This window comes from Streptomyces sp. NPDC058195 (assembly GCF_042883525.1).
GTDB lineage: Bacteria > Actinomycetota > Actinomycetes > Streptomycetales > Streptomycetaceae > Streptomyces.
The window spans coordinates 1-115,343 of record NZ_JBHVVM010000028.1 but is presented as its reverse complement, the minus strand read 5'-3'; the positions used below and the strand labels follow the sequence as shown (position 1 = coordinate 115,343).

The 115,343-nt window shown below is 70.3% G+C and carries 89 protein-coding genes and 9 pseudogenes (1 of these 98 running past the window's edge); 55 read left to right on the top strand and 43 right to left on the bottom strand.

Going from position 1 to position 115,343, the window contains the following annotated elements:
• Positions 1–167, top strand: the end of a protein-coding gene (locus tag ACFVWY_RS28555; protein ID WP_389877470.1) for an LGFP repeat-containing protein. Its footprint begins 1,177 nt before the window's first position; the window shows 167 of its 1,344 coding nt (coding positions 1,178–1,344); its start codon lies off the left edge, out of view; the stop codon is at positions 165–167.
• A 345-nt stretch (positions 168–512) separates the two neighbouring features.
• Here the strand turns inward: ACFVWY_RS28555 and ACFVWY_RS28550 are convergent, their stop codons facing one another.
• Positions 513–1,508, bottom strand: coding sequence for a helix-turn-helix transcriptional regulator (locus ACFVWY_RS28550; protein WP_389877469.1), 996 nt, complete (start codon positions 1,506–1,508; stop codon positions 513–515).
• Between the two features lie 136 nt (positions 1,509–1,644).
• Between ACFVWY_RS28550 and ACFVWY_RS28545 the strand changes: the two genes are divergently transcribed.
• From ACFVWY_RS28545 to ACFVWY_RS28535, 3 genes are all read left to right on the top strand, one after another.
• A complete protein-coding gene (locus tag ACFVWY_RS28545; protein ID WP_389877467.1) occupies positions 1,645–2,067 on the top strand; it encodes a VOC family protein in 423 nt (140 codons plus the stop codon).
• A gap of 98 nt (positions 2,068–2,165) precedes the next feature.
• On the top strand, positions 2,166–3,197 hold the full coding sequence (locus ACFVWY_RS28540) for an aldo/keto reductase (protein ID WP_389877466.1): 1,032 nt from the start codon (positions 2,166–2,168) through the stop codon (positions 3,195–3,197).
• A gap of 5 nt (positions 3,198–3,202) precedes the next feature.
• Positions 3,203–4,297, top strand: a complete 1,095-nt coding sequence (locus ACFVWY_RS28535) for a winged helix DNA-binding domain-containing protein (RefSeq protein ID WP_389877464.1) — start codon at positions 3,203–3,205, stop codon at positions 4,295–4,297.
• An 839-nt stretch (positions 4,298–5,136) separates the two neighbouring features.
• On the opposite strand, the gene ACFVWY_RS28530 is transcribed toward ACFVWY_RS28535, so the two are convergent.
• Positions 5,137–5,574, bottom strand: a complete 438-nt coding sequence (locus ACFVWY_RS28530) for a hypothetical protein (RefSeq protein WP_389877462.1) — start codon at positions 5,572–5,574, stop codon at positions 5,137–5,139.
• Positions 5,575–6,187: 613 nt separating this feature from the next.
• Between ACFVWY_RS28530 and ACFVWY_RS28525 the strand changes: the two are divergent.
• Positions 6,188–6,466 (top strand): annotated as a pseudogene (locus ACFVWY_RS28525) (Scr1 family TA system antitoxin-like transcriptional regulator); the annotation flags it as partial.
• Positions 6,467–7,075: 609 nt separating this feature from the next.
• Here ACFVWY_RS28525 and ACFVWY_RS28520 read toward each other — a convergent pair.
• From ACFVWY_RS28520 to ACFVWY_RS28500, 5 genes and pseudogenes are all read right to left on the bottom strand, one after another.
• Positions 7,076–7,285, bottom strand: coding sequence for a DUF6207 family protein (locus ACFVWY_RS28520; RefSeq protein WP_389877460.1), 210 nt, complete (start codon positions 7,283–7,285; stop codon positions 7,076–7,078).
• 377 nt (positions 7,286–7,662) lie between these two features.
• A pseudogene (locus ACFVWY_RS28515) lies at positions 7,663–8,105 on the bottom strand (transposase); the annotation flags it as partial.
• 40 nt (positions 8,106–8,145) lie between these two features.
• On the bottom strand, positions 8,146–8,532 hold the full coding sequence (locus ACFVWY_RS28510) for a hypothetical protein (RefSeq protein ID WP_389877459.1): 387 nt from the start codon (positions 8,530–8,532) through the stop codon (positions 8,146–8,148).
• 186 nt (positions 8,533–8,718) lie between these two features.
• Positions 8,719–8,991 carry a hypothetical protein gene (locus tag ACFVWY_RS28505; protein ID WP_389877458.1) on the bottom strand — a complete coding sequence of 91 codons (273 nt, stop codon included), beginning with the start codon at positions 8,989–8,991 and terminating at the stop codon, positions 8,719–8,721.
• A gap of 460 nt (positions 8,992–9,451) precedes the next feature.
• Positions 9,452–9,801 (bottom strand): annotated as a pseudogene (locus ACFVWY_RS28500) (transposase); the annotation flags it as partial.
• A 138-nt stretch (positions 9,802–9,939) separates the two neighbouring features.
• Here ACFVWY_RS28500 and ACFVWY_RS28495 point away from each other — a divergent pair.
• Together ACFVWY_RS28495 and ACFVWY_RS28490 are read left to right on the top strand one after the other, a co-directional pair.
• Positions 9,940–10,374, top strand: coding sequence for an ATP-binding protein (locus ACFVWY_RS28495; RefSeq protein ID WP_389877456.1), 435 nt, complete (start codon positions 9,940–9,942; stop codon positions 10,372–10,374).
• A 323-nt stretch (positions 10,375–10,697) separates the two neighbouring features.
• The gene (locus ACFVWY_RS28490; protein ID WP_389877473.1) at positions 10,698–11,558 is read left to right on the top strand and encodes a phosphotransferase; all 861 of its coding nucleotides are present in this window, start codon (positions 10,698–10,700) and stop codon (positions 11,556–11,558) included.
• A gap of 444 nt (positions 11,559–12,002) precedes the next feature.
• Here ACFVWY_RS28490 and ACFVWY_RS28485 read toward each other — a convergent pair.
• Positions 12,003–12,268, bottom strand: a pseudogene (locus ACFVWY_RS28485) (Tn3 family transposase).
• Positions 12,269–12,506: 238 nt separating this feature from the next.
• On the opposite strand from ACFVWY_RS28485, the gene ACFVWY_RS28480 reads away from it, so the two are divergent.
• Positions 12,507–13,076 (top strand): TIGR03086 family metal-binding protein, encoded by a 570-nt coding sequence (locus ACFVWY_RS28480; protein ID WP_389877455.1) that lies wholly within the window; start codon positions 12,507–12,509, stop codon positions 13,074–13,076.
• Positions 13,077–14,351: 1,275 nt separating this feature from the next.
• Here the strand turns inward: ACFVWY_RS28480 and ACFVWY_RS28475 are convergent.
• The 5 genes and pseudogenes from ACFVWY_RS28475 to ACFVWY_RS28455 form a co-directional block, all read right to left on the bottom strand.
• Positions 14,352–15,089 (bottom strand): DUF1963 domain-containing protein, encoded by a 738-nt coding sequence (locus tag ACFVWY_RS28475; protein ID WP_389877454.1) that lies wholly within the window; start codon positions 15,087–15,089, stop codon positions 14,352–14,354.
• 332 nt (positions 15,090–15,421) lie between these two features.
• The gene (locus tag ACFVWY_RS28470; protein WP_389877452.1) at positions 15,422–15,580 is read right to left on the bottom strand and encodes a hypothetical protein; all 159 of its coding nucleotides are present in this window, start codon (positions 15,578–15,580) and stop codon (positions 15,422–15,424) included.
• 484 nt (positions 15,581–16,064) lie between these two features.
• A pseudogene (locus ACFVWY_RS28465) lies at positions 16,065–17,993 on the bottom strand (HAD-IC family P-type ATPase); the annotation flags it as partial.
• Between the two features lie 36 nt (positions 17,994–18,029).
• Positions 18,030–18,278: a hypothetical protein gene (locus tag ACFVWY_RS28460; RefSeq protein ID WP_389877450.1), complete on the bottom strand. Its 249-nt coding sequence runs from the start codon at positions 18,276–18,278 to the stop codon at positions 18,030–18,032.
• Positions 18,271–18,636: an ArsR/SmtB family transcription factor gene (locus ACFVWY_RS28455; RefSeq protein ID WP_389877448.1), complete on the bottom strand. Its 366-nt coding sequence runs from the start codon at positions 18,634–18,636 to the stop codon at positions 18,271–18,273. Before ACFVWY_RS28455 ends, ACFVWY_RS28460 begins: the two co-directional genes overlap by 8 nt.
• 180 nt (positions 18,637–18,816) lie before the next feature.
• Between ACFVWY_RS28455 and ACFVWY_RS28450 the strand changes: the two genes are divergently transcribed.
• From ACFVWY_RS28450 to ACFVWY_RS28440, 3 genes are all read left to right on the top strand, one after another.
• A complete protein-coding gene (locus ACFVWY_RS28450) occupies positions 18,817–19,230 on the top strand; it encodes a roadblock/LC7 domain-containing protein (protein ID WP_389877446.1) in 414 nt (137 codons plus the stop codon).
• A 171-nt stretch (positions 19,231–19,401) separates the two neighbouring features.
• Entirely contained in the window at positions 19,402–20,490 is a 1,089-nt protein-coding gene (locus tag ACFVWY_RS28445; protein WP_389877445.1) for a DUF6397 family protein, read from the top strand.
• Between the two features lie 80 nt (positions 20,491–20,570).
• Entirely contained in the window at positions 20,571–21,059 is a 489-nt protein-coding gene (locus ACFVWY_RS28440) for a GNAT family N-acetyltransferase (protein WP_389877443.1), read from the top strand.
• Positions 21,060–21,106: 47 nt separating this feature from the next.
• Here ACFVWY_RS28440 and ACFVWY_RS28435 read toward each other — a convergent pair whose 3' ends face one another.
• Positions 21,107–23,248 carry a SpoIIE family protein phosphatase gene (locus tag ACFVWY_RS28435; protein ID WP_389877441.1) on the bottom strand — a complete coding sequence of 714 codons (2,142 nt, stop codon included), beginning with the start codon at positions 23,246–23,248 and terminating at the stop codon, positions 21,107–21,109.
• Positions 23,249–23,505: 257 nt separating this feature from the next.
• On the opposite strand from ACFVWY_RS28435, the gene ACFVWY_RS28430 reads away from it, so the two are divergent.
• Positions 23,506–24,576 (top strand): enoyl-CoA hydratase/isomerase family protein, encoded by a 1,071-nt coding sequence (locus ACFVWY_RS28430; protein ID WP_389877440.1) that lies wholly within the window; start codon positions 23,506–23,508, stop codon positions 24,574–24,576.
• 32 nt (positions 24,577–24,608) lie between these two features.
• On the opposite strand, the gene ACFVWY_RS28425 is transcribed toward ACFVWY_RS28430, so the two are convergent.
• From ACFVWY_RS28425 to ACFVWY_RS28395, 7 genes are all read right to left on the bottom strand, one after another.
• On the bottom strand, positions 24,609–26,072 hold the full coding sequence (locus ACFVWY_RS28425) for an arabinose isomerase (protein ID WP_389877439.1): 1,464 nt from the start codon (positions 26,070–26,072) through the stop codon (positions 24,609–24,611).
• Between the two features lie 79 nt (positions 26,073–26,151).
• Entirely contained in the window at positions 26,152–27,630 is a 1,479-nt protein-coding gene (locus ACFVWY_RS28420; RefSeq protein ID WP_389877437.1) for a rhamnulokinase family protein, read from the bottom strand.
• 15 nt (positions 27,631–27,645) lie between these two features.
• A complete protein-coding gene (locus tag ACFVWY_RS28415) occupies positions 27,646–29,691 on the bottom strand; it encodes a bifunctional aldolase/short-chain dehydrogenase (protein WP_389877435.1) in 2,046 nt (681 codons plus the stop codon).
• A gap of 103 nt (positions 29,692–29,794) precedes the next feature.
• A complete protein-coding gene (rhaI, locus tag ACFVWY_RS28410) occupies positions 29,795–30,961 on the bottom strand; it encodes an L-rhamnose isomerase (RefSeq protein ID WP_389877433.1) in 1,167 nt (388 codons plus the stop codon).
• A gap of 253 nt (positions 30,962–31,214) precedes the next feature.
• Positions 31,215–31,442, bottom strand: coding sequence for a hypothetical protein (locus tag ACFVWY_RS28405; RefSeq protein ID WP_389877431.1), 228 nt, complete (start codon positions 31,440–31,442; stop codon positions 31,215–31,217).
• An 85-nt stretch (positions 31,443–31,527) separates the two neighbouring features.
• Entirely contained in the window at positions 31,528–32,016 is a 489-nt protein-coding gene (locus ACFVWY_RS28400) for a hypothetical protein (RefSeq protein WP_389877430.1), read from the bottom strand.
• A 74-nt stretch (positions 32,017–32,090) separates the two neighbouring features.
• Complete coding sequence (locus tag ACFVWY_RS28395; protein WP_389877428.1) at positions 32,091–33,515, bottom strand: FAD-binding oxidoreductase; 1,425 nt, start codon at positions 33,513–33,515, stop codon at positions 32,091–32,093.
• Positions 33,516–33,682: 167 nt separating this feature from the next.
• Here ACFVWY_RS28395 and ACFVWY_RS28390 point away from each other — a divergent pair, with 167 nt between their 5' ends.
• The 5 genes from ACFVWY_RS28390 (at position 33,683) to ACFVWY_RS28370 (ending at position 37,696) form a co-directional block, all read left to right on the top strand.
• Positions 33,683–34,528, top strand: a complete 846-nt coding sequence (locus tag ACFVWY_RS28390; RefSeq protein WP_389877426.1) for a pentapeptide repeat-containing protein — start codon at positions 33,683–33,685, stop codon at positions 34,526–34,528.
• Between the two features lie 151 nt (positions 34,529–34,679).
• Positions 34,680–36,050, top strand: a complete 1,371-nt coding sequence (locus ACFVWY_RS28385) for a radical SAM protein (protein ID WP_389877424.1) — start codon at positions 34,680–34,682, stop codon at positions 36,048–36,050.
• A 203-nt stretch (positions 36,051–36,253) separates the two neighbouring features.
• Positions 36,254–36,805 (top strand): glycoside hydrolase family 25 protein, encoded by a 552-nt coding sequence (locus tag ACFVWY_RS28380; protein ID WP_389877422.1) that lies wholly within the window; start codon positions 36,254–36,256, stop codon positions 36,803–36,805.
• A gap of 112 nt (positions 36,806–36,917) precedes the next feature.
• Positions 36,918–37,364 carry a MarR family winged helix-turn-helix transcriptional regulator gene (locus ACFVWY_RS28375; protein ID WP_389877420.1) on the top strand — a complete coding sequence of 149 codons (447 nt, stop codon included), beginning with the start codon at positions 36,918–36,920 and terminating at the stop codon, positions 37,362–37,364.
• Positions 37,365–37,417: 53 nt separating this feature from the next.
• A complete protein-coding gene (locus ACFVWY_RS28370; protein ID WP_389877419.1) occupies positions 37,418–37,696 on the top strand; it encodes a hypothetical protein in 279 nt (92 codons plus the stop codon).
• Positions 37,697–37,727: 31 nt separating this feature from the next.
• On the opposite strand, the gene ACFVWY_RS28365 is transcribed toward ACFVWY_RS28370, so the two are convergent.
• Positions 37,728–39,032, bottom strand: coding sequence for a nucleotidyl transferase AbiEii/AbiGii toxin family protein (locus ACFVWY_RS28365; protein WP_389877417.1), 1,305 nt, complete (start codon positions 39,030–39,032; stop codon positions 37,728–37,730).
• 272 nt (positions 39,033–39,304) lie between these two features.
• Between ACFVWY_RS28365 and ACFVWY_RS28360 the strand changes: the two genes are divergently transcribed.
• The 3 genes from ACFVWY_RS28360 to ACFVWY_RS28350 all read left to right on the top strand — a co-directional run bounded on the left by ACFVWY_RS28360 (position 39,305) and on the right by ACFVWY_RS28350 (position 43,120).
• Positions 39,305–40,492: a S1 family peptidase gene (locus ACFVWY_RS28360; RefSeq protein WP_389877416.1), complete on the top strand. Its 1,188-nt coding sequence runs from the start codon at positions 39,305–39,307 to the stop codon at positions 40,490–40,492.
• Positions 40,493–40,763: 271 nt separating this feature from the next.
• On the top strand, positions 40,764–41,759 hold the full coding sequence (locus tag ACFVWY_RS28355) for a threonine/serine dehydratase (protein ID WP_389877415.1): 996 nt from the start codon (positions 40,764–40,766) through the stop codon (positions 41,757–41,759).
• A gap of 902 nt (positions 41,760–42,661) precedes the next feature.
• Entirely contained in the window at positions 42,662–43,120 is a 459-nt protein-coding gene (locus tag ACFVWY_RS28350) for a hypothetical protein (protein ID WP_389877414.1), read from the top strand.
• A gap of 88 nt (positions 43,121–43,208) precedes the next feature.
• Here ACFVWY_RS28350 and ACFVWY_RS28345 read toward each other — a convergent pair whose 3' ends face one another.
• A complete protein-coding gene (locus ACFVWY_RS28345; protein ID WP_389877413.1) occupies positions 43,209–44,441 on the bottom strand; it encodes an MFS transporter in 1,233 nt (410 codons plus the stop codon).
• A 125-nt stretch (positions 44,442–44,566) separates the two neighbouring features.
• Here ACFVWY_RS28345 and ACFVWY_RS28340 point away from each other — a divergent pair, with 125 nt between their 5' ends.
• A complete protein-coding gene (locus ACFVWY_RS28340) occupies positions 44,567–45,496 on the top strand; it encodes a LysR family transcriptional regulator (protein WP_389877411.1) in 930 nt (309 codons plus the stop codon).
• A 4-nt stretch (positions 45,497–45,500) separates the two neighbouring features.
• Here the strand turns inward: ACFVWY_RS28340 and ACFVWY_RS28335 are convergent, their stop codons facing one another.
• Genes ACFVWY_RS28335 through ACFVWY_RS28320 form a run of 4 tightly spaced genes read right to left on the bottom strand, consistent with a single transcriptional unit; the run spans position 45,501 to position 50,377 of the window.
• Entirely contained in the window at positions 45,501–46,676 is a 1,176-nt protein-coding gene (locus tag ACFVWY_RS28335; protein WP_389877409.1) for an XdhC family protein, read from the bottom strand.
• Positions 46,669–48,834: a xanthine dehydrogenase family protein molybdopterin-binding subunit gene (locus ACFVWY_RS28330; RefSeq protein ID WP_389877408.1), complete on the bottom strand. Its 2,166-nt coding sequence runs from the start codon at positions 48,832–48,834 to the stop codon at positions 46,669–46,671. The genes ACFVWY_RS28335 and ACFVWY_RS28330 overlap by 8 nt, the downstream gene beginning before the upstream one ends.
• On the bottom strand, positions 48,831–49,823 hold the full coding sequence (locus ACFVWY_RS28325; protein WP_389877406.1) for an FAD binding domain-containing protein: 993 nt from the start codon (positions 49,821–49,823) through the stop codon (positions 48,831–48,833). The genes ACFVWY_RS28330 and ACFVWY_RS28325 overlap by 4 nt, the downstream gene beginning before the upstream one ends.
• Positions 49,820–50,377, bottom strand: coding sequence for a (2Fe-2S)-binding protein (locus tag ACFVWY_RS28320; protein ID WP_389877404.1), 558 nt, complete (start codon positions 50,375–50,377; stop codon positions 49,820–49,822). Before ACFVWY_RS28320 ends, ACFVWY_RS28325 begins: the two co-directional genes overlap by 4 nt.
• A gap of 265 nt (positions 50,378–50,642) precedes the next feature.
• Here ACFVWY_RS28320 and ACFVWY_RS28315 point away from each other — a divergent pair, with 265 nt between their 5' ends.
• Positions 50,643–51,233: a TetR/AcrR family transcriptional regulator gene (locus ACFVWY_RS28315; RefSeq protein ID WP_389877403.1), complete on the top strand. Its 591-nt coding sequence runs from the start codon at positions 50,643–50,645 to the stop codon at positions 51,231–51,233.
• Here ACFVWY_RS28315 and ACFVWY_RS28310 read toward each other — a convergent pair.
• Positions 51,230–51,676: an SUKH-4 family immunity protein gene (locus ACFVWY_RS28310; RefSeq protein ID WP_389877401.1), complete on the bottom strand. Its 447-nt coding sequence runs from the start codon at positions 51,674–51,676 to the stop codon at positions 51,230–51,232. The genes ACFVWY_RS28315 and ACFVWY_RS28310 overlap by 4 nt on opposite strands.
• An 83-nt stretch (positions 51,677–51,759) precedes the next feature.
• On the opposite strand from ACFVWY_RS28310, the gene ACFVWY_RS28305 reads away from it, so the two are divergent.
• From ACFVWY_RS28305 to ACFVWY_RS28295, 3 genes are all read left to right on the top strand, one after another.
• Positions 51,760–52,665 carry an aminoglycoside phosphotransferase family protein gene (locus ACFVWY_RS28305; protein ID WP_389877399.1) on the top strand — a complete coding sequence of 302 codons (906 nt, stop codon included), beginning with the start codon at positions 51,760–51,762 and terminating at the stop codon, positions 52,663–52,665.
• Between the two features lie 64 nt (positions 52,666–52,729).
• A complete protein-coding gene (locus tag ACFVWY_RS28300; RefSeq protein ID WP_389877398.1) occupies positions 52,730–53,263 on the top strand; it encodes a hypothetical protein in 534 nt (177 codons plus the stop codon).
• 90 nt (positions 53,264–53,353) lie between these two features.
• Positions 53,354–53,695, top strand: coding sequence for a DUF5713 family protein (locus ACFVWY_RS28295; RefSeq protein ID WP_389877396.1), 342 nt, complete (start codon positions 53,354–53,356; stop codon positions 53,693–53,695).
• A 58-nt stretch (positions 53,696–53,753) separates the two neighbouring features.
• Here ACFVWY_RS28295 and ACFVWY_RS28290 read toward each other — a convergent pair whose 3' ends face one another.
• Positions 53,754–54,572 carry an alpha/beta fold hydrolase gene (locus ACFVWY_RS28290; protein WP_389877395.1) on the bottom strand — a complete coding sequence of 273 codons (819 nt, stop codon included), beginning with the start codon at positions 54,570–54,572 and terminating at the stop codon, positions 53,754–53,756.
• Between the two features lie 55 nt (positions 54,573–54,627).
• Positions 54,628–55,248, bottom strand: a complete 621-nt coding sequence (locus ACFVWY_RS28285) for a TetR/AcrR family transcriptional regulator (RefSeq protein ID WP_389877394.1) — start codon at positions 55,246–55,248, stop codon at positions 54,628–54,630.
• Positions 55,249–55,370: 122 nt separating this feature from the next.
• On the opposite strand from ACFVWY_RS28285, the gene ACFVWY_RS28280 reads away from it, so the two are divergent.
• The 3 genes from ACFVWY_RS28280 to ACFVWY_RS28270 all read left to right on the top strand — a co-directional run bounded on the left by ACFVWY_RS28280 (position 55,371) and on the right by ACFVWY_RS28270 (position 56,969).
• Complete coding sequence (locus ACFVWY_RS28280; RefSeq protein WP_389877393.1) at positions 55,371–56,051, top strand: DUF998 domain-containing protein; 681 nt, start codon at positions 55,371–55,373, stop codon at positions 56,049–56,051.
• A 93-nt stretch (positions 56,052–56,144) separates the two neighbouring features.
• Positions 56,145–56,357 (top strand): DUF4287 domain-containing protein, encoded by a 213-nt coding sequence (locus ACFVWY_RS28275; RefSeq protein ID WP_389877391.1) that lies wholly within the window; start codon positions 56,145–56,147, stop codon positions 56,355–56,357.
• Between the two features lie 210 nt (positions 56,358–56,567).
• Entirely contained in the window at positions 56,568–56,969 is a 402-nt protein-coding gene (locus tag ACFVWY_RS28270; protein WP_389877390.1) for a hypothetical protein, read from the top strand.
• A 70-nt stretch (positions 56,970–57,039) separates the two neighbouring features.
• Here the strand turns inward: ACFVWY_RS28270 and ACFVWY_RS28265 are convergent, their stop codons facing one another.
• Positions 57,040–57,297 carry a hypothetical protein gene (locus ACFVWY_RS28265; RefSeq protein WP_389877388.1) on the bottom strand — a complete coding sequence of 86 codons (258 nt, stop codon included), beginning with the start codon at positions 57,295–57,297 and terminating at the stop codon, positions 57,040–57,042.
• Positions 57,298–57,848: 551 nt separating this feature from the next.
• Here ACFVWY_RS28265 and ACFVWY_RS28260 point away from each other — a divergent pair.
• Positions 57,849–58,778 carry an ADP-ribosylglycohydrolase family protein gene (locus tag ACFVWY_RS28260; protein ID WP_389877386.1) on the top strand — a complete coding sequence of 310 codons (930 nt, stop codon included), beginning with the start codon at positions 57,849–57,851 and terminating at the stop codon, positions 58,776–58,778.
• Between the two features lie 683 nt (positions 58,779–59,461).
• Here the strand turns inward: ACFVWY_RS28260 and ACFVWY_RS28255 are convergent.
• Positions 59,462–60,097 carry a DUF6461 domain-containing protein gene (locus tag ACFVWY_RS28255; protein WP_389877385.1) on the bottom strand — a complete coding sequence of 212 codons (636 nt, stop codon included), beginning with the start codon at positions 60,095–60,097 and terminating at the stop codon, positions 59,462–59,464.
• 378 nt (positions 60,098–60,475) lie between these two features.
• Between ACFVWY_RS28255 and ACFVWY_RS28250 the strand changes: the two genes are divergently transcribed.
• Together ACFVWY_RS28250 and ACFVWY_RS28245 are read left to right on the top strand one after the other, a co-directional pair.
• Complete coding sequence (locus ACFVWY_RS28250) at positions 60,476–60,997, top strand: NUDIX hydrolase (RefSeq protein ID WP_389877383.1); 522 nt, start codon at positions 60,476–60,478, stop codon at positions 60,995–60,997.
• A 49-nt stretch (positions 60,998–61,046) separates the two neighbouring features.
• Positions 61,047–61,217 (top strand): annotated as a pseudogene (locus ACFVWY_RS28245) (IS630 family transposase); the annotation flags it as partial.
• 45 nt (positions 61,218–61,262) lie between these two features.
• On the opposite strand, the gene ACFVWY_RS28240 reads toward ACFVWY_RS28245, so the two are convergent.
• The gene (locus tag ACFVWY_RS28240; RefSeq protein ID WP_389877381.1) at positions 61,263–61,652 is read right to left on the bottom strand and encodes a hypothetical protein; all 390 of its coding nucleotides are present in this window, start codon (positions 61,650–61,652) and stop codon (positions 61,263–61,265) included.
• A 329-nt stretch (positions 61,653–61,981) separates the two neighbouring features.
• Positions 61,982–62,539, bottom strand: coding sequence for a CGNR zinc finger domain-containing protein (locus ACFVWY_RS28235; protein ID WP_389877380.1), 558 nt, complete (start codon positions 62,537–62,539; stop codon positions 61,982–61,984).
• A gap of 169 nt (positions 62,540–62,708) precedes the next feature.
• Between ACFVWY_RS28235 and ACFVWY_RS28230 the strand changes: the two genes are divergently transcribed.
• From ACFVWY_RS28230 to ACFVWY_RS28190, 9 genes and pseudogenes are all read left to right on the top strand, one after another.
• Positions 62,709–63,554: a DMT family transporter gene (locus tag ACFVWY_RS28230; protein WP_389877378.1), complete on the top strand. Its 846-nt coding sequence runs from the start codon at positions 62,709–62,711 to the stop codon at positions 63,552–63,554.
• A 57-nt stretch (positions 63,555–63,611) separates the two neighbouring features.
• Entirely contained in the window at positions 63,612–63,824 is a 213-nt protein-coding gene (locus ACFVWY_RS28225) for a hypothetical protein (RefSeq protein ID WP_389877474.1), read from the top strand.
• Positions 63,754–64,113, top strand: a pseudogene (locus ACFVWY_RS28220) (winged helix-turn-helix transcriptional regulator); the annotation flags it as partial. The gene ACFVWY_RS28225 and the pseudogene ACFVWY_RS28220, both read left to right, overlap by 71 nt.
• Before the next feature lie 320 nt (positions 64,114–64,433).
• Positions 64,434–65,215: pseudogene (locus ACFVWY_RS28215) on the top strand (helix-turn-helix domain-containing protein).
• Between the two features lie 43 nt (positions 65,216–65,258).
• Positions 65,259–66,041 carry a class I SAM-dependent methyltransferase gene (locus ACFVWY_RS28210; RefSeq protein ID WP_389877376.1) on the top strand — a complete coding sequence of 261 codons (783 nt, stop codon included), beginning with the start codon at positions 65,259–65,261 and terminating at the stop codon, positions 66,039–66,041.
• Positions 66,042–66,163: 122 nt separating this feature from the next.
• The gene (locus ACFVWY_RS28205; RefSeq protein WP_389877375.1) at positions 66,164–66,706 is read left to right on the top strand and encodes a hypothetical protein; all 543 of its coding nucleotides are present in this window, start codon (positions 66,164–66,166) and stop codon (positions 66,704–66,706) included.
• A gap of 547 nt (positions 66,707–67,253) precedes the next feature.
• Positions 67,254–67,661, top strand: coding sequence for a zinc ribbon domain-containing protein (locus ACFVWY_RS28200; RefSeq protein WP_389877472.1), 408 nt, complete (start codon positions 67,254–67,256; stop codon positions 67,659–67,661).
• Positions 67,662–67,874: 213 nt separating this feature from the next.
• Positions 67,875–69,155, top strand: a complete 1,281-nt coding sequence (locus ACFVWY_RS28195) for an MFS transporter (protein WP_389877373.1) — start codon at positions 67,875–67,877, stop codon at positions 69,153–69,155.
• A 249-nt stretch (positions 69,156–69,404) separates the two neighbouring features.
• Entirely contained in the window at positions 69,405–70,124 is a 720-nt protein-coding gene (locus ACFVWY_RS28190) for an SMI1/KNR4 family protein (RefSeq protein WP_389877372.1), read from the top strand.
• Here ACFVWY_RS28190 and ACFVWY_RS28185 read toward each other — a convergent pair.
• Positions 70,106–71,251, bottom strand: coding sequence for a hypothetical protein (locus ACFVWY_RS28185; RefSeq protein WP_389877370.1), 1,146 nt, complete (start codon positions 71,249–71,251; stop codon positions 70,106–70,108). The genes ACFVWY_RS28190 and ACFVWY_RS28185 overlap by 19 nt on opposite strands.
• A gap of 164 nt (positions 71,252–71,415) precedes the next feature.
• Here ACFVWY_RS28185 and ACFVWY_RS28180 point away from each other — a divergent pair, with 164 nt between their 5' ends.
• On the top strand, positions 71,416–71,988 hold the full coding sequence (locus tag ACFVWY_RS28180; protein WP_389877471.1) for an O-methyltransferase: 573 nt from the start codon (positions 71,416–71,418) through the stop codon (positions 71,986–71,988).
• Positions 71,989–72,001: 13 nt separating this feature from the next.
• On the opposite strand, the gene ACFVWY_RS28175 is transcribed toward ACFVWY_RS28180, so the two are convergent.
• Positions 72,002–72,577: a CGNR zinc finger domain-containing protein gene (locus ACFVWY_RS28175; protein ID WP_389877368.1), complete on the bottom strand. Its 576-nt coding sequence runs from the start codon at positions 72,575–72,577 to the stop codon at positions 72,002–72,004.
• A gap of 56 nt (positions 72,578–72,633) precedes the next feature.
• On the opposite strand from ACFVWY_RS28175, the gene ACFVWY_RS28170 reads away from it, so the two are divergent.
• Positions 72,634–73,872, top strand: a complete 1,239-nt coding sequence (locus ACFVWY_RS28170; RefSeq protein ID WP_389877367.1) for an MFS transporter — start codon at positions 72,634–72,636, stop codon at positions 73,870–73,872.
• On the opposite strand, the gene ACFVWY_RS28165 is transcribed toward ACFVWY_RS28170, so the two are convergent.
• Complete coding sequence (locus ACFVWY_RS28165; protein ID WP_389877366.1) at positions 73,841–75,100, bottom strand: erythromycin esterase family protein; 1,260 nt, start codon at positions 75,098–75,100, stop codon at positions 73,841–73,843. The genes ACFVWY_RS28170 and ACFVWY_RS28165 overlap by 32 nt on opposite strands.
• Before the next feature lie 58 nt (positions 75,101–75,158).
• On the opposite strand from ACFVWY_RS28165, the pseudogene ACFVWY_RS28160 reads away from it, so the two are divergent.
• A pseudogene (locus ACFVWY_RS28160) lies at positions 75,159–75,902 on the top strand (TioE family transcriptional regulator); the annotation flags it as partial.
• Positions 75,903–75,914: 12 nt separating this feature from the next.
• Here ACFVWY_RS28160 and ACFVWY_RS28155 read toward each other — a convergent pair.
• From ACFVWY_RS28155 to eccCa, 4 genes are all read right to left on the bottom strand, one after another.
• Positions 75,915–76,751 (bottom strand): class I SAM-dependent methyltransferase, encoded by an 837-nt coding sequence (locus ACFVWY_RS28155; protein ID WP_389877365.1) that lies wholly within the window; start codon positions 76,749–76,751, stop codon positions 75,915–75,917.
• 49 nt (positions 76,752–76,800) lie between these two features.
• The gene (locus ACFVWY_RS28150; protein WP_389877363.1) at positions 76,801–78,021 is read right to left on the bottom strand and encodes a S8 family serine peptidase; all 1,221 of its coding nucleotides are present in this window, start codon (positions 78,019–78,021) and stop codon (positions 76,801–76,803) included.
• Positions 78,022–78,595: 574 nt separating this feature from the next.
• Positions 78,596–81,886, bottom strand: a complete 3,291-nt coding sequence (locus ACFVWY_RS28145) for an AAA family ATPase (protein WP_389877361.1) — start codon at positions 81,884–81,886, stop codon at positions 78,596–78,598.
• Between the two features lie 163 nt (positions 81,887–82,049).
• Positions 82,050–85,997, bottom strand: a complete 3,948-nt coding sequence (eccCa, locus tag ACFVWY_RS28140; protein ID WP_389877360.1) for a type VII secretion protein EccCa — start codon at positions 85,995–85,997, stop codon at positions 82,050–82,052.
• A gap of 164 nt (positions 85,998–86,161) precedes the next feature.
• Between eccCa and eccD the strand changes: the two genes are divergently transcribed.
• The 10 genes from eccD (at position 86,162) to ACFVWY_RS28090 (ending at position 109,369) form a co-directional block, all read left to right on the top strand.
• A complete protein-coding gene (gene eccD, locus ACFVWY_RS28135; protein WP_389877358.1) occupies positions 86,162–87,544 on the top strand; it encodes a type VII secretion integral membrane protein EccD in 1,383 nt (460 codons plus the stop codon).
• A 7-nt stretch (positions 87,545–87,551) separates the two neighbouring features.
• Positions 87,552–89,045, top strand: coding sequence for a type VII secretion protein EccB (eccB, locus tag ACFVWY_RS28130; protein WP_389877356.1), 1,494 nt, complete (start codon positions 87,552–87,554; stop codon positions 89,043–89,045).
• A 170-nt stretch (positions 89,046–89,215) separates the two neighbouring features.
• Positions 89,216–89,566, top strand: coding sequence for a hypothetical protein (locus tag ACFVWY_RS28125; RefSeq protein WP_389877355.1), 351 nt, complete (start codon positions 89,216–89,218; stop codon positions 89,564–89,566).
• Positions 89,567–89,616: 50 nt separating this feature from the next.
• Positions 89,617–89,910 (top strand): hypothetical protein, encoded by a 294-nt coding sequence (locus ACFVWY_RS28120; RefSeq protein WP_389877353.1) that lies wholly within the window; start codon positions 89,617–89,619, stop codon positions 89,908–89,910.
• A gap of 13 nt (positions 89,911–89,923) precedes the next feature.
• Positions 89,924–90,385 (top strand): hypothetical protein, encoded by a 462-nt coding sequence (locus tag ACFVWY_RS28115; protein WP_389877351.1) that lies wholly within the window; start codon positions 89,924–89,926, stop codon positions 90,383–90,385.
• A 44-nt stretch (positions 90,386–90,429) separates the two neighbouring features.
• Positions 90,430–92,391, top strand: a complete 1,962-nt coding sequence (locus ACFVWY_RS28110; protein WP_389877349.1) for a hypothetical protein — start codon at positions 90,430–90,432, stop codon at positions 92,389–92,391.
• Entirely contained in the window at positions 92,391–92,921 is a 531-nt protein-coding gene (locus tag ACFVWY_RS28105) for a YbaB/EbfC family nucleoid-associated protein (RefSeq protein ID WP_389877347.1), read from the top strand. Before ACFVWY_RS28110 ends, ACFVWY_RS28105 begins: the two co-directional genes overlap by 1 nt.
• Positions 92,914–93,255 carry a hypothetical protein gene (locus tag ACFVWY_RS28100; protein WP_389877345.1) on the top strand — a complete coding sequence of 114 codons (342 nt, stop codon included), beginning with the start codon at positions 92,914–92,916 and terminating at the stop codon, positions 93,253–93,255. The genes ACFVWY_RS28105 and ACFVWY_RS28100 overlap by 8 nt, the downstream gene beginning before the upstream one ends.
• Before the next feature lie 25 nt (positions 93,256–93,280).
• Positions 93,281–107,674 carry a hypothetical protein gene (locus ACFVWY_RS28095; protein ID WP_389877344.1) on the top strand — a complete coding sequence of 4,798 codons (14,394 nt, stop codon included), beginning with the start codon at positions 93,281–93,283 and terminating at the stop codon, positions 107,672–107,674.
• Positions 107,675–107,728: 54 nt separating this feature from the next.
• The gene (locus ACFVWY_RS28090; RefSeq protein ID WP_389877342.1) at positions 107,729–109,369 is read left to right on the top strand and encodes a hypothetical protein; all 1,641 of its coding nucleotides are present in this window, start codon (positions 107,729–107,731) and stop codon (positions 109,367–109,369) included.
• Positions 109,370–109,668: 299 nt separating this feature from the next.
• Here ACFVWY_RS28090 and ACFVWY_RS28085 read toward each other — a convergent pair whose 3' ends face one another.
• Both ACFVWY_RS28085 and ACFVWY_RS28080 read right to left on the bottom strand, forming a co-directional pair.
• Positions 109,669–110,055: a DUF4440 domain-containing protein gene (locus ACFVWY_RS28085; RefSeq protein WP_389877340.1), complete on the bottom strand. Its 387-nt coding sequence runs from the start codon at positions 110,053–110,055 to the stop codon at positions 109,669–109,671.
• 561 nt (positions 110,056–110,616) lie between these two features.
• Positions 110,617–110,928 carry a hypothetical protein gene (locus tag ACFVWY_RS28080; RefSeq protein WP_389877338.1) on the bottom strand — a complete coding sequence of 104 codons (312 nt, stop codon included), beginning with the start codon at positions 110,926–110,928 and terminating at the stop codon, positions 110,617–110,619.
• A gap of 938 nt (positions 110,929–111,866) precedes the next feature.
• Between ACFVWY_RS28080 and ACFVWY_RS28075 the strand changes: the two genes are divergently transcribed.
• A complete protein-coding gene (locus ACFVWY_RS28075; RefSeq protein WP_389877336.1) occupies positions 111,867–112,652 on the top strand; it encodes an ABC transporter ATP-binding protein in 786 nt (261 codons plus the stop codon).
• Complete coding sequence (locus tag ACFVWY_RS28070) at positions 112,652–115,219, top strand: ABC transporter permease (protein WP_389877335.1); 2,568 nt, start codon at positions 112,652–112,654, stop codon at positions 115,217–115,219. Before ACFVWY_RS28075 ends, ACFVWY_RS28070 begins: the two co-directional genes overlap by 1 nt.
• The last annotated feature ends 124 nt before the right edge of the window (positions 115,220–115,343 follow it).

Genomic DNA, 115,343 nt, shown 5'->3' with positions numbered 1-115,343 from the left:
GGGAAATCCTGCGCTACACCCGTCTCCTCGACAGCGCCAGCGCCCCGCAGGCCAAATGGCAGGGCTCCGTCTGGCAGACCCGCGTCAGCGACCTGTCAGCCCCCCAGCACACCTGTACCCGGAACGACCCGGATTCCCAGAACGCCACCATGGCGTGCACCGGCTGAGCCTGTAGCGGCACCACGAAGCCCCTCGTCAGCCTCCGGGCCGGCGAGGGGTTTTCGTCATCAAGATTCACCCCCGAGCAAGGGGCGTCTTCGTATTTCACCGCGCGTGTGGTCGCCGGGCGCGTATCGGCTCCAGGTGCCGCTGGCTTCGGTGACCGGGCAGGTGGTGGCCTTGTCGTGGTGGCTGCCGAAGCAGCTCCGTTCGCACGAGGACGTCCTCACGCAACGGCTCCGCTGGCGTCGAAGGGCCAACCCTTCGGAGACGAGCACCTCGACGCGCGTGCTGAGGCCGGAAGGCGCCACGGGACGCATTGACGCATTCGGAACCTGAGATGGTCCGTCCCGTCACCCGTTGGGTGCGTCCAGCCAGCCAGGCTCGGTGGTCGTGGCGGCGCCGTAGCGGCGGGCCAGTGCGGCGCAGGCTTCGTGGAGGGCTGGCGGGCCGATGACGTGCAGGTCCGCGTCGAATCGGCCAAGGCTGGCAGCAAGGGCGGTCCAGGACCAGGATCCTGTGATGACGCGGCATCGTGTGGGCCCGAGCGGTTCCACGACGCCGTCGGCGGTGTGGGGTACGACTTCCGAGGCGGGGAGATCCAGGATGGCCTCGCCTTGGCAGGGCCAAGCAGCTCCGGTCTTGCCGGAGCCCCGGAACCGGCTGGTGACGAACGCGGAGACGTCCCCGCCGGGCAGCTGACGTACGGTGAAGCGCGGACCGGTCGGCGTGCGTGGGGTCATGCGGTCGGTGCGGAAGGCACGCCAGTCATCGCGGTCGAGGTCCCAGGCCAGCAGGTACCAGTGGGTGCGCCACGCCACGAGGTGGTGGGGCTCCACACAGCGTCGCTGTGGTGCGGCCTCCTGGTGTGGGGCGTAGTCCAGGTGCAGCACTTCGCGGCGCTGGATCGCGGTGCTCACGGTGGTGAGCAGATCCAGGTCCTGGGCCGGTGGGGTGCCGGGATCAGGCGGGCGCACGGTGGTGACGTGGAGCGCGTCTATGCGCTGCCGCAGGCGCGGAGGGAGGACGTTCCGGATCGTCGCGAGCGCCCGGTCGGCGTCCTCCGCGATCGCGGGGTGGGCGGTGCTCTGCAGCGCGACGGCCAAAGCGATGACCTGAGCGTCATCGAAGAGCAGCGGTGGCATCTGCGATCCGGGACGCAGACGGTATCCGCCGCCCGGGCCCTTGTCCGTGGCGACCGGGTAGCCCAGCGCGCGAAGGCGGTCGATGTCACGGCGCACGGTGCGCACGGTGACCCGCAGTCGCTCGGCCAGGTCGCCTCCGCTCCACTCCGGTCGTGCCTGGAGCAAGGAGAGCAGGGCCAGGAGCCGCGAGGACGTTTTCTGCATGCCTCCATCATGCGGCAAGTACAGGACACAACCTGTCCTGTACAGGTGCCATGCTCCCTCACGGATTCCAGAGAAGGGCATGCCGCCCGTCAATCGCATGTGCCTCATCCGGCGCATTTCAAGGTAGGAGCAGACCATGTCCGTCACCACCACCACGCATGTGAACTTCCGCGGCTCGGCCCGTGAGGCGCTGGACTTCTACCAATCCGTCTTCGGCGGGCACACCGTCGCGGTGACCTACAAGGACGCCGGCAACGTTCAGAACGAGAAAGAGGCGGACTGGGTGATGTGGGGCCAGGTCATCGCCGACAACGGCTTCCACGTCATGGCCTACGACGTGCCCTCGACGATGCCGTACGAGCAGGGCGCCAACCCGTTCTTCGTGTCCGTGCGCAGCGAGGACACCGACGAGATCAGCACCCTGTGGCGGCGACTGGCCGACGGCTCGAACGTGCTGCGCCCACTGGAGCCCGCGGCATGGGCCCCGCTGTACGGGATGCTGACCGACCGCTTCGGCGTGACCTGGGTCCTGGACGTCACCGCCCCCTACAACGGCTGACCCACCCCGGGGCGGGCACCCCGCAGCGGTTGCCCGCCCCGCTCATCTCGCCATCAGCACGCCGACGGCAGTCGGCCCACATGGAAACAGACCTTGTCATGCGCATGCGTCAGCTCGGCCGGACCGGCATCGAAGTCAGCACCTACTGCCTGGGCACCATGATGTTCGGCCCGAACGGCAACCCGGAACACGACGCATGCACACGCATCGTGCACCGGGCCCTGGACGGAGGCACCAACGTCATTGACACGGCCGATGTCTACGGACACAGCGAGACCGAGCACATCCTCGGCCGCGACCTCAAGGGCCGCCGCGAGGACGTGGTTCTGGCGACCAAGTTCAACGGCCCCATGGGCGAGGGCCCCCTTCGCGGCGGCAGCTCACGCCGCTGGGTCATGAAAGCGGCCGAGGGCTCACTACGCCGCCTGAACACCGACTACATCGACCTCTGCCAGATCCACCACCCCGACCCTCACACCGACATCGAAGAGAAGCTGTCCGCCCTCACCGATCTGGTCCGATCCGGCAAGGTACGCGCAATCGGCTCCACCAACCTCCCCGCGAGCGACATCGTGCAGGCTCACCGGGTCAGTGAACGCCGGGGCCTGCACCGGCTGCGCACCGAGCAGCCCGCCTACTCCATCCTCAACCGGGCGATCGAGCGCGAGATCCTCCCCGTCGCCCAGCGCTTCGGCATGGGCGTGCTCGTGTGGAGCCTGCTGGCCATGGGCTTCCTCACCGGCCGCTACGGCGCGAACGACGCCCCGAGCAGCGATCCCCGCATGCACTGGGCCCCCGGGCACATGACCGACCCCCACAAGCTCGACGCCGTCGAGCAGCTGATCCCGCTCGCCGAACAGGCCGGACTGCCACTCACTCACCTGGCCATGGCCTTCGCCACTGCCCACCCAGACGTCACCTCGGCCGTCATCGGCCCCCGCACCCTCGACCAGCTCGATGACCTGCTGGCAGGCGCCGCAACCGTGCTCGACGACGCCGTCCCGGACCGGATCGACGACATCGTTCCGCCGGGCACCGGCATCGGCCCGCTCGACGTGGCCTACCAGCACCCCTCCCTTACCTGCATCGGCCAGCGGCGTCGCCTCAGCTCCGAGCGTGCGGCAGCCTGAGACCCATGAGTGTCCTGACCCAGCGCCACCTCAACCGGGCCACCCTCGCCCGCCAGTACCTCCTTGAGCGCGAGGAATGCACCGCCCTCAATGCCGTGTCCCACCTGGCCGGACTGCAGGCCCAAGCCCCGCAGGAACCGTTCACCGGCCTGTGGTCGCGCGTCAGGGCGTTCACCCCAGCCGACCTCGACAACCTGGTCATAGGCCGCCAGGTTGTGCGCACCCACCTCATGCGCCGCACCGTCCACCTCGTCACCGCCACCGACGCGCTCGCCTGGCGCGCCCGCCACGACGCCATGCTGCGGCAACGCGTCCTGTCCACCTACCGCAGCGAACTCAACGGCATCGACCTGGACGAACTGAGCACAGCGGGCCGGGCCGTGATGGCCGACCACCAGCCACGCGCCATGGGCGAACTCGTCGGCGCACTCCGCGACCGCTGGCCCACGCCGCCCAGCCGGGTGCTGGGCGAACTTCTCGTCGCCGCGCTCATCCCCATGGTCCAACTGCCCCCCAGAGGACTGTGGAAGAGGACCTCAGGCGTCCATAACCTCCCCCTGTCGACCTGGCTGCACCAGCCCATCCCCCAGCTGCCCGCGGACCCGGACGATCCGATCGGACAGCGACTCGTCCGGCGCTACCTCGCCGCCTACGGCCCCGCCACCACCGCGGACATCCGCGCCTGGAGCGGCCTGGCCGGACTGCCTGCCGCGGTCAAAGCCCTTCGCGGCGACCTCATCACCTACCGCGACGAACGCGGCCGTCTGCTCCTCGACCTGCCCGACGCGCCCCGCCCACACCCCGACACCCCCGCGCCCGTCCGCTTCCTGCCCGCCTTCGACAACGCGATCCTCGGCTACCAGGATCGCAGCCGCATCATCGACGACCCGCACCTCGGCCTCTCCGTCGCCGGACAACGCGCCGTCCTCATCGACGGCCGCGTTGCCGCCACCTGGACCACCGGCGAACGCCGCCTCACGATCAGCCCCCTGCGCAGCCTCACCCGGACCGAAGTACGAGAACTGGAGGCGGAGGGCCAGAACCTGGCCACCTTCATGGACCAGGGCATCGGCACGGTCCATATCGCCGAATCCACCTGAACAGGAGCTCGGTTCTGCGATGCCTCGTGGCCGGGAGGGAGGCAGGGTGGCCAGCTGTTCTGCAGTCCTGTTTCCGTTCTGCAGTCCTGTTTCCGGGCGGCATGTCTCGCACGGCTCGATGTCCGGCTCGGCGAGCGCGATGAGTGCCTTCTCCCGCCCGAGGAACCCGACCCCGCTTTTGAACAGCGTGCCCCCCGCGGTGCGGCATCGCGGGCTGACCCGCCCGCTGAGGCTGCAGCATCCACGACATCTCAGCCCGCGCCCGCTCCCGTCGCCCTTCCTGCTCCTCCGCCTGTTCGAGCTCGCGCATCCGGGTCCGGACCTGCCCCAGCTGGTATGCCAGCCATTCCTCCAGCACTCGGTTCTTGTCCAGAGCGGACACGCTCTCCGGCCCGAACACGGCTATGCCTCGCCGTCGCCGGTTTCATGGACGTGCATGAACTGCACGCGAGCCTCCACTACGCCCCCGTTGAGCGAGGCCCAGTACGGGTGGGTAATGATCTCGGTGCTCAGCCGGAGCAGGCCCTTCTGGAAAGCCGCGACCTTGGCCTTCTGCTCATCGGCGTACCCAGGGCTGTCGGCCTTCCCGGACCGGTATCCGGAGTGCAGCAGCTACGTAATGTGTCGGAGCGCACTATCTGGCACCTGATCACGACGCCTGTCACCGGTGATGACGGTGTCGCCGTTCGGGAGCTGGGCAGTGAGTTGGAACCAGTGCGGTCGGCGCCGACGAGGCTCACTTCCATGTCTGAGCCAGCCCCTGACTCTCGCACGTAGTCACCACATCAGAGGGGCATTCGGCGCCAGCGCATCCCAGGGGCACGGGGACTCCGCCGCCGTCAGGACGCGGCCGCGCGCGCCGCCTCCAGCTCGGCGACCAGCCGCACGACCCGTCTGTTCCGGGACCGGCCGAAGCTGTGACCCGACACCATGTGCAGCTGGTCCGTCCCGCCGGAGGCCAGCACCAGCTCCGGGACGTCGGACGAGTAGACCGTGCTCGGCAGGACGGCTACCCGAACCTCCCGGATGTCCGACCATGCGTAGGAGCGCGCGTTGAGCAGCCCGGAGTACCGCAGCCCGTCCGGCCCGTACCGGACGCCGAACACCGGGGCGCGGAACGTCAGCACCACACCCGGAAGGCCCAGGACGACGGCCGGGAGCAGGCCGACCACATTCCTCGCGCCCATCGCGCCCATCGCGATTACGACGGCGAGCGGAAGGCATACGCAGCCCGTCAGGAAATAACTGAGCGACCAGAGGCTTCGCCTCTTCCGCATGCCCACCCCTCCCGGTTCCGTGCCCCGCGGCGGTGTCGGCGGCCCGGTGCCACGTCATCGCCCGCGGACGAGCTTACGAGCGGGGGGACACGCCGCCAGGCGCAGGGGCCGACGAGGTTTGCCGCGCCCGGCCTCGCCGCCGGTCGAGGAGTGGGACCGGCCGGAGCGTCCCGGCCGTGGCCGGGCGGCGGGTCCGGTAGCCGGAGCCGGATCTGCTGGACGGTGGTGAGCCAGCGCGTCCACGGGATGGCGTAGGTGGGCCCGCGGAGCGTCTCCTCGGTCCCGTCGGCGAGGCCGCCCCGGCCGTTGTAGCCCTGGCCGTCGTGGTCCAGGCCGTCGTCGTCGCCGGGATCGAGCGAGGCCATTGCGGTCTCGACGGCGTCGGCGAGCGGGCCGGTGGTCCAGGAGCCGCTCCCGCGCCCGCTCTGGTGTGGGACGAGCGCCACGGGTGCCGCGCTGCCCCCTCCCGCCGCCACCCCTCGCCCGGGGCGCGGGCCTCCCGTCCGAGGGCGACGGTGTTCGCTACCTCACCACCGACACCACACCTCCGCCCGAAAACCTGATTACCACCCTCACGAACCCCGGTGAATGAATCAGGAGGCACGATATGCATGCTTCCCCCGACCCGATGCGCGGGCAGCTCCGCCGCCTCCTGGCCGTGATGTCGCTCGCCTGCGTCTCCTTCGGGGTCATTCCGTTCACCGAGCAGCGCACCGTCTGGCCGCTGGAGGCGTTCTACGTCCACGACGACACCAAGGCCGTCGTGGAGACGCTGACGGCGGAGATCAAGGTGACACAGCCACGCGAAGTCGCCGACTACGCCCAGGCGTTCGTCGGCCTCGCGGACATGGCCGTGTACGGTGACGCGGCCAGCGCCCTCATCCTGGCCGCGTCACCGCCCTGGAGTGAACCTCCCGCCATGACCCGCAGTCTCATTCAGGTCGGAGCAGGAGCCTCCGTAGCGTCGAACGACACCGGCATACCCAGTACGCGGAGGCGGTGCCCACGAGCGCACCCACATCCACCGGTCCCAACCGGACGGCTCCGTCCCCCAGCCGCCCGCCTGCCACACCGTGCTCCACGACCCCACGACCCCACGACCCCACGGCCTCATCGAGGCCCACCGCCCCCTTGACCGCGCCCCGAATGAGGCACTCGTCGCCGCTGTCCTCGCCTGGACCAACCCGTCCCTCGAACCCCGCGACTACGCCCAGATCGCCCTCCAGCCCACCGGCCACGCCCGCGCCGTAGCCGCCGGCATCCGCCACACCACCGCCACCCTCCCCACGGGCGACGCCCGTGGCGCCCTCGCCGACGTCCTCCACGAAGCCGAAAACCGCCTGGACGCGCCGATCAAGGGAACCGCCCGCCGCGCTCAGGACCGTGCCCGCCTCGTCCAGGCGCTCTACACGCGCCTGGACCGGCTGGAGGCCGCCGCCCGTCCCGGAGAAGGTCGCACCGAGCGGCGGCTGAGCCTGCGGCCGGGCTTCCCGGGCCGCGGCTACTGCCGTCCCGGGTGCAGGATGTCGGCGTACACCCGGGCCCGGACCCCTGGCGCACCAGGCGCCCGGTGCGCCAAGCTGATGCCCGAGGTCGCCCACCGTTCCTCCAGCGCGGCCATGACCGCACGGACGGTTTCCTCGTCCCCGCCGGTGATGTCCAGCACCACCAGGACGGTTTCCGCGATGTGCTGCTCGTCGATCGGCTTCATGACCACCGAGACGGCGATGGGTTCGGGAGCGGGTCGCCGACGGGTCCGGTTCCACTCGCACGAGTGGAACCGGACCTGACTGCAGGCGTCGTCTGGCTGGACGTTCTCGTACTGCCAGAAACAGGACGCGTGCAGGGCGGGGTAGCACCCGGGAGGTGCCCCGGGGACGGTTAGCAGGCAGGGGCGCGGTGAGCGAGCGTCCGCCCGCTCACCGCCCACGCCGCTCACCTTGGCGATCGCATTGAAGGCCTGCCGACGCGTACCCGGAGGTGGTCGAGACGGCGCATGCGGACTTCGCTGCCCTCCAGCAGCGCGACCACAGCCCCATGTAGTTACTCGGCGCTACACACCACCTGGCGGTAGCCATACGAGAACAGGGCCATCACGGCGGTGAACCGGGTGCAGTCGTTGATATTGCCGTCTGTGACGACGAAGGCCAGCGGACGGCCCCGTCCATCGCAGGCCAGGCGAATCTTGCTGGTCAGACCACCTTTGGACCGGACCAGGGCCGGGTCGCGGAGCCCCCTTTTCCGGGCCCCGGCCGCATGCTGGTGAGCCCAGACGGCCGTGGAGTCCGGTCGAACGTTCCGTCCGCCGCCCACCTACGAAAACGCGTATGCAACGTGGCTCATGGGCCATACCGTCCGGGTACATCCCGCCAGGCCGTCACTGTCTGGAGCCTCCACACGATCCCGTTCAGGACCCTGCGATCGTCCAGCCGCTTCCGCCCCCGCAACGACACAGGCAGCAACGGCCGGACAAACTCCCACTCGACGTCGGACAGTTCATGGCGACGTATTACGACACCATGATCCACCAGCCGTGATTAGTTGAAGAAGCCGCCTGGTGCGTAGGCAGCATCACTCCGGGCAGAGGGTCTTGCGAAGCGCGGCATTCAGCGCCTTGCCCTGCGCGTCCGTCAACGGGCGGGTGTCGTTCCCGAACCGCTGCGCCGCCAGCCAATCGATCTTGTCGTTCGGCTTCGCGAGGCTGCTGCACTGGTTGCGTCCGGCGTCGATGGCCTTCTCTTCATCGGCGATGATCTGCGGGTCGACGGCGGCAATCGCGTCCAGGTACGCATCGCGGGCGTTTCCGGTCGGAGCGGGCGGGATACCCGCGGCCTTCTCGGCGGCGGCGTGACCGGCGGTCTTCGCTTCTGGCGCGGGCTTTGTGACGTCCTCCTCCGCCGAGCAGGCAGTCAGGGCGAGCAGCGCGGCAGCGGCGAGCAGGATGCGGGTGGGTCTCACGGTGGCACTCTCCGTACGTAGGTCTCTGCTCTGTGGGACGGGCGAGGTGCCAGGAGGGTTGTGGCAGTCTCCCGCGCGTGGCACGGGGTTTGTGGGAAATGCGAAGACCCGCCAAAAAGGTGGGACGGGCCCAGGTCTGTTCTGGTATGCCGGCCATGGGGTCGGTATGCGGCATGCCTCGTGGGTTCAGTCCTGCTGCTCCAACTTGTCCGCGAAGGCCCGGAGAGCATCGGCCAGCTCCTTCTTGGTAGGCAGCTCATCCATCTTCTTCTCCAGGCCGTCGATGCGTTCCGCCAGGTCGTCCAGGTTCGCCGGATCCGTGGGGTGAGATGTAGGCCCGACCGTAGGAGAGGGAGACTCGGTACCGCCCGAGCCTCCCGCATCCGCGCCACTAGAGCTGCTGCCGTCGGTGCCGCCTGAACCACTGGCGGAGCCACTGTCTCCGCCGCCGCTGTCCACGCCGCCTACGGCACTACTGCTTCCCGTATCGGAGGTCTCTACGGACACCGGAGTCGGGCCGGACGAGCCACTGTCCTGGTCGACTGCTGCAATCGCTCCACCCACGCCAAGTACCACCGCGGCAGCCGCAGCGGCCAGCGTCACTACCATTCGTCGCGTCCGGATCTTCCCTATGTGTGTCATATGGCGGACACTAACCGCTGATCACGGCGGAGGGTTTCCTTCCGCTGACTCGGTGCCACACGGGCTCCTCGTCCAGGGTGGGCTCCTGTGTCGCCCGTGCTGTGACTGCCCGGACTGCAGAGATTTGTCGTCGTGTCCGAGGCGCTCGGCGTACTCGTCGGCCTGGTAACCGAGCCGGAGCTGAGCGGAATCGACCTCGCACGCCAGGCCCTGATCGCGGCCCGGGAAGCAGCGAAGAAGAACAGCGCCACCAGCACACGCGAGTCGACTCGTACGTGCCCCGGTCGACAGGATTCGGACCTGTCAGATCCCTCTTTTCAGGGCCCGCACGTTCACCGAGTCGATCGCGTACCTCGACCAGTCCAGCCTGCCGCGGGATCTGGGCTCGTCGAGGACCAGACGGTGCAGCCTGGCCCGGACCCGCGCCTTCGTCCACTCAGTGAATCTGCGGTGGGCTGTCGCACCTGACGGACCGAACGCCGCCGTGGGCAACTGCTGCCACGTGCAGCCCGACGTCGCCACGAACACGATCGCCGCCAGGACCTCCCGATCACCGTGACGACGCCGACCACCACCCTGCGGCCGCGACGGCGCCTCAGGCACCAGCCGCTCAGCAACCCCCACCATGACCAGCAGCCTCCCCAGCCAATTGAGATGACTCTACGTCCGGGCCCACGAACAAGGCGCAGGAGCACGATTGCCCGCGCGGCGCACGCTGTACCTGATTCCGCGGGGGCTACGGACCGAGGGGTGGTGAGGGTCGGCATGGCCGTAGTGCAGCCCAGCCACACAGGACACCCCGGCTGCAACGTCGTCCTGCCCCGCGACCTGAGGACAGCAGCCGAAGCCCGGTTCATGGCAGGCGCGGCCCTGTCCGCCTGGGGACTCGAAGCAGAGTCGGGCCGGGCCCGGGCCGTCGTCTCCAAGCTCGTCACCAACGCCGTCAAGCACGCATACGGCCCGATGGTGCGCGTCATCGTCGAACGCCCCGCGTATGACCGGGTATATCTCAGCGTCGCCGACCGCGCCCCGAACGACCTTCCCCGGCGACAGGAGCCAGCCGCCAGAGCCTTGGAGGGCTGGGGGCTTGTGGTGGCGGACGCGCTCGCAGACCGGGTGGGGGTGCGACCGGCTCGGACCCGCGGCACATCGTCGGAGCGAATCCATGTGGGCGGAACTGATGCGAAGCCGGAGGAATGAGCAGACGGCGACCAGACAGCGGCGAAGCGGCTGCCGGTACCAGCCCGCGGCAGGAGCCGCTGGGCTCGCGCGACCAGGAATCCGGCGGAAGGGGCCCAGCCCAGCCGACGGCCAGGTCAGCCGGGAAGCGGGCGTGGCGTTCGCCCGCCCGGCCGGCGCCGCGGGTGCTGGGATGGGACGGGTGTGCCGGAGCGCGATAGATGTCATCTGAGCGTGACGCCTACAAGTCCAGCGCTGCAGGTGTGCCGAACCACGATAGTTGGCACCTGGCCACATTGGTTGGTATCACCCTTGCTCATCCATGCCAAGATTCGAGGGTGGATATGACCGACGTCACGCGTGCGATCGCGGCTGCGACTTCGGTCGCCGCATCGCTCGACTTGCCAGCCAACGATGCAACCGTTCTCCACAACTCGAACAAGCTGGCACTGCGGCTGACGCCATGCGACGTCTTTGCACGGGTCGCCCCTGTCGGACAAGAGGTTGCACAGTTCGAAGTCGATCTCGCTCAGCGGCTCACCGAGGTCGGATGCCCGGTGTGTCCCTTGGAGCCTCGGGCGGACCCGCGTATGCACACGCGCGATGGCTTCGCAGTGACGCTGTGGACCTACTACGAGCCTGTGACACCTCACACCTCACCAGTCGACTACGCCAAGGCGCTGGAGCAGCTGCACGCCGGTATGCGCGAAGTCGATGTGCCGAGCCCGAGGTTCACGGACCGGATCACGGAGGCGGAAGAAGTTGTCGCCGACCCGGATCGCTCGCCGGAGCTCACCGATGAGGACCGCGCGTTCCTCGGCGGCAGGCTGGCAAGCCTGCGACGAGCGATCTACGACCGCGGCGCCGTGGAGCAGCTGCTCCACGGCGAGCCGCACCCAGGCAATGTGCTCAGCACGAGGAACGGCCCGTTGTTCATCGACCTTGAGACGTGCTGCCGTGGACCCGTCGAGTTCGATCTCGCCCATGTTCCCGAGGCGGTCTGCGAGCACTACCCAGGCGTTGACCAAGCGCTGCTGGACGAGTGTCGGCAGCTCGTTATCGCGATGGTCGCCGCGTGGCGTTGGGAGCTTGGCGACCAGTTTCCGAGTGGGAGGCGATTCGGAGAGGAATTCCTGCGCTTGCTGCGCCAGGGTCCGCCTTGGCCGACACTCGACACAGTGACCAGGCGACTGGATGGTCCGTAGAAATCGCCGAAGGTCACGTCAAAGCGGCAAGGAACCAAGCGACGAGACTGGCCTCCGAGCCGTGTGCCCGGCGGCCATAGACGTCCGCGTCGATGGCCACGGACCGGTGACCCGTGCGGCGTTTCACGACGTTGCGCGGGTCCGAGCAGCGTCGGCGCCGTCCGGCGGGGTTCGGGAGCCGGGCGCGCCGCCCGCGGCGAGGTTGAGACAGGCGTCCCTACCGAGGTCCACCGCCCCGTACGGGCGGACGTGGGACCAGAACAACGGTGTCAGGCCGCGCCGGTCGGCGGGCGAGGAGGTTGGCCCACTCGGGTTCGCCGAGGACGTCCTGACGTCCTGGAGCATCAGGGTGTTCACGTACCAGGGCGGACTGGAGGATCCGCAGGCACAGCACGAACATGTCCTGCTCGTCGCGCCGGTAGAGGCGATCTCGCCACCTTTTCCTTACGCGATCACGGAGCTGGCGCCGTTGGAGGACACCATTACGTTCAGGTCCTCCTCGATCTCCCGCTGGAGGTCCCGTAGCTGCAGGTAGCGGGCCACGAAGATGGTCTCCTGGGCGCGGCCGACCTCCAGCATGGCCGCGCAGGCGGGGAGGCGTTGTGAGTGAAGCGGCGCAGGATCGCATCGGTTGAGGCGGTGCGGGTGCGGATCGCGGTGGCGTACTTGATCATCTGGTCGTACTGCTGGGCGATGAGTTCCCAGCGCATCGGGAGGGTCAGTGCCGGGGTCAGCTGCGGGTAGACGTCCGGTTCGCCGGCCTTCGGCAGGTGCGCTCGGAAGTGCGGTCGGTTCGTCGGCGCTGAGTTCAGTGAGCGGAGCAGGTATCTGCGAGAGCTGCTCCTCATCGACGCTGAGTGATCGCGCGGTCGCCCGATTCGGCAGGGCTTCTTCGCGCCGGTGCAGATCCCTCGGGCAGCCTGACAGCTGAGGCCGTAGTCTCCCTGGATGACTGCTGTTTCTGTCGAAGATCTCGCACGCGCATGCAAATCTGTCGGCGACCTGCTCGCCGAGGTCCGCCCCGAGCAGTGGAAGGAGCCGACGCCGTGCACTGAATGGAACGTGCGCGAGGTGGTGGCCCACCTGGTCGGCATGGACCTGGTGTTCGCAGCCATGGTGGAGGGTGGTCCGATGCCCGAACGCGGAGTAGACCGCCTCGGTGACGACCCGGTCGGCGCCTACCGGTCCTCCAGCGCTTCGCTGCTGGCCGCTTTCTCCGGTCCTGGAGTGCTTGAGCGGAGTTATAGCGGCCCCTTGGGGAGTGCCACGGGCGCCGAGCGCTTGCAGATCCGTCTGTACGATCTGCTCGCTCATGGATGGGACCTTGCTCAGGCCACCGGAATCCCTGCCCGGCTGCCCGAGGACCTTGCCGAGCAGGCTCTGGCGTTCGCTCGGGATCAGCTCTCCACTCAGTCCCGAACGGCACGATTCGCTGAGCCGCGGCCGGTCGAGGAGACCGCTCCGGCCGTTGATCGCCTTGCCGCGTTTCTTGGCCGGCCCGTCCCACCGCAGTTGTGAGACCGATCGAGTGCAACTATCCGCCCCGAAGCCACGCACCGGAGGCGAAGCCGCGTCCGCTCGATCGTGCCCGGGTGACATTTCAACGTCACCATGAGGGTGCACACCGCTCATCTGACCGTGGGCCGACGGCCAGGTTGGCCACGGCGCCGCCGAAGGATCCCGAGTGATGTCCTGGCCCGGCCGTCCCTCGCCGAGTCGGACTGCTACCCCATCCGGACACGGTCGGGGTGCGTCAGCTCGCAAGGATGGCCCGCTTGAGTTTCTCGACGATGACCATGGTGTCCCCGTCCGTGCCGGTGCGCGCGGTTACGTTCTTGAAGGCCAACGGAACCGTGCTCATCGGTGAGATTGATCATGAAGCGGGCTGAGCTGCCGCGCCCTCGGCAGCGCCGAACCGTTGAGCAGCGCATGGGAGCCGTGTACGACGCTCACGTCCTGAAGGTCCTGGCCGGGCCGCCCCGGCGACCACAAGGCCCGGCGCAGGTTCTCGTCCTTCCGACCGGCCTCTCGTCAAGGGAACCCTTGGCTGCCGTGACGTCGACCCGGTTCAGCGACGAGGCGATGTTCGCCACGGAGACGGCCAGAGAAGGGGGCTGCGGGGGCTCCGCAGCGGTTGGCTGCCGGAACCTGCGCGATCCTACAGGTGCCGGACTTTCTCCAGGGCGGCTTGAGTGACCTTGCCGCCCATGTCGAGCGGCCGATTTCGAGCCCTACGGCGAAGAGCGGCTCGACCCGCCGATTCTGAAGTTCGGCCCCGCGGTTTACGACTACTACACCCGGGGCCAACTCTCGGACGCCTACTGGCAGAAGGCGGAGCAGGCCCGGAATGCCGCTCTCGGCATCTACGGCTGCACTGTCCCGGCAGCAGTGGTCATGCGTCAGCTGGGCACCGGACTCGGAATCCGTGCGCGCCGCGCGACGATCCGGGGGCTCCACCCAGGCCGGGACAGGCAGCAGCGGACGGACCACCGCCCATTCCGCATCACTCATGTCGGAGTCGTAGTACCTTGCACGGTCTGGGTGATCGGCGGCATTACCGAACCGGTGAGCGAGACATTCACAACCCGGTGCACCGGAAGTAGACACGGCAGGTACGGACACGACACAGTCGCACATCAGGGCCTTTTGTGCTCGGTTGACTTCGACTATCGCCGAGATGTTCAAGAGGCCCTTCCGCTACGCTCCGGCATCCGTTGATCACCTGAAGGAGAACTGCCGGGACGGCAGTTCGGCCGGACCTCGCGCCATCTGGGAATACCTTCTGAGACCGCGTCAGCCGCCTATGTCGTAGCAGGCCCGTGCCCGGGTGAAACGGCCAGCGGCCAGGTCGTCCCGGCGAATCACCCAGTGGACCCTGCCCAGAAGATCACCGTCGTCCGCCCCGATCTCCGCGAGCAGCACCCAGTCGTCCGGGCCGTGGTCGTAGTCCGTGACGGGATCGTTGTTCCAGACCCAGGGGTAGCCGCCTATCTGCACCGAACCGCCCGTCTGTACATCGTCGGAGGTTTCCCACCACACCTCGCCCAGCTCCTCACCGTGCGGGAACTCCTCGGTGTAGTCGCCGTGGTTGGGCAGCGAGGGATCGATCGCCAGATAGAGATCACGGGCCGAGTGGACCTGCGGCGGCCACTCATCGCCCGGACCGCGTCTGGAGACTGGCCTGCCAGCCGGAACATAGACGAGCCGGGACCAGTCGGGTCGTGTCCACGGGGTAGATTCAGATGTGTCCGCGAAGAAGAGCAGCGTGCCGTCCCTCGGCAACGGGAGGTCCGTCGCGCCCGGTGGGATGGCCGCGAGGTCGACCGAGGCGAGGAACGGCAAGTCCGGCACGGACTCGTCCTCGGGCATCGGCGGCAGCCCGCCGAGCTGTCCGACCACCGGGCCGTCGGCCGGCTCCCCTGCGCCCAGCATCGCGCACGGACGGACTGTTGTATCGAGCCACCGCTCGACCTCGTCCTGGGGTATGCCCTGGTCGCGGGCCAGGTCGCGGAACGGATCCATCGATCTCATATGCACAGAATATCCAGGGGCGATCATGGTCCGCCTACCAGGCGGCCGCACCGATCAATCCGAGTGGTCTCCGTTGCCACCCAGGTGCGCAACCATGCGCCACAGATGTGGCCGGCAAGACAGTCACACGTCGGTGCACCGGAAGTGGACGAGGAAGGTGCGGAGCGACACAGCGGGATATCAGGGCCTCTTATCCTCGGCCGCCTTGACATCACCGAGATGTTCAAGAGGCCCTGATGCTATGCACGGCCGAGCCCCGATCGCCCGAACGAGACATGCTTGGAAGACAGTTCGAGCAAGCCCCCCTTGCCTTCCGGTTTGGGAATGGCTTCTCAGCCTTGCCCCGCAGAAACAGCAGGGAGCGTGTGGAAGCGCAGGCCCCGTACCAGCTCTTTCTCACCGGGATCCAGCCAGTTGTCCAGCGGCAGTTCCAGGCGGGTGGCGAGCGCATCAAGTCCGCTGTAATCATGGTCGAGCTCAGCCGAACCCAACGCCTCGACCGCATTCTCGACCTCCGGGTACGGAATGGGCAGGGCGCCCCACCGAGGCCTGCTGCTGCCGTTGAAGCCGCCCCGAAACCCGTCGTACCAGATCCGATCAACGGCATCGACATACAGGGCCGGCAGTTCAACCGGCTGGCTCGTCGAAGCCGCGGCATCGACGTACCCGTCGCGGTCGAGCTTGACCGAGGCGTACCAACGGTTCGGCCGAACGTGGATTCTCCGGCAACGCCAGTCGTTGGGTGAGCATCAAGAGAGATGGTTCACCTGCTCATCGGTTTCCCCGATCCGTCGTTTCTCCCGGTCCCGCATCACGGCTGCTACCCGTCCACGAGCTGCGAGACAGGGCGACGCTCACGCACCTGGCGCCCAACGGAGCCCACGCAGCCCCGTCCCCGATCCCCAACAGGAACGTGCGCTCTCCGGCCACGGGGCACATCCCAAGCGCCGCCCTCGCACCCCGCCGACAACTCTCTGGCGAAGACAAGGCGAAGGCGAGCTGTGCCATGCCGAAGCACAGGTTCTGCACCAGCACCTGCGCCGGAAGCATCGGCAGGAACGGCCGCATCAGCCCCGCCGCCAGCATCGCGATGACATTGCCCAGGTTTGAGGAGAGCGTGATGCGCAGATACGTCGTGATGTTCCCGCTGGAGTGCCGCCCCGCGCTGATCGCGTTGCCGATCGCCGCGAGGCTCTTCTCGACCAGCACCACATCCGCGGTCTCCCGTGCTACGTCGACCGCGTCGCGCGGGCAGACGGCGGCCTCCGCGGCGTGCATCGCGGGCAGGTGGTTACGCCGTCGCCGAGGAAGCCGGTGGTGTGCCCGGCACTGCGCAGCGCGGAGACGACGTGCGCCTTGTGCTCAGGAGTGCACCGGGCGAAAACCATGGCGCGATCAGCGGCCTCGGCGACCTCCGCGTCCGTCAGCGCGTCGAGCCGCTCCGTCGGCACGACCTTGTGCGGATCGAGACCCAGGTCCCGGTCGGCACGCGTCACGTTCCCCGGATCGCCGCCGGTCAGTACCTTGACGGCGCCCCCCGGCGCCGCAGCGCGACGAACCCGAGGAATATCAGCCCCCGTGCGTCGGACGGGGTGTACCCGCGCGGCCGGGCGGACCGGTCGGTCCGTGCCACGGCGAGCAGCCGCAGACCGCTCGCGGCATCCGCCGCGGCGAGGGCACTGAGCCGGATCCGCCCGGAGTCCTCCAGCGTGCGCCGTTCGAGCACCGCCACGACCGACCCCTTGGTCACGAGGGTGTGCACGCCCAGCCCGCCGGGAGGGCGGACGACGGCGGTGGCGAGGCGGCGTACCGGATCGAAAGGCAGCGCGGCGACGCCCGCGTACGCGGACCAGGCGTCGTCCCGCCCCTCGGCAGCGTCCAGCACCGCCTCGTCGAGAGCGTCGGGCACGGGCAGATCGGCGAGCTGCGGGGTCCACAGCGCGTTGACCGCGGCCCAGTGCGGCACCTCGGGGGCTTCCCGGCCCGACACGTCCCGCGCGTGCTCGACGACCGGGCGGTCCTGGGCGGGCGTTCCGGTCTTGTCCACGCACAGCACATCGACGGCGCGGAGATCGTGCAGTGCGGGCAGCGTTTTACGATGCCCCGGTGATCCCTGGCGAGCAGCGAAGCACCCCTGGCCAGCGCCGCTGTGACGATCACGGGCAGCATCTCCGGCGTCAGCCCCACAGCCACCGCGACGGCGAACGGCAACGTCTCCAGGCCCCGGCCGCGCAGCGCCGCGTTGGCCATGAGGACCAGCGGCGGGGCGAGCAGCATGAAGCGGATCAGCGTCCATGAGATCCCGTGCACCGACCGGTCGAAGGCACTGGCCTCGCGGCGGCGGGCCGAACCGTCGTACGCGGCGGCGAACCAGGTGTCCGCACCCGTCGCCGACACGATCGTGGTAGCGCTTCCGGATGCCGCACTGCTGCCCTGGAAGCACAGTTCCGGCCGGGCGAACAGCCCCTCCGGGCGGTCATGCGTGGCTTCGGCGGCGCGCGGCCGCGAATGGCGTGTCGACGGGATGCCTGGCGGCCGGAATCGATTCACCGGTGAGCGCCGACTGGTGAACCGTCAGTCCGCTAGCAACCGCAGCTGCCGCACATCAGCGGGTACGAGGTCCCCGGCGGCATGCCGGGTCACATCGCCCGGGACCAGCTCCGCGACCGGCAGTTCGCGGGCCTGTGGCGCGGCGTCCGGGCCGGTCCGGCGTAGCACGGTCGGGGTGGTCGCCACCAGTGCCCGCAGCGCCGCCGTCGACCGGTCGGCCCGGTGCTCTTCCGCCGAGCGCAACAGGCAGCTGACAACCACGAGGGCCAGTGTCGCGCATGTCGTGCCCCATGAGGCCACCGCCGCCGAGACAAGGCCCAGGCACAGCAGCACCGAGGTGAAGGGGGCACGCAGGCTCCGCGCGAAGCGCCGGGGCCAGGAGACCGGACGTCAGGCGGGCAGGACGTTCTCGTCGCAGCGCGCGAGCCGGTCACCGGCCTGCTCTTCCAGCAGCCCGCGCGGCCCGCTGTCCAGCGAGCGCAGAACCTGGAGAGCAGTGGGTGCGGCTCGCGTCGTTGCTTCCGGCCGGTCAGCCGCGGCGCCCACGTCGGCCTGCGCACCTGACAGCGGCAGGACGACGGCGGACGGTGCGTCGGGGTCGGTGCTGCCGGGGCCTGCGGCGGTACTGCTCTCAGGCACCGAGCCCACGGAGCCGCGAGGGCTGCGTGGGGGCGTGCCCGGCGCGCTCGGCGAGCTGGCCGACCATCAGCCGGACGACGGTCACCACATCGGGGTCGTCGACCAGATACACCTGACGGCGGCCCTCGCGCCGGGACCTGACGAGACCTGCCAGTTTCAGTTTGGTCAGGTGCTGGCTCACCGACGGGAGTGTGCCGCCCACCCGGTCCGCGAGACCGGTCACATCGCTCTCGCCCTGGGCCAGCGCCCAGACGATGTGCAGCCGTGCGGGCGTCGCCAGCAGGCCGAAGGCCGCGGCGGCTTCCGCCAGCACCTCCGCGGGCGGATCCTGGAAACCGCCGTCGGCAGCCGTCGACACTCTTCGTTCTCCCTGTACACGTCCGCGTGGCCTGGTCGATCGAGTCATCCGAGCCCGAAGCGTCCAGTGTAGGCGTCGGACCAAGCCACATGAGAGAGGAGTGCTTGCCCCTGCGTGACCGGTGCGCAAGGCTTGTACCAACGGGGCACGGGGAACGTATGAGCGGGGAGGAGCGAGGAAATGGCGCTGGACAGGGGACTCGACTGGCTCCTTGACGATCTCACGAGCCGGGTCGAGTACATACGGCACGGGCTGGTGCTGTCGAACGACGGACTTGTCACAGGGGCGAGTGCGGGTCTGGCCCGCGAGGATGCCGAGCATCTGGCCGCCGTCTCGTCCGGTCTGTACAGCCTGGCGCGGGGAGCGGGACGCCACTTCCGGGCGGGAAAGCCCCGCCAGACCATGGTGGAGTTCGACGACGCGATGCTTTTTGTGACGGCGGCGGGTGACGGCAGCTGTCTGTGCGTGCTGAGCGACGCCGAGGCCGACGTCGGCCAGGTCGCGTACGAGATGACGCTGCTCGTCAACAGGGTCGGCGAGCATCTGGGCGTGGCCGCCCGCCAGTCAGCGGACGAGGAAGCCGACCGCGCCTGACCGGTCCGGGCGGATTCCGGCCGGTCACAGGACGCGGGCCGGGGCGCGGTTCGAGGTTCGAGGTTCGAGGTCGAGGTTCGAGGTCGAGGGAGCTTATCCACAGGCTGGGCGGGCGGACTTCTTTACGGGATACGGTGCTCACAGAGAGTAATCGATCCTCAGGGGGACGTCATGACTGTTGTCGACGACGCGCGCACGGAGACCGCCGGTACGAGGAGGAGCGGAAGGGGGACAGGCGGCGCGGACGCCGAAGGCGCGATGGCCGTCGGCACCGCGGCCCGGGAACTCCAGCTGAAGCGTGGCGAATTCGTGATCGCCGTACATCTGGGCCTGATTGGCCTGACGAGGCCGCAGCACGGAGGACGGCCCCGGGTCGGCTACGGCGAGGTTGAACGGCTCCGGTCGCAGGAGGGTTTCCCGGACGCGCTGCGGGCCAGGGTGCGCACGGTGGGCACGGCGCAGGGGGCCAGGCAGCTCGGGATCAGCCCGGACCGGTTCACCAGGCTCGCCCGTGCGGGATGCTTCACACCCATTGCCTTCTACCTCAACCGGTACCGGGCAATTGTCTGGCTCTATCTCGCCGATGAGATCGCGGACTTCGCTGATCGGGAGCCACGGCTTCTGGCGGGCAGGAGCCCGGCCTGGCTGCTCGGCCGGCTCGCGGACGGAGCCGACTGCCGGGCGCGCAACTGGCGTTCACGCAGGGTCGAGCGCCTGTACAGCCTGACGGAGGACCCGTGGGCCCGCGCGGCCGTGCTCGCGGAGACCCTGGATCCGGTGCAACTGGCGGAAGTGGTCGACGATCCGTACGAGCGGGCCTACCTCGCCAGGATCATGCCCGAGCCCGCTCTGGGGCCGTCCGGGCCGCCGTGGGCGCGCGAGACCATGGCGCACCTCATGCGGGCCGACGAGCCGGACGAGATGCTGTGGCGGCGGGTGACCCTGCTCATGGAGTTGGACAACGCGCGGGACGCCCGACCGGCTCCGCGTCCGGACGGTGCGTGGCGCGAGCCCACCCACACGGGCCCGCGAGCCGGGAGTACATCCGGACAGGACGATCCGGCCGATGCCGATGCCGATACCGCTTCCAGCGCCGATGTCTCCTCCGGACCGGCTCCACATCAGGAAGCGGGGCGGAGCGCGGCGGGCGTGGCGGAGCCACCGGTCGGACTGCTCGCACGGATCGGCCTGCGCAGGCGCGTGCACAGGGCGCCCGATCGCCGGAGTACGAGGCCCCGGCGTGCGCCGATGGGTGGGTGACGCTACGGTGGCCGCCGTCCACGACCGCAGGGCGCGCAAAGAATTCGCGTGGGGAGGATGGCCACGGCATTCTGGCTCGCATGATGATCAGGGAAGCCACCACCGAGGACTGGCCCGCCATCTGGCCGTTCTTCCACGAAATCGTCGCCGCGGGCGAGACCTTCACCTACCCACTTGGTCTCGGGCGGGAGGAGGCTCGTTCCTGGTGGCTTCTCCAGGCTCCCCAGCGGACGGTGGTCGCGGTCGACGAGGAGGGAACGGTTCTCGGTACGGCCAAGATGAACAACAACCACATGGGCAACGGCGCGCACATCGCCAGCGCCAGCTACATGGTCGACCCCGCGCACGCGGGACAGGGCGTCGGGCGGGCCCTGTGCGAGTACACCCTGGAGTGGGCGCGCGCGGCAGGGTTCCGGGCGATGCAGTTCAATGCCGTCGTCGAGACGAACACACACGCCGTCAGCCTCTACCGTTCGCTCGGTTTCGAGATTCTGGGGACGCTGCCGGAGGGGTTCAACCACCCGGAGCACGGGTTTGTCGGGCTGCACATCATGCACTGCCGTCTCTGATCCAGCCGTACGGACGGCAGCCCGGAGCGCACCGTGCCCGGTGCGGCTCAGGGCTGCCCGGCGGTCGGCGGGGGAGTCGGAGCATCGTCTGCGGGCCGCACCACGGGGCCGATCTCGCACCAGACCGCCTTGCCCTCGCCACGGGGCTCGATGCCCCAACGGGTGGCCACGGCGTCCAGCAGGAGCAGCCCCCGGCCCGATGTCGCGGTCTCACCCGGGCTGCGGCGCCTCGGCCAGGCACTGGAGCGGTCCTGTACCGACAGCCGGACCCTGCGCACGGGCTCCGGCAGCACCTCCAGGGTCAGGACCGCGCCGCCTTCCGTGTGCAGCAGTACGTTCACCAGCAGCTCGCCGGTCACCAGCTCGGCGTCGTCGGCGAGCTCGCCCATGTCCCAGTCGGCCAGTGCCTGCCGCACGATGTTCCGGGCGTCGGACAGTCCCTCCGGGTCCGCCTGGTGGATGTACTGATGCAGGCGTGGCGCCCTGGGCGACCCCGGGTCAGGGCTGCGCCGGAGAACCAGGAGAGCCACATCGTCCCCCGAACCCCAGCGTTCCCAGAGCTGGTCCGAGAGGTGATCGGCCAGTGCCTCGGCGCCCGCCGGACCCACGCTCACCTCATGGATCAGTGCCCGCACCCCCGCGTCGATATCGGCCCCCGGTTCCTCCACCAGCCCATCGGTGTACAGCACGAGTGTCTCGCCCGGAACCAGGTCCAGCCGGGTCTCCGGATACTCCTCGTTCCCGAAGTCCGTCGAGATGCCCAGGGGCAGACCGCCCCGTACCTGCGGGCTGCCGACCCGGCCGTCCATGTGCCGGATCAGCGGTCCGAGATGTCCCGCCCGCACCACGCGGACGGTCCCCGACGCGAGATCGACCTGGGCGTAGGTGCACGTGGCGAAGCGGTCCGTGTCCAGTTCCGCGAGGAAGCGCGAGGCGCGGGCCAGCACCGTCGACGGAGGGTGCCCCTCACTCGCGTACGCGCGCAGCGCGATGCGCAACTGGCCCATGATGGCCGCCGCGTGCGTGTCATGGCCCTGCACGTCGCCGACCACGATCCCGAACCGCTTGTTGGGCAGGGCGATCACGTCGTACCAGTCGCCGCCGACCTGGCGTCCGCTCCAGGCGGCGTGGTAGCGCACCGCGATCTCGCCGCCCTCGATCTCCTGGATCCGCCGGGGCAGCATCGCCGACTGGAGACCGGTGGCGAATTCGCGTTCCTCGTCGAAGAGCTTCGCCCGCTGCAAGGACTGCGCGACGATGGCGGCCAGCCCCAGACAGAGGTTGCGTTCGTCCGCGTTGAACGTGGTGTCGTCCCGGTAGAAGAGAGCAAGGGTGCCCAGGGGGCGGGCCTGGGCTACGAGCGGCAGATAGGCGGCTGCCCGGAATTCCAGCCGGTCGGTGTACGGGGCCAGCACGGGGTAGCGCTCCGTGAGTTCCGCGACGGAGGTCAGGAACCGCGGCCGGCCGTGGTGCACGGTGTCCGCCAGGGGGAACCGCGCATCCAGCCCGGCGTCCCCGATGCCGTCGATCGCCTCCATCGAATCGCCGCTCAGGGCGAGCACGCTCAGTGAGGTGTTCTCGACCAGGGCGAGCGAGAGGCCGTCCGCCCCGAGCCGGGTCAGCGCACCCGGGCCGGTGAGCACGGCGGTGACGTCGTCGACGGTCACCGCCCGCGACAACGCACTCGTTGTGCGTTCAACAATGCTGGTCTGCCGCTGACGGCGCTTCTCGAGGTCGAGCATGAAGGCCGAATGGGTGGCCTCCGCGGTGGCGTCCTGGACCACCCCGACGACCCGGTGCGCCCGGCCGTCGTCATGGCGCAGGATGCGTGCCTGGATATGGGTCCACTGGTTTCGGCCGCCCTCTACCGGTACCACGAAATGCACACTGTACGAACTGCGCCCACTGCGGATCGCATCGTCGATCTCCAGGTCGATACGGGTCCGCTCCGACTGTTCCAACAGGTCCAGAACCGTATCTGGCCGTGAATCGAAGGTCCTCGGGTCCAGTCCGAAGACGAGCAGCCCCGCGTCGTCCATATCGAGCGTCCCGGCCTCCACGTTCCACTCGAAGCTGCCGGTCCGGTTCATGGCAAGACGCTGCGCCGTCCCGATCTCACCGCTGTGCGCCTCCTCGAACAGCAGGCGCGATGGAACGGACGTGTTCGGTTGCTGGTCGTGATCGGTCATACCTGCTCCGGAAGTCGCCAGGCGGGGCTGCCGGACGGCGCGGCCCGAACCGGGTCACTCAATTGTCGAACCGGTTCCGGCGGGGTGCCACAGCGGGCACCGGGTGAATTTCTCCGGTCGACGACCGGACCGGGGCCGCGCGACCGGGCCCGCGCGACCCCTGCCGCCATGCCCCGCACCCTGCCGCGGAGAATGGCGACGGAAGATCGTCCGCGACCCGCGGTCGATATGGCACAGGGGCTGACCGGAGCGCAACCATGAACCACGAAGATCCTGTTCTGCTGCATACCGAGGGGCGTGTCCGGCACATCACCCTCAACCGTCCGCGTGCTCTGAACGCGCTCAACCACGACATGGTGGCCCGTCTCGACGCTGCGCTCGCCGACGCGGAGGCGGACGACACCGTCACCGCGGTCCTGATCGCCGGAGCGGGCGGACGTGGTCTCTGCGCCGGTGGCGACATCCGGTCGATCTACGAGGACGCCAGAGCCGGTGGCAGCGCGTCGGTGGACTTCTGGCGCGACGAGTACCGGCTCAACGCCCGCATCGCCCGCTTTCCCAAGCCGTACGTCGCGATCATGGACGGCATCGTGATGGGCGGCGGTGTCGGAGTCTCGGCCCACGGCGACGTCCGGATCGTCACCGAACGCTCGCGCATCGCGATGCCGGAGACCGGTATCGGCTTCGTCCCCGACGTGGGCGGCACCCGGCTGCTCGGTGCGGCACCCGGCGAACTCGGCGTTCATCTGGCGCTCACCGCGGACGCGGTCGGCGCGGCCGACGCGCTGCTGTGCGGGCTCGCCGATCACTTCGTCCCGTCCGAGCAGGTTGCCGCGCTCACCGCAGACCTCGCCGGATGCGATTCGGCGGCCGGGATCGAGGAGACGGTGCGCCGTCATGCCGCGCCCGCGCCGGACGGCGAGCTGGCCGCGCACCGCGAGTGGATCGACGCCTGCTACCGGGCGGACACCGTCGAGGAGATCGTCGGCCGACTGGACAGCAGCGGCGTCCCCGCCGCGAAGCAGGCCGCCGCGACCATCCTCGGCAAGTCGCCGACCGCGCTGAAGGTGACCCTCTCCGCAGTGCGCAGGGCACGCGGTCTCGGCAGCCTGGAGGCGGTGCTCGACCAGGAGTACCGGACATCGTGCGTCGCCTTCACCCGCCCCGACCTGGTGGAGGGGGTACGGGCCCAGATCGTCGACAAGGACCGCACACCGCACTGGAACCCGGCGACTCTCGCCGAGGTCACCGAGGCGGACGTGGCCTCCTTCTTCAGCCCGCTGGGCGACCGTGAACTCGGCCTCGCCGCCGTTCCCGCGACAGGCTGAGCCCGGCCCCGTCCGTGCTTCGCACACCGGGCTCAGAGCTCGTTCGGCCCGTCGACCACGCGGAACGGGACACCGAGGAGATCCGCCGTGGCCTTGAGATCCTTGGCGCGGTGGCCGGTGCACAGCGTCCAGTGGTGACCGACCCCGCTCGCGGCCCAGGCATCGGTCCACTCGCCGGGGTCGAAACCGAAGTCGACGCGTGAGGTGGTGTTGCCGATCTCCAGCAGCGGCCCCGGCACGACCGTGCCCTGCGAGGCGATGAAGGTGAGCGTGCCGTCGGCCTCCTGCCCGATGCCGAACGTGGTCACCGGCCCGTGCCTGACGTCGAACTCCACACTCACGCCCCAGCCCCGCTTCCCGTGGTACACACCGAGCCCCCGCAGCAGCGGGTCCTTGGCGCTGATGGCCAGGTGGGCGGGGCCGTCGTGCCCCATCTCGACCACCCGGTCGTGGAAGTTGAGGGCCTGGAGCTCGGTGAAGGAGCCACCGGCACCCAGGGTGTCGGCGATCAGCATGGCCAGGCTGGTGCGGAGCTCGTACTCACCGGCCATCGCGATGCCGCGCGCGGTAAGCAGCGAAGCGCCGAGGATCATCCCGGCGCCGAGCCGCTCGTGGACCTCCCCGTCGAGCCCGCGGTGGTAGTAGGCGAGGCTGTCGAGCCCGAAGTCCTCGACGAGCCGGTCCAGCCCGACCGAGACCCGCGCCGCCCAGGCGAGGTCGTTCTCGTCGACGGACGCGTCGAGCGTGAAGACCGTACGAGCGAACGCGGTGCGCTCCGCGGCCTCCCGGTCCGTCACGGCGGCGACCCGGACCCGTAGATCGTCGAACTCGAGGACTTCGACGTGCCCGCCGAACTGCGAGGAGATCAAGGTCATGTCGGTGGAGACATCGAGCATGCCGGGATACAGATGGCCCATCAGACCGTGCCGGCCGTGGCGCAGCACGCCGCGCACCTGAGCGGCGCGGATCCAGCGGCGGATCCGGCTCCAGGCGTTCGCGTCGTGCAGATGGCCCGAGACCGAGCGGAAGGGAATTCCGGCGCGCCGGAACACATTGGCGACCTCTGGCAGCGGGCACTGCCCGCAGTACGCCAGCCAGGTGCCCGTGTCGGTGCCCGGGTGGTCCATGGCCTCGGTCGGCTGGAGGTCGATGACCAGCACCGGGGCATGGGTGCGCTGGGCGATCGGCAGCACCATCGAGGCGGTCAGATACGTCGTCAGAAACGTCACGACGATGTCGCAGTCGGCTGCCCGCAGCCGTTCCGCGGCCTTCTGGGACTCCGGCGGACCGGAGACGAACCCGGCGTCGACGACATCGCAGCCCATCGTCTCGAACTGCCCGGTGACGAAGCGGGCCGACTCCCGCAGCCGGTCGAGCAGCCCCGGGAACTGCGGCCAGTACGCACCGAGCCCGCCGGACACCAGACCGATACGGGTACGACGGCGCGCGGTGCGGGCGGGCCCGGTGCCGGGCCCGGCGGGCGAGAGACCAGTCATGACGTTCCTTCCTTCGCTTCCGCCGACGGACCCAACCGCCGGAGCACATCCCGTCCCGGCCGGGCCGGGGCCAACAGGTTCAGGACCGCCGCAGCCGTGCTGCCGCCCTGTCCCAGGACCGCTCGTTCCCCTGCGGGGTGTAGTGGCGCAACTCCTGAGTCCGTGCCACCAGTTGCCGCATGCTCGTCAGGCCGCCGACCAGGCCGCGGGCACGGGCCTGCGCCAGGATGTTGCCGAGCGCGGTCGCCTCGGCCGGACCGGCGGTGACGGGCAGCCCCGAGGCATCCGCGGTCCACTGACACAGCAGCTCGTTGCGTGAGCCACCGCCCACGATGTGGATCCGGGTCACCTCCCGGCCGGCGAGTCCGGCCGCCTCGCGCAGCGTCCTGCGATGAGCCAGCGCCAGACTCTCCAGTACACACCGGACATAGCCCCCGGGACCGTCGGGCGGTGCCTGCCCTGAGGCCGCGAGCCGGTCGTCGATGCACGACACCATGTCGTCCGGCGCGAGGAACGCCTCGTCGTCGGGGTCGATCAGAGCCGCGAACGGCCGGGCGCGGGCCGCGGCGGTGAGCAGTTCACCCAGGCCCGGTGCCCCGCCTCGCCGCTCCCAGGAACGGCGGCACTCCTCCAGCAGCCACAACCCCATGATGTTGCGCAAGTAACGCACGGTGCCGTCGACGCCGCGCTCGTTGGTGAAGTTGGCCGTGCGGGACGCCTCCGTCAGCACCGGGTCCGAAAGCTCCAGTCCCGCCAGCGACCACGTCCCGCAGGACACATAGGCGAAACCGGGCCCCGTCGCGGGCACCGCGGCCACCGCCGACGCCGTGTCGTGCGAGGCGACGGCCGTCACCGGTGTACCGGCGGGCAGGCCCGTGTACGCGGCGACGTGCGGCAGCAGCGTTCCCGCTGGATCTCCCGGCTCACGCAACGGGGGAAACCAGGAACGCTCCAGACCCAGATGACCGATCAGGGCTTCTGACCAGTCACCGGCTGACGCGTCGAACAGACCGGTCGTCGACGCGTTGGTGATCTCGGCGCCCACCGAACCGGTCAGCCAGTACGTCAGCAGGTCGGGGATCATCAGCATCGTCCGCGCCGTACTCCACTGCGCGCCCGCACGATGGGCGGCGAGCTGGAACACGGTGTTGAACGCCAGATGCTGCACACCGCTCACCTCGTAGAGCTGCCGCGCGCCGCACACCGCGAGCACCCGCTCGACCGCCCCCGGGCTGCGGCCGTCCCGGTAGTGGAATGGCAGGCCGAGCAGAGCCCCGTCCGCGTCCAGCAGCCCGTAGTCGACGGCCCACGAGTCGATGCCGACCGATGCCACCGCTCCACGGCGCGCGGCGGTCCGCAGGCCGTCCAGCATCTCCCGGTAGAGCCCCAGCACGTCCCACCGCAGCCCGTCCGGCAACCGGACCGGCACATTGGCGAACCGGTGCGCCTCGGTCAGCGTCAGCCGCTCCGGCCCGACCAGGCCCGTGATCACCCGGCCGCTGGTGGCACCCAGATCCACGGCGGCGAACACCGCGTCGTGGTGTGGCGTCACAGGCATCGGCATCCCGTCCGGTCACCGAAGGAAGGCCGCGGCCACACCGGCGTCGACCGGTACGTGCAGCCCGGTCGTGTGCGTCAGCTCCCCGCCGGTCAGCGCGAACACCGCATTGGCCACGTGCTCCGGCAGTACTTCGCGCTTGAGCAGGGTCCGCTGGGCGTAGAACTCGCCGAGCTTCTCCTCCTCGATGCCGTACGTCGCCGCCCGCTGCGCGCCCCAGCCACCCGCGAAGATCCCCGAGCCGCGCACCACCCCGTCCGGATTGACGCCGTTGACCCGGATCCCGTGCTCGCCCAGCTCCGCGGCCAGCAGCCGCACCTGATGGGCCTGGTCGGCCTTGGTGGCCGAGTACGCGATGTTGTTCGGACCCGCGAACACCGAGTTCTTCGACGTGATGTAGACGATGTCACCGCCGAGTTTCTGCGCACGCATCACCCGCGCGGCCTCCCGCGAGACCAGGAACGACCCGCGCGCCATGATCGCGTGCTGGCGGTCCCAGTCCTGGGCCGTGGTCTCCAGCAGCGGCTTCGAGACGGAGATCCCGGCGTTGTTCACCACGAGGTCCACCCCGCCGAACGCCAGCACCGCGGCGCGGAACGCCGCCGAGATCTGTTCCTCACGGGTCACGTCGACCGTCACGGCGACCGCTGTGTCCGGCCCGCCGATCTCCCGCGCCACCGAGGCGGCCCGCTCCGCGTCGATGTCGGCGACGACGACACACGCTCCCTCCGCGGCCAGCCGGTGCGCGATGGCCCTGCCGATGCCGGACCCGGCCCCGGTGACCAGCGCCACCCGGGTGGCCAGCGGCTTCGCCCTCGGCATCCGGCGCAGCTTCGCCTCCTCCAGCTCCCAGTACTCGATCCGGAACTTCTCCGCCTCCTCGATCGGCGTGTAGGAGGAGACGGCCTCGGCGCCGCGCATCACGTTGACCGCGTTGAGATAGAACTCCCCGGCGACCCGGGCCGTCTGCTTGTCCTTGCCGAAGGAGAACATGCCCACCCCCGGCACGAGCACGATCGCCGGGTCCGCGCCACGCATCGCCGGGGAGCCGGGCACGGCATGACGTTCGTAGTACGCGCGGTACGCCTGCCGGTACTCCCCGTGCAGCTCCGCGAGCCGGGCCGCCGCCTCCTCCAGCGGGGCGTCCGCCGGAAGGTCGAGGACCAGCGGGCTGATCTTCGTACGGAGGAAGTGGTCCGGGCACGACGTGCCGAGCGCGGCGAGGCGGGGATGCCCGGCACGGGACAGGAAGTCCAGCACCGGCTCCGCATCGGTGAAGTGTCCGACCTGGGGGCGGTCGGTGGAGGCCAGCCCGCGGATCAGCGGGGCGAGCGCGGCCGCACGCTCCCGGCGGCGTTCCTCGGGCAGGGGCTCCCGGCCCGCCCATACGGGGCCGAAGGGCTCGGCCCTGCCCCGTTGCCGGAGGAAGGCCTCGGCGGTCCGGATCATCCACAGGGCGTTGTGCTCGCACTCCTCCGACGTCCCGCCCCAGGCCGTGATGCCGTGGCCACCGAGGATCACTCCGACGGCCCGCGGGTTGGCCGCCTGGACCGCGGCGATGTCCAGCCCGAGCTGGAACCCCGGTCGGCGCCAGCCCACCCAGGCCACCCGGTCGCCGAAGCACTCAGCGGTGAGCCGCTCGCCGTCCGCCGCGCAGGCCAGCGCGATTCCCGAGTCCGGGTGCAGATGGTCGACGTGGGGCGCTTCCACCAGGGCGTGCATCGCCGTGTCGATGGACGGCGCCGCGCCCCCTGCGCCGTGCAGGCAGTAGTCGAAGGCCGACACCATCTCGTCCTCGCGTTCCATCCCCGGATACACGTCCCTGAGCGCGCGCACCCGGTCCAGCCGCAGCACCGCGAGTCCGGCTTCGGTGAGCGTGCCGAGGTCCCCGCCGGAACCCTTGACCCACAGCAGTTCCGTCCCGCCGCCCGTGACGGGGTCGATGCCGGAGGCCTTGACCGATGTGTTGCCACCGGCGTAGTTGGTGTTCCGGGGGTCGGAGCCGAGCCGGTGGGCGCGTGCCAGGAGCGCGGCGACTTCGCTGTGTGTCGCGGAGGCCATGTGATTCCTTCGTGGTCGGAGGTCCGTCCGAACCGGCCGGTGAGGGGCGGGCGGGAGAGGGAGCCGGCAGGGGAGGGGTGCCCGGTCGGGCGGTCAGCCCGGCTCAGGCGCCCCAGCCGGCCTGCTCGCCGCCGGTCCTGGCCGTCGCGATCCGCTCCTGGTTGCCCGAGGCCAGGTAAGCGGCGAACGGATCCTCGGCCAGGTCCATTTCCCCACGCACCTGCGCGAGCAGCGGACGCACATCGGTGTTGTACGCGTCCATCAGGACCCCGTTCGCCGCCAGTACGTCGCCGGAGCGCTGCGCATCGCCCAGCGCCGCCCTGTCGACCAGCAGCGCCTTGGCGGTCGCCTCCTGCACATTGGCGACCGAACGGATGACGGCGGGGATCTTCGCCTCGATGTTGTGACACTGGTCGAGCATGAAGTTGACGTTCGTCCCCGGTTCCAGCCCGCCGTTGCCGATCACCTCGTGCATGATGCGGAACAGCTGGAACGGGTCCGCCGCCCCGGCCATCAGATCGTCGTCCGCGTAGAACCGGGAGTTGAAGTCGAAGGCGCCCAGCTTCCCGGCGCGCAGCAGGAACGCCACGATGAACTCGATGTTGGTGCCGGGTGCGTGATGGCCCGTGTCGACCACCACCTGGGCCTGAGGGCCGAGGTTCAGGCAGTGCGCGTACGCCGTACCCCAGTCCGGCACGTCCATCGTGTAGAAAGCGGGCTCGAACAGCTTGTACTCCAGCAGCATCCGCTGATCGTCGGCGAGCCGCCCGTACACCTCGGCCAGTGCCTCGGCCAGCCGGTCCTGGCGTGCCGCGATGTCGTCCTGGCCGGGGTAGTTCGTGCCGTCGGAGAACCAGAGCTTGAGGTCGGGCGAGCCGGTCTCATCCATGATGTCGACGCATTCGAGCAGATGGCCTATGGCCTTGCGGCGCACCTTCGGGTCCGGGTGGGTGACCGAGCCGAGCTTGTAGTCGTCGTCCTGGAACACGTTCGAGTTGATCGCCCCGATCCGCAGGCCGAGTCCCTTGGCGTGCCGGTTCAGTGCGGCATAGTCGTCGACCTTGTCCCACGGAATGTGCAACGACACCTTCGGCGCCACGCCCGTGAACGCGTGGACCTGCGCCGCGTCCTCCATCTTCTCGAACGGGTCTCGCGGGACACCCGGCTGCGCGAACACCTTGAACCGCGTTCCGGAATTCCCGTACCCCCACGACGGGGTTTCGATGACCTGGGACTTCAGAGCTGCCTTGACGGCCGAAACATCAGACATGAACACCTCGTGGGTGGAGTCGCCCGGTGAGAGGAGACCGCGCGCGGATGTATGAATCGTTTCACTCGGGACGTACGCTAGGTTTGCCCTGAAGGGCCAGTCAAGAACCCGGTCGGGTCCTCCCGTACGAATGAATCAGTGGCTGTTCCCCCGTCAGGCAGCCGTCTTGAATCAATTCACCGGCGAACACGGAAGGTAAGGCCGCGATACCCCGTGCGGGTTCGTGGTGCCTCGCAGCCCTGGCCGTACGCGCTCAGCGCGCGCCGCCCGGCATGCCCGGCCGCAGTGAGCTCACGAGGTCGAAGAGCCGGGATTCGTTGCCGGACAGCCCCGCCCGTCGCAGCGCTCCGTCGGCCTCGGCGATCGGAGAGGCGAGCAACGGTACGTACAGGGGGCCGTCGTCCGGATCGGCGAGCGCCGCACGGGTGGCCTCCAGCAGCCGGACGTACGCCTGGGCCGCGGCGATTTCGTCATTGCGCATCTCAGCATCTCCCGGTCAGAGGTGTCGGACCCACCAGCATCCCCCATGGCTCCGACAACGCTCCGACGGCGACGCGGAGCGCCGACTACCCGTCATCCGGCCCTCGCACACCGGCTGGAGGCTCGACCTCCAGGAATCTTCGACGACGCGCGCCGCGGTACACCAGCACCGTCCACCCCAACGGCCGCAGCACCGACGCACACCGCTCCAGCCCGGCCCCCTCCTCGTGGGCGGCGCCGCTGCCCGGCGGACCGAGCCACTCCACACGTACGCCACCGGCGGCCTCACCCGGCCGCAAGCGGTACCCCGTCGCCGTGCGCAGCCCCGAAGTGTCCACGGCCGACGCGGGCAGGCCCGCCGCTTCCAGTGCGAGGGCGACCGCCCGGACCGGCCTGCTCGTCTCCCACCGCGCGGGGACGCTCTCGGGAGCGGCGTGTCCGGCGTTCGTCAGACGACGGATCTGCAGCATTCCCTCGAACGCCGTCCGCACGGACGCGTCCCGCTTCCCGCCCGCCTCCGGTGCCGGACCGTCCCCGGTCGCCGGCTCGAAGCCGGAACCCTGCTCGGTGCCCATCAGCCTCCCCCTTCACCCGTGCCGTACTCCTGCCAGTGTGCGCCGGGCCACTGACAACGGCGTCGGTCACCGGATCAGACTGGCCGGACGCCTCTCGAAGCGCGCTGCGAAGTGTCTCCCGGAGCGCCTCCCGGAGCGCTGAGGACCTTGCCCGGATTGAGGATGCCGTGCGGGTCCAGCGCGGACTTCACCGCGTGATGCATGTCCAGCACCGCGGAACCCAGTTCCTTGTTCATGCCGCGCATCTTCAGCAGCCCCACCCCGTGCTCGCCCGTCACCGTGCCGCCCAGTGCGATCGCGTCGTCGAGGATGTCCTCGAAGGCCGACTGGGCGCGGGACCGTGCCGCCTCGTCGCCCGGCGCGGTGATGATGAGCGGATGCAGGTTCCCGTCCCCGGCATGGGCGATGTTGGCCACCAGGATGTCGTGCCGGGCCGCCGTCCGCTCGATGCGGGCGAGCATCTCCGGCACCGCTGCCCGGGGCACACAGACGTCCTCCGTCAGCACCGGGCCGAGCCGCTCCAGTGCCGGATAGGCCAGCCGCCGCGCCTGGAAGAGCGCGTCCGCCTCCTGCTGGTCCGTGGAGACCGCGGCCCAGGTGGCGCCCGCCCGCTCGAAGCACTCCCGGACGGCCTCGGCCTCGGCGTCGCCCGCCGCGCCGGGCGTGTCGACCCGGCCCAGGAGCACTACGTCCGCGTCGGCGGAGAGCCCCATCCTCTTCCAGGCGTCGACGGCGGCCAGGCAGTGGCGGTCGACCAGTTCGAGTGCCGAGGGGATCACCCCCGAAGCGGTCACGGCACTCACCGCCTCACCGGCGGCGACCACCGAGGAGAAGTACCCGGCCACGGTCCGCTCCTGCGGCCGCGACGGACGCAGCCGCACCGTGATCTCCGTGATCACGCCCAGGGTTCCCTCGGAGCCGACCATCAGCCCGGCCAGGTCGTAGCCCGCCACGCCCTTCGCCGTGCGTCGGCCGAGCGAGACGAGGTCGCCGAGCCCGTTGACCACGTCCATTCCGAGGACGTAGTCCCGCGTCACGCCGTACTTGACGCAGCACATGCCCCCGGCGTTCGTCGCGACGTTCCCGCCGATCGTCGACCATGGAGAACTCGCCGGGTCCGGCGGATACCAGAGCCCGTGCTCCGCGGCGGCCGCCCTCAGGTCGTCGTTGACCACCCCGGGCTGTACCACGGCCAACGGCTCCGCCGCGTCGATCCGCACGATGCGGTTCATGTCCTCGAAGGACAGGACGACGGCCCCGTCCACGGCGTTCGCCCCGCCCGACAGGCCGGTGCCCGCACCCCGTGGAACCAGCGGGATGCGATGGGCCAGACAGTGCCGGACCACTGCTTGTACCTCTTCGGCGGACTGCGGACGCACCACCGCCAGAGGCATGCCGTACGGGGCCCACTCGGCCTCGTCGTGCTGGTACCCGGCGAGAGCGGCCGGGTCGGTCAGTACCCGCTGGGCGGGGATGTCGTCGACGGCTGCGTTCGTCACGTCCGTGGCCACCTCCAAGAAAGTTGTACTAGCCACCAGTATTGCGCGCGGTTGCCGGTCCCGGCCGGGAGGCCCGAGCCGGCCGATCATGAAATGACGGCGAACGGGTGACGGCTCCCGGTAGGGTCGGCCGTCCGACCGCCCCGTATCCGAAGGATCCACCCACCGTGCCCGACACCGTCCAAGGCCCCGGCACCGACCACGGCGACCGCGCCGCGCTGCGCGCCGACTGCGCGAACTGCTCCGGGCTGTGCTGTGTGGCACTGACCCTGACCCGGTCCGCGGACTTCGCGATCGACAAGGAAGCCGGACAGCCCTGCGGGAACCTCCAGGAGGACTTCCGCTGCGGCATCCACACCGGACTGCGGACCCAGGGCTTCTCCGGTTGCACCGTGTACGACTGTTTCGGGGCGGGCCAGAAGGTCTCCGGCGAGACCTTCGGCGGACGGGACTGGCGAGGCGACGCGGGGACCGCCCGGCAGATGTTCCAGGTGTTCCCGGTCATGCGGCAGCTCCACGAGCTGCTCTGGTACCTGACCGAGGCGCTGGCCCCGGCCCCGGCGAAGCCCCTGCACGGGGACGTCCGGCGCCTCCTCGACGAGACGCAACGCCTCACGCGGCTGCCAGCGGATGCCTACGCGGAGCTGGATGTGGCCGCCCACCGCGCGCGCGTGGCCGAACTGCTGCACCGGGTCAGCGCACTCGTACGGGCGACCGCGCCGCGCGGGAAGAAGCGCGACCGCCGGGGCGCCGACCTTATCGGAGCCAGGCTCAGGGGCGCCGATCTGCGCGGTGCCGACCTGCGCGGCGCCTATCTGATCGCGGCGGACCTGAGCGGCGCGGATCTGCGCCTGGCCGACCTGATAGGTGCCGACTTCCGGGACGCGGATGTGTCCGGCGCCGACCTCACCGATAGCCTCTTCCTCACCCAGGCCCAGCTCAACGCCGCCAGGGGCGACGCGGCGACGCGGCTTCCGCCCGCACTCGACCGCCCCGCGCACTGGGACCGGTGAACCCCGGCCGGCGTCCGGAACGCGGACCCCGGCGGACGAACCGGACCGTGCCGATGGGGCCGGTGAGCCGGGCACTGCGGACGTGTCCGGTTCGTTGCACAGTGCGGCGTACCCGGAACGCCGACGACGACCGGACCGAGGAGTCCCGCACATGCACAGCACCACCGACGGCAGCACAGGACCGAGCCGCACGGACGGGAGCCGTACCCGCCTCGTCGAGGACCTCATGGAGCGGTTCCCGCACGTGCCCCGGGAAGCCGTCATCAAGGAAGACCTGCTGCGCGGCGGCGTGGCGTTCGACGAGTCCGCGCTGAGCGACAACGAGAACGGCGACGTCAAGCCGAAGTCCTACTTCATCTTCTCCTTCGATCACGGCACCCTCCCCGAGCTGGGCGCCGCCGCGCTCCGCCGCCCGCCGGAGGAGATCGTCCTCACCGGCGGCCCCTACGACCTGCGCAGAACCGTCGTGTCGGTGCGGGTCAACCCGGCGTCCCCGTACCGGGTCGCGGCCGACGACGAGGGCGTGCTCGGGCTCTATCTCGACGGTCGGCGGATCTCCGACGTGGGCCTGCCGCCCATGCCGGACTACTACCGGCACACGCTGGAGAACGGCAAGTCCGTGATGGAGGTGGCGCCCACCATCCAGTGGGGGTATCTGGTCTACCTGACCGTCTTCCGGGTCTGCCAGTACTTCGGCGCGAAGGAGGAGTGCCAGTACTGCGACATCAACCACAACTGGCGCCAGCACAAGGCGGCCGGACGCCCCTACACCGGCGTGAAGCCGGTCGAGGAGGTCCTGGAGGCGCTCGCCATCATCGACACGTACGACACGGCGAAGACGTCCACCGCGTACACCCTCACGGGCGGGGCCATCACCTCCCACATCGGCGGGCGTGACGAGGCCGACTTCTACGGCCAGTACGCCAAGGCCATCGAGGAGCGGTTCCCGGGCCGCTGGATCGGCAAGGTCGTCGCCCAGGCCCTGCCCAAGGCCGATGTCCAGCGCTTCCACGACTACGGCGTGCAGATCTACCACCCCAACTACGAGGTGTGGGACCGGCGGCTGTTCGAGCTGTACTGCCCCGGCAAGGAGCGCTACGTGGGCCGCGACGAGTGGCACCGCCGCATCCTGGACTCCGCCGACGTCTTCGGCGCGCGCAACGTCATCCCCAACTTCGTGGCGGGTGTGGAGATGGCCGCGCCCTTCGGCTTCTCCTCGGTGGACGAAGCCATCGCGTCGACCACCGAGGGCCTGCGGTTCTTCATGTCGCACGGCATCACTCCCCGCTTCACCACCTGGTGTCCGGAGCCCACCACCCCGCTCGGGAAGACCAATCCGGACGGAGCGCCGCTCGAGTACCACATCCGTCTGCTGGAGTCCTACCGCGCCACGATGGAGGAGTTCGGGCTCAGCTCGCCCCCCGGATACGGCCCGTCCGGTCCCGGGCAAGCGGTCTTCTCCGTGAGCTCGTTCATGGACAGCCTTCCGGCCGCCACCACCACCGACGACGACCGGGCGTAGCACCGTCCAGCGAGGTGCACCGGGCCCGTCGGGGACGTATTCCGTCGGGCCCGCGCGTACCGGGTGCCGGGATCTGGTGAGGCCGGTCGCGTTCCGGACGAGGGAAAAACGGTTCGCCCGTTCATCCCGAGGATGGGAGCGGAAGTCTGCGGGCACGTAGAGGAGGAGAACGGAACCACAGATACCACGTGAAGGCGGTGCCCATGTTGCATGGCGTCGATGTCAGCTCCCATCAGTCGTCCTTCGACACGGACGGATTGGACTTCGTCTTCGTCAAGGCCACCGAGGGCCGCTCGTACGTCAATCCGCATCTCGCGGAGCAGGTGAAGCGCGCGAGGGACGCGCAATGCGTGGTCGGCTTCTACCACTTCCTCTGGCCCGGGGACATCAACGCCCAGGCCGACTACTTCGTGAGCAAGGCTTCGGAGAAGGCGGGGGATCTGCTCGCCGTGGACTGGGAGCAGAACGGTGAGGGAACCAGTCCCAGCAACGCCGAGAAGGACAGCTTCATCCGGGAGGTCAAGCGGCTGCGTCCGCACAACAAGGTGCTGCTGTACTGCAACCGCTCCTTCTGGCTGAACCACGACACCACGTCCTACGCGGGGGACGGCCTGTGGATCGCCGACTACGTGCCCCAGGGGAAACCCCGGATCGAGGCGTCCTGGCGCATCCACCAGTACACCGACCAGCCCCTCGACCGGGATGTCGCCGACTTCCCGTCCAGGGCCGCGCTGCTCGCCTGGGCCAAGGGATAGGCGCACCGGACGCGGCGGCCCGCACGGAGCGGCGCCGCTGTCCGCCGTCGGCACCGCGCACCCGGATCAGCAGGTGAAAATCCATGAGGGACGACGTCCTAGGATGGGGCCGATGAGCGAGACCCCGCCCAGCCTCCTGGGACTCACGACCTATCTGCTGGCCAGGACGGGGAGAACGGCACGGAGCATGCTCGCGGCACGGCTGGCCGAGCGCGATCTGCGTCTGTGGCACATGGCCGTGCTGTCGGCGCTCGCCGACTTCGGTCCCCATGCGCAGCGGGAGCTGGCCTCGCGGCTCAGGATCGACCGGAGTGACATCGTCAAGATCGTGGACGACCTCTCGGTGGCGGGCTTCGTCGACCGGGCCCGTGACACCGCCGACCGCCGCCGGGTCACCGTCACCACCACTCCGGCCGGTCGCACAGCGCTCGCCGAACTCCAGGCCGAGGCGCTGACCGCGCAGCAGGACCTGCTCGCCCCGCTGTCCGTGCCGGAACGGGCCCAGTTGGCATCGCTGTTGATGCGCGTCCATGCCCATGCGCAGGACGGTCCGCGGTAGGACCGCTCAGGTCGCTGACGGATTCCCCGGGGTGTGTGCGGCACACTTCTCGGATGACCACAGCCTCGGCTCAGCCGCCTCGCGACCGCGCGCTCGGGCGCGGAATCACCACCCTCATTCCGCAGGCCGCCGCGGCGACCCCCGTCACCCCGGCCGAGCAGGCGGCGGCCGTTCTCACGGCGATGCAGAGCGTCCCGGTACGCGTGGGGGTCCTCCAGGCGGCCGTGGTCCTCCTGGAGGAACGGGTACGCACGACGGACGACGAGGCCGAGCGCGCCGCGGCCGCGACGACGGTGGCCATGCTGCGCAGCGCGATCGGCCGGGCAGGCTGAACGGGGCCGGGCCCCGTCACACACCTCCCGTTCAGCTCAGCTCATCAAGGAGCTGGGCGCACGCCTCCGGGTGCTCGCGCCAGTAGCTCCAGTGTTCCTGAGGGGAGAGCACCTCGGCCAGCGCCTCCGTCAGGCCGAGGCGCTCGGGCCCGGCGAGTTCCCGTACGACCACGACGGCCGCCTTCAGCCCGTCCCGCCCGCCGTCGTTCAGATAGCCGAGCGCGGGAGCGGGGTCGTCCGCGGCCGTCGCACGGATGAACTCCACCAGCGGCTGCAGCCAGTCGGCCCACCGCTGGTACCCGGCCTCGCCGTCGGCCGTCCTTTCCGCGCCGAGCAAGGGCGCCAGCGCCCGCGTGAGGCAGGTGTGGTAGTGCTCCGCGCTCTGGGTGACCCATGGATGTTCGGCGATGAAGTCGCCCCATTCGCTCGGCGCGGTCATCATCCCGTTCAGCAGCCAGGGGCCGACGGGACGCAGTGCCTCGGTCCCGCCGAGGACGAACGCCTGCTGCAGCAGCTCGTAGCTCAGCACGGCGTGCTGCGCGAGCAGCGCGGCATCGTAGAGATCCTTGCCCTGCGGATAGAGGTCCGTGGTCAGCCACAACAGCTTCCAGGCCAGGGAGAGTCCGGGGGAGACGGCGCGCACCCTGCACCCCGGCCCGTCCCCGAGCGGCCGGAGTTCGGTGAGTGCGGCGGGGAAGGGAAGGAACTCGTTGAAGACCACGTCGAGTTGTACGGTTCCGCCAGGCACCCCGGCTGCCGACCACGGCAGCAGCATGCGTCGGCCCGGCACTCGCTCGTACGTCCAGATCTCCTCTGTCACCATGCCCGCCGCGTCGATGCGTACGGAGCCGTGGCGGGCCGATGCCGCAGCCGCGTCCGAGGCGATCGTCTCGAAGAGGTCCGAGGACCGCGGGTCGTCCATCGCCCAGTCGCGGGGCGTGAAGAGGAAGTCCAGATCCCCCGGATCGCGGGCGGCTTCCCCGAACCACGTGGCCATCAGCACGCTGCCGCGCAGTACCAGACGCTCGCTCCACGGCCCCTCGGCCACGGAAGCGAGGACCAGGTCAAGGGCGGTGCGCCGTGCCCGGTGCCAGGCTCGCCCCAACTCCTCCTCTCCCTCGCCGAACCGGGGATCCCCGGCCCGGTAGGCGTTGGCGAACTGCTTGAGCGCGGGCTCGAAGACCAGGGGGTGGTTCATCCCGCTCGGCGCGGGCAGCAGCGTGGCCGGAAGGCTCTTCGCGCGCCGTGTCTCGTCGTCGAGCGGGGCCTCGGGAACACGGCGGGGGCCCCACAGCAGTCTGTTCCAGGACGGGGTCTCATCGTCGGGAAGTGTCATGGTGCGGCTCCTGCGGGAGGGAAGGGCGTTGCTCGATACGCGGGTGGCGGAGACCGAAGTGCCGGGTTTCCGTGATCGTCTGACGCGAGCATAGGTGCCCTGCCGGGCGCGGACGCTTCGGGCCCGGCCGCACCGCAGTCCATTGGCATGGACCTGGCGTGCGCCCTGCGTTACAGTCCGCTTCGGCACACTCTGAGAGCGCTCTCAGAAGAGCGTTCCCAGACGCCTGCTGTTCCTCCCCACGATGCCGGAACAACAAAAGGGCCACTGCCTTGAGATGCAAGAACGTGCTGCGTACGAGCCTGGCTGCGGCGCTGGCCATCAGCGCCTGGGCGACCGTCGGCCTGGCCTCGGGACCGGCTTCGGCCGCCGCGGCGGACCGGGTTTCCCCGCCGTCCCCCTCCCCCTCTTCCGTGACCGACGAAGCACCCGCGTCCGCGGGACTGCTCCTCGCCATGCGGCGGGACCTCGGCCTGGCCGAGGGGCAGGCCAGGCGCCGGCTGGCGGCGGAGAAGACGGCGACCGCCGTACAGCAAAGGGCGCGACGGGCCGCCGGACCGTCCTACGCCGGTGCCTGGTTCGACCCGGCCACGAACCGGCTGGCCGTGGCCGTCGCGGACGCCCGCGTGTCGGGTGCCGTCCGTGAGTCCGGTGCGTCGGTCCGGCTGGTGCGCCACAGTGCGCGGCAGCTCGGCGCGGCCAAGGCGCGCATCGACCGGCTCAAGGCGCCGGGCGGTGTCAGCGGCTGGCACATCGACCCGAAGGCCAACCGGGTCGTAGTGGACGTCGTCACGTCGGCAGCCGCTGACAACGATGTCCGGGACTTCGTCGACCGGGCCCGCGCGACCGGCCCCGTAGTCGTGCGCAGGACTCCGGAGGCTCCCCGCACCCTCGCCGCCGGAACCGTGGGCGGCGACCCCTATTACACGGGCAACGTGCGGTGCTCGATCGGGTTCTCCGTGTACGGCGGCTTCGTCACGGCGGGGCACTGCGGCCAGGCCGGTGCCTCGGTCAGTGGCTGGGACCGTTCGGCCATCGGCAATTTCCAGGGCTCGTCCTTCCCGGGTGATGACTATGCCTGGGTCAGCGTCGGCAACGGCTGGTGGACCGTACCCGTTGTCCTGGGCTGGGGTGCTGTGTCCGACCAGCTGGTCCGGGGCTCCGCGGAGGCGCCCATCGGCGCCTCGATATGCCGGTCCGGATCGACCAGTCACTGGCACTGCGGCACTGTGCTCGCCACGAACGAGACCGTGAACTACAGCCAGGGCGCGGTCTACCAGATGACCAAGACGAGCGTCTGCGCCGAGCCCGGTGACTCGGGCGGCTCGTTCATCAGCGGCGACCAGGCCCAGGGCGTCACGTCCGGCGGCTGGGGCAACTGCACCAGCGGCGGGGAGACCTGGCACCAGCCGGTCAACGAGATCCTGGGCCGGTACGGTCTCACCCTGCACACCTCCTGAGGGCCGACGCGATACGTCCGCGACGCACGGATCAGCCGCGCCTCGGGATCCAATGCCCGGGGCACGGCGTTCCGTTGGGTTCCGTGCCCCGGTACGTGACGGCCCGAGGGGAAGGCTCAGCCGCCGGGCTGAGGGCGGTCCGCCGACCGGGCGAGGCCGGTGCACGCCCGGAAACCGTCCTCGCGCGGTCCGGTCCGCGGCCTGACGCGGCGCAGGAGTGCAGGACCCGTGGGGTGGGCGGTCCCGTTCCGGGGGCCTACGCTGCTGTGTCATGCAGGAGACACGTCTCGATCTCGCTCGGATCCGGGCGGCTCGCCGGGTGATCGACCCCCTCTTCCTTGACACTCCGCTGTACCGCTGCGAGGCGCTGGAGCCCGGCCTTGGATGCGCGGTGAGCATCAAGCTCGAAACGGCGAACCCGGTCCGCAGCTTCAAGGCCCGCGGCACCGAGGTGGTGGCGAGCCTGCTTGCCGACAACGGCTCACAAGCTGTGGTGTGCGCCAGCGCGGGCAATCTTGGCCAAGCCCTCGCCTGGTCTGGTCGCGGGCGGGGGCTCGACGTCACGGTCGTGGCATCCCGGTTCGCCACCGCTGCCAAGCTTGACCGCATACGCGCACTGGACGCCAGGCTGGAACTGGTCGACGGGGACCACGAGATGGCGCGTGACCGGGCCGCGGCCATCGCGCGCCGCGACGGCATCCGGCTGGTCGAGGACAGCCTGGACCTGGAGACCTGCGAGGGTGCGGCGACCATCGGCCTGGAACTGATGGACAGCGCCCCGTCGTTCGACACCGTCCTGATCGCTCTCGGCGGCGGGGCACTGGCCACCGGAGTGGGCCACGTCGTGAAGGCCATGGCACCCGAAGCCGAGGTGATCTGTGTCCAGCCGCTGGGCGCACCGGCGATGACACACTCGTGGCGCCAGCGGCGCGTGGTCACCACCGGCCGCACCGACACCATCGCCGACGGTGTCGCCGCCCGGTGTCCCATTCCGGCCGTTCTGGACGACCTGCTCCTCGTCGCTGATGACGCCGTCCTGGTCCAGGAGGCGTCGATCATCGCCGGTATGCGGTTACTCCTCGACTACGCCGGCCTCGTCGTCGAACCGTCCGCCGCTCTCGGTATCGCGGCGATTCTCGAGGACCGCGACCGATTCGCCGGGCGACACGTGGTCACCATCGTGTGCGGCAGCAACGTCGACGTGGAGGCCTATCACCACTGGGTCGGAGCGGCCCCCGTCCGCAGGTCTTCCACCCGTGGCAGCTGACGGCACGAACGCAGCGGCACCGCGGCTGATGTGCATGCTCCGGGCCTCCGCGCAGCACCCTCGCGGGCTCGTCGTGACGGCGCGCAAGTCCCCTGTGGTGGCGTTGGGGAGCTGCCACCCGCGCGAGATGGTCTCCCTCATGTGAGGCGGCCGGCCAGCCGGGGCGCAGCAGTCGTACGGAACTTCTCTCTCGCAGCGCGTTCCCGGTTCACCGGGCCCCCGGGCGAGGTCGCGCCACCGACGGGGCCGCCGCTGATGCGGGCTCCCGCATGGGTTCCCGCGTAGGTCGGCTCTTCGAGGTGCAGAGGACCCTTGCGCGCCCGGCGGAAGCCGTCGACGGAAGCCGCTCGCTCCCGCGCCATGGAGTCATGGCCACAGGCCGGTGCCGCGTAGCCGCTCCATGGCTGCCGCCCGCTGCTGGCAGCCGCTGTCCGGCGGCGGCGGGCCACCCGGCGCCTCAGCCGTAACGGGCCGGAGAACACACCGGCGCTGTGCGCGGTCTGGGCTCGGACCAGGACTTGAGGTGCTGGGCGCAGGCCCGCCAGGTGTCCGGGGTGAGGGATCCCGCGAGGGGCGGCTCCTGAAGCCACCGGCTCATGGCGGCGGTGGGGCGAGGGCCGCCCTCGTCCTCGTCGGCAGGTCTTCATCGACGAGGAGGGGCGGTTCGCAGCGGAGGAGAGGGTGGGGTGGCCCCTGCCCACCACGCCCCGGCGGCGTGGGCAGGGGTGACCAGAATTGGCCGTTGCATGTCAATAAATCATGGCGATGTGTCTTGTTGCTTCAAGGGGGCCGTGTCTCAATGGGCGAGGCACTCCCACTGACGGAACGTCAGGGGATGTTGTGTCCGGCGCGTTGTGCTGGTCCGGTGCGCCGGATTCCCCCCACAGGAAAGGCAGATCACCATGAGGCATGGCACACGGCGGATCGCCATCTGTTCCGCCCTGGCGGCGGGCGCACTCGCGCTCGCGCCGACGGCCGAGGCGGTCACCCCCACCACCGCCACCGTCTCCTTCGACTGCGGAATCTACGGCTCGGGCAGCGCGACTCTCACCGCAACCCAGAGCGGCACGAGTGCCGCCATCACCCTCTCGACCTCCGCCATCACCGCCCCGATCAACGTCGGCGCGAACACCGTCACCTCTACGCTCACCCTCACCAAGAACGGCAGCGGATCGGTGAACTTCACCGGCAGCGCCAACCCCGCCATTCCCGCCGGAAGTCCGGTCTCCACGGGGCAGCTCAAGGGGACCGTCGCCGCAGGGGACAGCCTGGTGGCCAAATCCCTCAAGATCGTGGTCATGGGCATCACGGTGACCTGCAACGCGACCTCCACCCAGTCGCCCGGACCGTTCGTCTTCTGACCGGCCGCGGAGACCCGTGCCCCGTGTCCCGCGCCCTTCACCGGGCGCGGGGCACGGGGTGGGCCGAGCGGATCCCCGGCCCGGGGCCTCAGGCGTCCGCGAGTTTCTTCGCAGGAGTGCCCGCGCGACGCGGAAGCAGCACCGGGGTGGCCAGAAGGATGATCCCCGCGGCGGCGATCGCGGCCCGGGTGCCGATCACGGCGGCCAGCGCACCCCACAGCGCGGTCATTGTGGCGATGGAGAGGCTACTGCTGACCGACCAGGCGGAGAGGGTACGGGCGACCAGGCCGGGTTCCGTGTGATCGAGCCGGTACGTCGCCAGCACCGGGTTGAACACCGCGCAGCAGGTCACCAGGCCGAGCTGGACGAGCATGACGAGCGCCATTCCCGGCACGCCGGGTCCGACGAACGCCAGCCCGATGGGCCAGCAGGCCCGCAGGATCCCGGTCGCGAGCATCACCTCGCGCCGCCCGAACCGCGTCACGAGCCGACGCGCGAGGCGGGAGCCGACGAGGCCCCCGACGCACGGTGCCGCGAACATCAGCCCGTACTGCCACGGGGCGAAGCCGAGATCGCCCAGCAGCAGCACGGCGAGCAGCGGTTCGGAAGCCATGATCAGGCCGTTGACCACGATCGCGTTGAAGAGCAGTGGGCGCAGGGTGGGATGGCCGAGGATGTGCCGCCATCCCGCGAGCAGGTCTGCCGCGCTCAGCCGCTGCGTTCCGGTCCGCTCGGGGCGCGGCTCCGTTCCGCCGATCGCACGGATGCCCAACGCCGAGAGCAGATAGCTGAAGGCGTCGACGATCACGGTCGTCACCGGCCCGAACGCCGCGATCACGGCCCCGCCGAGCGGCGGTCCGACCATGGTCGCCGACCAGCTCGTCGACTCGAACCGGCCGTTCGCGACCAGCAGGTCCTCGGACGGCAGAAGCCTCTTGAGGTAGGCGCCGCAGGCGGCGTTGAAGGCGATGTTGGCGGCGGCGACCACGATCGACACGATCAGGAGCTGGGCGAAGGTGAGCCTGCCGAGCCAGTAGGCCGCCGGAATGCTCAGCAGTGCCGCGAACCGCAGCAGGTCCGTCCCCACCATGACCGGCCGCTTGCGGCGGAACTCCACCCAGGGACCGAGCGGTATCGCCACCACCGCCCCCACCGCCCGCCCCGCGGCGGCCAGCATGGCCACGTGCGTCGGCCCGGAGTGCAGCACAAGCACCGCGATCATGGCGAACGCGCCGAACCCGAGCCCCGTCCCGTACGCACTGACGGCGTACGCCGACCACAACCACCCGAACCGCCGCCCCAGGGCCCGTCTCCCCGCCATGCCGCCACGCACCTCTCGCCGATCTGCACAACCACACGTTGACCGACGGAATCAAAGCGACTGCCGGACGCTCAGGGCAAACAACTGTTCTGTGCGGAACTACAACCAATCGTTGTGCCGGTACGATGCCCGATGTGGATCTCGATGCCGTGCGTACCTTTGTGGCCGCCGCCGAAGCAGGACGGTTCCAGGACGCCGCCGCGGAATTGTCCATCACTCAGCAGGCGGTCTCCAAACGCATCGCGACGCTGGAGAAGAACATCGGTGTGCGGCTGTTCACCCGCACCTCGCGCGGGGCGCGTCTCACCATCGACGGGCAGGCGTTCCTGCCGCACGCCCGTGACCTGTTGAGGAGCCAGGAGCGGGCACTCGCCTCGGTCCGGCCCGGCCGCCGGGCCCTGCGCGTCGATGTGATCGGCCGACGCCTGGCCCCGGCCGACCTGCTGCGCGACTTCCACCAGGTCCACCCCGAGATCGCGCTCGACGCCGTGACCCTCTTCGACGCGGACGCGGCCGTCGACGCCATCCGGTCCGGCACGATCGACGCGTCCATCCGGGCCGTCACGATGCCCGGCCAGCGGTTTCCCGAAGACATCAGGGCCACACGGGTGTACGACGAGCCCATCCAGCTGCTCACCGGACCAGCCCACGTACTCGCCGGGGCCCGCAGCGTCGCCCCCGCCGACCTCGCGGGACACCGCATCTGGATGCCCGGCATCGTCCCCGGCACCGAGTGGGCCGCCTACTACGACGCGCTGGCCGCCGCCTTCGGATTCACCATCGAGGTCACCGGCCCCGACTTCGGGGTGGAGCCCCTGCTGGACACCATCGCCGATTCCCGGACCCTGGCCACCTTCGTGGGCGAGCGGACCCGGTTCGCCTGGCCCGCCGAGCACGGCCTGCGCCGCGTCGGCCTGCGCAATCCCACCCCCGTCTACCCGCACTCACTGGTGTGGCACCTGGACAACCCGCACCCGGCACTCGGCGCGTTCCGTGATCACCTCCGCTCCGGCCGTTTCGACCACTCCGATGCCGGGACCTGGACACCGTCCTGACCGGTCAGGCCCCGGCCCCGGAGCGCCGGTCGCGCCGTCGACCGGGACTGCCGCCCTTGCCCCGTTCCCCTGCGCCGACGTCATGGTGGATGGGCGTGCTCACACCGGTCAGCGGAACCCCCGTGCCGCCCCGGCGCGCCGCCACGATCTCCGCCGCGATCGACAGGGCGGTCTCCTCGGGCGTCCGGGCACCGAGGTCGAGGCCGATCGGAGAGCGCAACCGGGCCCGCTCCTCGTCGGTCAGGCCGGCTTCGCGCAGACGGCGATCACGGTCCGCGTGGGTACGGCGCGACCCCATCGCCCCGACGAACGCGACCGGCAGGCGCAGGGCCGCCTCCAGCAGCGGTATGTCGAACTTGGCGTCATGGGTGAGCACGCACAGGACGGTCCGCGCGTCGGTCTCGGTACGCCGCAGATAACGATGCGGCCAGTCGACCACGAGCTCATCGGCCTCCGGGAAGCGGGCGCGGGTGGCGAAGACCGGTCTGGCATCGCACACCGTCACGTGATAGCCGAGGAACTTGCCCGCCCGTACGAGCGCCGTCGCGAAGTCCACGGCGCCGAACACGATCATCCGGGGCGGGGGTGTCCTCGACTCCACGAACAACGTCACCCCGGCCGGGCAGAGCGCACCACCTTCCGCGACCTCGACGGTCCCGGTACGGCCGGTATCCAGCATCACGCGGGCCTCCGCCGCCGCGGCCCGGTCCAGCTCCCGGCCGCTGCCGAGGCCGCCCTCGAACGATCCGTCGGGGTGGACCAGCAGTGCCCCGCCGAGCAGATCCGCCGAACCGCCGGCCACCCGCGCCAGGGCCGCGGGCTCACCCCGGCACGCCGCCGCCACCCCGGCCCGGAACACCGGCGCGGCCGTACGCACCGGCGTCACCAGGACCTCGACGACACCGCCGCAGGTGAGCCCGACCGCGAAGGCGTCCTCGTCGTCGTAGCCGAACCGCTCCCGCACCGTGCGCCCGTCCTGGAGCGCCCGTACGCACAAGTCGTACACCGCGCCCTCCACACAGCCGCCGGACACCGAGCCGACGGCCGTCCCGTCATCGGCGACGGCCAGAGCGGCGCCAGGGCCGCGCGGCGCGCTGCCGCTCACCGCCACCACCGTGGCCACGGCGAAGTCCCGGCCTTCCTCGAACCACCGGCTCAGCTGGTCGGCGATGTCAAGCACTCCGCGCTCCTCCTCCCGCCACCCGGCGCCGGACCTCCTCCGCCGCGCGCAGGACACGGTCCGGGCGGATCGGCAGATCCCGGTGACGGACCCCGGTCGCGTGCCACACCGCGTTGGCGATCGCGGCGGCCACGCCCACGATGCCGATCTCGCCGATGCCCTTGATCCCGATCGGATCACCGGGAACGGGATCGTCCACCCAGTCTGCCTCGATCGGCGGCACATCGGCGTGCGCGGCGTAGTGATAGCCGGCGAGGTCAGCGCCGACGTGGGCGCCGGTGGCCCGGTCCCTGGCCGCCTCTTCGTGGAGCGCCATCGAAAGCCCCCAGGTCATGCCGCCCACCAGCTGACTGCGGGCGGTGAGCGGGTTGACGATGGTGCCCGCGGCGAAGATGCCGAGCAACCGCCGCACCCGCACCTCACCGGTGTCCGTGTCGACCGCGACCTCGGCGAACTGTGCCCCGAAGGAGTGGCGCTCCTTCGCCGCGAGGGCGCCGATGGCCTCGGCGGTGTCGGACCGGGTCGTGATTCCCTCCGGCGGGATGCCGCCGCCCAGGGCCAGCCGCTCCCGCAGATCGTTCGCGGCGATGGTCACCGCCCAGGCCCAGGAACGCGTCCCCATCGAGCCTCCGGCGATCATCGCCGGACCGAGGTCGCTGTCCGCGATGCGGACCCGGATCCGGTCCGGCCGCACGCCCAGCGCGTCCGCCGCGACCAGTGCCATCGCGGTCCGCGCCCCGGTCCCGACATCCGCCGCGTTGATCCGTACGGTGAATCCTCCGTCCGGCTCCGCGGTGACGGCGGCGGTGGACGGGCCGACCCCCGCGGGGTACGAGGCCGCCGCCGTGCCGGTCCCGAGCAGCCAGCGTCCCTCGCGGCGCAGTCCGGGGCGGTGGTCCCGGTCCGCCCAGCCGAACCTGCGGGCCCCCTCCTCGAAACAGGCCGCCACATTGCGGCTGCTGAACGGCAGCCCGGACACCGGGCCCCGCTCGGGCTCGTTGAGCAGGCGCAGCTCGACCGGGTCCACACCGCACTTCTCGGCCAGCTCGTCGAGGGCCGACTCCAGGGCGAAGGACCCCGGAGCCTCGCCGGGCGCGCGCATCCACGTGGGGGTCGGCACGTCGAGCCGGACGACCCGGTGCCGGGTGTGATGCGCGTCGGCGTCGTACATCACCCGCCCCAGGACGGCGCTCGTCTCGACGAACTCGTGCACGGTCGACGTGACGCTCTGCGCCAGGTGCTCGAAGGCACGGAGCCGTCCGTCGGCGTCGGCACCGATGCGGATCCGCTGGGCGGTCGGGCTGCGGTAGCCGACGAGGGTGAACATCTGGCGCCGGGTCAGCACGACACGGACCGGGCGGCGCAGGACCGTCGTGGCCATCACGGCCGCCACCAGATGCGGAGCCAGGCCCTTCGAGCCGAAGGCGCCCCCGACGTGCTCGGCGCGGACGCGCACGGAGGCAGGGTCGAGGGAGAAGAGCTGAGCCAGCTCGCTCACCACCCAGGTACTGCCCTGGTTGGAGTCGATGACATCGAGGCGGCCCCCTTCCCAGCGGGCCGTCGCCGCGTGCGGCTCCATGGCGTGGTGGTGCTCCTCGGGGGTGGTGTACGCCTCGTCCACGACCACCGCCGAGGCGCCGAGCCGGGCCTCCAGGTCGCCCTTCTCCGTCTCGGCCTCGACCAGCGGAGTGCTTCGAGGGGTGTAGGCATCCGGGTGTCCGGCCCGGAACTCCACGTCGTGCGGCTCCGTCTCGTACTGGACCACCAGGGCCTCGGCGGCCTCCCTGGCCTGTTCGGGTGTCTCGGCCACCACCAGCGCCACGGGCCAGCCCGCGAAGGGAACACGATCCTGCTGGAACAGCCCGATCACCGGATTCGGGCGGTCCAGCATGCCCATGTACCCGAGGTTGACGCGCGGCGCGTTCCCCTGGTGCAGCACGGCCAGCACTCCGGGCATGTCCAGTACGGGGCCGTCCTCCACGGACCGGACCCGGCCACGGGTCACGGTGGACAGCACCAGCCATCCATGGGCCAGTTCGGGAAAGGGGACCTCGCCCGAGTACCGGGCGGCCCCGGTGACCTTGGCGCGGCCCTCCAGCCGGGTGTGGGCGGAGCCGACAGCTCCGGCAGGGGTCGCGACGCCGGTGGTCGTGGTCATCGGGAGATCTCCTCGGTGAGTTCCGTCAGTACGGACACGACGAGGTTCCGCATCAGCGTCACCTTGTAGCCGTTGCCGGGAAGGGGATCGGCGGCGGCCAGCTCGGCATCGGCCGCTGCGGCGAAGGCCGCCGCACCCACCGGTCCGCCGGTCAGCGCCCGTTCGGCCGTACGGGCCCGCCACGGCCTCGACGCGACGGCTCCCAACGCCAGACGCGCTTCGCGTACGACACCGTCATGGACGGCGACGGCGGCCGCGACCGAGCCGACGGCGAACGCGAACGAGGCCCGCTCGCGCACCTTGCGGTACCGAGAACAGGAGGCGTCCGGGGCGGGCGGCAGAACGACGGAGGTGATCAGCGCGCCGGACGGCAGGACGGTCTCCACATGCGGGGTGTCGCCCACGGGCCGGTAGAACTCCTCGATCGGGACCTCGCCCGGCCCGTCGGCCGTCTCGTACGTGATGACGGCGTCCAGGGCCGAGAGCGCGACCGCCATGTCCGAGGGGTGGACGGCCACGCAGTGCCCGGAGGCGCCGAGGATCGCGTGGTTGCGGTGCTCGCCCTCGACGGCGGGGCACCCGCTGCCCGGGGAGCGCTTGTTGCACGGGCGGGCGGTGTCGGTGAAGTAGCCGCAGCGGGTGCGCTGGAGCAGATTCCCGCCGACCGTGGCCATGTTGCGCAACTGCCCCGAAGCCCCGGCGAGAACGGCCTGCGCCAGCACGGGGTAGCGGCGCCGGACTTCAGGGTGGGCCGCCAGATCGCTGTTGGTGACGGTCGCGCCGAGGCGTAACCCGCCGTCCGGGGTGGGCTCGATCCCGTCGAGCGGCAGCTCACGCAGGTCGACGAGCAGCGTGGGCCGCTCCACCCCGCTCTTCATCAGGTCGACGAGATTCGTGCCACCGCCGAGGTACCGGGCACCCGGGACGGAGCCCAGCAGGGTCACCGCTCCCGCTATGTCGAAGGCGCGCTCGTACCCGAACTCCCTCATGCCACGACCTCCTTGTCCTGCGGTCCGGCCGCCCGAGCCGCCTGCTCGACCGCCTGCACGATCGACACATAGGCGCCGCAACGGCACAGGTTGCCGCTCATGCGCTCGCGGATCTCGTCGGCGTCGAGCGCGGGAATCCCCGTCTCCGGCCGCGCGTCGTCGGTCACCGCGCTCGGCCATCCCGCCGCGTGCTCCTCGATCACCGCGATGGCGGAACAGATCTGTCCCGGAGTGCAGTAGCCGCACTGGTATCCGTCGAGATCGAGAAAGGCCTGCTGCACCGGGTGCAGCCGCTCACCGTCCGCGACGCCCTCGATCGTGGTGATCGCACGGCCCTCGGCCGCGACCGCGAGCTGAAGACAGGAGAGCGCGCGACGGTTGTCGACCAGCACGGTGCAGGCACCGCACTGCCCCTGGTCACAGCCCTTCTTGGAACCCGTCAGATCGAGCCGCTCGCGCAGTGCGTCGAGCAGCGTGGTGCGGTGGTCGACGGGCAGTGTGTACTTCTCGCCATTGATGTTCAGGGTGATGACACTGGACGTCGATGGGGTCATGAATCGGCCTTCTTTCGCATGGCTGATGCGCGTCGAACAAGACGATCCCGGCGACTGCTCGGTGTGTCCGGGAGGGACCGGGGGAGGGAGAGGACGACAAGGGTGTGAGGAACCACTGGCGGTGGGCGAAAGCCGGCCGCACCGGTCGGATCTGCCGCTATGGTGAACCCAAACGGACAACTGTCCACTTGCTGTCGAACCTAGCGGACAGCTGTCCGCTCAGCAAGGACGGACTCGGCCGTGCCCTTTTCGGGGAGGAGGACGAGTGCGGGACAGGAAGACCACGCCGCTGCGCCCGGACGCGCAACGCAACCGTGAGCGCATCCTGGAGGTCGCGCTGGTCGAGCTGACGCGGACGGCGGATGCCCCGCTGAGCGCGATCGCCAGGAAGGCGGGTGTCGGGCAGGGCACGTTCTACCGGAACTTCCCCCACCGTGAGGCCCTGGTGCTGGAGGTCTACCGCTACGAGATGCAGCAGGTGGCCGACGCCGCCGACCAGTTGCTGCGGACCTGTGCGCCCGACCGGGCACTCCGGGAATGGATGGACCGCCTCGCCCGGTACGCCATGGCCAAGGCCGGTCTGGCCGACGCGCTGCGCAAGTCGACAGGCAGGCCCGGCGGCCTGGCCCAGCTGGGCCACGGTCCGGTGACCCGGGCCGTCGAGCGACTGCTGGACGCGAACGAGCGGGCCGGAACCATCCGCCCGGGGATGGCGCCCGAGGACTTCCTCCTGGCCATCGCCGGTCTCTGGCAGATCGATCCGCACAGCGACTGGCGGCCGCGCGCGGCACGCCTGCTCGATCTGGTCATGGACGGCCTGCGGGCGGGTGCTCCCGGAGCTGAACGGCACGGCTAGACGCTCATGGCGTACCCCAGCTCCTCCGCGGCGACGCACCAGAAGGAGTTCTCGTCGGCGACCGCCGCCGCGTCGATGCCCTTGAACCGTGCCACCAGAGCTTCGGAGAGCGCGTCCGCCGCTTCTTCGGCGGCATCCTCGGATTCCTGGGCCGGTCCCTCGCACGCGTCCACTTCCGCCGAGACCTCCGCGTAGGCGCGGGTGAAGGCTATGAACGCCGCGGTGGTGGAGTTCACCAGATGGGGCGTGCCGTCCTCCGGCAGCCCCCAGAGCGAGCCGTCCGGGCGGCGCACGCCCAGCGCGCTCAGCCCCGGATCGAGCGCCACCAGGGCGTACGGCACTCCGTCGACCATGCGTTCGACGAAGGGGGCGTCCTGCCAGCCGCCGGGGTAGGGGCTGCCGGTGCATCCTGCGAGGAGCGAAGCGAGTGTCATGTCGTCCATGCCCCAAACGTACGGCCCGTCACTGACAGCCGTCGCCGACGGCGCCGTCCCGCCCGCCCGTCCCCGGTGCGTAGGGTGCGGGGGTGATCGACGTACCGGAGAAGTTCGCGCGCGGCACGGTCCAGCGGGAGGGGCGGCCCGGTGCGGAATGGATCGCCGGACTCCCGGCGACGGTGGGGGAGTTGCTGGCGCGCTGGGAGTGCGCGCCGGACGGTGAGGTGATGCACGGGGCCGTCGGGATCGTCGTCCCGGTGCGGCGGCGGGCCGGGGGAGCGGCCGTGCTGAAGGTGTCCTTCCCGCACCCCGGCAATGCCCACGAGCCGGACGCGTTCGCCGCCTGGGGCGGCCGCGGGGCCGTGCTGCTGCACGAGCGTGCCGACGAGCACTTCGCGATGCTGCTGGAGCGGGTCGGACCGTCCACGCTGGCGGAGGTCGAGGAGGGCGACGAGGCCGTGCGGACCGCCGGACGGATCAGCCGCCGACTGGCCGTACCGGCCCCGCCCGGACTGCCCCGGCTGCGGGACCGGGCGGGCGCCTGGGAAGCCGAACTCCAGCAGGCGGCAGCTGAGTTGGATCATGCGATGTCCCGGCGTGCGGTGGAGGCGGCGGTGGCGACGGTCCGGGAGCTGGGCCGGGACCAGCCGGACACCCTCGTCCATGGCGACCTGCACGCCCGCAACATTCTGCGCGCCGACCGTGAGCCGTGGCTGGCCGTCGACCCCAAGGGCTACGCGGGGGATCTCGCGTACGACGGCGGGACTCTGCTCACGTCGCGGGTGCCGGTTCTCCTCGGCTCCGGTGACCTGGGAAAGGCGCTGAACCGCACCCTGTGCGTCTTCGCCGAGGCGGCCGAGATCGACCCCGAACGCGCCCGGCGCTGGGCCCAGTTCCACGCCGTGCGGGCCGCCTTCTGGGAGCGCCGTCACGGGTCCTTCGAGACGCGCGGGTTCGTGCCGCTCCTGGACGACTTGGCCGAGTTGCTCGTCTGAGGCGCCGGAACCACGGCGGTAACTTCGGTTGTCAATGGAGGGTCGGGTAACTATAGTTACCGCCATGACGTATTCTGAGATCACCGCTGAGGAGCGATCAGCTCTCGACAGAGCCCTTCTGGATGCCCTTGATCCGCTTGCCTCGGCCCTGCGGGGGCGGGCGACGGGGCAGTCCGTGGAACGCATGTGGGATGCCGGGCCCGTCGACGTGACGCTGTCGGTCCTCGCCGCCTGGAAGGCGGTGGACGCCGAGGTCAAGCGGCTGACGGCGATGGCGGCGAGGACCGCGGGTTCCTATGGCGCGAGCTACGAGCAGTTGGGCGCCGTCTGGGGGATCACCCGGCAGGGCGCCCGCAAGAAGTGGCCCGATGCCGTCGACAGGACTTCCCCGGCGCCTGCGGAGCCGAGCGTGATCGAACTGTTCGGCGGGCGTGCCGAGCTGATCCCGGAGCCGTCGGCCGACGGCTGGCGGTGGTCCGGCACCGGCGCCGACGGGGTCCGGGAGGAGGCCGGCGATGCCGCGTGCCACGCGACGAAGGAGGAGGCCGCCGCTTATGCGGGCGCCTTCCTGCGGGAGCACGCCGCCGTCCGGCGGTAAGGGCCGGGGCGCTGATCCGCTGCTCCGGCGGTCCTGTCAGTGGTGTGCTGCATGATCGGTGCCACGGCTCTTCGGGAGAGATGAGGACTCATGCCGATCACCAACCGGAAGGTGGCGGAACGCGCCTTCCTGCAGCCGCTGTACGCGGATGACTACTATCCGGATCACGTCCTGGACCAGGGCAGAGCGATCCTGCTGGAGCTGTGCGAGCGCATCGAGGCGGAACGCCCGGCGGATCTGCCGGCCCTGTACGCGCTCACGGAAGTGGCGACCGAGCGGTTCAACCTGCTGGAGGCCGAGTTCGAGGCTGCCGGGAGCGAGATCGAGACCGTGGCCAGGGAGGAGATAGGCGAGGAGTTCTGGTTCGTGGCGTGCGCGTACGGCTTTCCGGAAGCGGACGGGGAGGAGCTGATCGCGGCCAGGGAGTGGTGAGTGCGCCCGAACGGCCGTGGCGAACCGCCGGGCGGGCGCTTTGGCGACGGGGCCCGGGTCAGCGCCCGGAGGCGGTGCCCGTGCACGTGCCGAGGAATTCCGCGAGCAGGTGCCGGAGGACGTCGGGCCGTTCGAGGTGTACGTCGTGTCCTGCCCCAGGGACACTGACGGCCAGCGTCTGCGGCCGGTCCCCGAGCATCCGGTCGGCCTCCCGGGGCGGGATGATGCCGGACTGCCCGAGGATGACCAGGGTGGGGCAGGTGACCTCGGTCCATTGGTCCCAGAAGCCGCACCGGGCGTTCTCTGCCAGAGAGCCGACCATCACGTCCCGGTCGAACCGTGGCCACCAGCCGTCCTCACGTTCCTCCAGTCCGGCCGCCCACCCTTCACCGACCGGGCCGCCGCCGAGGAAGCCGACCGCTTCCTCCCGCGCGGCGAACGGCACCGGCCAGGTGTCGAGCCAGCTGCCGATCCGGGCGGGCAGCTCCGGCTCCGGATCGCCGGGGCCCGCCTCGACCAGCACGAGCGCCCGGACGAGCTCGGGGTGCGCGGCGGCGGTGAGCAGGGCCGTGTGACCGCCCAGTGACTGCCCTACGAGCACGGGCCGTTCGAGGCCGAGCTGGTCGATTACGGCGACAGCATCGGCGACGTAGGCGGCGCGGGAGACGTCGTCCGGGCGGCGCTCGCTGGCGCCGTGGCCGCGCTGGTCCACGGCGACGACCCGGTACGCGGGGCTCAGCCACCGTGCGACGGCGTCCCATTCACCCGCGTGACCGGCCAGCCCGTGCAGCAGCACGACGGGTGTCCCCGCCCCTCCGTGGTCACGGCAGGAAAGCCGTACGCCGTTCCGCACCACGGTGCGTTCGGACCATGTCATGAGTTGCTCCTCCTGGATGTCAGCGGGGCGAAGCGTACTTCGGTGGAGCCGGACGTCAGCGGTAGGCGGCCAGGAAGGCGCGCACCCCGGCAGTGGCGTAGCGTTCGAGATCGGCCGGGGTGTGCTGGTGGGCGCTGCGGAACATGGTCTCGTTCACCGGTACCCACAGCAGCAGCCCGGAGAAGTGGTGGGCGGCCAGGAGCGGTTCGTCGATCCGGAGCACTCCTTCCTCGGTGAGGCGCCGGAAGGTGGTGGTCAGGGCCATCAGAACCCGCTCGAAGCTCTGCTCGTACCAGGCCGTGGCGAGTGCGGGGAAGGGGCCCGCGCTGGCGATGACCAGGCGGCCCAGCTGAAGCGCTTCGGACCGCGTCAGTGTGGTGAGGAGGCACCGGGCGAGCCCGGTCAGGTTCTCCTCCAGTGCGTCGGCGTCGGACGGGATGTCGGACACCGGATCGATGGCGCGGCCGAGGTGATCGGTCGTGCCCAGCACGATTTCGGCGAACAGCTTCTCCTTGTCGGAGAAGTGCCTGTAGACGGTCTGCTTGGACACCGCCGCCAGTTTCGCGATGTCGTCCATGCTCGTTCCGCAGTAGCCCTTCTCCATGAACGCCCTGGTCGCCGCCTGCGTGATCGACTGGCGCTTGCGGGCCGACCGGCCCTGCTCGTCGGCTTCCATGCCGCCTCCTCGACCCATGAGTACTGGACAGTCCAGTTTCTATTTGGGTACTGTACCGTCCAGTTCATGAGTACTGAACCGTCCAGTTCTGTACAGGATGCTTGCGAGCGAGGAGAACTCCCATGACCCAGACCGGCAGCGCCCCGTCCGCCACCGCCTCAGTGTCATCGCCCCGGGGTGACGCACGTGCCCTGCTGGCTGCCGGGGCCGCGGCGGGACCGCTGTTCCTGGGGGCGGGCGTGATCCAGGGGCTCTCCAGGGAGGGCTTCGACTTCACCCGTAACGCCATCAGCCAGCTCGGCCTCGGCGCCCTGGGCTGGATACAGATGACCAGCTTCGCGCTCACCGGAACGCTGATCATCGCCGGGGCGATCGGGATGCGCCGGGTGCTGAGCGGGGGGCCCGGCGGTGTCCGGGTGCCCTGGCTGGTCGGGGTCTTCGGGGCTTCGTTCCTGCTCTGCGGGGTGTTCGCCGCTGACGCGGGCGCGGGATTCCCGGCCGGAACTCCGCAGGAGGCGGCGGGCTCCCTGAGCGCGCACGGAGTCGTCCACATGCTCGGCGGGATGATCGGCTTCCTTGCCTGGTGCGTCGCTTCGTTCATGCTGGCGCGGGTGTTCGCTGCCCGGGGGCAGCGTGGCTGGGTCCTCGCCTGCCGCCTCGTGCCGGCGGGAATACTCGCGGGGTTCGCGGGATCCTCGGCCACGGTGCTGGCCTTCACGGCCGGTGCGGGGCTCGGCCTGCTCTGGCTCACCGCGGTATTCGCCCGGCTGTTCATCACGGCCCCGGCGCCCCGGTTGTTGTAAGGGATACCGAAAGAGTCAGGTCACTTGCGGGCCGGACGAACATAAAGAAACAATCCAAGATCATCAACGATGGACCGAAAAGGACAAGGCGACATGAAGGAACCGGTCAAGGGCCCTGCCAGCTACTTCCCGTCGATCGAGAAGAAGTACGGACGCCCCGTCGCGGAATGGAAGGACCTGATCCGGTCCTCGCCGCTGACCAAGCACATGGAGCTCGTCTCCTGGCTCAAGGCCGAGCACGGACTCGGCCACGGCCACGCCAATGCCCTCGTCGCGCACACCGTTGCCGAGGACAGCGGCAAGTGAGCGGTCCTCACACCCGCTGAGAACCCCCGCTGGAGAGTTCCGCCGGGCGCCGCGCTGAGTGCTCCCGCTCAGGGCGGTGTCCCCGGGCGCGAGCACCGGCGGCACTGTACGAGCCGCCGCCCCGCCGCTGGCCCCTGGCGCGGACCAGGCCGAGCCCGCGCTCCGCGTCCCGGCCGCCCGACGGTGCGCCGTGGGGTCAGGGCGGAGCCAGTGGCCTACGGCGGTCCAGCCGAGGAGCCGAAGTCCGCCGCCCATGTCCAGCGGCGCACCGGCCGCCGCCCGGCGCGAGCTGGTCAGCGCCGGAGCCAGCCGTGCCGCGATTTGCGCCCGGACATCACCGACCGTACCGAGGCGGATCGCCGGCAGGTCCGGCGCGGGCAACTTCGTGGACCGGGGCATGAAACGCCGCAGCCCGGCCCGCTGCTCCAGGACCTCGACGACCTCCGGCGCACCGGTCACGTCCCCGGCCGCACCAGCCACACCACGATCGGCGGCGCGGCTTGCCCCTGGCGCGGCGATCATCAGATCGATCACCGCGATGCGGATCACGGCTTCGGCGCGGTAGGGGTGGACGTCGTAGACGCCGGCCGGGCGGCGGTGGTTCATGAGTAGGCCGAAGGGAAGCCGCCGACTCGCCCGTGAACCCCCCGAACTGGCGTGAGACCTGATCGTCCTCCCGCAGTCAGATCCCGCAGGGCCAGACGGTGACGTGGTCCCGTACCACACGAACCTCGACCCACGATCCGTCCGCACCTTCCGGCAGCGGCGGGTCGGCAAGATCGAACAGGATCTGCGTGCCACCCACGTCCAGTGCGGCCCCTCCGTCTTCGAAGAGGCCGAGCTGCCCGCGAAAGACGATGAAGTCGCCGTCTTCCAGCAGCTCGGAGACACCGGAGGCACTTGGCCAGGCGTTCACCGTCCAGGCGATGTCCTCATCCACGGACCACTCAATGTGGTGTTCTCGCCCGACTGCCTCAGGGGCTCCCCGCCACGGCACCACAACGGTGCCCACCGCCGCATACACGCGGACGGCCACCGGCCTCCACGGGGCGGGCCGCACTGCGCCTAGGGTGACCAACACGCCATCATCCTCTACTGACTTACCAAGCACCTTCGCCGGGACACAGTGCTCTCTTACGGCGATTCATGCCCGCGCGGGGCACGCGCACCGTCGGCCTCGGTCTGCCTGGAGAGCCGCACCCAGGTGCCGGCGACCCGATGCCGGGAGTCGTGAGGCTCCAGCCCTCGCGGACGACGGCGAGCCGCCACGCCCGCTGGTCCGGCCGTCGCACAGCACGGGATGGCCGTCGCCGTCGCGGGCATGGCCCTGTGCCCCGGCACCGTACTCGATGCCGTTGTGTAAATCCGCGCCGGTGTCTCGGATTCAGGGTGCCTCAGGCCGCACGGGACGCGATGCGTTCGCCACCGATGGCCGGGAGCCGAAGCGCAGGACGGCCACGGCCGCCTGCCCGGCGCGGATAGCCTGCGCCAATGAAGTGGACTCAGCGGGCCGCGGGCGTGATTGTCGGCTCAGCGGTGGGCGACGCGCTGGGCGGCCCTTTCGAGTTCGGTCCACGGGGAGCGTTCTCGGCGCGGTTTCCCGCTCCTGGCGCCGGTGACGAGATGTGCGGAGGCGGTGGCTGGGATGCCGGAGAGGCGACGGACGACACGCAGATGGCCGTCCTGGTCGCTGAGTCGCTGCTGGAGCGCGGCGGGCTGGATCTGCCGGACATCTTCGCCCGCTTCCAGCGGTGGGCGGCAGCAGAACCGAAGGACATCGGCTTGCAGACCGGAGACGTCCTGACCAATGGCATGCCCTGGGACCTCGCCGCCGCGATCCATTTCCAGGTCAGCCAGCGAGCAGCGGGAAACGGTGCCTTGATGCGGGCATCGACCTCCGCGGTCCACTTCGCCGCCGCCGGCCAGGAAGCCACCATGGAAGCGGCCCGCAGGATCGCTGCCCTGACCCACGGCGACCGCGCGGCCTGGGAAGGCACCGCGATCTTCCACGAAATCATCCGCGTCGTGTTTGAGGACACCGACCCTCTTGCCGCGCTCCCGGACATCCTGGCCCTTGTCCACCCCGACCACCGTGGCCGATACGCCACTGTCCTCGCGCCCGACTGGCATCCCGATCAGGCGACCGAGTTCAACGGTGCTGTCTGGCCCTGCCTGGGCTCCGCGGTCTGGGCCCTGCGCACCACCGACGGCTTCGAAGAAGCGGTCCGCGCGGCGATCGACCTCGGCGGCGATACGGACACCGTCGCCGCGGTGACCGGGGGTCTCGCGGGGGCTCGCTACGGGTTGGACGCCATTCCCGCCCGCTGGACCCAGCAGCTCCGTGTTCCCCTCCCCGGATTCGGCGAACGGGTGCTGTACCTGGCGGATCTGCTCCACCTTGCACACCGCCTCGGAAGCTGAACCGGGTGCTGCTCCGCGCTGGCACACTCCACGCACATCAGCCCCAGCGTCGGTCACCCGACAGGTGGCTCTGCCGGAAGGATGAATCGATCAGCGTCACCATCGAATCCGAGCGCCGGATGACCAGGGGCATCCTCCGGAGGCGTCAGCACCGGCCTGCCCGACCGGCACCCGGTCTCCGCTTCGAGTTCGGCGTTGCGTGGGCTCAGCGCCCGGATGTGGTTGGCGCAGGTGGCGAAGGTGGCGCGCGCCCTTCCCGTTGCCCGGCGGTGCATGGGGGAGCACGGCATCGGTCAGCTCTTCCGAGGCGGGTGATGTCCGCCGTCAGGTGTCCGTCCGCGGGCGGGGTGCGCCCGGTGTCCGGAGTGGTCCGGTGATGATCTTCACCAGGGGCGCGCGGTAGCCGAGTCGTCGGTGACGACGGGGAGAAGCGCGACGGCCTGGTGGACACCATCGAGCACGGCGCATGCGGCTTCCTCGCCGGTGAGTTCGCGGCCCTTGAGGGCCCGGTCGCGCAGTTTGTGCCGTTTACGGTCGTCCGTTCCGTCCTTGGTGGGCGCGCAGTCGGGGCCGGTTCTCGGACTACGGGGGGAGGGGGTCTTCCGCCCCTGGGCTGTTCACCCATCTCCGGCCGGACCACCGATCAAGCCGACCGCCGCGCGGCCTGCGGCACTGCAGTCGCGTCAGGGCATGTTCCAGGCGGGGGTGTTCGCATACCCGGAGGCGACCGGAACGGCGAACGTGTCGAGCGGCTCGGTGAACCACGAGGGGTGGACGGCGGCACCCATCACTCGCTCCATCAGCGCGAAGATCTTCACACCCCAGAGCTCCGTCTCGTCACTCGTATCGATCAGCCCCTGGCACCACTCGGCATCCCAGCGTGGATCTCCCGCCCGCAGCGGATGGACCGGTCCGTAGTGCTCTTCGTAGACCACCAGCTCGCCGTCCACCGCGTAGTGGACGGTATCTCCTCCGTTGATGTCGATCTGCACGCTGAAGCACCTGCCACCGCGCGACAGATCGCGAAGAACCCCCGGAATCGCAGTCGTGTAGCCAGCGGATTCCACCACGAACACCAGGTCGCCGAACATCCCGATCCCGACCAGATCCACGTCCCGGTCAACGCGAGCCGTCTCGTCGGCGGCCTGTCGTACCGTCAGGCGTCGACCGGACTCCGGAGCGCCGCGCAGTCGGCGGATCACCTCGTCCCGCCCCACGCCGGCGACTACCGCGACGGTGGGCAGGAGGTAGTCCTCCTCCAGCTCGTCGATCCAGGCGAAGCGCTCCTCAGCGTCTTCCGCAACCGTCAACGCATCCATGTCGGCCTCCAGCCCGCGGCACGCCCCGGAGCCTGGGCGGCCCGGCCGAGCTCGCCAGGTGCCAGCCTCACGTACTCCACGATCACGCCCATGTGCCGCAGCATACGCGGAGGACTCTGGCAGTCCTCCGTCGCTTCACGGGCCCGCCTGCCGTACTCGGGGGACAGGTCGCCGCGTCAGGGACAGGGACGAGTTCCGGCACCTCATCGAGATCGCTCGCTCGCAGGCTGAGGAGCGCGGCACTTTCGGCCAGGCGCTGGTCGCCCCGCTGGCTGCCCGTCCGAAGACGGCGATCTCGGAGTTACGGAAGCGGTGCAGATCACCCATCACTGTTGTGTGCAGGGGCGAGCTGTCAGTGAGGGCGGAGATCCTGCATCCATGAGCGAACTGGTTGAGCACGTCGACGAGCACGACCGTGTGCTGAGGATCGTCGAACGGGACGAGGCGGTGCGTGAGAACTGGCCGCATCGCATCGCGGCGACGATCTGCCGTGATCACGGAGGCCGGATCCTGGTGCTGCGGCGCTCCGAGACGTTGTCCCGGTTTCCGGGCTCCTACGACGCGATGGTCGGCGGGGCCGTGGACGTGGGCGAGTCGTACGAGGAGGCGGCGGTCCGCGAGCTGGCCGAAGAGCTGGGGGTTCGTGCGCCGGTGCGCTTCCTGTTCAAGATCTTTTATCGGGAGGGAATCAGCCCCATCTGGCTCGGGGTGCATGAGGCCGTCATCTCGGAAATCCTGGTCCCCGACTCGGGTGAGATCGAATGGCACGACTGGCTGACCGTGGCTGAACTGCGCGAAGCCGTTGACGAATGGTGCTTCGTTCCGGGAGGGCGGGAGGCGCTGCGCCAGTACATGGAGTCCGGGTACGGCAGCGGTGCGAGCGAACGGGCAGCCGGATGAACGGCGATGCGGTCGCCTCGGTTCAGGGTGATCATTTCAGCTACAGGCCCCGATGACGGTGGTCACCCTGGCCAACTCGAACCGCCCGGACCACACCGCTCGGACCCGCGAGCCGCACCACCCTCTGCGCTGGCGCCATACCGATGCCCGCCACCCCGACCTCTTGGCCGCCCAGCGCCGCGAACGAGCCCGCATCCGCAGCGAGAACGGCCTCCGCTGGGCGACCGGCCGTTGGCCGCGGCCTGAGGCTTCCCGCCATGACGGCCTACTCGGCCATCTCCTCGGGAGAAAGACGAGTGATCTTCTTTCCGGCTTCGGTCTCGACCAGGGTCAACGCGCCAATCCAGTTCCCGTCTTCGGGATACTCCCAGTTGGTGGCGTCTTCGAGAATCGCCGGAAGCTGAACACGAGGCACCAGCTCGCCGGGCTGGAAGCCGTTCTTGCCGGCGGGGGAGGTCCACGGCGCGAGTCGGCGGACCTCGATCCACCCACGATCGATGAGAGCGAGCAGGATTCCCGCCAGCTCGCTGACCGGTCGGGACTGGTCGGCTTCGTCGAGATCGCCCCAGACGCCAGGCAGGATGTCGATCTCATAGGAATTGACCATGAAGGCTTCTTCAGACGTGGTCAATGCATCCCACTCTTGTTTGCTCACTCAGCAATCGTCGCAGAGCCGGAGCGCGACAGGCTCCCTGCATGGCTGACCGGACCAACCCAGCCCGACGCGGAGCTCACCCTGACCGCCGGGACCTGGTGAGCCTGCGCGGTCACAGCACTACAGAACAGCTCTGCCGACCCCTGCGCCGTGCGCGTGGTGCAACCGGCGGCGCATCCTGATCGGTCGGACGGCCGGAGGGAGCTTCCTGCGCGGGGCCTGCTCGCTCCTCGACGAACCAGGCGAGCGGTGTCCACCCTGCGGTGCGTCGGCAGACCGCTGCGCCGACCGCCGCTACCCGCGGCGCCTGGCCTGCCGACCGCATGTCGCTATGCCCGTGGTGTGGTTGGTCTGGTTGCCGGTGTCGTGCTTCCGTTGCGTCGCTCGCGGTGGCGGGCCACCGCGTCATTGTTGGCGCAGCGCACTGAGCAGTAGGTGCGTCTGCCGTTGCGGGAGGTGTCGACGAATGCCAGCGCGCAGTCGCGTCGTGCGCAGCGACCCAGCCGCTCGGCGTCGGCGGAGCAGATGACGTAGGCGAGTCCGGCCGCGGTGATGGCGCGGATGTGTGCGGCCGGGTCGGCGCCGGGGGCGCTGTAGTGCAGATGGGGCCGTCCGTCGTGCAGAGAGATACGGGGGCGGCTCGAAGCGTCGGCGAGGAGCGCGTTGACCGCGTCGCACCGCTCGTCGAGGTCCTGTCGCCCGAAACATACGGCCAGGCGCCGGCTCCATGTCCAGATGGCCTCGGTCTGCGTGGGGGTGAGCGTGCGGTTCACCACGCCGTGTGCGGCCAGGATCGGTTCCAGCTCTGCGGAATGCGGTGCTTCGGTCAGGTTGACCAGGTCAGCGGCAAGCCGGGCGGCTTCACCGCCGTAATGGTTGAACTGCATAAGTCCATTACATCATCGTGTGGACCCGGAACGCACCGGAGCGGCGGGCTGAAGCGCCGTAGGGCCGTCGTGGCCTGCCGGGCGTCACCGGATATGACGAGATCTCGGAGGCATGATGGTGAGGGCTGTCCGCTTGCCGTGGCAGGGGGCCGCGACGGCGCCGGTGTTGATGCTGGTCCAGATCGCCAGTCTTCAGGCAGGCTCGGCTGTCGCCAAGGAGGCCTACGCGTCCGTCGGCCCCTCGGCTCTGGCCGGTATGCGGCTGTTCTTCTCCGCAGTGATCCTCTGGCTGCTGGTCCGGCCGTCGCCGCGCAAGGTCACGGCGGTGCAGTGGCGTGCGGTGATCCCGCTCGGCCTGGCCCTGGCGGCCATGAATGTGGCGTATTTCCAGGCCATCAGCCACCTGCCGATCGGCGTGGCCGCGACCGTGGAACTGCTCGGCCCGCTCGCCTTGTCGATCGCTCTGTCCCGCCGACTGGAGCATCTCGCGGTGGCGTTGCTGGCACTGGCGGGCGTACTGCTGCTGACGGGCCCGGGTGCCTTGCTGCCGACCGCCGGGCTGGTGCTGGGAGGTGCCGCCGCGCTGTGCCGGGCCGGGTATGTGGTGCTGAGCCGACGGGTCGGACAGCTGTTCCCCGACTGGACGGGCCTGTCGCTGGCGCTGGCCTGCGGTGCCTGCGTCCTGGCCCCGGTCTCCGCTGTCACGGACGGTGCTGCGGTGGCTGCCCACCCGGCGGCTCTGCTCACCGGTCTCCTTGTGGCTCTTCTGTCCTCGCTGATCCCGTACGCGCTGGACATGACGGTGCTGCGGCGTATCGATGCCCGTGCTTTCGGGGTGCTTCTCGCGCTGAGCCCGGCCGTGGCGGCGGCCGTCGGTTTCCTTCTGCTGCGCGAGCAGCTGACCGTACGCCAGGTGGCGGCGATCGCGCTGGTCGTTTTGGCCGGTGCCTGGTCGGTGCGGCGGGCTGGACGGCCTTTCGCGCCGGAGGCCCGGACCGGCACCCCTGACAGCTGAACCATCTGATCGATGTAATGGTTGAAGTGTTATAGACAGTGACAGCATGTTGGTGGCATGACATCCGTACCCTCGGCCACCGTCACGCCGTCACCGGACCGCTGCCCCGTCTGCCATGAGCTGGCTGAAGGGGCAGCGCGGTGGTGGACGCTGCGATCCCGCCACCGCACGTCCGAGGGCGAGGTCGAGTACTGCACCGGTGGCTGCGGGTGCCTCGTCGTCCTGGTCAACGGCGACATGCTCAAAGCTCTCCCCGCCCTCCGTCGGTGATGCGATTCATGACGACACCTGCCCGAGTTTCGAGGGCGCCCTCGAACTGATCGGACACCGCTGGACCGGTTCGGTCCTCCAGGCCGCAGCCCAGGGCGCCCGCCGCTTCGGCGAGTACCGGGCGCTGATCGTCGGCGTCTCCGACCGGCTGCTCTCCCAGCGCCTGAAAGAACTTGAGGCGGCTGGCCTGATCGAACGCACCGTCATCCCCACCACGCCGGTGCGGATCCGCTACCAACTGGCCCCGGACGGCCAGGATCTGGTGGACCTCCTGCGGCCGCTCGCTCAGTGGAGCATGCGCCGAGGCGCCCGCCCCCGGGGCACAGGACGGATCCCGGCGGCGTGCCCCCCCCGGGGGGCAGCGACCCCGCGCCCAAGCGAAGACTCCGAGCCGGTCTGCTCCTCGTTGTCTTCGTCGAGCCCGCCTGCGGCCGGGTCGTGCAGCGGTCGCAGGCCGTCGGCGGCCGGAGTGGCCGCGGTGAAGCTGTAGCGGCCCAGGACATTGAGGTTCTTGTGTTTGAGCCAGTGCTCTGACCACGTAGGTTCGCCCGGTTGGGTGTCCGAGCGGTTGGGTGAGCGGTGACGTCCGGTCCGATCGCTGGGGGTGCGGTGGCTGAGCCTGCCCGTGTGCGCGGGTTGACTGGGCAGGAGGGGCAGAGGCTGCAGCAGATCGTGCGCCGGGGCAGCACCAGCTCGGTGCGCTACCGGCGCGCGATGATGTTGCTCGCCTCGGCTGGCGGGAGCCTGGTGCCGGTGATCGCGAAGTTGGTGCAGACCGACGAGGACACGGTTCAAGACGTGATCCATCGGCTCAACGAGATTGGTCTGGCCTGCTTGGACCCTCGGTAGGCGGGAGGCCGCCCCCGCCTGCTCAGTCCTGACGACGAGGACTTCGTCGTGCAGACGGCCACCACCCGCCCGACCAATGCTTCCACGGCTGCTACTCCCCGTCGGTGACGACACTCTGTGGGCCGTCAACCGCAGGAAGAAGGGCGCTGTGAACACCGTGGCCGTCCTGAAGCCGATCCGCGCGGCCCGCCCGGACAGTGCCCCGATCTGCGTCCTCCTGGACAGCCTCTCCGCTCACCAGGGCAAGACCATCCGGAGCTGGGCAAAGAAGAAGCGGGTCGAGCTGTGCTTTACCCCGACGTACGGGCCCTGGGCCAACCCGATTGAGGCCCGCTCCGGACCATTGCGGCAGTTCGCCATCGCCAACTCCCACCATCCCACCCACACCGCACAGCCCCGATTCCTTGCACGCCTACCTCCGCTGGGGCAACGCGAACACCCGCCACCCTGACGTGCTGGCCGCCCAGCGCCGCGAACGCGCCCGTGTCCGCAGTGAGAAGGGCATCCGCTGGGGTGGCCGAAGACAGGCGGCCGCTGCCTAAAACTGTCCGCACACCCCGGCGGCCACGCACTACGGTGGGATACATGTCGGAGCTCTCCGTGCGGGATTTCTACGACGATCTGGCCCGCGACTACCACCTGTTGTTCCGGGACTGGGACGCGAGCATGGCCTACCAGGCCGAGGTATTGGGCGGGCTCCTGCGCCAATCTCTCGGCGCAGGACCGCACAGCGTGCTGGACTGCTCGTGCGGGATCGGAACCCAGGCCATCGGCCTGGCTCTGGCCGGGCACCAGGTCATCGGCAGCGACCTGAGCCCGGTCGCCGCCGCGCGCGCCACCACCGAGGCGGCGGCCCGGGGCAGCCTGCTTCCGACCGCTGCGGCCGACATGTGCCAACTGCCTTTCAAAGACGCATTATTCGACGTCGTTCTCTGCGCGGACAACTCGCTCACGCACCTGCTCTCCGGGCCAGATCTCCGGGCGGCACTCCTCGGCATGAGACGGGTACTCCGAGACGACGGACTGTTGATGATCACAGTCCGGGCCTACGACGAGACGCGCCGGACCAGACCCACGGCGACACCTCCCCAGGTCACGGAAACACGCGACGGCCAAGCGATCACCTTCCAGCTGTGGCACTGGCACGAAGACGGCGAGCGCTACGACCAGGAGCACTTCCAGCTCATCCCCGCGGAGAACACCTGGCATGTCCGAGTCCGCCGGAGCACCTGCTGGGCACTGACGACGCCACAGCTGACAGAGTTCGTGGCTGAAGCCGGCTTCACCGGCATCACCTGGCACAGTCCGGCCTCCAGCGGGTACTACCAGCCCGTGCTCACCGCACAGCGCGCTCCCTCAGCGCCGTAGCCCAGACATCGGCTCCGCCCTGCCTGGCTTTCCGTTCATCCATGCCAAACCGGTGAACGTTGCCGGTCAGAGACTAGGAAAAAACCTGGTGGATGGAGGCCGCCCCCGCCACACTCCCAGCCATGCCCACAACTGAAGTGCTGGTCATCTGTGGTCCCGCGGGTGTAGGCAAGTCCTCGACCGCCTACGAGGTCGCTCGTCGCCTCACCGAGCTGAACGTCTCCCACGCTCTGATTGATTCTGATGAACTGGACCGCGTCCATCCCTGGCCACCAGCGGGGCAGGAACCCAGCGAGCTGGCCCGTCGCAACCTCACCGCGCTCTGGGCCAACTTTGCAGCCTTCGGCCACACGCGGCTTCTCATCACGGGCGTGTTCACCAATCTCGGCAGCGAACTTCCCTGGATCTCCGACGCCGTCCCCAACGCCGACATCACGTCCATCCGCCTGATCGCTGGCCTCCCCACCCTCAAGGCCAGGATCGATCGCCGAGAGATCGGTTCAGGCGCCAGCGACCAGCTCCGCCGGACGATCCAGCAGCTTGACCAGATGGGGCAATCGGACCCGGCCGACACACAAGTCATCGACACGAGTGACCAGCAAGTCAGCGACGTCGCGATCCGGATCATCAACGCATGGCTGGGTAAACCGAACACGCAGTCATAGAGCTATGGCCAGGTAGGAGCGGCGGGTTACCCCGCCGCCGCTCTCACGACCGTGCGAGCCACTCACCGCGGCACACGGCTCACGCAAACCCACAGGGCGATTCGGGAGGGCTGTGCTGTGCCCCTGCGTTGGCGGATGGGGCGTCCACGGCGGCAGGAAGCGTGTACGAGCCAGGTCCCCTCGTCGTTTGACCGCGATCCCGCTCTCCCATGGAGATCGAGGTAGTCGGCCGTGATCGCCAGGCGGGCGTCCGTGGCCACGGACGCCGCGCGCAGAAGCGCCTCATCAATTCCCAGCGGGGGCGGTCCCGGACGCAGCAGGGCTCCGCACGCCGGGCCAAGGCCCGCCAGCGTGACGCCCGCCCGTCTTCACCAGGAAGTCGCAGTCCGGCGCGACACAGCACTGCACATGGTGACGAAGCAGCTCGCCATCCGTTGTGCCGTCGTCGCGATCGAGGACCTCAACGCCGCGGGCATGACCGGCTCCGGGCACCACAGCGGCCCCCGGCCCGAAGGTCAGGCGGGAGGCTGGCGTCAACCGGCCCGCCCTGGGCACCGCCCCCGGCGAGCTGTGCCGCCAGCTCACCTGCACATCTTCCTGGTGCGGTTCCCGGCTCGCGGTCCTTGACCGCTGGTGGCCGTCCAGCAAGACCTGCTCGGCCTGCGGATGGCAATACCCACGTCTGACGCTGGCCGACAGGGCGTTCCACCGTTACGCGTGCGGACTGCGGACCGACCGCGACACCCACGTCACCCGCAACATCGCGGCCCACGCCGTCCTCGACGGTCTGTCGGACTTCCCGGCCCTCGGGCCGGGAAGCAGGAAGCGAAGAAGTGGGAAGGCGCCGGACCCACCAGCCCGGCGCCACCTCGGCGGAGCAGTCTACCGACGTCCCCCAACCCACACCAAGAACAGGAAAAACCGCTCTGAACGCCCTGGCCACGAAGGGGTCTGACCAGGCGTGTGAGGGACGACCGCAGGAGCCAGCCCTGCCCCGCCCCGTCTTCGTCCCCTCATCTCAGCGGGACGGCCGAACGACATATGAGGAGAAGAGAACGAGTACCTGTTTCTGATCTCACTTCGAGGTGCTTCCGGTGGTGGCCTGATTACGGGATGGAGGGTGATCCGATTCACTACGCTGAGCGCTTTCGTACCTCAGGAGGCTCGGTTGGTACGGCGGAGCACGCTCGGGCAGGACTTCCGGCGGCTGTGGGGCGCCTACGCGGTCAGCGCAGCGGGCAGCGCCGTCGGCATGGGGGTGCTGCCGCTGATCGCCCTCCTGGTGCTGGACTCCTCGGCGTTCCAGGTTTCTGTGCTCGCTGCGTTGTCCGCGGTGGCCAGCGCGGTGATCGCTCTACCGCTCGGTGCGCGTATCGAGCACCGGTACAAGCGGCCGGTCATGGTCACCGCCGACCTGGCCCGCTGCGCGCTGCTGGCAAGCATTCCGGTCGCCATGGCGTTCGACAAGCTCACCTTCACCCAGTTGTGTGTCGTCGGCGTTCTTCAGACGGCGGCTTCCGTCGCCTTCGACGCGGCGAGCGGGGCACACCTGAAGGCACTTGTCCTGCCCGAACACCGCCTTCGTGCCAACAGCCACTTCGAGACAACCAACTGGATCAGTGTCAGCGCCGGCCCGCCCATCGGCGGGCTCCTGATCGGAGCACTGGGCGCGGCCGCCACCCTGGTGGTCGATGCACTGTCCTTCCTCGGATCAGCCCTGGGGATCCGTCGCATCCGGCAGTCAGAACCAGTGCCACCGGCCCGCGCCGCCACCGCTCACCTGGGCCGCGACATCGCGGCCGGCTGGCAGTACCTCCTGCGCCACCCAGGACTGCGTCCGCTGTTCTTCAACGCCCTGCTCTTCGGCGGATCCATCATGATGGCCTCACCGCTGATGGCCGTCCTCATGCTGGAAGACCTCGAACTGGCACCGTGGCAATACGGACTCGCTCTGGGGCTGCCGTGCCTGGGCGGCGTGCTGGGCTCCCGTCTGGCCCCGCTGCTCACCCGGCACTTTGGGCAGCGTCGCATTCTGCTGCTGTCCGGTGTTGCGCGCACGCTCTGGATGATCCTCATGCCTCTGACGCCGTCCGGTGCCCTCGGCGTGTTCGTCATCGTGGCAGCCGACTTCGGCCTGCTTCTCTCTGCCGGGGTTTTCAATCCGTCTTTCACCACGTACCGGATGGCGGCCACACCGGACGCCTTCATGTCCCGCGTCAGCACCTCCTGGTCTGTCGGCTCGAAGACATGCCAGGCAGCCTTCATGATCACCGGTGGTTTCATCGGTGCCGCGGCCGGGGTCCGCGGCGCTCTGCTCATCGCCGGCCTGCTGTGCATGGCGAGCGCGCTGCTCCTGCCCTGGCGGAAAGCGCACATCTCCACCGAGAGTGTTCCGGCGCCCACGACGGAAGCGATGCCGTCCCCGGCCACGGACAGCCCATCCGCATAGTCATTTCGCCGGACCGCAGTGACGCGACTTCGTCGGGAGTGGGAGAAGTGGTGCTTGGACCACCGTCCGGTGGAGCTGTGCCTGGAGACGGCCTTGCGGCCCGATCGTTGCCGGTCACGGCCCACTGGAGCGGTGCGCGACCAGCCAGAGAAGACCCAGGATCCGTCTGCACCCCGGCAGGCGCCTGCGGTCCCGAATGCTTGGCGGACACCACCGGTGCCCCGTGGGGGCATCCGGGAGGCTGCTCCCATGGGGCGCAGCGACCCGCTCGCGTGCACCGACCGGACCGGCTGGTACAACTGCCATCGACCCCGTACCGGCATCGCGGGCCACACACCCGCCAGCCGCGTCACCAACCTGCCCGAACAGCACACCCAGGTCGCTTGCGTCGTCATCTCGGCGGAGGCGACGTCGTACACCTTCCGGTTCCAGGAGAAGGACCCGTTCGTGACAACGCTTTCAGAGATCACGGCCCTGCTGGGCGAGCCCCGGTTCAACTGGTCGGACCCCGCGCCCTGGGACGGGCTGGAGCGGGAGCTGGGTGTCGAGCTCCCCGCCGACTTCCGGGAGATCACGGACGCCTACGGTTCGATCGAGATCAACAAGCAGCTCTACCTGGAGCACCCCGCCGGTCACCTTCTGCACAGTCTGGGCAGGAGCGTCAGAGACGATCTCGCGTTCTGGCGCGAGGAGGACATGGCGGAGTTCTTGCCGAGCCCGGTCGGGGCTGACCAGGGGGAGCTGATCCCAGTGGCGTCGGCGACGACGGGCGAGGCGGTCTTCCTCCGGGTGCCCGACAGCCCGTCAGCGCTCTGGCGCGTCGTGGTCCAGGAGTTCGACAGCCCGGCCTGGACGCTCTACGAGATGACGTTCGGCGAGTGGCTGCTGGCCTATCTCAAGGGCCGGGACGTGACCCTGTGCTCGCGGAACCTCGCACCCGACGGTCCGTTCTACACGTTCCTGCCCTGAGCGTGAGGCGCCGTGCCCCCGCCCTCCTCCGCACGGCGCGCCATGGCCCGCAGGAGGAGGGCGGCCGTAATGCCCGCGACCGCCCCGAAGACCAGGGCGGCGGTGACGTGGTCACCGAGGCCGTCCGCCAGGGGCACCAGCCCCTGGTAGAAGTCCGTCCCGCCCACGGCCATCCGCACGGTCTGACAGGCCAGCAGCCCGAGCACGGTCGCGCACACCGCTCCCGCCGCCATCGCCGGGACGGTGGCCCGGGTGAGCAGCGCGGGCAGGTGCCGCAGCGCCCACCACACCAGGACGAGCAGCAGTGCGTCGACGGCCCGGTACAGCAGCCAGTCGTCCACCGGCGCGCCCGCCGGACCCGACCAAGCCCCGAGCAGCAGCCACTGGCGCAGCAGTTCACCCGGCTCGGCCAGCACCCCGGTGCCCGGGTCGACCGCCTGGATGCGGGCGGCGACCGGCTGGTAGGAGAGGACCAGCAGCGACACCGCGATCACCACGGTCCCGGCGGTGGCGGCCAGGCGGGCGGCACGTGCCGGGACCACCGCCCGCGGAGCCGGTCCCGATGCCCTCGCGGTGATCCGGGCGATGGGCACCGCGGCGGCCGCCGCAACCAGTGCGCTCGCCAGGACGACCTGCCGGCCGCCGGACACCGTGCTCGCCAGCTGCGGCAGGAAGCGGAAACCGGCGTTCCCCCGCGAGGCGATCAGCCACGGCGCGGACACCGTCACCGCGAGAGTCCCGGCCACCAGACCCCAGGCCCACAGCGCGAGCGACGCGGCCGGTACGCGGCCGTTCACCGGCGGCAGCCTGCGGATCAGGAGCAGCGCCCCGGGTACGAAGAAGGCGAAGACCGAGGCGAACCGGATCTGCATCCCGGTCCGGTAAAGAGTGAGATAGCGGGCGCCGTCGTCCGCGCCGGGGAACCCGCCGATGTTCCGGAGCGCGGTCGGCGGGTCGTACGACCAAGGTGCGAACCAGCGCTCCAGGCCAGCGGTGGCCTGGCCGCCGATCACATCGGTCGCCCCCCGCAGATGAAGGACCTGCGCGCTGGACCCCGCCCACCACAGGAGCACGGTGAGGAGCAGCCCCGCTGCCACGGCCGGTACTGCCGCCTGCCGGTACGTCAACTTCCGGTCCTCTCAAGACTGTTCACTCAGCGCTTCCCTGGTTCTGGAGCGTACGAGCCGCCGGTCACGTACGGATCACAGCCGTACGTCAGCTTGTCCGGAAGGTGGTCCCGCACACGCGGTGTCCGTGTCTGGGTAGCGTCGTGCCCACGACGACAGAGGAGCTGACCATGAGGGAACGTGCTGTTCCGGACCGGGTAGCGGCGGCGGAGCGCATCGCCGCCGAGCTGGGATTCGAGAAGAGCTGCATCCGTGAGGTGGGCAGGCTGCTCCGCACGGCCGCCGCCGCGAAGCCGAACGGAGTGGTCGCGGAGAGCGGCACCGGCTCAGGAGTGGGCACCGCCTGGCTGCACAGCGGCCTCGGTGCCGGTGCACGTCTGGTCACCGTGGAACGCGACGGGGAACTGGCCCGCCGGGCCGCCGGTGTGTTCGCGGACGACGAACGGGTCAGCGTACTGGCCGGGGACTGGCGGCTGCTGGAACGGCATGCCCCCTTCGACGTCTTCTTCTGCGACGGGGGCGGCAAGCGGGACGATGCGCAGCGGGTGGTCGACCTGCTCGCACCCGGTGGCCTGCTCGTTCTGGACGACTTCACCCCCTCATCCCACTGGCCGCCCCGCTTCGAGGGCGAAGTGGACGAGCTGCGCCTCTTCTACCTCACACATCCGGACCTGGAAGCCGCCGAAGTGCTCACCACACCGACGAGTTCGGCCATCGTCGCCTCCCGGCGCGCGTAACGCGGCGGCGGTGTCAGTGCCCGCCCGGCTGCCGTGCCGTGCGGGAGCGCCGGTGGGCCGCCACGCGTTCGCGGGTGGCGCACCGGCGGGAGCAGTAGCGGCGCTCCGGTCCGCTGCCCTGCGTGAGGAAGACGTTCCGGCAGCCGGCCGACGCGCAGATTCTGCCGGGCGGCTGCTGCCGGTCCCAGACGAGGACCGTCAGGGCCACGCAGGACGAGGCGAGGAGCCACTCGTCCCAGGGCGCGTCGTCGTCCCGGTCGAGATGGGGATGCCACGGGGTGCCGTTCCCGTGCGAGGTCAGCCGGAGCGGACCGGCGTGTTCCCGCAGAAGGCGGTTGAGGGCGACGGCGGCTTCGTCGGTGGTCGGGGCGGCGAAGACCTCCCGCAGAAGGGCGGCGGCCGTACGCATCGTGGCGACATCGTGAGTGGTGAGGCCGAGGGGGTCCGCCTCTCCGTGGGCGCGGAGCACATCGGCGACTTCGGCAGGGTCCGGGGAGTCGTTGTCCAGAACGTTGACCAGTGCGGCCGTACGCCGCGCCATGGTCAGCACGGAGTGCCGGGTGGACCAGTCGTCGAGGGGGGCGGGCATGCGGGCAATGTAACGCATGTAGCGGAGTTTTGAGTTACTTACGTAACATCCCGGCCATGCAGAGGCGTTACCCCCTCCGGCTCTACCTGGCCGGAACCCTGGCGGCCCGTGCCGGAGACGAGATGGCGGGACCAGCGCTGTTGCTGACGGGATTCACGGCGGCCGGATCGTCCGGCGACGCGTCGTTGCTGCTCGCGGGCATCACGGTCTCCTCGGCGGTCGGAGGGCCGGTGCTCGGGGCGCTCCTTGACCGCGCGGAGCGGCCGGGACACCTGCTGGCCATGGCCCTGGTGCTGTACGCGGCCGGTCTGGGGGCGGTGCTCGCGGCCCTGGGCCGCCTGCCGTTCGCCGTCACCGTCCTGATCGCCGTCTGTACGGGGCTGCTGGGACCGGCGCTGTCGGGTGGGTGGACGGCCCAGCTGCCCCGCGTGGCGACGGGTGAGCGTCTGCCCCGGGCGAACGCGCTCGATGCCATGACGTTCGGCGCGGCGAGCCTGGCGGGCCCCGCGCTCGCGGGTGGCGCGGCGGAGCTGCTGGGCGCGCCGGCGGCCGTGGTGGTCGCGGCGGGGCTCATCGGGGTGGCCCTGCCGGCCGCGTGGCTGCTGCCCGCCGCACCCGCTCGTCCGACGCCGGGGCGCGGTCCCGGCCGGAGCGCCGGCCGGGGGCTTCGGACGGGACCGGTGAGCGGCGAGATCGCCGCCGGAGTACGGGCCATCGCCGGGAGTCCGCCGCTGGCCCGCGCCACCCTGAGCTCGGTCGTCTGCTGCGCGGCCCAGGGCATGCTGACGGCGTGCACCGCACCGCTCGGCGAGCACGTCCTGGGCAGCGCGGGCCGCGGGGCGATGCTGCTCTCCTTCGCGGCGGTCTCCGCTCTGGTGGTCAACGCCGTACGTGTACGGTTCCCGCGCCGCGCCGCACCCGCCACGGTCATCCGGGCTGGTGCCCTGGTTCAGGCGGCGGCCCTGGTGCTGGCGGCGTCGCTCCGGCCGGGCCCGCTGATCGTGGCGATGCTGCTGCTCGGGGCGGGCGAAGGCCCCCAGCTGACGGCCCTGTTCGCGGTCCGCCACGCCGAGGCCCCGGAGCGGCTGCGCGGACAGATCTTCACCACCGGCGCCAGCCTGAAGATCACCGGATTCGCCCTGGGGGCCTCGGCCGCCGGACCGCTCGTCCCCTGGTCCCTCCCCGGCACGCTCCTGCTCGCCGCGAGCGTTTCGGTCCTCGGCGGGATGGTGTCGAGCAGGGGCGGACGGGAGGTGCCGCGGTCTACGGAGCCGGGTCCGGCAGGACGTCCTTGACGAACACGATCCCGTCGGCCCCGGCCAGGTGCGCCGGGTCGAACGCGGCATAACCGTAGTAGGGGGACACCCGGGGCGCGGGGAGTGTGTCGCCGAGGGCGGAGGCCAGCTGGCCAGCGTCGACGACGCAGCGCTCCTCCGGGAGCGCGTACAGCATCCCTTCGAGGGTGTCCGGGGGCGGTGTGCCCACGCCCCGGTGCCGGATCGTGCCGAGCGCCGTGGCCAGGAACGCGTACTCCCTGCCCAGCCGGGCAGCGACCAGCGCGCCCGCGCTCCACCACTCCAGGGGCAGGCCGTCCATCCGCATCGTGCTCCGCTCCCGCTGGGCATGGCCGTTGTGGGAGTGGACGAGCGCCGGGCCCCGTTCGGCGACGGCGAGGAGATGGCCGGCCATCATCGAGTCCCGCAGGCTCACCAGGCGCGCCAGACGGTTCGGTGCGGGGTCGGCCATCCGGAAGTGGTAGCGCAACAGGCCGGTGGCGGTACGCGCGTACAGGCGTGCCCGGTCCAGGCCGTCCTGCGGACCCGTCGCGAGCAGCCGCGGCGTCTCCGTGTCGAGCAGCGCCACGAGTTCGTCGGCGAGCAGCCGCGGCGTCTCCGTGTCGAGCAGCGCCACGAGTTCGTCGGCGAGCAGCCGCAGCTCCTTGGCATCGGCCGAGCTTCCCACCGAGCGGTCCGGGTTCCTCATCGCCGCGGGTTCGGTCCACCGGTCGTCCGTGCCGAGCAGCCGGTCGAGGGTTTCCACGGTGCACGGGAGCAGACCGGCGTCCAGCCGGGCCGCGAGGTAGCCGTGGAGTGCGGTGAGCGCCTGCCGGGGGCTCGCGGCGCCGGTGATCTCCAGCGGACCGTCGAAACCGGCGAACCGGAGCCGGTCCTCCTCGGGCCGGCCGTCGTTGAACGCCCGCATCCAGCACACGAGTTCACGGTTTCCCGCCAACGCGCCCCAGCCGTGGCTGAACCCGTGTTCCATGACGGCGCCGAGGGTGCCCGTGCCCGCGGTGACGTAGTCGTCGACGACCAGGCCCCTCAGGCAGTCGCTCTCGATCGCGATCGTCCGGTAGCCCTCCTGCTCGACAAGCTGCCGGAAGAGGTCGTTGCGCAGCCGGAGAAGCGTGTCCTCCTCGTGGGTGGGCTCGCCCAGGGCGAGCAGCCGGGGCCGGTGTGCGAGCAGCCGCATGACAGCGGCGGCTTCGACGGCATGGGTGGTGTCTCTGATGTTAGTGACCATGCATTCAACGCTATCGTTGAAGTCTCGGTTGAGACTTGTTCGCTAAACCGGCAGGAGTTTGATGCGAAACCTTCAAACTGGCAGGAAGCTCAGGCCAGTTGATCTGGCGCGCGCGCACGGCCTGTCGACCCAGGCGGTCAGGAACTACGAGCGGGACGGCATCCTCCCGGCCGCGGACCGGACGCCCCACGGCTACCGCGCCTACACCGCGCTGCACGCCCAGGCCCTGCGGACCTTCCTCGCCCTGCTGCCCGGCCATGGCCACCAGCGGGCGGCGTCGGTCATGCGTGCGGTGAACAGCGGCGCGGCCGAGGAGGCGCTGCGCCTCGTCGACGAGAGCCACGCCCAGCTCCTCGACGACCGCGGAACCCTCCAGGCCGTGGAGAGCGCCCTGGCCGGACTGGCACCCACCACCACGCCCGGCCCCGGAACCGAGGACGTGCCCACCGTTCCGGGAGCCGGGGGCACGTTCATCGGACCGTTGGCCCGGCGGCTCGGCATCCGGCCCGCGACCCTGCGCGCATGGGAGCGCGCCGGTCTGGTGCGCCCCGGCCGCGACCCGAGGACCGGCTACCGCGTCTACCGGGCCGCCGACGTACGGGACGCCCGTATGACCCACCAGCTCAGACGCGGCGGATACCCCCTGGAGCGGATCGCCCCGCTGCTCTCCCAGGTACGGGAGGCAGGAGGACGGCAACCGCTGGAATCCGCCCTGCACGACTGGCACGGCCGCCTGTCCGCCCGTGGCCGTGCGATGCTCGCCGGGGCGGCCGAACTGGACGCGTACCTGCGGGCACATGAGGAAAGGGGCGGGTCAGGGGCGGCGGCGACCCCACGCGGAGACCAGGGGGGCGGTGGCGAGGTCCAGGCCGCCCGCGGTCACGTTCGCCAGATGACGGTCGATCTCCGCGTCGTCGGCGAGCCCCTCGCCCACCAGCAGGCCGCGGATCTGCCGTACGGTCGCGGCTTCGAGGACCGCGCAGGCGGGTGAGGTGATCGGGAAGTACGCATCGGCCCCGATCCCTTCCAGGCCCGCCTCGCGCAGCAGCCGGGGCAGCGTCCTGCCGTACGCGAGGTCCGCGCCGCGCCCGGCCATCAGGGAACGGAACCCGGCGCGCAGCCGGTTCGCGAGCGCCTGCTCGGGGCCGGACTCGTCCGGGCACAGCAGCGGTTGCAGCCCCGGGTCGGCGTCCTCCAGGAGCAGCCACCCGCCGGGCCGCAGCGCCTGGATCATACGGCGCAGCGCCTCGGCGCGGTCGGCGACGTGGACCAGGACCAGCCGGGCGTGGACGAGGTCGAAGCCACCGGGCGGCGGCGGGTCCGCCGCCACATCGTGACGCAGTACCTCGATCGCGCCGCCGCCGACGCCTGCGGTCCACGACACGTCGATGTCGGTGGCGACCACCGCGCCCGTCGGCCCGACCCGCTCGGCGAGCCCGAGCGGCACGGACGGGGATCCGGCGCCGACCTCCCAGCACCGCATGCCGTGGGTGATGCCGAGGCGGTCGACGTGCCGGAACGTCACCGGATCGAACAGCTCGCTGAGGGCGCCGAAGCGAATCCCGGCCTCCGATTGCCGGTTGTCCAGCAGGTAGCCCCGCCCCGCGGGCTGATCGGAGGCGCCGGGCTCAGCGGCGTCGTGTTCGGCCATGGGGCGATTCTCGCAGAGGAAGGGGGCCGTGCACCGGACGGCCGACCCGTCAGCCGGACCCCGGCGTACCCGGGCGCCAGCCCCGGCGGCGGGCCCGGGGGAAGGTGAACACGATGAAGCCCGTGACGAGCACGGCGGTCCCGGCGGCGGCGGTGACGGCGATCGCCGTGGTGCGGCCGTGGTGTTCCTCGGGCGGCGGCATGCGCAGTGCGGCAGGGCCCGGAGAGGGCGGTGCGGACGGGACGGCGGCGAGCGGGGCGGTCACGGCCGCGGCGGGGTCCACCGTGCCCGCGCCGACCAGCGCCCTGCCGGCCGGGATGTGATAGGCCGTCGCGATGAGCCGGTCGGTCAGTTGCGCGGGCGTCAGCTCCGGGTGCGCGGCGACGGCGAGCGCGGCGGTACCCGCGACGAAGGCGGTGGCCAGCTCGGCACCGTCTCCCGTGAAACTGCCCGTGCCGCCGGGGCCGATGCTCATGACGGCGGTGCCGGGCGCCGCCAGGTCGGGCGCGGTACGGGGGGCGAGCTTCTGGTCGGGCACGCCGCCCGGTCCGAGCGCGGCGACGGCCAGGACGTCCGGCAGCGCCGCCGGGTAGGCGGCCGGTGCGGGGGAGTTCCCGGACCCGGCGAGGGACCTGTTCGACGCGTACGCCGGGGCGATCACCAACGCGCCGCGCCGCACCGCGTTGCGTACCGCCGAGGCCAGTGCCGGGCTGCTCCTGGTCAGCGCGATCGGCACGTCGATGACCCGCGCACGGCGGGCGACGGCCGCGTCGATCCCGGCGGCGACGCTGTTCGCGGTGGCGGTGCCGTCCGCCGTCGTGGCGCGGACCGCGATGATCCGGGCCTCCGGGGCGACCCCCGCGAAGCCTGTCCCCGGGCGTGGCGCGGCGGCGATCAGACCCGCGACGAACGTGCCGTGACCGATGCAGTCGGTGCCGGAGGAGTCCGGGACAGGCGTGACACGGCCCGCCAGGGCCGGGCTGTGCCGGGCGTCCACGCCGGTGTCGACGACGGCGACGGTGGCCCCCGCGCCACGGGTGGTCTCCCAGGCGCGGGACGGGGCGATGTACTGCTGCGCCCACGGGACGTCGACGGGGCGCCTCTTCGACGGCTTGACGCATCCGCCGCCCTGCGGCGGAGCCGAGGAGATCCGGGGCAGGGCGGTGTCCGCCGCGGCGGGGGAGGCCGCCGCGAGCGGCCCCGCCACGGCCAGGGCGGCGGTCAGCAGCACAGGGAGCGCGTGCACCGCGGTGCGGGTCGGCCGGGTCATCGGGACGTACCCCCTTCCGTGGCCGGGGCCTCGGCCCTGCCGGGCGCGGCGGTCCCGGGGCGCGGGGCACGGCCCGGTGAAGCGCCGGGTGTCGCGGTGCGCGGCCTGCCCGTCGCACCGGGCGCGGAGGCCGCCGCACCCGGCACGGGGCGGGGAGCGGTGCGCTCCTGCCACGAGGAGGGGGCGGCGGACGCTCCGCCCCTCGGGCGGCGCGGGTCACGTACCGGGGCGGAGGCAGGGCCGGACGGCGCGCCGGCCGAACCGGGCGGAGTACCGGCTGAGCCCGAGGGCGCACCGGAGGAGCCCGACGGAGCGGTGGTGTTCCGGGGGCGGGAGGCGACGGGCGGCCGGGCGGTGCTTCCCGGGCTGGTCCCGGTCCCCTGGGCGTCGCTGATGCCGGACCCGGCGGTGGGGCGGGGCCGCGGCGCGGGCCGGACCGGTTCGTCCACCCGCCGGGGTACCTCCGTGGTGCCTTCGTCCAGCACCGCTCGCGGGCAGGCGGGGTTGAAGGATTCGAAACAGGTGGCGCACCGGCCGGTGTTGCGGTGCCTGCCCGTCGCCGTGTGTTCGTCCGTCATTCCGTCACATCCTCGGGAAGCAGCAGCCGCAACTGGTCCATGTCGGCGTCCGGGAGGAACGCGAGCCGCCCGGCCTGACGAGTCATCATCTGTTCGAGCACGGTGCGGGCGTAGCGGCCGTTGCCGAAGCTCGGACCCCGGTCGACCCCGGCGAAGTGGCGGCGCAGCGCCTCCAGCGTGGCGGGCGCGCAGGTGTAGCCGTCCCGGGTGCTCTGACGGTGCACGATCTCGACCAGCTCGTCCGCGTCGTACGACTCGAAGGTGACGGTGCGTCCGAAGCGGGAGGCCAGACCCGGGTTGGAGCCCAGGAAGCGGGCCATCTCGCCCTCGTAGCCCGCGGCCACCACGACCGTGTCGTCGCGGTGGTCCTCCATCAGCTTGAGGAGGGTGTCGACGGCCTCCCGGCCGAAGTCGGAGCCCGAGCCGCCCTCGGGCGTGAGGGTGTACGCCTCGTCGATGAAGAGCACTCCGCCCCGGGCCCGCGCGAACATCTCCTTGGTGAGCTGCGCGGTGTGGCCGACGTACCGGCCGACGAGATCGGCGCGGGAGACCTCCACCAACTGGCCGCGCGGCAGCACCGACATCGCGCCCAGGAGCTCGCCGTACAGCCGGGCCACCGACGTCTTGCCGGTGCCGGGCGGGCCGGTGAACACCAGGTGGTGGGCGATGGCCGGGGCGGGCAGTCCGGCCGCCTTGCGGCGGCGCGCGGCCGACAGCAGATTGACGACGTCGCGGACCTGCGCCTTGACCCCGTCCAGGCCGATCAGACCGTCGAGTTCGGCGAGCAGTCTGGTGAGGCGCTCGGTCTGGCCGCCTCCCGGACCGTCCTCGCCCGCGATGGCACCGGCCGCCTCCTCGCCGACGTCCGTGGGGAGGAGCACGGTCAGGTCCTCCTCGGTGATGTCCGGGGACTCGGCGAGACGGAACGCCTGACGGTCCACCATCTCCTCGAACACCTTGCGGGCCGCGCGGGCGTTGCCGAACGACTCGTCCCGGTGCATCTGCTCGAAGTGGTGGACCAGGGCCCGCTCGGTGTCCTCGCGGAAGGTGAACCGGTTCTGCTCGCCCTGGCGCTTCACGATGGTCAGCAGCTCGTCCGCCGAGTAGTTCTCGAACTCCAGCGTGCGGCTGAAGCGCGAGCCCAGACCGGGGTTGGACTCCAGGAAGCTCCGCATCTGCCGGGAGTACCCGGCGGCGATGACGACGACATCCTCGCGGTGGTCCTCCATCAGTTTGACCAGGGTGTCGACGGCCTCCCGGCCGAAGTCGGGCCCACTGCCCCCGTCCGCGGTGAGGGTGTACGCCTCGTCGATGAACAGCACTCCGCCCAGGGCCTGTTCGAAGACCTCCGTGGTCTTGATGGCGGTGCCGCCGATGATCTTCGCGACGAGGTCGGCACGGGCCACCTCCACCAGATGCCCGGAGCGCAGCACGCCGAGCGAGGCGAGGATCGAGCCGTAGAGCCGGGCGACCGTGGTCTTGCCGGTGCCGGGCGGACCGGCGAAGACGAGATGGCGGGCGGTGGCCGGGACGGGCAGCCCCATCTCGCGGCGCCGCCGGGCCAGCTTGTTGAGGTTGACCAGCGTCGCCACCTGTTCCTTGACGGCACGCAGTCCCACGAGCTCGTCGAGCCGGGCGAGCGGACCGGACGGCGTCCCGCCGTCCGTGCCGTCGGCCTCCGGTCCGGCGGCGCCGTCGCCACGTCCCCCGAGGGTGTCGGCCTCACCGTTGCCGTCGCTGGTCAGGCCATCCGCGGCGAGGCTGCCGCCGGGGGCGGTGTGGCGGATTCCGGCCCCGGCGTTTCCGGTGACGGTGCAGCCCGCGGCGCGTACGGGACGTTCGGTGGCGATCCGGAGGCCGTCGGCCTTGTTGTCGGTGAACTCGCACTCCGTCAGCTCGGCGGCGGCTCCGGCGCCGACGAGCGCGCCGTGGCTCCGGCTGCGCAGCACCCGGGCCCGGACGGCGGTCAGCCCGGCCCCGTCGCCGGTGACCGTGATGCCTTCGGTGCCGGAGTCCTCGATGAGGGTGTCGACGAGTTCGGGCGCGCACGTCCCGGCGGCGGCGAACCCGGCCGTCCGGCTGCCGCGGACAGCGACGTCCTGGAAGGCGGGGCTCGCCCCGTCGACCCGGATGCCGCACTGCGCGGCGTCGATGACCGTGGTCATCTCGATGCGGCCGCGCGCGTCGTCCCGGGCGTGCAGGCCGTGGCCCCCGGACTCGACGATCTCGACGTCGCGGAGCCTGGCCCGGTTGCCGCCGGCGAGGACGATGCCGTGGCCGCCCGACCGGTGCACGGTCACCCGGTCCACGCGGGGCGCGCTGTCGGCGTCGAGGAGGAGGCCCTCGGCCTTGCCGCCGGTGACGAACGTGCGCTGGATGGTCGGCGCGGCGTTGCCGCGTACCAGGATTCCGGCGGCGAGGGAGTTCTCGACCAGGCAGTCCGAGAGGGTGCCGCGGGCCTGCTCGATCGCGGCGATGCCGTTGCCGCCCGAGCCCCGGGTCTCCACGTTGTTGAGGGTGGGCGCGGTGGTGGCGGAGAGCAGCACACCGTGGGTGGTGCTGTCGACGGCGGCACAGCCGGTGAGGACGGGCAGCGCGGTGGAGGAGATGTGGAAGCCGATGGTGCAGCCGTTGGCGCGTACGTCGGTGAGCCGGGTGGTGGCCTGCTCCTCCAGGGCGACACCGGGCTTGGGGGTGCCGTCGACGGTGAGGCGCTCGACGGTTCCTCCCGCGCGCCCGTTGGCGAGCAGGCCGTTGCCGCGGGCGCCCCGGACCACGCAGTCACGGATCGCGGGCGCGGAGTCGTCGCCGAGCACCAGACCGGAGCTGCCGAGGTCTTCGAAGACGCAGTCCTCGACGACGCTGGGTTCGGGGGAGAGGTCGACGAACCCGGCGCCGGACGGGTTGGCGATGACGCAGTCGCGCATGGCGAGGGAACCGTGCTCGCGGGAGAGCAGCGCGGTCCACGAGCTGGCGAGCACCCGGCAGCCTTCCAGGGCGGCCTGCCCGCGTGGGACATCGACGACGGGGGCGTCCTCGTCACTGCCGCGCAGGATCAGTCCGGAGAGCTTGACGGCCTCGGCGACGACCTGCACGGCGCTGCCCGACCGGGGGGATATCTCGGGCGGGTCGTCGGGGTCGTCGGCGACGACGGTGACCATCTTGGTGATGACCAGGCACTCGTCGTAGCGGCCGGGGCGTAGCCGGATCACCCCTCCCGGCCGGGCGGCGGTGAGCGCCGGTGCGATGCCCTGGTACGGGTCCGTGACGATGGTCTGGCGGGCCATGGCGTTCCTTTCTCGTCGTGGTCGGCTCTCCGCCGGTTCCCCGGCGCCCGGCCCGTCGAGGGGGAGCGGCCGGGCAGTGTCCCGTGGAGGCCGCCCGCACCAGGGCGGCGGTGCGGGCGGCCCGCGCGCGGGGCCGAGGGGGCGGCGGGAGGGTGCCGGGCCGTCAGGACCGGTGTGCCGTCTGGATCTGCACCGTACGGCGGCGGGTGATGTACAGGCCCCGTCCCGCAGGCAGGATACGTGGCTTCGTACCGGCCACCACCTGGCCTTCCGCGGGCGGACAGCTCATCATCAGCACCGGGGTGTTGGCTTCCACCATGCGCCGCAGCAGCTGGTCGGACATCATCGCCCGGCCGGAGCCGTTCGCACTGCGGGCCACGACGATGTGCAGACCGATCTCGTCGGCCTGGGCGAGGAACTCGTGCAGCGCGCCGAACGGATCGCCGCCGCTCAGCCCGCTCGTGGAGACCAGTTCGTGGTCGTCGACGAGAAGGAACAGCCGGGGGCCGCTCCACCAGTCGCGCAGTCTCAGCCGGGCCGGGGCGATCTCGGGGCCCGGAACCCGGTCCTTCATGGCCCGCGCCACCCCGTCGACCATCTGTGCCAGCAGGCCGGCGCCGGTGGCGTAGCCGAGACGGTGCGACTCGGGCACCGATTCGGCGAGACCGCGCCGGTAGTCGACGAGCACGATCCGGGCCTCGTCGGGGGTGTAGCGGGTGCAGATCGCGTCGGCCAGCTGGGCGAGCAGGTTCGACTTGCCGGACTCCACATCACCGACGACCACCAGGTGCGGGTGTTCCTCGAAGTCGTGGCGGAACACGTCGAGCCGCTGGTCCTCCAGGCCGAGCGGGACGCGCAGGTCGCCGTCGGGGGCGGGCAGTTCGGCCGCCGGGAGGCTCATCGGGAGCATCCGGACCCGCGGGGCGTTCGGGCCGTCCCAGCCGGCCGTGACCTCCCGTACGAGGGCGGCGACGCCGTCCGCGATGGTCTCCGCGTTCGGATCGCCGTCGTTACGGGGGAGGGCGGTCAGGTAGTGCATCCGGTCGGCGGTCAGACCGCGGCCCGGGATCGTCGGTACGGTCCCCGCGGCCCGCATGTTGACCATCGAGTCCACGGGGTCGCCGAGGCGCAGCTCGAAGCGGGTGCCGAGCTGGTCGCGCAGGGCGGCGGAGATCTCCATCCAGCGCCCGGAGGCCACGATCAGATGCACCCCGAAGTTGAGGCCCCGCGAGGCGATCAGGTTGAAGGTGGGGGCGAGGTCCATGAAGTCCTGGCGGATGGTGTTCCAGCCGTCCACCACGAGGAAGACGTCGCCATGCGCCTCGTCGGGGAACTCACCGGCGGCCCGGCGGCGCCGGAAGTCGGCCATGGACTCCACGCCCCGCTCCGCGAAGAGCAGCTCGCGATGGGTGATGACCTGGCTGACCTCGGCGATGGTACGGGCCATCCGCTCGGGATCCAGGCGCCCGGTGACGCCGCCGACGTGCGGCAGCCCGGTGAGCGAGGTGAGCGTCCCGCCGCCGAAGTCCAGGCAGTAGAACTGGACGTCGCGCGGGGTGTGGGTGAGCGCGAGCGCCGTGACCAGCGTACGGATCAGGGTGGATTTGCCGGACTGCGGACCGCCCGCGATGCCGACATGGCCGCCCGCGCCCGACAGATCGGCCACCAGTTCGTCGCGGCGCTGGTCGAAGGGGCGGTCGATGACACCGACCGGAACGGTGAGGAACTTCCCCCCGGGCGTTCCGGGCGGCGGCAGCAGAAGGTCGAGTGTCGGGGGTTCGTCCAGCGGAGCCAGCCACACCTGGTGGGCGGGCGGCCCGGAGCGCTCCAGCTTGTCGACGGCGACGGCGAGCAGGCTGGGCCCGGAGGCGTTCTCCTCCTCAGGCTCGTGCTCCGGCTCCGTGTCGGGGGCGGTGGGAAGGTTCCGGGGCGGAACCCAGCCCGCCTCGAACGGCACCACCTGCCCGGCGACCACCGCGCGGCGCACCGCGGGGCGGGTGGCCCGGTACCGGCCGGACACATAGGCGGCTTTGAAGCGGGTGAGCGCGCCGACGTCGTTCTTCAGCAGGCCGCTGCCGGGCTGCGGCGGCAGCTCGTAGGCGTCCGGCACGCCGAGCACGCCCCGGCTCTCCATCGCGGAGAAGGTGCGCAGCGCGATGCGGTAGGAGAGGTGGCCCTCCAGCTGGTTGATCCGGCCCTCGTCCAGGCGCTGCGAGGCGAGCAGAAGGTGGACGGAGAGCGAACGGCCGAGCCGGCCGATCATCACGAAGAGGTCGAGGAAGTCGCGGTGCGCGGCGAGCAGTTCGCTGAACTCGTCGACCACCACGAACAGGGTCGGCAGCGGGGCGAGGTCGGTGCCGTTGGCCCGCGCCTCCTCGTACTCACGGACGGACGAGTAGTTGCCCGCCTTGCGCAGCAGCTCCTGACGGCGGACGAGTTCGCCGTGCAGGGCGTCCTTCATCCGCTCGACCAGCGCCGCCTCGTCCGCCAGGTTGGTGATGACGGCCGAGGTGTGCGGCAGCCGGTCCAGGCCGAGGAAGGTCGCCCCGCCCTTGAAGTCGGTGAGGACGAAGTTGAGCGTCTCGGAGGAATGGGTGAGCGCCAGCGCGAGCACCAGGGTGCGCAGCAGCTCGGACTTGCCGGAGCCGGTGGCACCGATCAGCATGCCGTGCGGGCCCATGCCGCCCTGCGCGGACTCCTTGAGGTCGAGGTCGACGTGCCCGCCGTCCGAGCCGATGCCGATCGGCACCCGCATCCGCTCCGCGGTGGCCCGCGGCCGGTGCAGATCGGCGGCCTCGGCGGCGTGCAGATCGCGGATGCCCAGCAGGTCGGTGAGCTCCGTGTCCTCCTGCAAGGGGCGCTCGGCCCGGGCGGCGGCACCGAGCCGGAAGGGCGCGAGAGTGGTGGCGAGGGCACGGGAGGCGTGCAGACCGAGCGCGTCCGGCCGGCCCAGCTCCGTCTCGGACGGCTTGCCGTCCGGCGCGGTGGACAGCAGGGTCAGCGCGTCGGGTGCGACCCGCAGCCGCAGGGTGCCGCGCGTCTGGCAGGCGCCCTCCAGGGTGCCTCGTACGTCGATGACGGCGCAGTTGCGGTAGCCGGACTCGGCGAGCCGGGCCCCGGGGGGCACGGAGGCGGTGTCCAGGACGACGACGGTGAAGGGCTCGTCGCGGCTGGGCTCCGCGCCGGGCTCGAACGACGGCCGCCCGGCGAACTCCTCACCGAGCAGCGGCTCCAGCTCCGAGACCGTCTCGGCGACCAGGCGGGCCGGGCCCACCCCGTCGACGTCGGCCTGGTGCTGCACGTGCGGCAGCCACTTGGCCCAGGACCAGGACGGCAGCGCGTCACCGTCCGCGACCACGGCGATCGTCAGGTCCTCGGGGGCGTGGGCCACCGCGAGCTGGGCGACCAGCGCGCGGGCCGCGGCCCTGGACGTGGTGCGGTGCTCGTCCGTGGCGGTGAGCAGCACCCGGGCGAACGAGCGCAGACGCACGGCCACCGGCTGGTCGCCGACCGTCGAGTACGCGTGGATGAAGCGGCGCAGAGCGTGCGCGGAGAGCGGCTCCAGGTCCTCGACCGGCTTGGTGGACAGTGGCGCGAGGGTGAGCGCGAGCTGCTGTTCACCCGTCCCGATCCGCGCCTCGCCGAAGTCGTCGTGGGTGGCGCGCCGTTCCCACAGACGCCCCGTGCGGGCGACCGACCAGAGCGCCTGCGGCAGCGGGTGGCGCCACTCCTGGGCCTGCCGCTGCTGGTCGACCACCTTGCGGATGCGGCGTCGGCTCGTCGTCAGGTACCGCAGATAGTCACGGCGTTCGGCGCGCAGCTTGCGCTTGCGGTCCCCGGCGGCCCGGAGGAACTGGGCGACCAGCATGGCGATGGCCGAGGTGGCCATCATGCCGACCGACACCCACATCAGCACCCCGTTGCCGTCGCCCGGCCGGATGAAGATGAGCACCATGCCGAGCGAGCTCAACGCCATCGGCAGGTAGGTGATGATGCCGCCCATGGCGCCCTGGGGCTCCGGGAGGGACGGTGGCTCCTGAAGCGTCAGTTCGCCCTCGGGCATGCGCGGGCCGACCCGGCGCGGGGGCCGCCGAAAAATGACGGTGCTCAAACCGGCTCCCGACTCGAAGTGTCGACGACTCGAAATCCGCGGCCCATGCCGCCGATTATCGGTTGGTCGCACGAACGTACAGTCATAACGAACTTCACGATAATGTGCACTCGTTCTCGGGTCGAATCCCGATCGGAAATACAGGCGGGAGTGAATCGCGCACCGTGGGCGACAAGACCGCCGGGCTCTGCCGGATAACCGTCAGAAGTCCGGAGAAAACCTTCGAACTAGGCATACCCGCCGATGTTCCGCTCGCCGATCTGCTGCCGGTACTCGTCGAGTACGCCGGCGGGGACCTCGACGAACAGGGCCTGGAACACGGCGGCTGGACCCTCCAGCGACTCGGAGCCGCTCCCCTCGACGAGGAGCGCACCCCGGCCGAGGTGGAGTTGCGTGACGGCGAGACCCTGTACCTGAGGGCCCGTCATGAAACGTTGCCCGAAGCCGACTTCGACGATCTCGTCGATGGGATCGGCGAGACGCTGCGCGCCCGGCCCGACACCTGGCGGCCCGAGCTGACGCGTCGGCTGCTCATCGGATTCACCATGACGGCGCTGGTCGCCGGACTGATCACCGTGCTGCTGCCGGGCGCCGCGGCGGGGCGGGCCGGAGCCGCCGGCGCGGTCGCGCTGCTGCTGGTCGCGGGTGGGCTGGCCGCCTCCCGCGCGGTCGGCGACGCGGGCGCCGGGGCGGCGCTCGGTGTGCTGGCCGTGCCCTACCTGGCCGTCGCGGGCGCGCTGGTCCCGGCCGCGGGGCATGGTGAGAGCCTGCTCGGCCCGCGGCTGCTGGCCGGAGGCGCGGCTGGAGCGGGCGCCGCGATCATCGCGCTGGCCGCGGTCGGGGCCTTCGCGCCGCTCTTCCTCGGGGCGTTCACGGTGGCGGTGTTCACCGCGGCGGCCGGCGCGGTCGCGCTGTCCGGGATGCCGATCGCCCAGGTCGCGGGGTGGCTGGCGGTCGTGATCGTACTCGCGGGCGGGTTCGTGCCCAGCCTGGCTTTCCGGTTCGCCGGGATGCGGATGCCGCCGCTGCCCTCCAACGCGGGCGAACTGCAGGAGGGCATCGACCCGTTTCCCGCCGCGCAGGTCCGCGAGCGCGCCGAACTGGCCGACCGCTACCTGACCGGCATGTACGTGGCGCTCGGACTGCTGGCCGCGGCGTGCGAGACCGCCCTGCTCGCCACCGGCGGCGGCTGGACGGCCGAGCTGCTCGCCGTGGTGCTGAGCACGCTGCTGCTCCTGCACGTACGTGTGGTCGGCGCCGTGCCGCACCGGCTCGCGATGGCTCTCCCGGGGGCGTACGGCCTCGCCCTGGCGGGGGTGCTCCGCGCCGTCGGCCTGGAATTTCCCGGGCGGCTGGAGATCACCGCCGCCTTCGCCGTGCTGGCCGCGATCACCGCGATCGCCGCCTGGACGGTGCCGGGACGGCGGCTCGTCCCCTACTGGGGCCGGATCGCCGACCTGCTGCACACGCTGTGCGCGCTGGCGCTGCTGCCGCTCGCGGTGCTCCTCGCCGGGGTGTTCGGCGCGCTGCGCGGAATCAGGGGGTGAGGGACTGATGGCGGTCCAGTCGCGCAAGGACCAGGTGCAGGCGCACCTGTACGTGATGGGGCGGCTCTCCAGCGGACTGCTGCGGGACGACCCCGACTCGCCCGACACCCCGACCGCGCGGACCTGGCGGGGCATCCGCTGGGGGGCGCTGATCGTGGCGCTGGCCTGCGTGGTCACCGTACTCTTCGGGCTGATCAAGCCGGGGGGCGGGACCTCCTGGCAGACACCGGGCGCGCTGGTCATGGTGAAGGAGACCGGCGCCCGCTACCTGAACGTCGGCGGGGTGCTCCATCCGGTGCTCAACCAGGCGTCCGCACGGCTGGTCGCCGGAGACCGGATGGCCGTGCAGCAGGTCGCGGCGGGGTCGATCGAGGACGCGCCGCGCGGCACGCCCATCGGCATCGTGGGGGCCCCGGACGGCCTGCCGGGCACGCCCGGCTCCGACGCCTGGGCGGTCTGCGCCGGAACGCAGCCGGCCGGTCCGGCGAACCGGACGAAGCCGCTGACCAGCGTGGTCCTGGCCGCTCCCGCGGACTCGGGGGACGGCCTCGGCTCCGACCGGGGTGTGCTGGTGACGGCGCCGGGGGAGGGGAGGCAACTCGTCTGGAACGGCCGCCGGTTCCGGGTCGACACCCAGCACGGCACGGAGGCGGCGCTGGGCTGGGCCGGTGTCACGCCCGTTCCGGTCAGCGCCGCGTTCCTGACGGCACTGGACGCCGGGCCGGGCATCGCCCCGCCGGAGATCGCCGGACGGGGGCGCCCGGGACCGGGACTCGCGGGCGGCGCCACCCGTATCGGCCAGCTCTTCTCGGCCGGGGGACAGCACTACGTGCTGCGTACGGACGGGCTGGCCCCGCTGACCGGGCTGGTCCGGCGACTGCTGCGCGGTGACCCGCGCACCCAGGACCAGGCATACGGCGGAAAGGCCGTGGTCGAGCGTCCGGTGGGCCCCTCCGACCTGGCGGCCCATCAGGCACCCGCCTCGGCGGCACAGCAGCTGGCGGCGGGTCTGCCCGCCCAGGCGCCGAGGGTGTCGGCGGTGGACCCGGCCCAGGAGCAGGTCTGCGTGCGGGTGAAGCCGTCCGCCGGTGGCCATACGACGACGGTGGCCCTGGTTCCCGCGGGCTCGGTCCCCGGCTCACCGCCCGACCGGGAGCCGGGGGTGACAGCGGCGTGCGTGGCGGTGGACCGGATCTGGGTGCGCCCGGGGACGGGGACGCTGGTGCGGGCCCGCTCCTCGGCCGGGACCGGCAACTCGATGTATTTGGTGACGGATTCGGGCGTTTCCTATCCGGCTACGGCGGCAGGACTGAAGCAGCTCGGGTATTCGGCGGGCGTGGCGGTGGATGTTCCGGGGCGTTTGTTGAGCCTTCTTCCGACTGGTCCCGTACTGGACCCCTCGGGGGTTTCGGAGAGCGGAGTGGTGGGCGCGGAGGTCCGAGAGGAGGGGAAGGTTCCGCAGGAGAGAACAAAACTCCGTGAACAATGCGGCACGGGATAGCGGACATCCTCAAGAAAAGCTCAAATAGAGGTGAACTCCGCTCCCTCGCTGCTGACATGAATCCCCATGATCGGATAATCTCCCGATGCAGATGAGGTTGGGGAGGGCCCTGCGACGGATGAGTCGCGCCTTCCCTCAGCCGATCAGACTCCAACTGGAGGGAGACAACGGTGTCCCAGCTCGTCAAGGATGCTGCGGCGGCCCGGAAGGCTGTCGTCGCGCTCGACACCCACTTCGGGTTCATGAAGCAGTCCGGCGGTGTCGCCGAAGGCATCAGGAGCAACGTCGCGACGCACTACAGCACGACGGACGGGTCGGCTGCGACCTTCCAGGACAAGTTCGCGGCGTGGCAGCAGGGCTACACCAAGGCCATGGCTGCCGTCGACGACGTCTGGAACAAGCTGAACCAGCAGCAGAACGTCCTCGACGCCGGTGAGGAAGCCGCCCTCCAGCACGCCAAGAGCGGGTTCGAGGGCTCCGCCGTCTCCGACGGCATCCTGGGCGTTCTCAACAACAACTGACCCCGGACCACCGATCCGGCCTCATCCGTCGCGGCAAGAAGGGGCACACCGTGTCCGGCAATATCATGATCAACTGGGGCGGTCTCGGCGACGCCACCAACGACATGCAGCAGCTCACCGCCAACATGCGCAACGCGCTGGAAGAGCTCATCGCGGGCGTGCAGGAACTGGCCAACACCGCCGAGGGCGAGAGCGCCAACATGTGGCGCGATGTCCAGAAGCAGCTGAACACAGCGATCAACGAGATGGACAACGCCTTCAACCAGGGTCACCAGACCCTGAACAACATGGGCAACACCCACCACGAGCATGACGGCCTCGGTGCCAAGGTCATGTCGGGCTGACGGGGGCTGACCCATGGCTGAGGACGGCGGCACCTACAAGATCTCGTCGGAGTTCCTGGAGAGCTTCGCGCGGGACAGGATCAACGGTCAGTTCCTGGAGCAGTTCAAGAACGACCCCTACATCCGCAGGCTGCACGACTACAGCAAGGAAGGCGGCGGCAAGGCGGTAGCGGTCCTGAAGGCAGGTGACCCGAGCTCGCCCGTCGAGCAGGTGGGGGGCCTGGAGGCCAGGGTCGGGGAGTACGCCACGTCGATCTCGCAGGTCCTGGACGGTCTGAGGGACGGGATGCTGGCTCTCTCCAACAAGGTGCTGAGCGTCAACCACATCAGCATGCAGGGCGAGGAGGACGCCAAGGACATCGCCCTGCAGTCGATGATGGACGACCTCAGGGAGCCGCTGGCGCTGTTCGGCGGCGGTGGCAGCAGCACCACACAGCCGACGCTGCACACGCAGCCGACGAACACCGGTAGCTGACCGGGGGGCCGGGCGGGGCGGGACCGGAGAGAGGGGAAGGCAGGATGGCGGTCGAGAACTGGGAGGAGGTCCTCGGGATCTTCACCGATTCCAAGTTCCCCCCGGTCAGCCGGACGGATGTCACCAAGCTGCAGTGGATCGCCGACTCGCACGTGGATCCCTGGCACTTCGAGTGGGGCGCGGTCGGCCCGCCCGGAGGGTACGAGTTCGGCTGGAACAAGCCGTGGAGCCTCAACAACTTCTGGCCCGTCAACTACCAGGTCGGCTTCAACATCAGCCCGGACCTGAAGGACCCCCTGCCCCAGGACAAGGCGGTCTACCAGTGGCACTTCCACGCCAGACAGATCCTCGGCGACGCGCTCGGGAACGGCAGCAGCGTCTTCTCGCTGTACAGCTTCGACGACGTCAGTAACACGATCAAGGGCGTCCAGCGGTATCTGGACACCTGGTTCCAGACGGTCAAGGGCTGGGCCGACGAGATCGACGTCCCCGATTCCGAGATGCAGGGCAGCGCGGCGGGACAGTTCCGCAGCATGCTCATCGGAGTCGCGAACCAGTTCACCGATCTGCACACGCAGATGATCAACCCGAGCGACCCCTCCAAGGAGGTGGACGACGCCCGGACCGCGGTCATGACGCAGCTGCAGAACCTGTACCACGTGATGTACGCGTACGGCACGGAGCACAACGCCTGGCCCGCCCAGATCCTGTCGGACCTCTTCCACGAGGAGTTCGGCGAGGGCTCCTACACGTTCAACAACGGCTGGCTGACGACGAAGACGCTCGGTGACCCGAACGCGGCGGGCTTCTGGGCCGCCTTCGAGCAGAAGGCCAAGAGCCGTTGGCTCGACCAGGTCGCCGCGAGCCTCGACCAGCCCGCGGCGGACGCGCGGGCGGCGATCAACAGTTCCTACGGCACGGCGAAGAACGCTCTCGTCCCCCTGCACAAGCCGGCCTGGGACGCCCCCGCGAGCGCCGGGAAGGGCGGGCTGAACGGGGACTCCACCACGTCCGACGCCATAGCCGATCTGCTCAAGGGGCTGACGAACCCCAAGGGCGGGGCGAGTGATCTTCCGGGCGCTGGGACCGGCGACGCGTCTCAGTTCCCGGGCGGAGAGGGCGACGGCACGTTCGGTAAAGACGGCGACGGGGCCTTCGGACCGAACGGCCCGGAGGGGGAGAACGAGGGCCCCGGCTCGACGCTGGAGGACCAGCTCAAGAATCTGAACGCCCAGGGCCCGGGAAGCTTCGGCACCGGCGATGTCACCGGCAACGGCAGCACGGGCGCGGGGAACACCGACACCGACCAGAGCACCACCGGCCCGGGGACGTTCGGCCCCGGCGGTCTGCCGAGCATCCCGCCCGGATCGGTGATCAACAAGGACGGCACGGTCACCGGCCCGGACGGCAAGCCCCTCAAGAACGGCGACGGCTCCCTCTACAAGGCCCCGCCCGGCGCGTTCCAGCAACAGCAGAAGCAGCAGGACGCACTGCGCCGCCAGGCCGAGGCGGAGCAGAAGGCACATCAGCAGCAGGCCAAGGCGCAGGAAGAGGCGCAGCGGCGCGCCGAACAGCAGCGGCGCGACAACGAGAAGGCGTTGGCACGCCTCCGCGAGAGCTCCCGGCTGTCCAGCGACTACTCCGGGCCGCGTACCAGTGGCGAGGGCGGAACGCAGCCGGGCAAGGGCGTGTTCAAGGTCCGCAACGCCGACGGAACGTTCTCCGAGTACACGAGCGGCAAGGGCGGCAAACAGAGCGTCGGTGTCGAGCCGACCGGCCGGGTCAGGACCACCTCACTGGACCCCAGCGCCAAGGCGGTCGAGGAAGCGAACGCGACCGGGCGGCGTACCTCGTCCCAGTCACCGATGATGCCGCCCCCCGGAGCAGGGGCAGGCGCCGGCGCGGGGGCGGGGCAGGAGCAGCACCGGGAGCGCAAGAGCTATCTCGATGAGGACGAGGAGACCTGGGGCACCCAGGAATGCACCACGACGGGAGTGATCGGCTGATGGCGAGCCAGAGTGGCGGGACGCGCCGCGACCACGGCGGCGTACGCGACGGTGGTGACGGGCGGGCTCCGCTGTCCGCGCGTGAGCAGTTCGAGTCGATTCTCGGCTCGACGCTCCAGGAGCAGTTCGGCGAGATGCAGCAGCAGGTCCGCGAGCATGCCGAGAAGCTGGCCTCCGTCCAGCGCGAGCTGGCCGCCCGTACCTCCACGGTGCGTTCCAAGGACCGCGCCGTCAGTGTCACCGTGGGTGCCCAGGGCGATGTCCGTGAGATCAAGTTCCACACCGAGGACTACCGGCAGATGGACCCGGTACGCCTCGGCAAGACGCTGGTGGAGCTGATCGGCCGGGCGCAGAACGAAGGCGGCGAGGCCGCACGCGAGGCGTTCGAGCCCCTGCGCGGCAAGGGCGACGAGATGCGGCGCTCGATGCTGGCCGGCACCCCCATCGAGGAGTTCCTGGCTCCGCTCCGTGAGATGGCGAAGGGCGCTGCCGAGGCGTCCAAGCCCCGGGGAAGCAGGAACGATGGCTGACGGCAATGAGCTGAAGGCGGGCGAGACGACCTGGAAGGGCATCGAGGAGTACGGGAAGCTCGGCGCGACCCTGGCCGAGACCCATGCCCACGTCGAGTCCATCAATGACCTCAACAAGCGGGGCGGTGGCGACGGCGAGGACGATTCCTCCAAGCAGTACCACGAGGTGATCGGGGTCGGCATGCCGCCCCTCACCGACAGCCTGAAGATGCTCGACATCCTGATCACCCGGCTGGGTGAGAACGGTCAGGACGTGAAGAAGCTCTTCGGCGAGGCCGAGGAACTGGCCACCCTGCTGGCCAAGGACTGGAAGGCGGCTGGAGGGGACCAGTGACGCGCACCATCGCCTGGCGGCTCCCGTGCTGACCCCGTCGCCCGAGGCGCAGACACTGCTCATGGTCTTCTCGGGCGAGAAATGGCCGTCCATCAACGAAGACCTGCTGCGCGAGGCCGCCGGCCACTACGACGAGCTGATCGGCAACTTCAGGGATCTGCAGACGTACCTCGTCGCGGTCGAGAAGTACGTCAAGGAGAGCTTCTCCGGGAAGAGCGCGGACGAGTTCGCGAAGTATGCCCAGTACCTGTCGGGAGGCGGCCAGGCCTCGATCCTGAACGCCTGCGCCGAGCAGGCGGAGAACCTCGCCAAGATCGCGAGGGACACCGCCAACCAGGCGGAGTACTCGAAGTGGATGATTCTGGGGCAGGTCATCCAGCTGATGGCCGAGATGGCGTTCGAGGCCGCGGTGAGCTGGATCCCCGGCCTGAACGCGATCGCCCACGCCAACACGGTCGCCGCGGAGATCACGCTCCGGATCGTGGTTCAGCAGGTCATCAAGGCCCTGGTCAAGAGCATCCTGATCCACACCGCCATGAGCGTGGCGATCGGCTCGGCGATGGACATCGCCGTCCAGCTGATCCAGAAGGGCATGGGGAACCGCACCGACTGGGACCTGGAGGCCACAAAGAGCGCGCTCGGGTTCGGGGCCTTGCAGGGGCTGTTCGGTGGCGTCTTCAGCCCGGTCGGCGGTGCGCTCGGCAAGCAGATCGGCAAGGCGCTCGGCAGCGACGCGACCAAGTGGCTGAGCACACAGATCGGCAAGCACCTCGACACACTGGGCGCCAAGGAGGGGGCGAAGGCAGGCGCGGGCAAGGGGCTGGCCAACTCTCTCGGCAGCATCCTCGGCGGCACCGAGGGCGAGCTGGTCAAGAACCTTGACAAGGGCACCGGCAAGCTGATCTCGGACAGCTTCGTCGACAAGGTGGGCAACGCGTTCGCCAAGTCCGGCTTCCACACCCTCGACAAGGAGATGTCGCGGGACGTCGGCAAGGCCTGGGCGAGTTCTCTCAACAAGCACTGGACGACCAGGGAATCGGTCGATGTAGTGTCCCAGAAGATCTACAACGACCTGGTGAAGGGCTTCGGTGGCAAGGTCGACGAGGCCGCACTGAAGAAGCTGTCGAACGAGATCACTTACGATGTGGCGAAGTCCGTCAGCTCGCAGGCGATGGCCAAGACGCTGACCAGGATGGACAAGTTCGGCTTCGCGGCGGGTCTGTACGGGACGTCGGCACTCGTCGACTCGGGTGCGCAGAACCTCGCCGAGGGTACGTACAACTCGATGACGCAGGGCGAGTTCACCACGAGCTGGCAGACGTTCGTGTCGGGCGTCGCGCCGACCATGTTCAGCCATGTGATGCGGCACACCGTCGTGCATCCGCTCGTCGCCCAGTCCGACTCGGGTCTCGCCAACCTGGTCAAGGGCCTCCACACGAAGGCCGACACCCTGGACAGTCCGGGTGGAGAGTTCGGGCCGTTGCTCGATCCGGTCAGCCAAGCCGTGGCAGACCCCTTGTCGAGCGACTCGGCGGTGCAGCCGCCCGCACCGCGTGGCGGGGACCTCAAGACGGAGACGGACGAGAACGCGCAGAAGCCGACGGCCCCGCCCGGGGCAACGCCCGTCACCCCCGTCGCCCCCAGCACACCGATCGTGACGCAGACACCGAACGGGCCCGGCATACAGAGGACGAACTCCCCGGTGCCTCCCCCGACCGTGCCCTTGGAGACGCCGGTCAACCCGGCGGGGACGTCCCAGAAGACGACGCAGATCCTGCACCAGGCGGCACCGCAGCAGCCGAACGCACAGAACCAGACCGCTTCTCAGACCCCGCCTCGGACGACTCCGACGTACTCAGCCTCCACGGCCGGGAACAACGCGTTCCCTCCTCCGACGACGCAGTATTCCTCACGTCCCACGGTGTCGGTCACGCCCTCGCCCGAACTCAACGACGTGCTGGGGCAGAGCCCGCTGAACTCCCGCAAGGCAGAAACAGGGACGAGCTCGTTCAGCGGGCCGGATGACATCGAGCTGCAGGAGCAGTCGACTTCGTCAAAACCGGCCAGCCCCCCGACCAGTCCCCTGGTCGGCACCAGCGACATCAACATCGATGATGATCAGGTCAGCGTCGACGGCATCAATGTCGATGACGATCAGGTCAGCGCCGACGACATCAACGTCGATGACGATCAGGGCAGCACCAACAGCCAGGATGACGACACCACCGACGACACCGGAGCCGCTGCCTCCACCACACCCCCGCCTATCGAGGTCACCGATTCCCAGGGCAACAAGAAAACCCTCCATGTCCCGGGCTTCCTCGACAACGTCGGCAGTTACGCCGACGAGGGTGAGCAGATGCCCTTCAAGGGCGCGGTCGGAGGGCATCACTCCGTTCAGCTCCACCACGACAAGGACTTCGCGCAGCTCGCCGAGGAACTGGCCGGCAAGGCCAAGGTGACCCTGAAGGAGCCGTCGGAGCTCTCTTCCGCCCTGGCGAACCAAGCGAGCACCTTCCTCGGTGACGGCCGCCGTTTCGTCGTCACGGAAGGGGGGCGGACGCGGGAACTGCGCGTCAAGGCGGTCCCCGACCAGAACGGCTGGGAAGCGGTTCCTGGCGACGCCGGCAAGATGGACAGCATCGCGCGCAACCAGCAGACCGACGGCTTCGCCGTCTCCGACTCCAGCACCGTCCAGGCCGCGTTCACCATCGCGGTCACGGGAGGCGGAGCGGCCAAGGCGACTGTCGTGCCCGCGATGGGCACCGGCCGGGATTCCAGCCTCAACACCCAGCAGCTCTCGCAGCGCGAGACCCGCAGCCACGGCCCCTCCGTCAGGCTGAGCACCAACGTGACGTACGAACTGTCCCTCCACGACCTACCTGTCGCTGATCCCACCGGCACACAGGGCACCCCCCATGCCCCGGTGCCCATCAAGCACACTGTCGCACGCGGCATGGTCGTCCAGGTTCCCGAGGCGCACGCCACCAGCAGGCGGCCCGATCCGCGTAAGGACCGGGTTCCGCTGACGTTCACGACCGAGTCCGGTGAGCGGGCGGACATCGAGCACACCGAGTCGTACTTCCACATCGACCCGATGACCGACTGGGTGCTCCAGCACACCGACTCCCCGATCGGCAGCGACAACTACAAGGCGGTCGTCAGCCACTTCTCGGCAGAGCACTTCACCCAGACCGACGGCCGAGACCCCGTCCCTCCGCTGCGTCTGCACAAGAACGACGGATCGACGGCAGGCACCGTCACCATCGGAACACCGGTGCCCAAGCGCCACTGGGTGATCGACTCCTCGGCCGACTTCGAGCTGCGTGACACGAACCAGTTCAGCGAGAAGAACGAGAGCAGCGCCACCCGTACCCATACGCTCGACGCTTCGGTGTTCGGCGGGGCCGTGACAGACCCCAGCGGATTCGCCGATGCGTTCGCGGCGCCGCGCGCCCAGGCGGGTGTGACAGCGGGCTACAACCACTCTTCCAGCAACACGTCCAACCTCGGCGGCACCGCCGGAGCCAAGAACGCCGAGCGCTCCCCCAAGGATGTCCGGACCGTGCTCGTGATGCGCGAGTCGGAAGTAACGGTCGAGGCGCCGGACGGTTCCAGAGAGACGTTCACCGTCGGCAGCCTGGTACGCATGCCGGTCGGCGAGGCCCAGCGGCTGGCAGGCTGGGACAACCAGGAGCAGTTGCGGGTCGGCAACAACGAGCCGAAGAAGCCCGCCTACTGGAACACCGGCGACAGCGGGAACGGCACGGTGACCATGCTCGGCCCCGGCCGGGCCGGCGAGATCAAGTTCGGCAAGGAGACCGTGGCCCGGGAAGCCGCGATGCGGGACGACCCGAACGAGAACACTCCGAACGGGAACGAGCGGAACGAGACCGACCAGAACGAGGGCACTCCGGACGCGAACGCCCAGAGCCAGAATCCCGCCGTTCAGAGCGCATCGGAGAAGGACCGCCGCGCGGCGGAGGAGGAACTCGTTGATTCTCTCCTCGACGACCTGAGGAGGGCAGACCCGAATCTGCCTCTGGCCACCCGCGACGAGGTGAAGAAGGCCGACCAGCAGCGCAGCTGGTTCAAGCGGCTGTTCCGTCGCGACGGGGTCTCCGTCAGAGCGGTGGCGAACACCCGGTCCCTGATGGTCGCGGTCGCCAAGCAGGGCATGGACCAGCGCATACACCAGGTGGCCACCCAGGAAGGGGTCCGGGTGCAGTTGGTCGGTTCCTCGTTCATCCGGGACCGCGGTTACACCCTGACGATCCGGGCCGATCTCGACCAGCCCACGTATGCGGGCAGCGCCCGTCGTACGACGACCCAGGCGTTCAGCGGCGGGGAGCGGTTCGACACCGCCCAGCAGATCACGCACTCCAAGAGCATCGGCGGGGAGGCGACGTTCTCGGCCTACCGGAACGAGAAGGACCAGTTCGGTGCGACTACCGGCATCGGCTCCGGAGGTGTCAACGCCCGCTTCATATCCCGGTCCACGCGGCAGGTGAAGTCAGGGGGGACCGCCACCCGCGAGGACCTTCTCGCGCCCACACCGGGCACCGACTACTACGACTTCACGGGCAGGCTGACCTTTGAGCTGGAGCGTTCGTCGTTCCCGCAGCCCCTCATCCAGGCGATCACGCTGGGCGGCTGGAGAGCGCTGGCGCGGTACGGCAGCGAGTCGCGCTTCCCGGCCGTGAAGTGGCTCTACAAGAAGAGCGGACTGGGCGGCATCGGCGAGACCCGGGAGGGCGGGCGCAGATCCGTATCCCTCACCCCGCACCCGGTCACGTTCACCTTCGGCGTGCCGGACAGCCTGTCGAAGACCGGTGAGATGCCACAAGGGGACCAGGACCGGATCGCCGGAAGGACCGAGTCCACCGTGCTGGCGGAGACCGAGACCCAGGAGCAGGACGAGATCTTCTCCAAGGGGATCACCACCGTCACCCTCGCGGCCCGGTCGGACCGGACTCTGTACGGTTCGGTACGCGATCTCATCGGAAAGACCTCCGGGAATGCCTGGAGGCTGACTGAAGCGGGCGCGTTCGTATCGGAACGGATCCGCCGGATCTTCGGGCAGCACTCCTTCACCTCCCTCTCCGACCAGGTGTTCTCACCGGGTGGTCACAGCGTGGGAAACCTGCACGACAAGGGAACGCTGTTCGCGGGAGAGGAGTCGCTCTCGATCACCGGAACGCGGCACAGCCTGAAGGTGGTGGGCGAGCCGTTCACCGCATCGCCCGAGACGAACACCGCACTGGAGCAGGCGTTCGGCTTCAGCAAGGGCGGATCGAAGGGCGGCGCCATCGGAACCACCGGCGCGGGCGGTGGGCTGCAGGCGGCCGGCGACGTGAACTTCACCGGACAGGGCGGCGTTTCCAACAACTGGCTGCAGAAGATCCGCAACTGGAACAACAGCTCGTCTGCCACCTCCATGCGTGACCTCAACCAGGTCCTGGGCAATGACCGTTGGGTCATGGTCGTCGCCGACACCGACTACCGGGTCGCGGCCCATCACAAGCCCCTGGGCCTCCTCGGCCGTCCTTTCGGGAGCTCCCGCGACGCCACGACGCATGTGATCCGCAAGCCGGGCGGCTGGGTCGGGCTGATGCGGGAGAACGACGCGCTGAAGGCGGGACTGATCGAGGACGGTCTGGGCGACGTGCCCAAGGGCGATCTGGGCAACGTGGAGTGGCAGGACCGTGAGGGTCTCGACGGGGCGAGCCGCGGTGCCTTCGCGCACAACGCCCCGCAGGACGCGGACCAGCTGAAGAAGCTCAACAAGGACCTGCGGAAGGCGGGCATCGCCGAGCAGACCGTGCACACCATCAACGCCATGGTGTCCGCCCGTTCGGCCCGTTCGGCCATACAGAGCGGCAGTGCGCTGGCCTCCCGCGGTCGCACGTCCGCGCTGGCCCACGTCAAGAAGCTGAACATCCTGGGCAAGGACGTGTCGATCACGGTCCAGCACCGGCGCGTCGGCACCCCCAAGATCGTCGACACCCTGTTCGGCGACCACGAGTTCGGGGCGGGCCGCACCACCTCGGATGACATGACGTCCTCGGCGGTGGCTTCCCCCACACACTCCGTCAACGGCGGCGAGCCGGTGCGTGGTCCGGGCGGCGCCGCCGGAATAACCGGCGCGGGCGGGGGCGGCCTCGGCGACACCAACTCCGCGACCGACTCCGTCTCCCGCGTGGTCACCCAAGTGACCACCATCCCCGGACCCAAGGCGGTGAGGGAGGCCGAGTGGGAGACCATCGTCACCGTCACCTATTCCGACGGCACCAACGTCATCGAGCCGGTGAAGTGGAACGCCACCGTCACCACGTCGGAGTCGTATCTGCTGATGGAACCGAAGGCCGCAGGTGATGCGTCGCAGACCTCGGCCACGAGTCTGCGGCCGGAATCCACCATGACGGTCGAGGCCCCGAAGGCCGGTGGTGACCCCGCGGAGCTCCTGAAGGAGACCGCGAAGAAGAACGCCCCGTCGGCCCGTAAGGGCGACGGAGGGTTCCACATCCACGAGGTCATCGGCGCGGACCAGGTACAGAACCTCGGAAAGCTGCTCGTCGCCAAGTCCCGCAGCAACGACAAGAAGCTGAAGACCCAGCAGGAGTACAAGGGCGACGCGATCGTGAAGGAGGTGAACAAGGCCGTCCGCGACAGCGACACGGTGAAATCCGGGAAATCCGGAGCCGACGCGCTCGACACCGCGCTGAACGACATCTCTCTGACCGCCGCGCTCTCCTCGGGCCACGCCCAGGACGGCCAGCACACCGTCACCGTCACGAACAACAGTCTCATCGGCGGCGTCGACACCACACTCGTGGTCGCCACACACCTCGACTTCACGTCGCCGAAGGTGCGCCGCCTCGCTGTGACCAGCCAGATAAGGTTCGACGACCTGACCGGGACCGGCGTCGGCGCCGAGATGTCCAACACCATGAGCGTGAACTCCGCGGGCGGCCCCGGCGTCAACGCAACCGTGGCCAAGAACGGTGTGACCACGGCGTCGAGCCTCCCCGTCGCCGGATTCAGCAACACCAGCGGTGAGACGCACAAGCTCGGCCAGGCGGAGCAGTCCCGGATCAACCTCAAGCCGCCCGCCGGCCACGGACACCTCTACGCCGTCCCCGCGACCTTTCATCTGGCCGCAGGTTCAAAGCACCACGTCAAGGATCCCTACGTCCCGTTCAGCACCCCGAGCGCGCTGCAGTCGGGGACGACGGAGGCGACCGTACTCGTCTGGCTGAGCGATGAGCGCGTCAAGGAACTGGGGCTGCACGAGCTGAACGAGGAGGAGGTCAAGGCGGCGAAGGCCGTGAAGCAGGCCGAAGAGGCATGGGAGGCCAATGACAAGGAGTACTGGGAGCAACGTCGCCGGACGAGTGACCTGAAGAAGGACGGGAAGGACTATGGCGCGGCGTTCGACCGGCTGAATGAGCTGGAGAAGAAGATCGCCGAGGCGGCCAAGGAGTACGAACGGCTCCGCCGTGAGACCGACAGGATGTTCCGCACTCCGGACTCGAAGGACACGGCGCCCACGTTCAACGAAGAAGTCCGCCACGATTACGGCGAGACGAAGGCCGAGGACGACTTCAAGGAGATCACGGACAAGGACGGCAACCCGGCCGCCCTCACGATCGACGGCACGACTCATCCGCTGAAGGATGTCGAGAACGACGGCAACGGGTTCTTCCATGCGCTGGCGGAGGGATTCCAGCACAGCGGGAACGAGAAGCTGCCGCAGGACAACGGCCCGGAGCTGCGCCGCGTACTGGCCGGGCAATTGCGTGCCAAGGCGGACGAGACGAAGGAGAACGCCGGGGCGTCGGCGGATTCGTACTTCTCGCATCTGGCGAAGGAGATGCTGCCCGACCTCACGGACGAGTTCAGCGAGGACGACGTGCGCGAGGCGGGACTGGGCAACCTCGTCGACGATCCGTCCAGCAAGGCCGGAAAGGAATACCACGACCGCAAGGCTGTACCGCCGGGTAAGGCCGCGCTGACGGAACAGCAGCGCCTCACGCTCACCTCGCGGTCGGCCGGCCGGGAAGGTAACCGTGAAGAGCTGACCGACCACGGCACGGCGGACTACTACCCGGCGCTGGCGGCTGCCTTGTGGAAGGTGCCGGTGACCGTCGCGGACGGCAGGAAGCTGCTGACCTTCATGCCGGACGGCAGCCAGGCGGAGGCCGGGGACATGCGGCGGGGTGTCATGCTGCACCGGAAGGACGGAACGTACCGGTACGTCGACCAGCACTCGACCGTCACACCGGAGGCGGTGGGGCAAGAACCCTCTCCGCAGACGGGACCGCAGGTCCAGGCAGCCAACGAGGCAGCCAATGAGACGTCCAACGGGACGTCCAGCCGGATGTCGAACCGGAGCGAGGACCGGTCCGAGAAGGCGGCATCCTCCCAGGAGCCCCCGGTCACGACGGAGGAAGCAGAGCTCAGCGACCCGAATGCCGGCCACACGGTCTCCCAGGACATCTTCGAAGCGCTCAGATCACCCGCCCCCGACGCGGAACTCTCGGATCTTGCCGCGAAGCTGGATATTCCGGCCGCGGGCATCGTCGCGTTCGAGCAGAGGCTGAAGAACCTGGGCATCGCCCGCGCCGACTGGTATGCCCTCGACGGTCACCTGGCCCGCAACGGCTCCTCGCTCGCCGCACTGGCCGAGTCGGGCGACCCCGCCCGCATCCGCGAGGCCGTCGTCGACTGGATCGCGGAGCCCGTCCACACGCCGTCGTCGGCGGTCCGGTACGCCGCGGCACTCTACGGCGGAATGTCGCCGCATTACCTGGAACGGCTCCTGCGGCAACACGGTCTGCACGACGCGTACGGGCTGACAGAGGCGATCACGGGCACCACAACGCCGGGATCCGTCACCCAGACCGCTGACGTCGTCCAATGGTTCGCCACTCACGGCGACGAGATCGCGCACCTGCGGGACTGGCAGGAGACCCGACGGCTCCATGCCGCCATGAACCACCTCTCCCTCACCGCGCCGGACGCCAGCGCGGCGCACGCCACGGCGACCGACGGGCCGCAGCTCGCCGCCTTCCGCGACTGGTACGCCGACAACGGCGGGGACGGTCACCTGGCCCGGTCCACCGACGAGCAGGTGCGGGACGCGGTCGCGCGCTGGTACCTCGACAACCGTCGGCACCTCGGAAACCTCCCCGCCGACATCGACGCACACGCACTCCTGCGCCTGGGCCAGGCCGCCGAGGCCGAGGGCACGACCGCGCAATTCCACGAGAACGTCACGCACCACCTCGCCGAGGGCAGCCTCGCGGATGCCATCGCCCTCGCCGACGCCCTCGGCCACGCCGCAGGTCTCGGCGAAGTCGACCTGCTCACCCGGGCGCTGGGAATGGACGCGGGAACACTGCGGCCCTTCGGGAAGATGCTGGGGCGCCGTCTCACCCAGCACGCCGCGGCCCCCGGGGCGATCCAGGCGGCCGTGGACGCCTTCCGTGTCGACCTCGCACATCACGGCTTCACCACGGCCGACCTCCCCACGTTCGCCATGGAAGGGGACAGCCACGCGAAAGCCGACCCGATGGGGGCCGAGGAACTGGACTCCTTCGCCCGCTACCTCGCCCACCAGAAGACCCTCGGAGCCACCCCGCACGCGGCGGTCCGGGCTTGGCGCGAGCTGCCCGCCATCGAGGCGTTCGCCTACGTCGAGACCTGGCGCGGGAACGACACCGCCGAAGGGAGGAACCTCGGCACCATCGACGTCCTGCCCCCGAGCGCACAGGACTACGACCTCCTCGGCTACCTCGGACCCAACAGCCTCCGCGCCTTCCGGGTGCAGCGCGTGGAACTTCCCAACGGCGACATCCGCTCCGACGTCGTCATCCCCATCAAGCTGCTCCACAAGCCCGGCCAGGAACACCTCGTCGACGCCGCCCACAAGGTCGCCCAGACCTCGCTCGACCGCTACCTCAACGCTCCCCGCTACCGTCTTTCCAACGGTGATCTGCTGCACGTCTCGGTGGAGTTCACCGATGCAGAGGTGACCGTGGAGCGCTGGCCGAACGGTGTGCTGATGAGCCCCCGTGACGGTGTCCACCTCGTCGATCTCTCCTACGAGCCCGGTGGACGCATGGAGGCACGGGACTGGAAGCTGCCCAGTGACAACCTCTCCGTCTTCGCCCATGAACTGACCCATCTGCTCGGCCCGTGGGACTACTACCGGGAGCACGCGAACGGGCTGCGCCCCGTCTACCTCGACCGGGCTCTCATGGGCGGCCCGGTCTTCGGCGACCGCTTCGGGAATGTCGCCGTGGGCTCGCTCCAGAGCATTCAGGACCGGCTTCACAACCAGCGGTTGATGCCGCGCGACCTCCGGCTGCTCGGATCGGTGATCGAACAGACCTGGAAGAGCGCGGGGAACAACTCTGCCCCGCACGACGCACTGCGCTCCGAACTGCCGCTCCACGTGGCCGAACGGGTCCTTCGCGGAGACCCGTCCACCGGCAGGGCCGGGCACCTGGCACCCCTCGGCACCAGCGGGCGGACACGTCCGGAGTCCCTCGGCGCCATCAACCCCAACGGCACCTACCGCGCGGCCGGGGGAGGGCCCGGCAACGAGCCCCTCATGATGTTCCCCGACCACTGGTCACTGGAGGAGGCCGCCGAAGCGGCCATTCACGTACACCGCGACCAGCTGCGTTACGGGAACGTCGGCCCGGACGGCGCTTTCGAAGGTGTCCACCACGGCGTACGCATCCGCGGCCACGCCCGGCCCGACGGCACGATCACCCACTTCGAGCCGTCGGAGTGGCAGGGCGACCTCGCTCCCCGCCCGTTCGCCGACCCGGCCGTCGAACCGCGGGCGATCCCCTTCGCCGAGGGCGGTGAGCCGACATCCACCCACAAGCTGTGGGACTTCATCGAAATCGGCAACCGTTCCCGCGGCATCGGCGGACACATGCGCTCCCCGAACGACACGGGCCAGAACCCCCCTGGCAACGGCACAGCTCCGACGAGAAAGGCCGTGAGCTACGACCTGTTCACCGACGCGAGGTTCCGCACCGGAGCCCGCCGCGCCGCCGCCTTCGCCCTCGAACTCGGCCAGGACGCGTACAACCAGGACATCCACTCGATCCTGACCTCCCCCGGGCCTGCCGTCGCGGTCCACGACGGCGTAAGCAGCCTCAACACCGTCTTCCCGGACGAATGGCGGACCAGGGAGATGGACGACAGGCTCCGCTACGCCCACTGGGAGGCTCTCAGCTCCGGCAACTTCACCGTGCTGCCGTCCGGGGGCTACATCTGGCACGGCGCGTACGACGGCGTCCCGGTCCACGGGCAGGTCCTCGACGGCGCGCACCAGTGGATACGGCCCTCCTGGCACCAGCCGCAACCGGTGACTCAGGAAAGCCACCAGGTGCTGGCCGAGACGAAGGGCGTTGAGTTCCAGACCGGCGACGGTGCGCACTACCGGATGGACCGGACGCTGTTCACGAACGGTGAGCAGCAGGCGACCCTCGTCCGCGTGCTTCACGTGTCGCCCGAGGCCAGTGCGAGCATGCAGGCCGAGACGGTGCGCAGCACCCCGGTGAACCTCGGTGAGATACACGGTCTCGGCCCGGCACGCCTCGTATTCGAGGTCAGGCCCGGCGACACGGAGAACGGCGCCGACACCGATCTGCTGAACCACGCGGCCCTCCACGGCATGGGGAACGCCCGCTTCCTGCTCGGCCCCGGATACGACGCGTTGAAGCTGTCCGCCCCGCGCGTCCTCGGTACGGACCAGTGGATGCCGCCTGCCGGTCAGCCCAACGACCCGGCCTGGCGGGCCCATACGGCCGCGGTGCTGGACCGCCATGGACCGAACGCGTTGCGTCACGAGCCCGGTGCCGGTCCTCTCGTTCAGATGCACACCGCTCAGGAGCTGGCACCCCACGCCGACCGCGAACGCACCGAAAAGGATCTGACCGGAGCCACCAGCCACCTGTTCCACGCCGACGCCGGGAAGACCCTGACAGTCCCCGAGAGCCTGCGGGAGGAGTGGACGCCGGACCGCGTCCGTCTGGCCGCGTTGCAGTACTCCTCGTACGGGCGCCCCGTCGAAGGGCGTTCGACTCCCCACGCCGTGGTGCTGGAGGCGTTCCCCGAGCCGGGCGTCCGTCTGGAGATCCACCACGAGCTCGGCGCCGACGGCATGTGGAAGATCGCCGACTACACGATCCACCCGGACGAAGGCACGGAACCGCCGCAGCTGTGGCAGCCCGACGAGGAGCTGAAGAGCGCCGCGGCCGGGATGGACGTCGACCCGGGACACCTCTTCGTCCTGAGCGAGAAACTGGGCCTGAGACCCAGGGAACTGACCAGTGCGGCGGCGCTCCTGCGCGGCCTCGCAGACCCGGATGCGGTCATCTCCGAACTCCAGCTGCTGGCCGCCAACATGGGATTCGGTGATGCGGAACAGCTGACTCAGCAGATGAGTGCGCTCGGCATCGGCGTCGAGCACTGGTGGGATCTCGCGGCCCATCTGCGGAGCAGCGGCCACACCGTGCCCGACCTGATCCAGGCGGGGCCTGGCAGTGACCTGGCCGCGGCCTGGGAGCAGCGGAAGCAGGGACCTGTCCGCCGGGACATCGTGACGCGGGCCCTCGCGCTCGGCGTCCATCCACGGCGGCTGGAGATGGTGATGAACGCGGCACTGATCAACGATCCCGGAGTGTTCGCCGGGGAGGACCCTAGATCCTGGGACGGGCTTACGCCGCAGCAGATCGCCGAGCAGCGATTCGGGGGGACCACGCGCGGAGATTTCGACGGGATGGCGGCGCACCTCGGGATGGTCTCGCCGCCGCTGAGCGCGTGGGCCGCGTTCGACGGGTGGGTCAGCGCCTCCGGGGACCGTGCACCCCGCGGATGGGAGGAACTGACGCATGCCGTGGCGCTGTGGCGGCTCGGGCGGCACGGCCCGGCGGACGGCCTGCCCGACGGTTCGGACCCTCGCCCGCTCGCCCTCCTGGTCTCGTCGCTGAACATCATCCCCGCGTACGCCCGCATCTACATCGAGGGGCCCGGCCGGATGGCTGGTCCGCTCCCGATGACCATGGACCTGGACCAGAGGCACAAGGCCGCCCGTAAGGCAGCCAAGGCGTTCTACGACCCCGCGTGGAACGGCACGCCGAACCCTCTCAGCGTGCTGGGCATGGCCGACACGCTCGGCATCGACCCCCGCCTCCTGGCCCGGATCCCGGAGCTCGCCATCCCTGGCAGGGGGACTGTCTCGAAGCTGGTCTGGCACGGCAACCCGTTCTACGACGCCGAGCTGGTGCGGCAGAGCCTCGCCGAACTCAGGCTCGTCCCGGGTGACCTGGCCTGGTTCCAGGACCTCGTGATGACGGACAGGGACATCAGGGACTTCTGGAGCTACGTGGAGGAGCACCGGGCGAACGACACCGAGCTGGCGGGGCTGTGGGACGGGGACAGGCAGAAGGGACCGGCGGCGGCTCTGAAGTGGGCCGTGGACAGAGCGGTGGAGAAGAAGGGGTTCGCCTCACGTCCCCCGACGGCGCGGGAGGGCGAGCCGAGTGACGGCGCGGCGCGTCACTCGTCCGCGGTGAATGGCCCGCCCGGAGCCGAACCGCCCGGCACCCGTCCGCCCTCCGCGCAGGGAACGCCGCTGCCCGACACCCTGCTGGCCCTGACCAGACAGCTGAGTACCACCAGCGCCGATGACAGGACGGGACTGGCCGACGCGGACCTGTTCCAGGGTGCGGGCCCCGCCGCTCGCGACATGAGGCTGGGTGCCTTCCGCACGGCGGTGATCCAGGCCGAGACCATCGTCGACGTGGACGAACGGGCCGCGCACATCGCCTCGGACATCAAGGCGAACCAGTACCTCACCGATGGCAACACCAGGACGGCGACCGCCGCGGTCTTCACCACCTACGCCACCGCGGGCACCGGCCTCGCAGCGACACCGCTGGAAGTGTTCGCCGCGATCGGCGAGGCTGAGGTGAACCCTCGCTTCAACCTGACGGAATGGCTCCGCGAGCGCCACACGGACGACGGCCCCGCGACGGTGCCGTCCGTGGCGGACCTGGAGGACATCAGTGTCGTGGCAGGACAACTCGCCGTGATGGACGCCGAGTTCCAGCGCATCCACCGACAGTGGCGTGACTACCTCGTGAACCATCCGACGGAGTCGGAGGAGACCGCCCACGAGGGGTTCATGACCGAGCTGTTCGGCCAGTCGGAGGCGGACTACGACCTGTGGTACGAACGCGAAGTGCTCGCACGGGCGATCGGCCTCATCCGTCCTGGCGGGAAGTCGGGATTCCTGGACACAGTGGCCGGGAGACGGGCCCCGTTGGACAACGACGAAACCCTCGTCGAGGAGATCGAGCGCCTTATGGGAGTGCTCGGGCTGGACGAGTGACCGGCATGACCAACCAGTAGTACCCATGGACGAGAACAACGAGGAGAGACACCAGTGGCAGTCACGGAGACGCAGAGCGGTACCCCCGAGGGCGCCGACGGCACCGGGGGACCGGAGGAGCCCGGGGCCCCGAAGGCCGCGCGGGCGCGTGCCACGGCGTCCGTCAGCAACGGAGTGATCGGCGCGGAGCCGGACGAGCCGGAGACCACCCCGGACAAGACGTCCAACGCCGCCAGCCCCGAGACCGAGGCAGAGCCGGCGGCCGCGGCCGCGGTGGCGGAGGAAGCCGAAGCGAAGGCCGAGGCCGCGACGGCAGGCACCGGGGCCGCCGGGGAGGGCGAGGCGAGGGCCGAGGCCGCGACGGCGGCGGGCGTCGCGTCCGCGCTGAGGGGCAGCGGCACATCCGGGGCGGCGGAACCCGAGGCCGGGGCAGGCGCGGAGCCCGCGACGGATCCCGGTGCCGGTACCCGGACCGAGGCGACGGCCGGGCCGTCGTCGTCGGCCGGGACAGCACCGTCCACCGAGGAGTCCGCCGAGCCCGCACCGACGACCGTGGCCACGGCGCCTTTGGCCGTTGCCCCGGCCACGCCGTCCGGCAGCCGCTTCTCCTGGCTGCGTTCCGGACGTACGGCCACGGCCGCCGCCGCCTCCGGCGGCTCGGGCGACGGCGGCGCGGACGCGGAGGGCGCCGGAGTGCCGGGGAACCCGAACCGGATATCCCGCCCCATGGTCGCCGCCGCCGCGATCGGCGGTGTGGTCCTGCTCGCCGCCCCCTTCATCATCAGCGCCACGTCGGACGACGACCCGAAGGGCGGCAAGGGGAAGACCGCGGCCGCCGGATACGACGGCCCCAGCACCTCGCCGGACGGCTACATACCCAGCGCCGAGCAGGACGGCGGGAAGGCCCCCGGCGGCAAGACTCCCGGAGGCCGTGCACCGGCCGACAAGAAGGACCCGTCCGGGAAGATGCCGGCCGGACCGGTGAATGACGCCGTCGCCGACTCTGGCGGAAAGGCCAAGGCCGACGACAAGCCGTCGTCCGACGGCACGAGCAAGGCCCCCGCCAAGTCGGGCTCCGGCTCCTCGTCATCGTCCTCCTCGTCGTCATCGTCCTCGGCCTCCTCCTCATCGTCCACCGGGACGAAGACGGGAGGAACCACCGTCAAGTCCTCCGCCCCGAAGTACTCCGGTTACGCGGGACCGCACTGCTCGGGCTCCGGTGTCTCCTACACCGAGCGCGGCTCTTCCAAGGTCGCCAACGACGACGATCTGTGGACGACGGCCGTCGGCGGTTACTCGTCCAACGGGTGCAACGGCCGCTACCGCTCGCTCCCGATGTCCGGCGACAACCGCGACGCGGGCAACTACGCGACCTGGTCGTTCAACACCGGTGCCGTCACCTCGGGCACCTGCCGCATCAGCGTCTACATCCCCGGCTCCAGCGACATCCGGCACGTTGGCGGTGCCCCGTCCTACTACACCATCCACGCCGGAAGCGGATCCGGTGGAGCACAGCTGGCGAGCTTCAGCATCAACCAGGTCGGCCACCGGGGCCAGTGGGTGGCGGCCCCTAGTGTGAAGATCAACGGCGGCCGGGTGTCCGTCGTGCTGCACGACCGGGGCAAGGACTGGAACTCCAAGGGCCCGACGGACGCGCACCACGCCGCGGACGCGATCTACGCGAGCTGCAGCTGACGTCCAGGAGTACGCGCCGGGCCCAGGACGAAACCGGGCCCGGCGTTCTCCGCTCACTGCCGCGCGCCGCCTGCCGCGTACCGAAGGGTGAACGGCGTCCCTACTGCCAGGCGGGGTGGGGCCCCTCGGGATGGCGCACGCGGAGGCGCCGTTGACGCCGTTGCCGTTGCCGCCGGTGTGCCGACGGGCCCGGCGCGGGATCCGGTGTACGGCCCCGGAGCTTGCCGTCCGCGCGGTGTGGGGTGGTTCGTTGCTCCTGTGCGGGCGGGTGGCGGACGGGTATGGCCCGGGACGGGCTGTTAGGCGATGGCGGGCGGCACGGGGGTGGCCTGGTGGTAGTACATCCGCCATGCGGAGGCCGGGTCCTGCTTGCGCCAGAGTGAACTGCGCCGTGCCCGCTCGCCGTTCGAGGTGGTCTCGTAGGTGAGATGGACCAGCCCGGGAGACAGCAGGACGCCGGTGAAGCGTGAGGGTTCGTAGAGCGGACCGTCTTGGGCGGTGCCGTCGAGGCCGGGCAGCGCGGCCATCATCTCCTCGTAGGTCCACCGCCGTCCTGAAGCGCCGACCTCGACGAAGTCCGGGTCCAGCAGCTGCCGGGCGAGTGAGCGTGTGGCGCGCACGCTGGGGTCCATCAGACGCAGCTCGGCTGCGATGGCTTCACGTACCTCGTCTGTTTCGTGGCTCATGCGGACATCTTCGCCTGGGCGGACAAGTCCTTCGCAACCGAGTTTCTGAGGGCTCCGGCTGGGGCCGGTGCGCTGGCCGGTGCTGGGGGCGGTGTCCGGGCAGGGTCTGCGGGATGGCGCTGATCTGTTCCCGGCGGCTTTCCGGGGCTGTGCAGCCCCGCTGCTGCCCGAGCGGCTTTCTCGCCGGGGGCTGTTCCGGGCCGTGTGTGGTGCCGGACCGGGGCGTGCTGGCGGCATTGTCTGCGTGCTGGGCAAGGGGCCCCGGCGTGGCAGCGTCGGCGCTGCTGCGACGAAGGCCAGGATCGCAGCCCGCTCTGGAATGGCGGCATCAGGCCCTTGACCGTCCGACGCGGTGCCGCCCCCGGCCCTGGCCGCACCGGCTGGGCCATGGGGCGGACCCTGTTCCCGCGCGGCGTCGGCCCCACCGCCTGGCCTCACCAGTCCAGATGAATCCGTATCCGCTCTGGGGAGGGCGAGTTGATCTCCGCCAGGGCCTGCCCGGACGTGCCTGCGGCGTCGTCTGCCTGCGGCGGTATGGCGAGGCGACCTGGTTCCTGTCGCTCAGTAGCAGCGCAGACGAGCCGCGTTTCCGTCGATGCGTAGCATGCAGTTCCTGAGCACGCGCAACGGCGGCTCACGGCCATGCACGGGCACGAGGGTCAGGTCCAGATCCCGCAGTGGTCTGGCAACGCGGACAAAGCGGCTTCCGTCGGGATCGGGGCCTGTGAGAGCCGCGAGCCCCTCGAACAGGGCCCTGACGCTCTCCCAGCCCGGACCAGGGGAGAAATGCATCAGAAAGAACGGCTGGTCACATCCGTGCTCGCTGAGCTCCCCGATCAGGGTGTCCCCCTGCATCAGCCGCCACGTGGCCACGGCGCCCCATCCCCACGAGATCCCGTCCAGGGCCGCGATCCTTGCACACACGCCCCGCGTGAGGAAGCCGCCCGCCCCAGGCCGGAAGGCGCTGGGACCGGAGCGCCTGGGGCACGGTCAGGTTCCGCCCCGGGACCAGTGGTCCTCGGACAACGGCACGACGGCGCCAGGCCGCGGCACCCCGCTCTCTTCCGGGCAGGGCTGGGCAGCCCGCCCCCGGGCCGAGCCGGGGGTGTTTCACCGGTGGGGCGGCCGGGCCGCGGGCTGCCGTACGGGCTGTCGTACGGTCTGTTGTCCCGGGCGGCGGCCAACGGCGCCTGGGGCGGGACGGCGGACCCGTGCCTTGCCGGGGCGGCGGGGGCAGGCGCATGCGGTGCCCCCGTTCGCCGTGATCCCCGGCACGGACGTGCACCAGGTCCTCGACGGCCGCCATGAGGACGTGTTCCGGATCGTGGAGTCGGCCCACCGGCCCGGCCGGGGACGCCGCCTTCTACCGAGCCTGGACCCGCAAAGAAGCCCCACCTCAAAGCCGTCGGCCTCGGCACCCCGGGCAGGCCGCTCAACACCCTGGACGTCCACTCCGTCCAGGACGGACCCGTACGGGTCACCCATCGCTACCGAGGAGAGGAAACCCGCTGGCAGGTCATCGGCCTCACCCTCGGCGACCGCTGGGCGGCCTCTGCGGCCCGCCCGGAAACCAGCCCCCTGGATCCCGTACACCTCCACACCCCGCAGGACAGTCGGCCGAACGCCGCAGGACCCCTTCCTACGGTGTTCAGCCACGTCTGATAATCACCCGACACCTCGTCATATACCGTCAGTAGAAACGGAGTAGATCGAATACAGAGCCACCGGCCATCATCGTGCCGATGCCGTATACGCTCGGAAACCATTCCCCCCTGACCCTGAACCCCACTACGGAAAGGACAGGTCGCACCATGGTGACCGAGACGAGCCGCCCTTCCCCCAGCAACGGCTGCAACACGGTCAACCGGGGGCACGCCCTTCGCCTGGCCGACGTGACCAAGGTGTACGGCAAGAACGGCAGCGGAGTCCGCGCCCTGGACGGGGTCTCCGCAGCCATCGAGCGCGGCTCCTTTACCGCCGTCATGGGCCCCTCCGGCTCCGGGAAGTCCACCTTCCTCCACTGCGCCGCCGGTCTCGACAAGCCCACCACCGGCCAGTCCTACATCGGCGACACCCAGCTCAACGACATGAACGAGACCCAACTGACGAAACTGCGCCGCCAGCGCATCGGCTTCGTCTTCCAGGCGTTCAACCTCATCCCCTCCCTCTCCGTCCGCCAGAACGTCGAACTCCCGCTGCGCCTGGCGGGCGAGAGCCTCGACCACAACTGGCTCGACGAGATCCTCGGCCGCGTCGGCCTGGCAGGCCGCGCCTCCCACCGCCCCGCCGAACTCTCCGGTGGCCAGCAGCAGCGCGTCGCCATCGCCCGCGCCCTCATCACCCGCCCCGACGTCATCTTCGGCGACGAACCCACCGGCGCCCTCGACACCGTGACCGCCAAGGAGATCCTCTCCCTGCTGCGCGCCTGCGTGAACGAGACAGGCCAGACCGTCGTCATGGTCACCCACGACCCGGTCGCCGCCTCCTACGCCGACACCGTCATCTTCCTCGCCGACGGAAAGATCGCCGGACAGATGCAGTCCCCGACCGCCGACCTCGTCGCCGAGCGCATGACACACCTGGGAGCCTGGGCCTGATGCTGCGCTACGCACTGCAGACACTCAAAGCCCGCAAGGGCGGCTTCATCGGCGCCTTCCTCGCCCTGTTCTGCGCCGCCGCCCTCGTCACCGCCTGCGGCATCCTGCTGGAGACCGGCCTGCGCGGCACCATCGCCACCGAACGCTACGCCGGAGCCCCGGTCATCGTCGGCGCCGACCAGAACGTCCACCAGACCACGGTCAAGAAGAAGAAGGGCAAGGTCAAGGAGAAGCACAAGGCCAAGCCCCTGGCCGAACGCGTCTGGCTGCCCGCCGACACCACCCGCACCCTCGCCGCCCTGCCCGGCGTCCGCGCGGCCGTCCCCGAGACGACCTTCCCCGCCTACGCCGTCGGCCCCCAGGGCCGCATCGTCCCCGGCATCGACAGCAAGCCCTCCTACGGCCACGCCTGGACCTCCGCCGCGCTGACCCCCTTCGAGCTCACCGACGGCAAGGCGCCCACCGCCCCCGACGACGTCGTCCTGGACCGTGAACTGGCCACCCGCACCGGACTGAAGACCGGCAGCAGCCTCGTCATCCAGTCCACCGGCACCCCCGCCACCTACAAGGTCAGCGGCATCGCCGCGGCCAAGGGCGGCGACCTGCATCAGCAGTCGTCCCTGTTCTTCAGTGACGACACTGCCCGTGATCTGTCCGGGCGGGCTGGCCGGGTCACCGTCGTCGGTCTGCTGCCCAAGCCTGGTGTTACCCCCGGTGACCTCGCTGACCAGGCGGCTAAGGCTCTGGTTGGTGATGGCCGTAGGTACACCATTGCCACCGGCGGCGGACGCGGCCCCGTCGAGTTTCTCGACGCAGGCAAGGCCCGCGTCAAACTCGTCTCCATGGGAGGCGCCATGGGCGGCACTTCCCTCCTTGTCGCGGTCCTCGTCGTCGTCGGCACCTTCGCCCTGTCCATCCAGCAGCGCTACCGTGAGCTCGCCCTGCTGCGCGCTATTGCCGCCACCCCTCAACAGGTCCGGCAGCTGATCGGCCGCGAGGCCCTCATCATCGGCGGTCTGGCTGGCGGCCTCGGCGCGGTGGCGGGTCTGCCTATCGCGTACTGGCTGCACAGCAAGTTCATCGACTTCAAGGCCATCCCCGACACCCTCGAACTCACCTTCAGCTTCGTGCCGTTCGCCGCCGCTGTCGGCGCGGCCCTGCTCGGTGCGTGGGTTGCGGCCCGCGTCTCCGCACGCCGCACCGCCCGCATCCGCCCCGCCGAGGCGCTGTCCGAGGCGTCCATGGAGCAGCGTCACTTCGCCTGGGGGCGCCTTGGCGCGGGCGTGTTCGTCCTGGCTCTCGGCATCGGCGTCGTTGTCCTGCTGGGCTTCCTGCGCACCGAACCGGCCTCCCAGCCCGTCACGTTCCTGTCCGTCGTCGTCCTGGCCGTCGCCGTGTCCCTGCTGGGCCCGGTCATCGCCAGGATCGCCGTCGCGGTCCTGGGGATCCCGCTCAGGGTCTCCCGCGTCGGCGGCCACCTCGCCACCGCCAACGCCCGTGCCAACGCCAAGCGGATGGCCGCCGCGGTCACCCCGCTCGTCCTGCTCATCGGCATGGCCTGCACCGTGCTGTTCGTGCAGACCACCATGGGCGATGCCGCTACCGCCCAGGCCAGGGCCGGGAACAAGGCGGACTGGGTGGTCGCCTCCGAGGGCCCCGGCGTTCCCGCCGGAGCGGCCCGGGCCCTGAGCGAGGTACCGGGTGTCACCCAGGTCACCGAGATCGTCCGCACCCAGGTCCGCGTCGGCCTCGACAAGTACCCCGCCCAGGGCATCTCCGTCCAGGGCCTGAGCACCAACTGGGATCCCGATGTCTCCCGCGGCAGCCTCAAGGGCTTCGGTGACAAGAGCATCGCGATGAGTGACGTCTCCGCCGACCACCTCGGCAAGAAGCCCGGTGACACGCTCAAGGTCACCCTGGGCGACTCGACCGTCGTCGTCCTGAAGGTTGCCGCCGTCTACGAACGCGGCCTGGGTTTCGGCGACCTGACCATGTCCCACGGCCTCGTGGCCCGCCACGTCGACAACCCGCTCGCTTCCTCCGTCCTGGTCAAGACCGCCGGCGACGGCAGGGCGGGCCGCGAGCAGCTGACCGCCGCACTGGGGCACTTCCCTGGCACCGGTGTCCTGGACCGCACCCAGGTCGACGACCTTCAGGCCGGTGTCCAGCAGTCCAACGCCGAGGTCAACTACCTCGCGATGGGCCTGATCATCGCCTTCACCGCGATTGCCGTGGTCAACACCCTGGCCATGTCCGTCTCCGACCGCACCCGCGAGTTCGCCCTGCTCCGGCTCGTGGGCACCACCCGCCGCCAGGTGATGTCGATGCTCAGGATCGAGTCCGCTCTGATCGTCCTGGTCGCCGCTGTCCTCGGCACCGCCATCTCCCTCGCCGTCCTGACCGCCTTCAGCGTCGGAATGACGGGCGCCGCCCAGCCCTCCATCGACCTGCCGGTGTTCCTCGGGGTTCTGGGCTTCGCCGCTGTGCTCACTGCCGCCGCGACCCTGATCCCCGGCCGTGTCGCACTCGGCGGCCGTCCGGCCGACGTCATCAGCGCCCGCCAGTAGCCCCGCACCCGTACCGCCACGCCAAGAGATGTCTGTGTTTGTGGTGGTGGGTGTGTGGGTGGTTTGTGGGGTGTATTTTTTGGGGTGGTGTGGTGGTCGAGTTTTGGGGGGTTGTTGTGCGGGG

Bases quoted from the DNA above. Each gene is read 5' to 3' on its own strand.
- ACFVWY_RS28440 (WP_389877443.1), top strand. From the start codon at position 20,571: ATGATGATCAGGGAAGCCACCACCGAGGACTGGCCCGCCATCTGGCCG.
- ACFVWY_RS28280 (WP_389877393.1), top strand. From the start codon at position 55,371: ATGACCCAGACCGGCAGCGCCCCGTCCGCCACCGCCTCAGTGTCATCG.
- ACFVWY_RS28350 (WP_389877414.1), top strand. From the start codon at position 42,662: ATGAGGCATGGCACACGGCGGATCGCCATCTGTTCCGCCCTGGCGGCG.
- ACFVWY_RS28550 (WP_389877469.1), bottom strand. From the start codon at position 1,508: ATGCAGAAAACGTCCTCGCGGCTCCTGGCCCTGCTCTCCTTGCTCCAG.
- ACFVWY_RS28100 (WP_389877345.1), top strand. From the start codon at position 92,914: ATGGCTGACGGCAATGAGCTGAAGGCGGGCGAGACGACCTGGAAGGGC.
- ACFVWY_RS28170 (WP_389877367.1), top strand. From the start codon at position 72,634: ATGCAGAGGCGTTACCCCCTCCGGCTCTACCTGGCCGGAACCCTGGCG.
- ACFVWY_RS28250 (WP_389877383.1), top strand. From the start codon at position 60,476: ATGAGCGAACTGGTTGAGCACGTCGACGAGCACGACCGTGTGCTGAGG.
- ACFVWY_RS28145 (WP_389877361.1), bottom strand. From the start codon at position 81,886: ATGGCCCGCCAGACCATCGTCACGGACCCGTACCAGGGCATCGCACCG.
- ACFVWY_RS28355 (WP_389877415.1), top strand. From the start codon at position 40,764: ATGCAGGAGACACGTCTCGATCTCGCTCGGATCCGGGCGGCTCGCCGG.
- ACFVWY_RS28275 (WP_389877391.1), top strand. From the start codon at position 56,145: ATGAAGGAACCGGTCAAGGGCCCTGCCAGCTACTTCCCGTCGATCGAG.
- ACFVWY_RS28400 (WP_389877430.1), bottom strand. From the start codon at position 32,016: ATGGGCACCGAGCAGGGTTCCGGCTTCGAGCCGGCGACCGGGGACGGT.
- ACFVWY_RS28285 (WP_389877394.1), bottom strand. From the start codon at position 55,248: ATGGAAGCCGACGAGCAGGGCCGGTCGGCCCGCAAGCGCCAGTCGATC.
- ACFVWY_RS28325 (WP_389877406.1), bottom strand. From the start codon at position 49,823: ATGAGGGAGTTCGGGTACGAGCGCGCCTTCGACATAGCGGGAGCGGTG.
- ACFVWY_RS28535 (WP_389877464.1), top strand. From the start codon at position 3,203: ATGAGTGTCCTGACCCAGCGCCACCTCAACCGGGCCACCCTCGCCCGC.
- rhaI (WP_389877433.1), bottom strand. From the start codon at position 30,961: ATGTCTGATGTTTCGGCCGTCAAGGCAGCTCTGAAGTCCCAGGTCATC.
- ACFVWY_RS28190 (WP_389877372.1), top strand. From the start codon at position 69,405: ATGGGGCGCAGCGACCCGCTCGCGTGCACCGACCGGACCGGCTGGTAC.
- ACFVWY_RS28175 (WP_389877368.1), bottom strand. From the start codon at position 72,577: ATGCCCGCCCCCCTCGACGACTGGTCCACCCGGCACTCCGTGCTGACC.
- ACFVWY_RS28385 (WP_389877424.1), top strand. From the start codon at position 34,680: ATGCACAGCACCACCGACGGCAGCACAGGACCGAGCCGCACGGACGGG.
- ACFVWY_RS28380 (WP_389877422.1), top strand. From the start codon at position 36,254: ATGTTGCATGGCGTCGATGTCAGCTCCCATCAGTCGTCCTTCGACACG.
- ACFVWY_RS28235 (WP_389877380.1), bottom strand. From the start codon at position 62,539: ATGCAGTTCAACCATTACGGCGGTGAAGCCGCCCGGCTTGCCGCTGAC.
- ACFVWY_RS28405 (WP_389877431.1), bottom strand. From the start codon at position 31,442: ATGCGCAATGACGAAATCGCCGCGGCCCAGGCGTACGTCCGGCTGCTG.
- ACFVWY_RS28300 (WP_389877398.1), top strand. From the start codon at position 52,730: ATGACGTATTCTGAGATCACCGCTGAGGAGCGATCAGCTCTCGACAGA.
- ACFVWY_RS28165 (WP_389877366.1), bottom strand. From the start codon at position 75,100: ATGGTCACTAACATCAGAGACACCACCCATGCCGTCGAAGCCGCCGCT.
- ACFVWY_RS28070 (WP_389877335.1), top strand. From the start codon at position 112,652: ATGCTGCGCTACGCACTGCAGACACTCAAAGCCCGCAAGGGCGGCTTC.
- ACFVWY_RS28435 (WP_389877441.1), bottom strand. From the start codon at position 23,248: ATGACCGATCACGACCAGCAACCGAACACGTCCGTTCCATCGCGCCTG.
- ACFVWY_RS28445 (WP_389877445.1), top strand. From the start codon at position 19,402: ATGACTGTTGTCGACGACGCGCGCACGGAGACCGCCGGTACGAGGAGG.
- ACFVWY_RS28450 (WP_389877446.1), top strand. From the start codon at position 18,817: ATGGCGCTGGACAGGGGACTCGACTGGCTCCTTGACGATCTCACGAGC.
- ACFVWY_RS28115 (WP_389877351.1), top strand. From the start codon at position 89,924: ATGGCTGAGGACGGCGGCACCTACAAGATCTCGTCGGAGTTCCTGGAG.
- ACFVWY_RS28420 (WP_389877437.1), bottom strand. From the start codon at position 27,630: ATGCCTGTGACGCCACACCACGACGCGGTGTTCGCCGCCGTGGATCTG.
- ACFVWY_RS28545 (WP_389877467.1), top strand. From the start codon at position 1,645: ATGTCCGTCACCACCACCACGCATGTGAACTTCCGCGGCTCGGCCCGT.
- ACFVWY_RS28150 (WP_389877363.1), bottom strand. From the start codon at position 78,021: ATGACCCGGCCGACCCGCACCGCGGTGCACGCGCTCCCTGTGCTGCTG.
- ACFVWY_RS28155 (WP_389877365.1), bottom strand. From the start codon at position 76,751: ATGGCCGAACACGACGCCGCTGAGCCCGGCGCCTCCGATCAGCCCGCG.
- ACFVWY_RS28210 (WP_389877376.1), top strand. From the start codon at position 65,259: ATGTCGGAGCTCTCCGTGCGGGATTTCTACGACGATCTGGCCCGCGAC.
- ACFVWY_RS28205 (WP_389877375.1), top strand. From the start codon at position 66,164: ATGCCCACAACTGAAGTGCTGGTCATCTGTGGTCCCGCGGGTGTAGGC.
- ACFVWY_RS28375 (WP_389877420.1), top strand. From the start codon at position 36,918: ATGAGCGAGACCCCGCCCAGCCTCCTGGGACTCACGACCTATCTGCTG.
- ACFVWY_RS28295 (WP_389877396.1), top strand. From the start codon at position 53,354: ATGCCGATCACCAACCGGAAGGTGGCGGAACGCGCCTTCCTGCAGCCG.
- ACFVWY_RS28330 (WP_389877408.1), bottom strand. From the start codon at position 48,834: ATGACCACGACCACCGGCGTCGCGACCCCTGCCGGAGCTGTCGGCTCC.
- ACFVWY_RS28260 (WP_389877386.1), top strand. From the start codon at position 57,849: ATGAAGTGGACTCAGCGGGCCGCGGGCGTGATTGTCGGCTCAGCGGTG.
- ACFVWY_RS28520 (WP_389877460.1), bottom strand. From the start codon at position 7,285: ATGAAGCCGATCGACGAGCAGCACATCGCGGAAACCGTCCTGGTGGTG.
- ACFVWY_RS28255 (WP_389877385.1), bottom strand. From the start codon at position 60,097: ATGGATGCGTTGACGGTTGCGGAAGACGCTGAGGAGCGCTTCGCCTGG.
- ACFVWY_RS28225 (WP_389877474.1), top strand. From the start codon at position 63,612: ATGACATCCGTACCCTCGGCCACCGTCACGCCGTCACCGGACCGCTGC.
- ACFVWY_RS28370 (WP_389877419.1), top strand. From the start codon at position 37,418: ATGACCACAGCCTCGGCTCAGCCGCCTCGCGACCGCGCGCTCGGGCGC.
- ACFVWY_RS28310 (WP_389877401.1), bottom strand. From the start codon at position 51,676: ATGGACGACATGACACTCGCTTCGCTCCTCGCAGGATGCACCGGCAGC.
- ACFVWY_RS28075 (WP_389877336.1), top strand. From the start codon at position 111,867: ATGGTGACCGAGACGAGCCGCCCTTCCCCCAGCAACGGCTGCAACACG.
- ACFVWY_RS28415 (WP_389877435.1), bottom strand. From the start codon at position 29,691: ATGGCCTCCGCGACACACAGCGAAGTCGCCGCGCTCCTGGCACGCGCC.
- ACFVWY_RS28290 (WP_389877395.1), bottom strand. From the start codon at position 54,572: ATGACATGGTCCGAACGCACCGTGGTGCGGAACGGCGTACGGCTTTCC.
- ACFVWY_RS28340 (WP_389877411.1), top strand. From the start codon at position 44,567: ATGCCCGATGTGGATCTCGATGCCGTGCGTACCTTTGTGGCCGCCGCC.
- ACFVWY_RS28430 (WP_389877440.1), top strand. From the start codon at position 23,506: ATGAACCACGAAGATCCTGTTCTGCTGCATACCGAGGGGCGTGTCCGG.
- ACFVWY_RS28085 (WP_389877340.1), bottom strand. From the start codon at position 110,055: ATGAGCCACGAAACAGACGAGGTACGTGAAGCCATCGCAGCCGAGCTG.
- ACFVWY_RS28345 (WP_389877413.1), bottom strand. From the start codon at position 44,441: ATGGCGGGGAGACGGGCCCTGGGGCGGCGGTTCGGGTGGTTGTGGTCG.
- ACFVWY_RS28110 (WP_389877349.1), top strand. From the start codon at position 90,430: ATGGCGGTCGAGAACTGGGAGGAGGTCCTCGGGATCTTCACCGATTCC.
- ACFVWY_RS28530 (WP_389877462.1), bottom strand. From the start codon at position 5,574: ATGCGGAAGAGGCGAAGCCTCTGGTCGCTCAGTTATTTCCTGACGGGC.
- ACFVWY_RS28475 (WP_389877454.1), bottom strand. From the start codon at position 15,089: ATGAGATCGATGGATCCGTTCCGCGACCTGGCCCGCGACCAGGGCATA.
- ACFVWY_RS28425 (WP_389877439.1), bottom strand. From the start codon at position 26,072: ATGACTGGTCTCTCGCCCGCCGGGCCCGGCACCGGGCCCGCCCGCACC.
- ACFVWY_RS28105 (WP_389877347.1), top strand. From the start codon at position 92,391: ATGGCGAGCCAGAGTGGCGGGACGCGCCGCGACCACGGCGGCGTACGC.
- eccB (WP_389877356.1), top strand. From the start codon at position 87,552: ATGGCGGTCCAGTCGCGCAAGGACCAGGTGCAGGCGCACCTGTACGTG.
- ACFVWY_RS28365 (WP_389877417.1), bottom strand. From the start codon at position 39,032: ATGACACTTCCCGACGATGAGACCCCGTCCTGGAACAGACTGCTGTGG.
- ACFVWY_RS28495 (WP_389877456.1), top strand. From the start codon at position 9,940: ATGGCCGTAGTGCAGCCCAGCCACACAGGACACCCCGGCTGCAACGTC.
- ACFVWY_RS28490 (WP_389877473.1), top strand. From the start codon at position 10,698: ATGACCGACGTCACGCGTGCGATCGCGGCTGCGACTTCGGTCGCCGCA.
- ACFVWY_RS28480 (WP_389877455.1), top strand. From the start codon at position 12,507: ATGACTGCTGTTTCTGTCGAAGATCTCGCACGCGCATGCAAATCTGTC.
- ACFVWY_RS28230 (WP_389877378.1), top strand. From the start codon at position 62,709: ATGCTGGTCCAGATCGCCAGTCTTCAGGCAGGCTCGGCTGTCGCCAAG.
- ACFVWY_RS28540 (WP_389877466.1), top strand. From the start codon at position 2,166: ATGCGCATGCGTCAGCTCGGCCGGACCGGCATCGAAGTCAGCACCTAC.
- ACFVWY_RS28320 (WP_389877404.1), bottom strand. From the start codon at position 50,377: ATGACCCCATCGACGTCCAGTGTCATCACCCTGAACATCAATGGCGAG.